This window comes from Candidatus Berkelbacteria bacterium (assembly GCA_016432625.1).
Classification (GTDB): domain Bacteria; phylum Patescibacteriota; class UBA1384; order 2-12-FULL-50-11; family 2-12-FULL-50-11.
The window spans coordinates 168,025-277,806 of record CP066697.1; the positions used below are offsets into that span (position 1 = coordinate 168,025).

Consider the following 109,782-nt stretch of genomic DNA (forward strand, 5'->3'; position numbering starts at 1 on the left):
CTGTTCCGGGGTTCTACGCGAGCGGGACATTAAGGGTATTGTAGCAAACCATCGCTCGCGTACGCGGTACGGCTGCTTTTCTGGTTGGCTAAAATGTGGTTATGCTAAGAAAGCTATCATGACAGATGTTTTAGTTATCGGTTCAGGTATGGCAGGGCTTTCAGCAGCGATTTACGCTGCTCGTTATAATTTGGAAACGCTTGTTATTGGTCATGAGTTTGGCGGTGCCACCTCAACTGCTTGGACTATCGAGAACTATCCCGGCTACGTCTCAATCGATGGCTACGACCTAATGATGAAGGTTAAAGAGCAGGCAGAAAAGACCGGCGCCAAGATTGTCACGGACCGAGTTATTAAACTCGAAAAGAAGAACGATCACTTCGTGGCTCAAACTTTTGAGGGCGAAATGTACGAAACTAAAACTATTATTCTTGCCTGTGGCGCGGCGCGAAAAAAAATGGGACTGGCACGTGAAGATGAGTTCGCACTCGGAAAAGGCGTCCACTACTGCACTACCTGCGACGGCCCGCTCTACAAAGGCAAAACCGTCGCCGTAATCGGTAGCGGCGATTCGGCGGTCAAGGGTATAAAGCTCGCCGTACAGTACGCTGAGAAAATTCACTGGCTAATCCGTGGTGAAGTTATTAAAGCCGAGCCGTTCAATTATGAAAAAGTTAAACACTACTTCGGCGACAAGATTATTGTTCACTACAACACGTCCATTACCGAGCTTTTGGGCGAGAAACGACTTAACGCCGTCAAGCTTAATACCGGTGAGACCCTAGAGCTTGATGGCTTGTTCGTTGAGATCGGCGCTCTTCCTGAAGTTGAGCTCGCTCACCACTTAGGCGCGGCGCTCGACGAGTTCGGTTTTATAAAAGTAGACAACATGATGGAGACTAACGTTGATGGCATCTACGCTGCCGGCGACGTGACGAACTTTTTCGGCCACTTTAAGCAAGACATTACCGCCGCGGCAATGGGTTCAGTCGCCGCCACTAGCGCTTTTAAGCATATTCAACACGCCCCAACAGTCCAGGAGGCGAAAGCCACGCCCGCCGAGCAGCCATCAACGGTTAGTAATTTGAATAAGTAGTGGGTCGGGTGGGGATTTCCTCCGCTGCGCTCCGGTATCCCCACCCTCTTGGCCAAGTGCAAAAACCGCCCATGAGGGCGGTCTCTGCATTGGTGGGTCGGGTGGGGATCTCGCGCCTTCGGCGCTTGAAAGCTCCTTCGCTCACGCTCTGTCGCTATCGAACCCACTTCGTGCGTTCTCTCCCCACCACAAACGAAAAAGCTGCCAAATGGCAGCGCTTCCGTTTGTGGGTCGGGTGGGGATCGAACCCACGACACACGGCTTAAAAGGCCGTTGTTCTACCACTGAACTACCGACCCTGAGCTCTGAGCGAGCGCAGGAGTGGAACCGGAAGGCGCGGAAAATGCTGTTATTTTTCGGCATTTGCAGCGCCGAGGGATTCCTTCAAGTTATTTTACGGGAAACATGCCTTTTCCTCAATTAGGAAACGGATCAAGAAACGGTTGAGCTTTTGACAGTAGGTGCTATCATTGTTAGACCTTTGCGCTTCAACGACGCAGTGCAAGGGAAATCGGAGGGTATCCAATCGTGTCATTTAATAGAAGCAATCTCGTCGCTCATGCGTCCAACAGGACGACCTTCTCCTTCAAGGGAGGGAACCGCCGACCGGCACCGAACTGCTCGCCTCTGAGCAATCAGCGTCGGCTGCAGAACATCAACGGCGGCAAACGCCAGCAGGCGAAGAAGTAGAGGCGAATCCGCTTCACACCAAAGAAAGGCCGGACACATCCGAGTGTCCGGCCTCTTCCTTATATTTTAATATTTAGTAATCGGAAGAACTTCTTGATTTCCCAAGTCCACCTGTCGCAATGAGCGCGATAAGCGGCGCTATCATCCACCATGGGGTGTGGCTAATAAAAATCCGGGCGATTCGTGAGTTCTGGGCGAACTGATCCCGCGCCGCCGGATCCATAAACGAGAAAATGGCGGTTAAAATTAAGGCTGAATTTAAAAAACTAAAAATCGCCAGCTCAAAAGCCGAGAGTGCGCCGCGACCGCTTGAGCCTTTGCCCATACCGGAGCGGATCGAGACCAGTACCGTCGTTAACAAGAATATTCCCGCTGAAATTGTAAAAGGCGAGGCGTTGGCTTTAATGAATAGCTGGTTGCCGATTGTTTTATCGCCTTGGAAGAACTGCTGCAGCGGCGCGCCCAACACCTGCGCCATCACGATACCGGCGTAAATCGCCAGTAACGTCACCACAACCTTATCGCGCTGCAACACGAAGCTGTAGCCGATCGAAACGATGAAAAATATTGCTAAAAACAGATCCCAGCTTGGTACGGTTTGCACTCTTCTTTCCCTCCGCTACTACTTTCTCTAGTTTCAGGAGGAGTGTCAATTAGCGTTGCAGATTGCGGAGTTGCTCGTACAGATCACGTTCTTCGCGTGAGGGGCGCTTGGGGATTTCAATATGGATAACAACCGTCAAATCTCCCCGACCGCGGCGAGTTTGGGCGCCTTTGCCACGAAAACGAAAAGCCGCGCCTTCGGGTGTGCCGGGTGGAATCTTCAGCTCGATCTCATCGCCAAAATTGGTTTTGAAACGAACCGTGTCGCCAAGCACCGCTTGCGGGATCGAAACTGCCAATTGAACCTGGACTTGAGAGAAGGCTGATTCGAACAAATCCTCAAAAATTGAGCCAAAACCTCCGCCGCCCTGACCACTAAAACTGCTGAAGTCGAAACCCCCAGCTTGACTCCCGAAACCGCTTTGGCTGCCAAAACCGGCTCCGGCCCGTGCCCCAGCGTGGCCGAACTGATCGTACTGGGCTCGTTTGTTTTTATCCCCCAGTACCTGGTAGGCCTCGTTTATTTCCTGGAACGCCGCCTTATCCCCACCTTTGTCGGGATGTAATTTGTGCGCTTTCGAACGGTAGGCCTTTTTAATTTCGCCATCGCTGGCACCGCGGGGAACACCTAAAACTTCGTAAAAATCTCGAGCCATATTTTCGATATTTTACCCTAAAAATGTCAAGTTTGCTTTACAGAGTATAATGAATTCATGGATAAGGAAAATATTACAACCTCTTTTGAGCTACCGAATAAGAAAATTGTTAAAAATTTCGGCCTAGTCCGCGGCATAACCGTTCGCTCCCGATCGATTTTTGGGACAATCGGCGGCTCGCTGCAGACCATTCTTGGCGGCAATATCACCCTGTTTACCGAGCTGTGTGAGAAAACGCGCCAGGAAGCCTATGCCCTGATGGTCAAACACGCGGAAGAGATGGGCGCCAACGGCATTGTTATGGTTCGCTATGACGCCAACGAAGTTATGAGCGGTGTAACCGAAGTGCTCTGCTACGGCAGTGCAGTGGAGGTTGAATAATGGACGAGGTAAAAAAAGTTAAAGTGAATATGCCTAGAGGCATTACGATCGTAAACCGTTACAAAGGACCGGGCGGTGGCGCTTATTTCCTGGGTTTCCTAGGGGCTTTCATTTACTACATGCAAACGGCGGCTACTTTCGGCGATGGTGTTATCGGATTTCTAAAAGCCCTTGTCTGGCCGGCGTTTTTGGTTTATCACATCTATAAATTCTTGGGGCTCCAGTAGAATTTAGGCCTAAACCACCGATACCTCACCGTTTTCCACAACTAAATACGTTGCTACCGGGGGTTCGAATATCCCGGAATTTGCGAAATGGTTTTCCTTGTCAACGACTGCCAAATGGCTGTGAGCGCAAATTAGCCAGTGTTCTTTAGGCAAATTGGTGTTTTTCCAGGCAATCATCTTTTCGTTGTCCTTTCGGTAGATGTGTAAAAACGGCTTGCCGAAGTTTTGTATACAAAAGCGCTCAATTTTTACCGCGATCTCATAGAACCAGTAAAAATAGGCGATTCGAGGCAGGCGCATGTCTAAAGTCGGGGCAAGTTTGTCGCCATGGCGGACATGGAACGTGACGCCGTTTTGAATAAAATCGTATTCGTTACTTGTCAAAACTGAAAACTCGTTCGTTCGCGAGTCATTTTTATATTCCCGGTCGTGGTTGCCGTAAAGGTAAACTGCCTCCTTGTTTTTGAATAAGCCAAAAAGCTTTCTCCAGTCGAAGGTTAGAAATTCTTCCAAAGTGTAAGCAAAACCTTCCCAAAGATCGCCGTTAATTATTAGCTTGTCAGCTGGACTCACGGCGCTATTAATTTGGGCGAATTTTATCTCGTTAAACTTTTTACCTAAATGTAAGTCGGAAATTATTACCACCTTTTTCCCGCTGAGGTCTTCCGGTGTCATTGCTTTGCAATTTTACTACAAAGCGGTCCAGCATAAGAGGAATGGGGAGGGTACAGGAATCCGCCCGGCGAGTGCCGAGCGGATCTAGTGCGGCCAAAGCACCCGATAGATAGTGATGCTGGCCATGACGACTGGGAAAACGATGCCAAAGAAAGCGATGAACTTTTTCAGGCCGTTGCTGTGGAAGTATGCCCTCCAGTAAACAACGAAGACGAAGACGTTGATCGCCAGCTGAATGACAGCGGCGATCTGGTTTGCTCCCTGGAAAACATGGGAGAAGTTGGCGATCAAGAAGAACGCGAACCCCATGCTTCCGGAGAGAATCATCCAGAACGTACTGTTTTTCACTGCTATTCAACCTCCGAAGTCTGGTGGATTATATTCCTCAAACCTGTAAAAGTCAAGGATTGGGGCGGCTTTTTCTCGGGTATGCGAAAAGAAAAATAGAGAGCCTAATTACCTTTTACTGCATAGAAAAGGAACTGAAGTATAACTTTTGGTTATTCTACAGCCAGTCTCTTTTTCGGCAAACTCACGAATCTCCGTTTCAAACGCTTTTCTTTTGGCCGTCTCTAACTGAGAGTTGGTCAGAGTACGTGTTACGGAGCTTGATATATTCATCAATCGTGTAGGCCCTCTGCCAATCACACTCCAACACATCAACCAAATGGAAAAAATTATTTTCAAGTTTCGCTCTGCGCTCATCAATCTGCTCCCGCGAGCGAAGATCACGGATACCTAAGTATTTTTCATAGATTCCTTTCGCTCTCAGATGGAAAGAATCCAGTTTGGTTTCGATTAACTCTCTATTTTTCCACCAAGAATTACGGGCGGTATCCAGAATTTCGTTGGCGTGAGTCCGTACACATTTGCCCTGGCATCTTCTTTCGGCCTGAGCGAAAAATCTTCTGTGACGCTTTCAAAAGTTCCTTTTGGGCATAATATTACTACCACCTTTGGCATAACGGCCGTGCCGAATTGAATCAACCTGTTCTGGTAGTGAGTCTTTGTCCAATAGAATAAAACTTCAAGGCCTTCACTCTTTTCTTGAAAGGCTTCCCAGAAGTGTTGAAAATCCATTTTATTGGTAATAAACCCAGAAATTTCTCGATCAATACCCTTGCACCTCAGCGAGATAGTGGCGTAGGGAACGTCTTTTACCTTAGATATTACTTCGCCATTTTCAACCGTACTACCAAGCGGTCGGAGTTCGTTAGCTATACATAACTTGCTATCGATAACCGACCACTCATTATCTCTAAGTAGGACAACTTCTTCTGAGTTATTCATAGCTGAATTTTACTACTTCCTGAATTGATTCAAAGAGAACTGCTCCCTATGCATGTGCCGTTCTTATTCTTTGAGACCCATCTCGGACCGTATATCGCTAATAAAAGTCTTCGCTTTCTCTTCAAGTATATTTTGATCGGGCCTGACACTTGCTAGGAACAACTCGAAATATTTTAGTGCCTTAACTAGGTCGCGCAACTTTTTATAGGCAATGTAGCCAAGCCAAAAATGCAGTTGATTCCTATCAGGATAAGTTTCAAGGAGATTCAAACAAAACTGTTCAACCTCTTGGATGGTAAGCCATTCTTCGGAATACTCATGCTCAACAATTTTCCTCGAGGACTTATAAGCCTCGTCGTATTCCGATAACCAATAATGCAAAAATGCATCGCTGTACCTCCACTCCTGGGCTCCATTAGCTAAGTTCTTCGCAAGCGCGATTTCTTGTTGCGCCGCCTTCGCATCACCTTCCTTGAATAGTTCCACGGCTCTTACTAGATGAAAACCGTACTGATTAGGGTAATAACTCTGTGCTCTTTTCGAAAACGTTGAGTACGACGCTAGGTCATCCTTCAGTAAAGACATTCGTGCTTTTAGCAAATAACTACCTGCCAATAATTGTTTGGCCTTGATCTTTACTTCCTCAATATTTGGAGGTAAATCATTTCTTTGAAAAAGCTTATCGTCAATTAGGCGCTCGTGGAGGGTTATTGCGAGGTTGACGTCACCAGATAAGAATGCAGCAATACCTACTATGTACTTTGCCGATAAATAAACAAAATCAGCGGTTAAGGCGAACCCTCTAAATCGGAATTCTTCTAACATCTCCACTTCTTTAGGTAGGGATCTTACAAAGTCGGCAGATAATTTAAACTGACTGTTTTTGTCTATCGGTGAGTGCACTACTAAACCACTTAAATCAATAAAAATCTTTTCCTTTTCTCCATCAGGACGTTTTTTAACGTCTCCGAAGACGAAATAGTGTCCATGGACTGTCTCATTTATTGTTCGCGCAATTTCATAGTTTTTTACTTTCTCGGCAATATGGTTGGGTACTTTTACTACTGTGACTAACTCACTCAATCCATCTGCGACTAAGTTTTTTCTTACCTGGTCAAGAAAGTCCTTTTTAGCATCTATTTCCTCGAGGTTATCCTCGCTGTAAAGCGCGAAAACTAATCCAAGCTTCCCCTCGGGTATTTTTGGAAGCCACTTCCTTACTACTATCCAAGCAACTATCTCAATTAAGAGTAATACTACGAGGCCCCATCTTAGATAACTGACTCCAAAAAGTTCTAAGAGGGGTTTATAGATAGCCGCAAATATAATGCCCGTTAACACTACCGTGACTAATAATCCGCGAAAACTTGCAAAGTTAATTCTGATGTATGACAAATAGGGTCGCAGTTTATCAATTGGCATCAGCCTATAAAGAAAGAGAGCTGATAGCTCTCTTTCTTGTTTCTCCAATTAGTCTTTTTTGTCCCCGTCATCTTTTGGTTCTTCCGGCACATTTGTGTCCGGGGTGCCATCCGCCTTCGCCGAGGCTTCGTCGGATGAATCGTCTTTGGGGAGTTCTTCTTCCGGCTTCGGCTGTCCCTCCTGCGCTGAAGCTTCCTCCTTCGCAGATGCTTCGGAGGACGAGTCGGCGGGCGAGTCATACATCGCGGCGCCGACTTTTTGGAGGGCGGCACTCAATTTTTCCGCCTCCTCTTTGATTTTGTCTTTATCGTCGTTGTGGATGACGGCTTTGACGGCGGTAACGGCGTCTTCGACTTCGCGTTTGTCGTCCGGTTTGATCTTATCGCCCGCGTCTTTGAGGGTTTTTTCGCTCAAGTGAATAAGGTTTTCGGCGGCGTTTCGTTCTTCGACCAGCTCTTTTTTCTTGGCGTCGTCGGCGGCGTGAGCCTCGGCCTCGGTTTTCATCTTTTCGATCTCTTCTTTGGATAGCCCACTCGAAGCCGTAATGGTGATGTGTTGTTCTTTGGAAGTGGCTTTGTCTTTGGCTTTGACGTTCAGAATTCCGTTTGCGTCGATGTCAAACGTCACCTCAACTTGCGGGACGCCGCGGGGAGCCGGTGGAATACCATCGAGATGGAACTTACCTAGCGTCCGGTTGTCGGAGGCCATTGGCCTTTCGCCTTGTAAGACGTGGATTTCCACAGATGGCTGGTTGTCGCTGGCCGTGGAAAACGTTTCCGTTTTTGAAGCGGGAATAGTGGTATTGCGCTCAATGAGCGGCGTCATTACTCCACCCAGAGTTTCGAGACCCAAGGTTAGCGGGGTGACGTCGAGCAGAAGAATATCCTTAACTTCGCCTGATAAGACGCCGCCGTTAATGGCCGCGCCTAAAGCAACCGCTTCGTCGGGGTTAACGCCTTTCGATGGCTCTTTGCCAAAAACATCTTTAACAACTTGCTGAATCATCGGCATGCGGGTCATCCCACCGACCAAGATAACTTCGTCAATGTCAGATTTGGTGAGTTTGGCGTCTTTCAAAGCGGCTTCGCAGATGCCTCGGGTTTTCTTGATGAGGTCGCCAACTAAACTTTCCAATTTTGCGCGCGACAGATTCATCTGCAGGTTTTTTGGACCGTCAGCGTCAGCGGTAATAAACGGCAAGTTGATCTCGGCTTCCTGGGTTTGAGAGAGCTCGATCTTGGCTTTTTCAGCTGCTTCTTTGACCCGTTGCATAGCCATAGCGTCGCCAGTTAGATCGACACCCTCTTTGGCTTTGAATTCGTCGACGATCCAGTTCATCACTTGAATGTCGATGTCGTCTCCACCGAGGTGAGTATCACCGTTCGTCGAGAGCACTTCGAAGCTGGATTCGCCTTTGTCTTCGCCAATTTCGATGATGGTGATATCAAATGTTCCACCACCAAAGTCGTAAACGGCGACTTTCTGGTCTTTTTTGTCTTCTTTGTTAATGCCGTAGGCGAGAGCCGCGGCGGTTGGTTCGTTGATAATGCGCTTAACTTCGAGGCCAGCAATGGTGCCGGCGTCTTTGGTAGCCTGGCGCTGGGAGTCGTTAAAGTATGCCGGGACGGTAATAACAGCGCCGTCGACTTTTTCGCCGAGATAAGCCTCGGCATCAGCTTTGATTTTGGCCAGGATCATTGAGGAGATTTCTTGGGGGGTAGACTCGTTTTCGGCCATTTTGACCTTAACGCCATCGCCGCTCTTTACAATTTTGTAAGGCATCAGTTTGATGTCGCGCTGAACTTCTTCGTCAGTGAAGCTACGACCCATTAAGCGTTTAACAGAGTAGATAGTATTTTCCGGATTGGTGACAGCTTGGCGCTTGGCGAGCGTGCCAACAAGGCGTTCGCCTTTTTTATTGACCGCGACGATGGACGGCACTAAGTTGCCGCCCTCAGCGGTTGGGATCATTTTGGCTTTACCGCTTTCGATGACGGCTGAAGCCGAGTTAGTTGTTCCCAGGTCAATTCCGATTATCTTAGACATTTGCACCCCATTCTATGTCTGAGATATCCAAAACGGTGTTTTTGATAATCTTTCCCATTTTGAGTAAGCTCTCCTCCTTAATTAGTCTATGTCTAAAGAAAATTGTAAAGTTTCCTTTACATTTGTCAATGGCGAAAGATGGCGTAGAGCGTTGAGTTTGAGAGGTGCTTATGAGAAAATGATGGCCGCTCGTAACCACGGGCAGCAATAGGAGCGGAAATGACCCTTCGAGAAACTTTACAATCCAATCGCCAACCCGACGTCGCCCTGGCGGACGACGTCGCCTTCGCCGTGATCGACTCGATCCGCCCGTTGATGGGCGCTGAACCACCTCCGGCTCGCGTCGACGGCGACCAAAGCCAACGGATGCGCTCCGCCCGCCTGGCCTACTTCATGCTTCGAGAACGAAGCGCGCACCTCGACACCTGTTTGCGCGTCATCGGTTCGGAAGAATTTCCGGTCGATGTACTCATTGCCGACTTGAAGGATGCCGAAAAGCGACTTCATGCTCGGGCTCACAACGAGAACCAGACACTTAGTTGGCTGGGTCTTGCCGCTGTCGATTTCGATACGGTACTGATAGATGGGAACCAGCACGTCGACTTCGACAAAGTCGTTTGTTACGGTTCCGCGACGCAAGAACAAGCCTTCTTTGGCACGATCGCCGGCCTGATGCCGCGACTGGCGTCCGAGGACAACACAAGCTTCACTAGTCACCTAGCAAAGTCTCTGTGCGCGGCCACGCGCCAGAAGCTCTGCAACGACTGGAACGGTACTGAGCTTTGTCTTGATGCCACGGCGTTCGGCTTCGCGCTGGGAACACGCGACCTGTATAGGCAGGCACAGACCCTGGCGTTCGAAAACAAGGAGCCGCTGCAACTGGATCATTTCGGCCGAGCAAAAGGCTGGGAGTCTCTCGCGCTTTTCGCGAGCTATCCGACGATCCGCGCCGCTATCCTGCCCAAATAAGGCCATGCCCTGACTGAAAGCCCCTCCTCCCACCATAGAGGCGGGGCTTTTCACTATCCAAAAAAGTGCTCTAGCAACTGGATTTTCCCACTTTTTAAGATATAATTCGCACACGAACCTATCAGTTCAGGAGGCAGCTATGCAGAAATTCACCCCGCTTGGCGGACCAATGCTTCAAGGCATTGAGATGCTAGCACGACAACACGGCCTTCGCGGCCAGTTCAGTATTCTCCTTGCCGTGCGAACGCAGGAAATGATTGCGGACCACGACGAGAGATGCAGCGGCTGGTCAGTAATGGCTAGCGCCCGCAAAGACGGGAAGATACTCATTTACCCATGGATGTGGGAAAGGTTTCTTGAAGAGGACGTCGCGACTGCGGTTGGCTGGATGGCCAATACGCTCGCCGAGGAAATCGGGCATCTCATCGATTACGAGCGGTTTCCGGCCTGGACGGAAAGCTTGCTGGATTGGCGGTTTCTGCTGATTCGCAATCTCCGAGACCGGCTCGGGAAATCGATCCCGCGCCTACAGCCGTCGCTCGTCAAGCTCTACGAATGGGCTTACAGGCGCAGCTTCTTTGAGAAAAGAGCGAAGCGCTTCGCCGAGGATCATGAAGAGCAGTACTTCGCTGCTATCTGGCCTCACTTCCACTACTACAGGGAGGTCTATCTCAACTTGTCACGGGAATGAGCGTAAGCTTGTTCCCGTTTCCTTTACCCCTTTGAAACGCGGACTTTGGCCGGTTTTATTACTTTGCCCTTAAGCATCCAGCCGGATTCAATTTCATCGATGACGGTTTCTGCTGGCAGGTCGCACGCTTCGTAGGAGATTGCTTCGTGCAAGTTATGATCGAAATGCGCCCCTTGGGTCGGAATGCGCGTCAGGCCGGCGTCGGCGACGATCGTTTCGAGCTGTTTTTCGATTTGGCGTAAACCTTCAAAATAGGCGTGAATCTTTTGAAAAGCCTCTTCGCTTAAGGTTGTTTGGTCGTCGTCAAGTGAAATTGTCGGGGCGTGGGTTGAAGCGCGGTAGAAATTGTCCAGTACAGGGAAGAGTTTATGCAGCCAGTGGGCTAACGTCCGTTCCTCGAGCACGGCTCGGTCGTCGTGCATGCGCCGTTCTAGGTTAGAGTAATCCGCCGCCAAGCGTTTGCGACTGTTTTCGGCAGTTTCAAGTTTGGTCTTAATCTCGGCCAATTCTTTTTTGAGCTTATCGATTTCGTTGTCGTTTAATTTCTTTTTAGGAGTCATGTCAGGAGTATTCTAAAAGACTTTTGTATTAACTTCCAGCCTAAGGTATTACGATTAAAGCATGGGCGTTACTGTTACGCCATCACAAAAATTCCTTATTTTTTGGCTGGCCTTGATTGCCGGCCTGGCTGTGGGCTCAAAAATCGATTTGCCGGTGATGACTTTGTTCTGGCTTTTGGCGCTCTGGCTCTGCTTACTGATAAGTGGCCAACAGGAACGGGTGGAGTTGATCAGTATTATTATGAGCGCCTTTATCGGCGGCTTGGCGGTCTGGCAGCTCACTGGTGGCGAGATCTGGTTCAAAGCTGGATTTTTGCAGGGGATTGTGGCGAAGTTAGAACAATTTCGTGACACGATTACTGATCGAATTTTTCTCGCAATGCCCGAACCGCACGGCTCCTTACTCACTGGGATATTACTTGGCAATCGGGTTAAGCTGGATCGTGACTTGCTAGAAACCTTCAGGGTCGTTGGTCTGAGTCACCTTATCGCCGTTTCTGGATATAACTTGAGCATTTTAACCGTTAACGCGCAGGCGTTATTGCGGCCGTGGTTAGGGCGCCGCGCTGTCTTTTTGTCCTTCGCGCTAATTGTAGCTTTCGTTATCCTATCCGGCGCGCCGAGCTCAATCTTGCGCGCCGCAGTCATGGCATCGGCGTTGTTGCTGGCAACGTATTTGGGTCGCCCGAGGCGATCGATTAACATTTTGATTTTTGCGGCTGGGTTTTTGGCATTATTCGAGCCGAAGATAATTTTCGAGATTGGTTTTCAACTCTCAATCGCCGCGACATACGCCCTGGTACGACTGGCGCCGGTTATCGCCTGGTCGTTGGAGCGGTATCCAAAAATACCCGAAACATTACGTTTGATTATTGCTGAGACGCTTGCCGCGACTTTAATGACCGCACCAATTTTAATCGCCTATTTCGAGCGCATCTCATTAGTCTCGCCGTTGTCCAATCTTTTAGTGCTGCCGATTATGCCGATACTAATGGGGATCGGCATTGCTGGGACGGCGTTAGTGCTGCTGGTGCCGGCGCTTGGTAATTTAGCTCTAATGCTTGGCTGGCCGCTTCTGGAATGGATCATCCAAGTTTCGCACCGCCTGGGCGGCCTTGAACACGCTGTCGAAGCCGCCTCGCTGCCACTTTGGGCGACCGTATTGATTGTGGTGGGGATGGTTGTGGCGGTAGAGTGGCTCTTCCTCACTTGGCGGCGGCGCGTTCCGGACATCGCCGTTAACTTCCGTCTCGCACGAATATGAGAACTATCCCGCAACTAATCGGCGTCCTGACGCTGCTAGCGTTAATTGTTTTTGGTGCCAGCAAATATGATGCTCAGGAATCACACAACGACCTTAGGGTCTGGTTTTTTGACGTCGGCCAGGGCGATGCCATATTGCTCGATACTCCCGAGAATCAGCAAATCCTAATTGATGGTGGTCCGGACGGCAGTATCTTGCGCGAACTCAATAAAGCCTTGCCGTTTACCGACAAAGATATCGATCTCGTGATTGTTACCCACAACCACGCCGACCACATCACTGGAATTGTGGAAGTTCTGAGACATTATCAGGTTAAAGAAATTTGGCTGACGGGTGCCATTCACACCACGAATATCTTCCGAACAATGCTCGAGGAAATTAATAAACGCGGCGTTAAAGCCGAAGTTGTTGCTGCCGGAAAAACTATTAATTTCGGCAATTTGGGCGGCATAGTCCTCTACCCACTCGAAGCAAAGACCGGTTCGACACCGGAAGACCAGAACGCCTTATCGCTAGTAACCTTCTGGCAGTACGGTGGGACAACCCTATTGATGACGGGGGACGCAGGCGTTGAGCAGGAGTCCGAGCTCTTAGGCCGCCAGTTACTTCGCTCGACAACAATTCTAAAAGTCGGCCACCAAGGAAGTCACACAAGTTCAAGTGAGGCGTTCTTAAAACTAATCCAGCCCAAAGTTGGTGTTATCTCAGTGGGGGCGAAAAATCAGTACGGCCATCCGCACCAGGACGTCCTGGACCGTTACCTAAGTTTAGGGATACCGTTGCTACGCACCGATCAAGACGGGACGATCCGCTTCGATATAACGCTAGAGGGGTACTCATATAAAACTGGTCTCTAGTCCGTTCGGTTTTTGTCCGGTAAGATAAGATTAATGTCGGGTCATTCTAAGTGGGCGCAAATCAAAAGGCAGAAGGGCGTTGCTGACGCCCGTCGCTCGGCAACTTTCGGCAAACTAACATGCGCTATTACGATTGCTGCCCGCCAGGGCGCCGATCCGACGATGAATTTTCAGCTGCGGATCGCTATAGACAAGGCCAAAGCTGCCAACATGCCCAAAGATAATATCGAACGAGCGATCGACCGCGGTAAAGGTGGTGCGGCCGGTGGCTTGGAAGAAATGTCGCTCGAGGCTTACGGCCCGGGCGGCACGGCGTACCTAATTGAGGCGGCAACTGATAACCGTAATCGGACAATCAGTGAAGTTCGTGCCCATCTAAATAAGTTCGACGGCAAGCTGGCGGAATCCGGCGCCGTCAAATACCTCTTCAAGCACGTCGGGCAGATTATTTATGAGACTGATAAACCGGAGGAGCTAGAGCTCTCGGCGATCGACGCCGGGGCGACAGATGTTGAGCAAGACGGCGGGACGGTTGTGGTGACTACTGAACCGAAAGGGCTGGAAGCGGTGCGCCGTAACCTTGAGGAGCTTGGGTACGAGAGCAACGAGGTCGGCTTAGAATGGCACCCAACCGCAACTGTTCCAGTGACCGATCCGGCCATCGCGAAGAAAGTTATTCATCTTAGCGAAGCTCTCGACGTACTTGACGACGTAACGCACGTCTCCAGTAACTTTGATGTACCCGCGGAGCTGATAGAGTAGGACAGCATGGAGGGCAAACGAATTCTTGGCATCGATCCGGGCACGACCAGGCTCGGTCATGGCTTGATAGAAATTATCGAAGGCAAACCGTCGCTAATTAATCACGGCTGTATTGAAACGACGCCGAACTCCCCCGAAACCCAAAAGCTGTCGCATATTTACGAAGAGATGGTTCGATTGGTGAAAGAAATCAAGCCGGACTTAATTGCTGTCGAGATGATCTTTTTTGCTCGCAATTCAACGACTGCTTTTGCTGTTGGCCAGGCCCGCGGTATCGTTCTGTTAGTCGCGGCACAGGCTAATATCCCGATTGCTGAAGTTGCCCCCCTCCGCTTGAAAAAAATCTTGCTTGGCAATGGCACTGCCAAGAAAAAAGATATTCAACACTTTATTAAAGACTACTTCGGCCTTGAGAAGATTCCGAAACCGGACGACGCCGCTGATGCTATTGCCGTGGCGCTGACGCAGTTTTTGGTACCAAAAGCGCTGTAGCTTTGGGCACTTTGACTGGATTCTACATCTGGAAAAGAGTATAATTTTTGCTACCACAGCTCCAGAATAAAAAAGAAAAGGAGAGCATGTCTCCATTAAATACCCGCGGTAAATTAGCCGTCCGCCTTAAGGCGACGGAACCGCGCGTCCGGGTAATCTACGTCTCAACCTACATCCCACGCGAGTGCGGTATTGCGACGTACACCAAAGACCTTACTAATGCTATAAACCTGCTTAATCCTTATTGTCTGGCGGACATTGTTGCGATCGACGATCGCGATATGAACAAAACCAACTACCGCTACCCGTGGGAGGTGAAATATAAAATCCAGCAAAACAGCCCGAAGTCCTGGCGCGAGGCAGCCGCTTATATTAACCAGTCCAGCGCGGAGATTGTTCACTTTCAGCACGAATTTGGTATCTATAGTTCATCTGCTGGCTCTGCCGGTGAGCACGCCGTTTTGCTTGCTGAAGCGGTCAACAAACCGATCGTTGTAACTTTCCACACGGTCTTGCCACGTCCAAGCAAGGCTCAACTAGCAAGTGTTCGTAAGCTCGCCAAGCTTGCCACGGCCATCACTGTTATGGTCGGTGCGGCGGTTAAACTTCTAGTAGATGTCTACGGCATCGACGAGAAGAAAATTGTTGTCATACCGCACGGCGTGCCAGACATTGGCTACACAACCACCAAAGGCGCCAAAGAGTATCTAGGCCTCGGAGACGCGACGATAATTTCTGGTTTTGGCTTACTCAGCGAAGGCAAGGGTTATGAATACGCCATCGAAGCGATGCCCGCGATCGTCAAGCAAAACAGCAACGTCAAACTCCTCATCATTGGCGAAACTCATCCTGTTGTTCTTCGCCATCAAGGCGAGGCATATCGCCATAAACTCCACGCTCTAATTAAAAAACTCAAATTGTCACGTTCAGTAAAAATGGTAAATCGTTACCTGACGCTTGGGGAAATAATCGATTACCTAAAGGCGACAGATATATATATCACGCCGTTTTTGGGATTGGAACAGATTACTTCCGGCACGCTCTCTTATGCCATCGGTGCCGGTAAGGTCTGCGTTACTACGCCATATCGCTACGCGGAAGAGGTGGTGGACGACGATCGCGGCGTGTTAGTACCGCCAAGAGACTCGTGCGCAATGGCCGCGACTATCAACGATCTGCTCGCCCACCCAAGAAAGTGCTCGATTATGTCCAAAAAAGCATATGCCTATGGGCGTAATATGATCTGGCCGAGCGTTGCCCTGAGGCATCTAGATCTCTTCGAGATCGTTAAAAAGGTTAGCTATGCTCGAGCTTAAAGAGTTTCGTAACCGGCCGGTACTTACCCACTTGAAACGCCTGACAACAAAAGACGGGCTAGTTCAGCACGCCGATAAAGAAGTCCCCGACCCGAGTTTTGGGTACTCGATTGACGATAACGCCCGCGCCTTAATGGTCTGCCTCTGGCACCACAAGATATTCGGCGATGAGGCAATTCTACGGCTGGCCGAAATCTACTTTAACTACGTTAAAAAAGTCGAAAAAGACGGCGGAAGCTTTCACAACTTTCTTAGTTTTACCGAACAAATTTTGGATAACGAGGGCTCGGAGGACTCTATCGGCCGCGCGATTTGGGCCCTGGGAGAAGCATGTGCAGATTCACCGATGAAGTTCATGAAAGAAGCTGCAGAGGGGTCCTTGAAGCGCTCAGCGCTAGAGCATCACTTGGAGCATCCACATGTGCGGACAAAAGCATATGTTTTACTTGGTTTAATTTCAGCGAATGACGAAACAATGGCTCGAATTTGGGCCAATAAATTAGTCGATATTTTTCACGCTAATTCAAGTCCCGACTGGCAGTGGTTTGAGGAAGCTCTGCGTTACGCTAACGGCATTTTGCCGTACGCCTTGGCGAAAGCTTACATTTCTACCAAAGACAAACGATACCTGGAAATTTCAGAGCAATCTTTCCGTTGGTTGAATGGAGTCTCAAGGCTCGATGACAAGCCTGCACCGATTGGCCAGAACGGCTGGTACTTCAAGGATGGTGACAAAGCTGAATACGACCAACAGCCACTAGAGGCGGCCGACATGGTTCTTGCTGCCACGGCGCTCTACGAGGCAACGAAAAACGAGGAGTTTCTACGAAACGCCCTTGAATGGATGAGTTGGTATCACGGCAATAACACCGCTAATAAACCGCTCATTAGCGAACAGACTGGCGGCATATACGACGCTGTGACGCCAGGCGGTGTCAACGAGAACCAAGGAGCCGAGTCGATCGTCACATATTTGCTGGCCTACCTTGCCTTGTCCGAGATCGCTCATGAGTCCGCATAAATTGGGCGTCATTGGCGCTGGGGCTTTTACGGACTTCGCACTCCAAGGTTACAAAGAGCATCTCGACACGCTTGAATTAACAGCGATCACCGACCCTAAATTGGAGCTCGCCAAGAGTCTGGCCGCAAAATATGGCATAAAAAAAGTATATGCTTCGAACGAGGAGTTGTTTCAGGATGAGAGTATCAGTATCGTTTTGATCCTGACGCCGCCTAACACTCATTTTGTACTAGCCAAGCAAGCGCTCGAACATGATAAACATGTGTTAGTCGAAAAGCCGATCGCCTTTAAGGAAGATGACGCCCTCGAGTTAATCAACTTGGCAGACGCAAAATCCAGACAACTTTCCGCCAACCTAGTTTTGCGCCACCACCCATTCCACAGAAAAATTGCCGACTACGTTCAGAACGGCTCGCTGGGTAAACTAGAGAGAATCGAGTCGGTCGCTAAACTTGCCGCTTATCCGGTCGGCCACTGGTACTGGGACGCCAAGATCAGCGGCGGGTTTTTCCTGAACACTTTTTGTCACTTCTTAGACTTGTATGATTTCATCTTTGGCTTGTCGCCAGGCAGTCTTGAGTCCTCAGGAAGTACCGACAAGGTCGTGACAATTAAATCAACCTATCCTGACGGCCAGAGCGCGACGCTTCAGGCAGATATCCACGTCAAGAACGAAGACGAGTTTGTGGAGACCGTCTATTTTTTCGAAAAAGCCGTCATTAAAACCCGTGGCTGGCTGCCAGAAGAAATGGCTATAGAGCAAGACGGCGCACTCAAGACCTGGCGAAATGATGAAAAGTTGCCACTTTATCGCCAGCTACTCGCCGAAATTATGGAGGAACTACTACGACGCGTTGATAATCCCGCCGTGAAGACGCTCATAACTCACCAGGCCTTGCTTCAAGCGGTCAAGAGCCCTACAAGAGCAGAGCATAATTGGTTAAGCTAAGTCTCAGGGAGGGAACCAATCGAACAATACGGCGAGTTTTCCCATCAGGGAGACGAATACATTATCTATCGGCCTGATACGCCCAAACCTTGGGTGAACTTTATAACTAACGGCCAATACGTCGCGCAGGTTTCCCAGACAGGCGGCGGGCATTCGTTTATTGAAGACTCGGCCTATAACCGTATAACCAGGGAAATCCCGGGCGATAACCTCATCGAAGACCGCCCCGGGCGTTACGTCTATATCCGCGACAACGATACCGGCGAGTATTGGGGCTTAACCTGGCAGCCGGTCATGAAGAAACTCGACCATTTTCAGACTCGTCACGGCATCGGCTACACCACCATTGAATCGTCGTACGACGGCATTGATGGCTCAATTACTTATTTCGTGCCACTTGAGGACCCGTGTGAGATCTGGCAGATCAAACTCAATAACTTTACAGAGCGCAAAAGGCGCCTAAGTATTTTTGTTTTCGTTGAATGGGATCTAGGCGTCAGACATGAAAATATCCTTGAGGCAGCCTTTAACGATTTGTTTAACGACATGATCTTTAAAGACAACACGATTTTCGCGACCAAACGGCGCTGGAACACTGCCGAGCGGGAGGGTCTGTATTGGGATAAAGTAGCGTTTCTGACTATGGATCATCAGGCGGATAGTTTTGACTGCATTAAAGAAAGATTCACCGGTATGTACGGTGACATTATTGCGCCGAAGGCTGTCATCGAAGGTAAATGCACCCGGAGTCAGGGATTAGGTCACCGCGCCGTTGGCGTTTTGCAGAAAAATATCACTCTCGGTCCGAAAGCGCCGGCGCATTTCAACGTAATTCTCGGCGCTGGTTACACAAATCCCGAAGCAAAGAGCTTCGTTCAAGCCCAAACTTCGGGCATGCGTCACGCGGCCAAAATCATTGAAAAGTATCAGAAACCAAGCGCCATCGAACAAGCTTTTGAAGCTGTTCGCGCTCACTGGGAAGAGTATAACGGCCACGTTATGAGTAAATCGCCCGACCCGTTATTCGATTATTCATTTAATTATTGGAACAAGTATCAGTCTTGGATTACCAGCCACTGGTCTGAGATGGACACATATTATATCGGCGGCGGCGGCACGATCGGTTTTCGAGACATGGCGCAGCACTTGATCGGCGTCATGCCAAACGATATCACCCTCGCTCGTAAACGTCTGCTCGAATTGCTCAGCTACCAATTCAAAGAGGGTCGTACAGTACATAACTGGGACAAGCTGACCAAGCGGGGTCATGTCACTGACCATTCCGACGACACTCAGTGGCTGATTACCTCAGTGTTGTTTTACCTGAAAGAAACCGGCGACCTCAAATTCCTCAAAGAGGAAGTCGATTACTACGACACCGGACGGGCCACGATTTTACATCACGTCATTCGAGCGATGGATTACAGCTTGAAGCACTTGTCCAGCCGCCATTTGCCGTATCGGATGAGCGCCGACTGGAACGACGCCCTAAATGGGGAACACGAGAGCAAAGGCGAGAGCCAGATGGTTGCTTGCCAGATTTGTTACAACATCCGCGAACTGGCGCCGTTCTTAAATGAGATCGGCGAGCACGAGTTGGTTGATAAATACCAGCGGATTTATAAGAAAATAAAAGAATCTGTTAATCACTATCTTTGGGATGGCGGTTGGTACACTCGGGGTACCGCCAAAGACCATTCCGCTATTGGCTCAAAAAAGAGTAAAGCCAACAAGATCGATATTAACGCCCAAAGTTGGGCGGTGCTAAGCGGTGTTGCCGACAAGCCCCGCGGTATTAAGGCGATGGACGCGGTCTGGAAACACCTCAACACCAAATACGGTCCGGCGATGTTTTTACCTTCATATCAACACCCAGAAGAACGCTACGGCGTGATCTCGCAATTTACGCCTGGCACTAAAGAGAACGGCGCTATCTTTAACCATCCGGTGGCCTGGGCGGTTATTGCTGAAACGGTTCTGGGGCGAGGGGATCACGCCTATAAGTTCTGGAAAGAGACGAGTTTCGCCTATCGAGGTCAGGAACCAGAGCTCTATCGCGTCGAGCCGTACGTCTACGCAGAGTTTGTTTACGGTCCGGAGCACCCGGAGTTTGGCCGAGGGTCTTTCACTTGGGCAACTGGTTCCGCCTCCTGGTTCTGGCGCGCCTGCTTAGATTACATCCTAGGTCTGCAGCCGGTTTTGGGTGGTTTGAAAATCGACCCATGCTTGCCCAAAGACTGGCGGCAGGTTGAGATCGGCCGCAAGTTCCGTGGTGCCGATTATCACATCCGGATTCAAAATCCGTTCCGCGTTAATCGTGGCGTTGACCGAATTCTCGTTGACGGCGTCAGAATTACCGGCAACGTTATCGCTCCGTTTAATTCCGGCGTCCACTTTGTCGAAGTAGTCTTAGGCTAAAATAGCGGCTGGCTCAAGTCGATAGTAATCGGTTCGAAGAATTCTGCGGCCCCAATGCCGCTATTTTGCAGTTGAATTAGCAACGCATAAGCGCCGATTGCCAGAGTTACGAAAAATACAAACGCGTAGAGTAGTAACCAGCGACGTTCCTTGTGGCGCGCACTCATTAGAATTAGACTACATCAAATGCCAGAGCCTATCACGCTTTCAAGCAGTATCACCAAATTGTATGGCGTGGGAGAGCAAGTGCAGACCAAGCTCTCTAAGCTCGGCGTCAAAACCGTCAGAGACCTGCTTGAATTATTGCCTCATCGCGCCGAAGATCGGACGAACCTTTGTTTGATTAAAGATTTAAAGATCCAAGACGAAGCGGTGATTCACGGCACGATAACTCGTGTCAGCGCCCGGATGAGCAAGCGCGGTGTTTTGGTAATTGAAGCGAGAGTTAAAGATAACAGCGGCTCGATTAACGCAGTTTGGTTCAATCAACGTTACTTGCTGAAGAATTTAGAAGAGGGACAAAGCATCAGTCTTTACGGCGCTAAACGAATTGTACCGACAATGGGGAACCCGTTTTTCGTTAAGAAAATTATTTCTAACTTGGAAATTGCTCCTATATATCCCGGAACCTCGGGTCTGAATCAGGCAACAATCAGCCGATTGATTTCGCAAGTTCGGCCGCTCCTAACCAGCATTAAGGATATTATCCCACCCAAAGTCGTGACAGAACTTGGCCTGCCGTCACGTCGGTTAGCGTTGGAAGCGGCGCATTTTTCGCCAAACGAAAAAACCTTAGAACAAGCACGCAAGTTACTTGGCTTCGAAGAGCTATTTATACTGTGTTTGCAGGCTTTGGTTGCCAAAGAGTCTCGTCAAGAGGATCGGGCGATGAGCATTAAGCCTGAGGGTAAAGAAATCGCAAGAATAAAAAGTAGTGTTGGTTTTGATTTAACGGCTTCTCAGGAGGAAGTGCTGTCGGAAGTGATCTCGGATCTAAGCGAATCTTACCCGATGAACCGCTTGCTCTACGGAGAAGTTGGTAGTGGCAAGACGGCAGTTGGTTTGATAGCGGCGGCAATGGTCGCCCGACGAGGCAAAAAAGTGGTTTGGCTTAGTCCAACAACGGCGCTTGCCAACCAGCAAGCGCGGCTAACGGGAGAATATTGTAATAAGTTACAGTTAACTTGTAGTCTACTGACCGGTCACCATAAGGATCCACATGAAAAGGCGTCAGTTATCGTTGGTACGCACGTTCTTTTGCAAGAGAAGGTTACCTTGGGAGATGTGGGGCTGGTGGTTATCGATGAGCAGCATAGGTTCGGGGTCGACCAGCGCAACTTCTTACTGAAAAATCATCCGCACGCCCATTTATTAATGCTCAGCGCTACGCCAATTCCTCGCACACTCGCGCACACCCTCTTCGGCCACTTAGATGTTAGCTATTTGACCGAAAAACCATCACATCAAAAACCGATTGAGACATATGTCTTTGAAGACGATGAGCGCGAGAAAGTTGAAGCGCATATTAATAAGCGACTCGAAAGCAAACAGCAAGGGTATATCATTTGCCCACTTATTAATCCGACAGGAAATACGACAACGCTATTCCAAAGCGAACGAAAAGCCGTGACGACTGAGCTGAAGCGTGTTGAAGAGGCGCATCCTACGGCCAAAGTCGGTCTCTTGCACGGAAGATTAAAGCAGGAAGATAAGGAGGCGGTAATGCAAGGTTTCATGGAGGGGGAGATCGACATCCTGCTTTCCACAAGCGTAGTAGAAGTTGGCATCGATAATAAAAACGCCACTTGGATATTAATTGAGGAGGCAGATTGTTTCGGGCTGAGCCAGCTTCATCAATTGCGTGGTCGAGTTGGCCGAGGTGAACGGCCGTCGGTTTGTTTTCTGCAAAATTCACAAACTACTGAGCACGCAACTGAGAGATTGAAAGCTTTGAGGAACGCTAAAGATGGTTTAGAAATAGCTGAGTTTGATTTAAAGTTTCGCGGGCCGGGCAATATCGCGGGTTACGAGCAAAGCGGCTTGCCCAATCTTCGTTACGCTGACTTAAATGACCTCGGGGAAATAAAAAAAGCATATACTGCAGCTAAGGAAATTATGGACGAAGGGTTGAGTAAGTATCCGCTGCTAACAAAACAGCTAAAGAATGGTCAGGAAAATGGACTTGCCGCGGCTTGAAGAGCAGCTTAGTCACCGGTTCGGCTGGGTGGTGACGTTATTTCTTGTTGCTGGAACGGCCTTCATCCTCGGTCGGCAGTATCAACCAAGAATCGAGACGACCTCGGGGGACGAGGTCGTCAGCGCTAGCCAACCGGCGGGCATAATTCAGGATATTCAACAGTCGCTATCTAGCGGAACCGATACCGACGTTGTCACTTCTAGCGACCCTATCGCTGAAAGCACGGGGATTGTTCACCTAAATAGCGCCACTCTTGCCGAGCTCGACAAGTTACCCGGGATCGGTCCAACGAAAGCTCGAGCCATTATTGACTACCGGACGGCCAATGGCCCGTTTGTTCGCGTTGACGATCTCGTGAACGTAAAAGGTATTGGACCAGCGACGTTAGAGAAACTGCGTAGCCAAATTACCTTATAACTGCTGAATTTGTTCGAGATTTTTGTTAAAATTAACCAGTTAATTAGGCAGCCGGGATGGCGAAATGGTAGACGCACTAGCTTTAGGAGCTAGCGGGAGCAATCCCATGGAGGTTCAAGTCCTCTTCCCGGCACTGAACCCAAGGTTCACTACGAACCGCCGAAGGCGGTGAAGTGCCAAGCACGTTAGTGCGAGCGGTCCTCTCCCAGGCACGGACGAGTTAGGTTAGAATGTGCAAAATGCCTCTGACGGTTCTCGAGGAAAGAATATTAGATTCGATTATTGTTGCCTCAGACAACGACCCCGCAAAGCCGGAGTTTCCTGCCGATGATCCGAAGTTTCCAGCAACGCCGACATACAAAATCGAAATCCCAGGTTTTAGTAATGTTTGGCTTAAAGATGAGTCGCATAACCCAACTGGCACCCACAAAGACCGGATGGCCTGGGAGATCATCGTCACCTACCGTGACTTTTTAGTAGCAAAAGAGAGCGGCCAAGTCTCCGGCGGACTGCCGACGCTGTCCATTATCTCCTCGGGTGGAGCAGCAGTTTCTATCCAGACCCAGTTACGTAAATATAAACTACCGAACCTCAAGGTCTTAGCCGACAAGACGACATCAAAAACCATACTGGCTTTTCTGCACCATTTAGGATGCGAACTTTATCTAACCGATTTATCCAGGCGGCCATTTAGTACTAGGGAGATTCTGAAGCTAACGAACAATCCTAGCGGTTTCGATATTACTTCAAGCGAAGCGCTTGATCCGACAACAAGATTTTATGACTGGTTAAGTTATGAGGTTCTTAATAATTCACCGGAATATTGCTTTATCCCTTTCGGGACTGGGAATCTTTACGAGAACATACTCAATATAAATAAGCGGGAGGCGACGGCCGACACACACGATCCGCGTTTCAAAGGCGATGTTCGGATTTTGCGACAGTGCAACTTTTTTGGCGCTACATCAAACAACCGCAATACCAAAGCCGACAAGCTATATTCGCCGCACTTGCCGTTCGTACACTACGACGAGCAGTGGATCCGGTTTTATCGCCAAGCCGGTTACTGCGGTCCCGATTCTGATGTCTTTCCGGTGGAGGAGAAGTACTTCGATGAAGCAATGCAACTAGCTGATGCTAATAACGTGAGGTGTGAGTACTCAGGGATCGCTGGACTAGCGCTAATGTTGCAGATGAAAGACTCCCTGCCGCGTGACAAGAAAATGTTGATAGTAAATACCGGTAAATCCGTCTCCTCATAGCTGGTGTTACAGCAACTCCCAAAGGTGCCTGAAAATCGATGAATATGGTCCAGAACGAGGTTTTCGTGCGTCTCCAAACCTAACAAAAGAAGGGCTTGGCGGCTTGATTTAGCGACCTAAAGTGTGTAAGATTTGGGGCGTCCAAAGCTCTTTTACGGGGCAATGGCGCAAATCTCATCACTGAATGGATCCGAAAGGAGTAGAAAAGATTGAAGTTTCTCCGATCTCTAAAGGAATACCTCCTCTTTGCCTGGGAATACCTGACGCATGACCCGGGCAAGGGGCGCTACGCCCTCCACATGTTCGCCAACACGGCCGACATGTACTTTTTCGTTAACAGGGGTGGCGTCTTAAGGGGATCAGAGAACCCGGCCACTCAACTGACTCGTCAACGGCTCGGCGGCAGCTACAAACCGCTCCTGCCTAATGAGGACCTCGGTATGGTTATCGAGTGCCTCGAGACTGGACAGCCCAAGGAAATCTTTGGGTTATTCGACGGCAAACGTGCCGTCTGGACCTGCACGCCTAGGCTCGGAACCGGCGAAGTGATGGTTTGCCTCTCGGTTGAACGAGGGGAGCTAATCCACCAAGCCACGATCCACCCCTTGAGCGGCCTACGTAACAGGTTGGCCTTCGAGACTGACTTAGACCGGATGCCTTCGGTCGAGAACGGCACCTACGAAGCCATAGTGTTCATTGATGTCGACAACTTTGGCGACTTCAATAGCAGCCTTGGCCACGAAATAGGTGATTTCGTCATCCGCGAGGTGGGTCATGCCACCAGGGAACAGTTCCGCCAGATCGACATGTCGTACACCTACGGTGGCGATGAGGAGGTCGTGCGAATGCGCGAGATACCTGGCGAATTTGCTGAAGCGAAGAAGGTCGTGGAACAGACGACCAAACTGCTTCAGCGCAGGATCGCTCGCATCAAGCACAAGGGCAAAGCACTTGGCATCACCGTCTCGATTGGCGTTACGCTTTTCGAGAGCGGTGAAACCGATCTGCAGCAGCGGATCAAGGAGGCCGACGACGCCCTCTACTTCGCCAAGGAAACAGGACGAGACAGGGTCTGCTTCTTCCAAGAAGTCGATCCGTCCTGGCTATCCGAACGCCGCAAAGTCGCTCCGACTATCGGAGCGACGGAGCAGAAACGGCCTGTTGTAGTGAAAACCGCAAAGAGCCCGGCCTAGTGCCGGGCTCGACTCTTACCCTCCAAGTTTTGTATTAAAGAAACGTCCCTGTAACAATACGTTTGATGCTGAAGCGAAAAATAATCCTCGAACCTCGCGATCTTTGGTGGGAAGCTCAGGGCGTGTTTAATCCGGGGGTCGCTGAATATAATGGTCGCACCTATATGCTTTATCGCGCTTTTGGCCGCGATAATTTGTCGCGTCTTGGCCTAGCAATCTCAGAGGACGGCGAGCATTTTGAACGATTTGATCAACCAATGCTCGAAGCGGATGAGCATAATCCGTACGAGCGTCTTGGTGTTGAAGACCCACGAATTACCAAAATCGACAAGGATTATTACATCACCTACATCGCCGCCTCCGTCTACCCGGCGGACTATAAAGGGATGAGCGCGCACTCTTTGAATACCCCTGGGGTACCTTGGCGAGTGAGAGTTTGCGGATACCGAACCCGCGACTTCCGGACCTTCGAGAAGCTCGGCGTTCTCATTCCTAATTTAGACACCAAAAACCCAGCGCTCTTTAGCCGCAAAATTCAAAATAACTATTGGTTAATTCATCGAATATCGCTGGCCATCTACGTCTCAGTTTCGACAAACTTGAAACAGTTTGGCGGTGGCTATCAACTGATGCAGCCGGAAACGGAGTGGGAAGCGGCCAAGGTTGGGGTTGCCTGCCCACCGCTCGAAACTGAGCACGGCTGGCTGATGTTTTATCACGGGGTTGACGAGAAATCGGTCTACCATATCGGTGTCGCCCTCCTTGATCGTCAAAACCCCGCCTTTATCCTGAAGCGAACTAAAACGCCGCTCATGAGCCCAGAAGAGCCCTGGGAGAAGAAAGGCTATGTAAATAATGTTGTGTTCGTAACTGGTGTAACTGAGCGTCGGGGCATGCTGAATTTGTACTATGGGGGTGGCGATAAGGTAGTCGGTGTTGCTAAAATCTCAATTGATGCAGTACTTGAATCTCTCGATCGCTAAATCAGGCTACGATCGGTGGCGATCGCTATCCGAAGAACATCGCCTAACTGTTAGATGGGCAATGGTGACGGCCATGACGGTGGCTGTCTACTTTTGGGCGCTATTCGTTATGCCAGAGAATCAGACGGTTATGCGTTATTTCTTGAGCCTTTATGTTGTTGATAGTATCGTTTTCTTCCTTATTTTTCGCGACTATCAAGCCCTTGGCAAGACAATGCTAGTCTTCCTTTTCGCCTTAGAATTGGTCGTCGCGCTTTACTACGGCTTCAATTATTTGAGCGCTGGGGTATGAAGCCTTTCCACGTTCGGTTGTGGGAGGTAATTCCTGGCTTCATGACCTGGTCAACGATCATTCTGCTACTGCTCTTCTCTTTTAGCGAGCCGTATATAGTTGCGACGATCGTGATGATTTACTCGATCTACTGGTTGATTCGAATTTTTATCATGACAGGCTTTCTAATTGCCGGCTTTGTCCGCTACCGTCGCGAAATTGCCATTGATTGGCAGCAACGCCTCAAAACCGAATTTCCGCTTCGCGAGGAGGAGCTATATCACTTGGCAATCGTACCCTCTTACAAAGAGGATATCTCGATCTTACGCCACACTTTAGACTCAATCCGGCGCAGTCATTACTCGCACCGAAAAATGATCGTGGTTTTGGCTTTTGAGGAACGTGACAAAGAGCTTGCGCCGCAGTACGCGCCGATTCTAACTCGTGAATACGAACACCAATTTGCGAAGTTTATGGTTACGCACCATCCGACTGATATCCCGGGTGAAGTTCGCGGCAAAGGGCCGAATATTACCTGGGCGGCACGTCAGATAAAGGAATGGATTGACGACAAGAAAATTCCTTATGAAAAAATTATTACCACCACCTTAGATGCGGATAACCGCGTCGACCCACAATATTTCGCGAATGTCGCTTGGGCATTTTTGAGTTCGGACGACCCGCATCATAAAACGTTCCAACCGTTGCCGATGTTCTTCAATAATATTTGGCAAGTGCCATTGCCGGTCAAAATTACGGCTCTGAGCTCCACCTTCTGGCAAATGATTCAGGCGCTTAGGCCGCACCATGCCCGTAATTTTTCCGCTCACGCCCAGAGCTTTAAGGCTTTGGTCGAAACTGACTTCTGGTCAGTTACTACTGTGGTCGAAGACGGCCATCAGTATTGGCGGTCATTCTTCCGCTTTAACGGTAATCACCGGATTGTGCCGATCTTTGTCCCGGTCTATCAAGACGCTGTGCAGGGGGAAAATATGTACGATACATTTCGCGAACAGTACCTGCAGCGCCGTAGGTGGTATTGGGGCGCTTCAGACATCCCTTACGTATTTCATATGTCGTTTCGTAACAGCAATATCCCCTTTTTCTACAAATGGCTGCAACTAGGACGACTGGTTGAGGCCCATTACTCTCTGGCGACTCAGTCCTTTATTCTGTTGATCGGATGGTTGCCGTTGCTGGCGGTTTCCGAGTTTCGTACGACGGTTATTGGCTATAATTTCCCCGCCGTCTATCGCGCGGTTCTGGCCGCGGCTTGGATCGGCATGATTGCCAACATGACAATCGCCTCAAGCTTGGTACCGCCACGCCCAGGTAGTCGCGGCATGTACTGGCTTATGCTGGCTCGCGAGTGGGTTTTTGCACCGATTGCCATGCCGATCTCCGGAATTTTGTTTTCTGCCTTGCCGGCGATAGACTCACAGACCCGGATGTTAATAAATAAACCCTTTACCGTTTTCAACGTCACGAAAAAAGCCGCAATACCGAGCGGAGTGTTACAAAAGAGCAGTCCTTAACCTTCGCGAGGTATATGCGCAGTGCAATTATCCCCAGCGGCGTCGTCAGGATTAGCGAGAGCTAGTTGTTCTTGAGGTAGAAATTGTGGCTGCAGCTTTGCACGAAGTCGTCTTTGTCGCAGAGCTTGAACCCTAAGCTACCGCCGGTCTGGAATTCGGTGCTATATGGCTTCAGGTCGGTTGCGGGATCGGGCGCGCTATCGCTCATGTTGACCGATCGCTCAAGCCGACCCATAAGGTAGAAACCTTTCGGCGTTTGTGACACGCCTTCGCTGACGGCAGTGTAGATGAATTGCCCGAAGTTGGCGTCATAACACTGTTCGCCGACGTGGAGCTGGTAGACGGGATCCTGAGGAATAGTGGTGACGTAGACTGGCGCGAGGAATTCTTTGTCGCCGTACGGCGGACAGCCAGAACCGCCAATTTTCTCAAGCTGCCAGCGGGCGATAAATAATCCACGGGGATTGGCGGTTATCGGCGGATAGTGTCTATTCTCGAGGTAGTACTGCTCTAGACCGTTCTTTATAAGTTGGAGGTCGGTGATTCGTTGATAATCGCGTGAGCGCACTAACGACGAGTTGTACATGTAGGTAGTAATGGTCACCAGGATCCCGATTATTGAAACAACCGTTAGCACCTCGACTAAAGTGAAGCCCCGTCGCAATGTTGAACGCATAAAGCAAGTGTGCCGCAGAATTGCCCGGAGCGCAAACAAACGCTGGTACAATGCTTCTAATGAGCGATCTATTGTGGATTTTCAGTTCGGTGGTGCTGATGTTGCCGGCTGTGGTAGGTATTTTCATTCCGGTTGTTCCTGGGATACCGCTGATGTTCTTAGTGGCGTTAGTTTTTGGTTTTATTAATAAGTTCGCAGCATTGACTGCTAGTGAGCTTGTAATCTTGCTGACAATTGCCCTGGTTTCAATCGCTGTTGATTATCTTGCCGGGGTCTTGGGCGCCAAATACTCCGGCGCCTCAGCCCGTGCCTTGGTAATTGGTTTCATCTGTATGATTCTCGGCGTGCTTATCTTGCCGCCGTTTGGTGGCTTGATAGGTTTGTTTATCGGCGTATTGGTGGCGGAGCTCGGAAATCGCACTCACCGCGAAGCAATCAGGGCGGCAACTGGCAGTCTAATCGGCGCCTTAACGGGAATCCTTATCAATTTCTTGCTAGCGCTACTCTTTATCACCCTTTTCATTATTTTTGCCTGGCCGCGCTAAATTTTCTTGACAGCCGAAGGTAGCTAACGGAGTATGGAAGTAATGAAACTCAGGCGGTTACTGGCTTTAACTGTCGGGCGCAATCTGCTTATTGCCGCGGTTTTTGCGTCGGTTGGCGTCGTGCTACTCTTGACCGCTCCCAAGGAGAAACCTGTACAGGCCCAAGTTGGTGGGCAATACAGCGCCAATTGGGAAGCGACCCACCTACTTATCGCTCGCTTGGTTCAACCTGACCTGTTAACTAAACAGAAGTGTGAAACCGTGAACTCAGTGACTCGCCCTTACGGTGAGCCCGCTAACTCGGAAGTGGCCATCGGCCCGTCCCGCTGGGAGGTAAGAGGTCAGATGGATGACGGCTCTCGGTTTAAAGAAATCTGGACCACGGCCCAGATCCCTGCTCGGATCACTTACGGTGAGGGAACCTGGTACACGAACTGGTTTTTCAACGGTTACTGCAGTACACCTGGCTTAAAGTTAAAGATTATGGGTAACCAGAACCAGGAAGACTGGATCATCGGCTTCATGCAGGACAGAAGCCTAGGAATGTCGGCGATGGAATTTCGGACAATCGGTGTCAACGACGCGATGACTAATACTAGTAACTATCCTGATGGTAACGTACGGAACATCAGTAAAACGACTTCTTGCCAACGAACAAACCGCTGTGTCTTTACAACCGGTCCGTATGCCTGGACGACTTTCCACGAAATCGACCAAGCTACCGAAAGTAAGTACGAGAATGTCGGAACCTTAATACCTGCTCACTGGGATGTGAGGGGTACGTTATGTCCTGTGGGGGATAACCGTTGTGATTAATATGACGCCGCAAAAGTTTTCGAACGCAGTTTTGGCCTTGAGCGTGCTAGTTTTGCTTTTGGGTATCTCAACATATTGGCAAAGTAACGCGGAGCCAAATCTTGACTCAAAGACCTCGGTTACAGAGCGGGACGCCGCACTTTCGAGAGCTAGAATCGGCGACGGCACGTATAGTTTCTCAACTAGCTTCATCCCAGGGCTTGGCTACATCGGCTCTGCCGAGCAGACCAGACAAAAATTTAAGCAAGATAATAAAGGAGCGATAACCAACCAATGAAGCGTGCTGCTAGTCTGTCCGTCATATTGCTAGGGATACTAGGTTTAGTTCTGGTTAATTCGCAACAAGTGAGCGCTCAAAGTAGCGACTACACAACCAAGTGGGACGCAAATAGTCTAATCGTTGGGACGTTGCACCGCCCGATTACTGGTAACTCCGAGGGCGATTGCGTTAATGGCACGCTTCTTGGTAATTACGGCGACCCGGCCGGATCAGAAATCGCCTTCGGTATTAATCAGTGGACCGTCAAGGGGCGTATCACTGGCTCGACAAAATTTAAAGAAGTCTGGTCGGCACCGCAGTTGCCTTATGCTTACACCTACGGCGGCACTTGGAATGGCAGCTGCCAAAACCTTAAGCTAATTGTCTCCGGCAACAACAGCATGACTGATTGGCTGATGGGCTACATTTCTAATGAAACATATACGCGGAGCGTAATGGCTTTTCGCTCAGTTGGTATCTCGCAAGGTATCAATAATAAGGTTAACGTCGACGTTTCTCGGGCTGACAACATCGGCAAAACGACGTCATGCCAACGCCAGAACAACTGTTTGTATGCCACTGGCGGCTATGGCTGGACGGCTGCGCACGAAATCGATGACGCCCATGCCTGGAAGCCGATCAATGTTGGTATATTAATGCCTCTCAAGTGGACGATCAGTGGTGATATCTGCGACGGTGGAGACACTAGATGCGATTAAAAATCATGGCTAATAGATTAGGCATTTTGAGGGTCTTGGTGGCGGTGCTAGTCCTTTTGGTGGGGTCAATCTTAGTCGGCGACGTGCCGGCCGTAGCACAAGCCAGTGACTACACAATCAACTGGCAAGCCACTGATCTAATCGTCGCCCGACTTAAGAAACCGAATTACGCACATAACCAGGCGGAGTGCACAACTTGGCGGCTTGACCCCCTTGGTACTCCCATCGATTCTGAAGTGGCTATAGGTGTCCATAAGTGGACTGTCAGAGGCGAGCTTCCAGGCTCAGCAAGATTCAAAGAAATCTGGAGCACTCCCGCATTACCGAGAGCTTTCACATACACAGGTGATTTCATCAATGGCGAATGTCGAAACGGTCGCTTGATTATCGATGGCTTGGCAGGTCCTAACGACTGGCTGACCGGATATCTCAATGTAAGTAACCTTGGAGTCTCAGCCATGGAAATAAGAACGGTGGGTGTCACAACTGAGGTCGGACATCACAATCTAGACCCAGGCAGTGTTCGCAACATCGGCAATACTACATCATGTCAGGCGAGTGGGGGCGATACTGATCGCTGTACCTACACGACCGGTGCTTATAGTTGGCTCACTCTCCACAGGTTTCAGTCGGGAATGGATAAGAAGCACATGAATCTCGGTACGATGATCCCGCTCAAATGGTCTGTCAGCGGTACCTTCTGTGAACCTGGCGACAATCGCTGCGACTAACGGGCGAAAAATCTGCGGTCCCAACGGGAAGTCTCGCAGCTGAGCTGCTCGGAAAGCTCCTACGCTAACGCTCCGTCGCTACCGAACCCGCGGGTTCGACACCGCGAGCAGGTAGTAAACACGGCCCGGAAATTCCGCGCCGTGTTCCCTAGCGGTCCCAACGGGAGTCGAACCCGTGATTTCCGGGATGAAAACCCGGCGTCCTAGGCCACTAGACGATGGGACCAATTTACGAAAGCCTAACAGGTCAATTTTACTGAATACGCCACCAGTTATCAATGCTAAGATGATCGCCAATAACCGACTTTCTTGGTAATAATTAGTTGATGAGGGGGTTGCTACTTTTTTCGATCGCCGTTTTAGCCGCTGCGGTAGGAGTGGTTTTATTTCTTGTGTCATACGGCGGAAAGATCGCCGGGACGGAGCAACCTAATAGTAAAGTTGTCGCGGCGGATATACCTATAAAAACGCCAGAAACACGCCGTCGCGCGGAAGTGCCCATCCTGATGTACCACTACATTCGGGATTATAAGAGCGAAACGGACCCGCTCGGCGTCCAACTATCTGTTTCACCGGCGGCGTTTAGGGCTCAGCTGCAAGCCCTAAAGCGCGACGGCTATTCGACGATTAGTCTATCGGAATTCGCCAAAGGTAATTTTGGCTCTAAGCCGATCGTCCTGACTTTTGATGACGGGTACGAGGACCACTTCACTACAGCGTTACCGATCCTGCAGGAACTCAACTACACTGCTACCTTTTTTATCGTCAAAAATTTCATTGGGCGTCCTGGTTACTTGAGTGCTGCGCAAATAAGCATGCTACAGGACGCCGGTATGGAAATAGGCGGCCATTCCACAAATCACGCTAACCTCTCGAAAATGACTTATGAGAAGGCCGTCGCCGACATCTCCTCTAGTCTAGCTGGTCGCGACAACGTCTTTTCTTACCCCTCAGGGCAGTATACTTACGAGACCCTGGACGTAGTTAGCGGCCTGGGAGTAACGGCTGCGGTGACAACCGAACAGGGCGTCGCCACAACCGAAACCAACCTGCTGGAGCTGCCGCGTATTAGGGTAAAAGAGAAGACTGATCTAATTAGCAAGATCGCCGAGCTTAGAGACATCCAAGTACCGTCGAAGGCTTCACAGCCACCGGCCGCTGAGGTAGAATTACAGGAGTAGCGCGGTTAGCTCAGCTGGTAGAGCATTTCCTTGACGTGGAAAGGGTCAGTGGTTCGAGTCCACTACCGCGCACATGAAAGGTTTAACGCTACTTATTGTGATCGCGCTGGTTATCATCGGCGCGTTTATGTTGGTTCCAAAAAAACAAAATGAAGGAGGCGCTGTGACAACAACTACCAATAATACTGCCGTAAAAAAAGCAATAATTGAAACCGATAAGGGCAATATCGAGCTCGATCTTTACCCTGACGTGGCGCCAAAGACTGTGGATAACTTTATTCAAAAAGCTAACGCCGGTTTCTTTAATGGCTTGAAGTTTCACCGAGTGGAAGATTGGGTTATTCAGGGCGGTGATCCGCTGAGCCGTGATGAGTCTCAAAAAGACTTGTGGGGCACTGGTGGCGGCAATATTGATACCGAGCTTTCGGACAAACCGTTCGGCGTTGGCGCTTTGGGCGTAGCCAGAGGCAACGAGATAAAGATCTCGAACGACTCGCAATTCTTCATAACCAAAAAGGACGCGCAGTTTTTAAACAGCCAGTACACGATCTTTGGTCAAGTCACCGCCGGCATGGACGTCGTTGAAAAAATCGCCATCGGCGACCTCATCAAATCCGTAACTATTAAATAACAAGCGAAAAACGGGCGAATCTAACTATGCAGGTTATTCACCCGTTTTTCACCTTGTCCACGACAGTGAGCGTGCTTGGGTGGGGAGTGCAGAGGGGTAGGGCAGCGCTTCGCAAGTAGCACCCGTACCCCTCTGCAAAACAAAAAAGCGCCGTAGCGGCGCCTTTTGCTTCGCTTGAAAAGCGAGTCTACTTCTTCTTCACCTGAATCTTCGTGGTCTTCGGCTTAGCCGGTTCCACTTTCGGCGCCACTATCTTAAGCGTCCCGTTTTCGAGTTTGGCCTCAACCTTGTCTTCTTTGATCGGCGTGGCAAATCGAATTGAACGACTGAACTCACTGTGTTGCCACTCACGACGCACAACATTCTTGCCTTCTTTCTCATTTTCGTCGTGCTTTTTAGTGCCAGTGATAGTTAGTGTATCTTCCGTCATCTCGATCTGAACATCGTCTTCGGCGTAACCCGGAACCTGTAATTCGATTTCGTACTCTTTGTCGGTTTCATGAATATTCATGGCGCCGGCAACGGTGCCCAGTGCTCGCGACCAATCACCACGACCAAAATTACGGTTGACCATCTCGCTCATCTCTTCTTGCATTCGATCCATTGCCTGAAACGGACTCCATGGTGCTAATTGCATCTTCGACTGCTCACCTCCTTCCTGAATTTCGTTATCGGTTGCTTGCTGAACAATGTTTATGCCTTCGATTAAATCCGGCAAATTACAGCGGAAAAATTCCATCAGTGAAATCAAAACTGGCGCGCTAGGCAGATACTCGCCACGTTCAAGCGAGATTATCGATTGGCGAGATACGTTTAATTCCCGAGCCAATTCTTCTTGGCTCAGATCTCGCTGGGTGCGTAACTGGCGTAGTAATAAACGGAATCGAGGCATTTATACGCCTAATGTAAAGTAAACTTTACATAGCGTCAAGGGAAAGGTTTTTACTCAAACCGCAAAGCGTCGACGGGATTTTTACGGGCGGCGCGAATTGCCGGGAAAAGGCCAAAGACAATACCAGCAAAAGCGCCCATTCCAACGGCTAACATGATTGTTTGCCAGCTCATAACGGGATTAAGCGGGGAGAATCTAGCGATTAGTAGCGTCGAGATACGCGCTAAGCCAATGCCGATCAAAGAGCCAAAGAGGGTCAACAGTATTGCTTCGATCAGAAATTGCAACAAGATTGCACTTTCGGTAGCGCCAACGGCCTTTCGAATACCGATCTCTCGCGTCCGCTCTGTCACAGTGACGAGCATGATATTGGAGATGCCTATTCCGCCGACAAGCAGGGAGATAGAGGCAATTCCAACCACGAGATAAGCCATGACGTCGGTAATTTGATTGACCGTCGAAAGCAGATCGGTCGGCTTAAAGACTGAAAAGTCACTCGTACCGTGTTTCGCGGTAAGCAGGCTTTTAACCTCCGCTATCGCCGGGTCAACGTCTTCAACCGTTTTGGCTTTGACGACAATGCGGTTAACGGCTTCTGATTTATTAATCTCGGTGGCGACGCTCGCCGGAACCAAAAACATATCGCCGGTCGTAGAAGTGAGATTCAATTCTTGGTCAATTTTGAATAAGCCCACAACCTCAAAAGTTGACGCCCCAATTTTGACGCTATCGCCAACTTTAACGCTTATTTGTTCAGCTGACTTCTCGCTTAAGACGATTACCCTGTTCTTATTGGTAAGGTCGTTGTCGTTGATACTGCGGCCACCGACTATCTTGACGCTGAATAAATCTTCCGCGCCAGGCGTTATACCAACTGGCAGGCCGTTCAGCTTCTTGTCGTTGTGGTTAACGAGTCCGCCAAAGAAGACGGCGTACTCCATGTCTGGATCAAGTAATTTAGATTTGTCTTGCAAGTGCGTCACATCGTCAACGAAAATCGTTGACGGTGCCGTTATGCCAGAGATACTCGGCGCCCCTTCTTCAGCTTGTTCGCCCGGCATAATCAGGATCGTCCGTGGCCCAAAGTCCTCAACGAAGCCGGCAATTTGTTTCTGTACGCCACGGGCGGCCGAAAGCAACGTCACCACGGCGTAGATGCCGATAACGATGCCAAGCACCGTCAGGAAGCTACGCAGTTTATTGGCCCAGAGTGAGCCGATGGCGCTCCGTAAGCTGTCAAGCAGCATTGCTCCTCCGCTCGTCTTTAGTAATCTGGCCGTCCTTCATCTGAATGACACGGTCGGCGTAATTTAACAGCTCGGTATTGTGCGTCACCATAACGATCGTGGTGCCAGTTTTATGAATTCGTTTAAAAAGTTCCATGATTTCCAGGCCGGTCTTGGTGTCTAGGTTCCCGGTTGGTTCATCGGCAAGGATAACTTTTGGCGCCGTGACGAGCGCTCGGGCGATGGCAACACGCTGCTGTTGGCCGCCACTTAGCTGATTTGGCCGACTATGCTCACGATCGAGCAAGCCGACGTTTCCTAATACCTCGCGCGCTTTCTGGTCCCGGGAGTCGCCGTGGCGGTATTTCAACGGCAACATGACGTTGTCGTAAGCCGTAGTTCGCGGCAAAAGATTAAAAGACTGAAAAACAAAACCGAAGGTCTCGTTTCGATACTTGGCGCGCTGTTTACTATTTAAGTCGTCAACTCTTTTGCTGTCGATGATGTATTCGCCAGAATTAGGTACGTCGAGCAAGCCGATAATGTTTAATAGTGTCGATTTACCGCAGCCGCTCGGTCCGATAATGCCGATGAACTCGCCGTCCCGAATCGTTAGATTAAGGTCATCAAGGGCGTGGATCGTCTCGCCCAGTTTATAGTCGCGGTTAATACTTTTGAGCTGAAGCATCAAAAGCATCTTATACCCTGTGAAAGTAAAGAAAAAGCCGCCCTGCGGTGACTTTTTCTTGGTGGACCTGCCGGGAGTTGAACCCGGGTCCGAGAACCTACGAACGAAGACGTCTACAAGCGTAGAAAGTTTAAAGTCTTAGCAGCTGGGCTTGAGAGCTTTCAAAAAACCCGACTGAGCAACATCTTATTCTGAGGAGTTGTACCGATGTGCGCACAATCCCGGTTCTACTTTTTGACGCCTCGTTACCTTAGTAGAAGTCAGGTGACGAAACGGCATTGGCCGTTAGGCTAATGCTGTTGCAAAAGAAGGAGTCGCGAACAAGTTCGCAACACGAGCTTTTGCAGTTTCAAATGCGTTTGCACGTATTTGTTTTGCGCTCTAAGGCAGGCGCGTCCGCTTGCAGTCCTCGCTGTAAACGTTCCCGTCGAAGCCAGTACAGGCCCGTTAAGATCTTTCTTACCACTTTCAACCTGTTAAGTCAATGGTACTAGCCCTATTTTGCTTTGAAGCCCTTGCGTTATTTTGCAGCTTAGCTTTAATATTGAGGAGTAGTAATAATCCTGAAAAGGAGGATAGATGTGGGTAGATATCATAGGTGGACTGATTGGTGGTTTGATCCTTACATGGATTGCCGCCATGGTCGTTAAGAACGCTATGGTCGCGATGATTATCGGTTTTGTCATAATGATGATCGTCTTCGGCTTTGGTTGGTTGGGCGAGGGTATTAACGTTTACAACGTTATTGCTTCTCTCGTCGGTGCCTTTATTGGGTACTTTGCAACCAAGGGTCGCTCGGGGAGCACCCCGCCAGCTGCGCCGCCAGCTGCTCCAACCGCCTAACTTTAGGTATTTAGGAGACAGAAAAAGCCGCCGTGAGGCGGCTTTTTCTTTACTGGTAATTTACAAGCTAATTTCTTCGGCGATTTCTTTCATGGCGTCTAACACAATGCCGGTGAACTCATCTAAGGCAATGCCTAGTTTCGCCTCGCAAAGCTCAATTTTCTCCCGGTCAACACCGGCGGCAAATGATTTTTGCGGCAGCTTATTGAGTACTGTTTCCGCGGTAACGGAAGCAAGTTTTTTGTCAGGCATAACGAGCGCACAGGCGACAATTAGTCCCGTTAGCTCGTCGCAGCAGTACAGCGCCCACTCCATGAGGCTTTGGGGCGGTTCGTGGCCGTTGTGAAAGTGGTTATGAGCGAGGATAGCGCCCTTAATCCCCTCATCGCCAAGATCCAAATCTTCGAGCCACTCGACGACTTTTTTGGCGTGGATTTCCGGAGTGTCGCGAGTAACTTCCCAATCGGCGTCATGAAGCAAGCCAGCAATGCCCCAAGACTCCTCGTCTTCGTTGAAATAGTTGGCAAGCCCCTTCATTGAAGCCTCAACAGCCAGGCAATGTCGAATCAGGTTATCGCTCTGTACTTTGCTGACAAGCAGCTTGTAGGCTTCGTCTCGACTAACAGGCATTACTCAACCTCTTTTTTGACACGCTCCTCGATTTGCTCAGCGTTTAGAGTCTCCGTCATTTCGGTCAGCTCACTATCAGGCTTCTGAATCCCCAAATGTTGTTGGATTTCCTGCAGCATCTCCAAGCACTTAGTGATTTCATGCTCGGCTTGAACATTCACCTGGAAGTCCACTTCTTCACGCAAGTCGGCGATATCGGCCTCACGCGATTGACTCATTAAGACAAAGATCGCCAGGATAATCGCTTCCAGTGAGACGATGGTGGTCAGCATCACGAATGGGAATGGATCAAAGATTGGGAAGATCGGCAGCGCCCCACTGTTAACAAGTACCCAGCAGGTGAAGAACAGGACGTTTATCGTCAAGAAAGCGAACGTGCCTGAGCGTGTGGTAACGAAATCGGCGATCTTTTGCGTTGGCGTTCGATGGGAGTTAGCTTTTGCCTTAAAAGTGCGGTACGCCTCGCGACTTTGTTCCATCTGTTCTGCTTTGTGATTACTGATGGCCCCTAAAACGTGACCAAGCGTTTCGGTTAACTTGTTACGGTCGTAGCTGTTCATAACACTAAAGTAACTTATTCTTCGTGGGGATACCACGGGTGGCAAAGTCCCTCGCGAGAGCTGTCGCCGCTTTACGGAGCAGAGTGGTGCGAAGCGAAGAAGAAGATGTCCTGAGCCGCTGGCCAGGGCATCTTCATTAGGAACCAATCCTCAAACGGTCGACTATTTAACCTCCTAATGCTATACTTGCCCTGTTTTTACGCCCCCGTAGCTCAGTGGATTTTACGCGCTAGCGCTTCAATCCCCTTCGCTACTTCGGCAAAATGAAACAATAGTATTCTGCCCCCGTAGCTCAGTGGATTAGAGCGGGACGGTTCTAACGTCAAGGTCGCAGGTTCGAATCCTGCCGGGGGTACTACTTCTACTTGACAAGCTCGGCATTTCCCCCGATTGTAGTGTGTAGATGGAGGGAAGTGTGAACGCCCGCAAACTGGTTATATACGGAGGGGTTATTTTCTTGTCGTTGACAACGATATTTGCCGTGATTGCCAACAGTAGCCTTTATCGCGCTCAGGTTGCCCTCGAAGAGCCTTGTATCGCCGAGACTGACGTTAATGGCGACGGTTTAATCAATAACGACGATTGTACTGGCGGCGGGGGCGGTAACGTTGAGCCTTGTCCTGAGCCCATTCCTGTTGAAGAGGGTACGGCAATTACACAAACGGTCCCGAAAGAGTGTGAGGAGGATCCGGTTTGTGAGCCTGACCCACCATTTGATACCGCATTCGAGGGCCACACAATTGGAGCGTTCGGCAGCGGCGGTAGCGGTGCAAATCAAATTACTCAGCCGCTCAGCACACTACTTGGCGTTGACGCAGCGCTTGCCCAGTCCGGTGGCAGCCAACTGAGCGAAAGCCGCAAGTTCGAAGAAAAGGCTAAGCAGTTGATACTGCAGTCCTGGGATGAAGTAAAATTCCGCTATGACCGCACGTTGTTGATTCTGCGAAATCCGTCCGACTGGTTCAATAATCAATCTAACTTGAATCGTTTTGCCTCTACTTTCTCTAGCGAGATTACCGAAGTTATGACCGACCCGACGCTACCTTATTACGAACGTTGGCGTGCCGCCCAGCAGGCTGCGCCGGACGCGTTCAAGCGAGCGATGGAGCAGTTTGCTTATGGTAAAAAGGACAAACATGCGGAAGGACACGTTAAGGTGCCTGACAACGATAACCCATGGAAACTTGACGTTGAGCCAAACTGGTCCGAGTTCGTGACCTCAGGACTACGTAACTTAGAGTTACATGCAGATGTTTACAACTGGGTTGGCAGTAATAGCGGCTCCTATACGAAATGTGACGCTGACTTTGGGTTCGCTTCTGGCAATAGCTCCAACAGGTTCAAAGGGCTTAAGCTTAATATTGAACATGGCAGTAATACAACACTCTTCCGTGCCTCAGTTGGCTGGAATCACGGTTTGACCTTCGGGGCGTTCTACCAGAAGTCGTTCTAAACAAACTTAAAACGACAAAAGCCGCTGGCGTTATTCACGCTGGCGGCTTTTGGTATTTACTCAGCTGGTCGTCAGTTAACGACGTCAAGCCTCGTGATCCGGAGCTTGCCATCGACCTTGCCGAAGCGAAGGTCTAGACCGAACGACATGCCAGGGCGTGGCCCTTTGGCATCGCGCGAGGTCATCTTGACCTTGACACCGTGTTTGGTGAGCTCGTAGGCCTCGAAGTTCTTAATGCCCTCCTCGTTGCCGTTCAAGCTGCCTCGCTCCTTGAGAAACTCAATTCGTTCGGCTAGATATTCCGGCCAAGCCGGATGATCTGGTCCCTTGACGATCGCAGTCGGGTCGCTACCCGATTGGGCTGTCTCGACGAAGTACTTCGCGAGCGCCAACCGGGAATCGAGCAGCTTTCCCGAGGCCTCAGCGACGAGCGGCAGCTTGCCGCCGGCCGAGACTTTCAGGCTGAGCTCGAAGCCCGCTTTGTCGAACTTTTGGGCGTCGTTAACGGCTCGGAAGTTGGTTAGACCATCGGCATCGGAGCGATAGAGGGTAACGTTGCCGTCGGTGCAAAAGGCTTTGAAGTCCTTGAGCGCCTGTTGCAACCCCACCTGGTTCCGGCCGTCGGTCGTTACCATGAGTAGGGCTTCGGCTGGGTCCTTCTGGGCCCGGGCGACGAAGTCGTCGAGTTGGTCGGCGCTTGTCAGACACGCAGTTGCAAGCAAAAGAAGTGCGAAAAGATGTTTCATCTGATCCTCCTGAGGGAAACGTGCGCTAATTTTAACCGAACGCTAACCGTAGATCAATGATAACGAGGCCAATTTTGGTGGATCAAATTTTAATGAGTGTGCCGACAAAAACCGCCACCGCTATTACAACGGCACCGATCAGGGTGATTTTGATGGCGCCGCGCAGCGGGTGGTGATGCACGAAATAACCCTTAAAGAGGCCGACGCAAAACAGGGCGAAGAGACTAGCGCCGATCGACCAATAGAAAGCCATCATGGTGTTGTCGAAAATTATATAGGGTAATAGTGGGATTAAACCGATTAGGGCGTAAGAAAAGAGCATAACGATCGCATCGCTAAGTTGGTTCTCTTTTTCTGCCGGGTCAAGTTCTTTCTCGGAATCCTCGGAGATATAAACTCCAGCTCCCATAGAGATAGCCTCGACCATAATTAGAATTACGCCGCTTAAAATAATTTCGCGCGACGGAAGACCTGCGAAGCTAACGCCGGAAAGCAGTCCGACCGTTGAAACCAAGCCGTCTTCGGCTCCGAAGACGAAGTTACGCAGGAAACCTTTGGAGCCCTTCATAAACCTATTGTAACGCAATTGTCCCGGCCGTGCCGGCCGGGACAATGATCGGGGTCTTATCGACGCTCTCTAAGCGCCAGATTTCATCTGTGGGCTTGCCGGGAAGCTTCTTCCAGCGCAACCGCCACTCAAAGCCTTTCAGCTCTAAGCCTACGGGAATGACACCCTCCGGATAGCGGAATCGGACGATCACGAGATCCTGAGTGTCATTCTTCTTGTCACCCATAACGAGCTCGTAGCTGATCGTTTTGCCTTTGAGGGAGGGGTTGCGTTCGAGCTCAGTCCATCCCTGGGCGAAGTCCTTGATGAAGTAGACGCGCCGTTCCTCTCGGAGACGGTCAAACTCGGTCTCGATGAGCTGGGGATCGAAATACACCATATTCTTGACGGCGTCGTAGCCGTCTTTTAGGGTGCCAATAGGCGTTTCCCGACCAACGGCGCGAGTTTTCTCGATCATGACCCGCGTGAGGTTAACCCGAATGTCCTCGGAAGGATTCATCGGGAACAACGATGTCGAAGCGTCGGCACAACCTAGGGTTGCAACGACGATAAATGGAAGAACGAATAGTCGCATATTTGCCTCCGTGCAACGAATGCCTGACAATTTTCGACTAATTTTAAGCGCAAATCAAGAGGCTGGGTTCTTTACTTACGGCCAACGTAGGCGACAACGTTACCGCGTGGGATGGCGCGCTTGGTAACAACGGCCCAACCGGCGAAGTTCATCTCTGAAACATAGACGTATTGGGCGTCGAATCCTTCAACGTAGGCGACGTGTCCAACGGGCGATTCCCAAGTTACAGCCACGTCTCCGACAGCTGGTGAGGATTTGACAGGAATGCCGTTTAAGCGGGCATAAGCAGGGTACTGGCCGCCATTGCCCATCTTTGCCGGCAAGTCAGGACGCTTGTATTTGACCCAGTTGGTGCATTGGCCACGGAAAGCGCCGTTAGTTGGCAGATTGGTAAATTTGCCAACCACAGTGTAATCGCCGTAGCTTGCCACTCTAGTACCCCCGCTTCGCGGGGTTGTAGTTCGCTGGTTGCGCTGTAGGCGACGCTGCTTTTCTAGCTCAGCCTGACGCGCGGCTTCGCGTTCCTTTTCCTTAATGGCGTTCAATTCGTCTAGCCATGCGAGTGAGGTTGAATCTGGTTTCTCGCTGGACGGAATAAGAATCTCGGTGCCCGGCTTAATCTTCTCAATATCAGCCACGGCAATGTTGTTGGTCTCTATAAGCTGAGCAACGGTAGTGTTATAGCGACCAGCGATGCCCATCAAGCTATCGCCCTTCTCTACGGTATAAGAAAAAGCGTAAAGCTGTTGAACTTCACCAGTAAGAATGGTTTGGCCGATAAAGAGTTGCGGCTTGCCGACAAAACCAGCGGCTTGCGCCTCGATCTGCTCGTCGATGATTGAAGAGGCGTAAAAGTTCGGGTCGTAGGCCTGGCCTTCCCCAACTGAAAAGGTTAGAAAGACCAAAATAAACGAGCCGAAGCTAAGCTGTGTCGAGTAACGGCGGATAAATTTTCGGACGCGCTTGGTTTGTGGCCTGGCAAGATATGACCTCAGAAACAGCCGGCTGTTGTCGGCACCGTTAATAAGCCGGTTCAATATTGGCTCTAAATGTCTGGAAAGTTTTTTTAGTCGAAGTTGTAGCGAATGAAATGTATCAGCAAGGATACGAATCTGCCTCCTTTTGGTGAGACGAGACCCAGTTTACCGGTTATGACTTTTCTGTCAACCCCCAGCTAAGCTTCGCTATTAGAGGAATATACAAATGCCTAACGCCAGAAGTCCAGATAGAGGCCGAGCAACAAGGCGACAAACGATGAGGCGAAAATCACGACGGAATTCCACTTCTCTTTGGTGGAGCGCAGGGTGCCGAAGATATAACGCAAACTACCCTTATCCGTTTCTGTTAGGTCTAGGCTTTCGATCTTTTTCTCTAAGTCATTCTCGACAATCAAGCGCGCACGGGTTTGAGAAATCTGGTAGCGGTGCAAGAAGTAGATAATAAAGCCGATCGTACCGATGTACCAGGTTAGTTGGACTAACTCTCGGTCGCTGATGATAACAATCGAACGATAGGCGAGTGTGGCGACGATCCCGCAAAGAAAAAATAAATAACGGACAAAATTAGAGTGAGGCTTGGGGGCTTCCATATATCTAATTTAGACATAAATTATCGGTTGGCCTAGTCTTGTGTTGTTTAGCCGCCGTTGGCCGCCTGAGCAGTATGATAGCGATCAGGCATTCTGACGACAGAGCTTGATAGCTTCGGTTATCTCTTCCTCGATCCCTTCAATGCACTGGTAATCCAGGATCTCCTTATCGTTAACCCAAGCATAATCGGAAAAAGCACCCTTCTCTGGCCGGACTTTGCCGGACTTATATTCAGCGATGAAAACCGCAAACATGACGGGAATTTCATCAGGTCGGACAAACATCAAACTCTTTAGATAAGTCATCTTGTCTTTAATCTGAATCCCGGCCTCTTCGAGAACCTCTCGCTGCAGGAGTTTTTCGATCGGTCGATGAAAATTTGCTACTTCATCATTCAAGGTTCGGTCTGGATGGGTAATGTCGAAGTCCTGGTGCTCGAGTTTGCCGCCGATCATCCCCCAAAGGCCGGGAAAAACTTTCTCTGTTTCAGCTCGTTTCAAAATTAAAACCCGCGCATCTTTGGCGCGGTAGACGACGACGTTGGCGACAAAATAGAACAGCTTCTCAGGTTTAGCGTTGTCGGTGGATATTCTTGAGGGCAGCATGAGTCAATTAATAACCTAATTTTTTCCAGGCTACTAGCGTTGAAAACGGTCGAGATTAGCTTTACTATATACCAACCACAACCTGTGGTTTGAGGTGAATCTCATGCGATTTGGTAAAAAGAAGGCGCAGAATCAAGCGCCGGCCGATCCGAACCTTCCAAGTTCAGCCGATGATCCGGGCGCAACACCAGTTGCATCCAAAAGGAGCATCAGGCTGCCAAGCGTCAGACTTCCCGGTATCTACCCGACAGTCGTCGCCCTCGGCGTTGTTATCATCACGCTGACCGTCGGCGTATGCGTAGCGATAGCCACGGGAAACTCTCAGCTGGTGACGCCGCTACTCGCTCTCGACGGCGGACTCGCTGTTCTGGCGATGATCTGCTGCGTGGTCGGTGCCGCTAACGGTGCGACGTAGGCTGGGCTCTAGAGACCCGGCCAATCTCTTTAGGCTGCCGCTCCCACGGCAGCCTAAAAAATATTTGCAAATACCGCCAAACCAGTTACATTAGCCTTAATGACTCCTCGCCAAGTGTTGTATGCTAAAGCGGCCTTCGTAATATCCTTAGTGGCGACAATAGGCAGCTTATATTTCAGTAATGTCGCGCTCTACGCGCCGTGTGACCTTTGTTGGTACCAACGAATCGCCATCTACCCATTGTTAGCGATCGTTGGAGTTGGCCTAATAAGACATGATAACAATTTACATTTTTACGCTCTGCCGCTGCTAATGTTTGGCTTAATCGTGTCTGTCTATCAGAATTTACTCTATTACGGCATCGTCGCTGAGAGTACGGCAGTTTGCGGCTTGGGCGTATCGTGCGCCGCTAAATACATTGAATGGCTCGGTTTTATAACAATCCCCCTGCTATCACTTATCGGATTGATTACTCTAACGGTGTTAATGTTTGCTTTCAAAAAAGAAGGAGCGACTAAATGAGTTCTGATATGAAGTTTGTCGGTGCGATTGTAGTAGTTGCAGTTCTAGCGATCGTCGGATTTGTTATTTTTGGCAAAAACGCTAAAACCAGCGATCCCGCGGCACAGGTTGAGGCGGCCGCCTTGACTGACGCTGGCCAGCAAGTCCGTCCTGATTCATACAAAAAAGGTATCGAAAACGGCAAGGTGATCGTAGTTGAGTGGGGAGATTATCAGTGCCCAGCCTGCCAAGCGGCAGATACCGAAGTAACGCAGATAGTTAGCGATTTTGCCGACCGCATTACATTTGTTTTCCGCCATTTCCCGTTGCCTAACCATAAATTCTCACAACTTACGGCGACTGCCGTTGAGGCAGCAGGGGCGCAAGGTAAATATTGGGAGATGCACGCCAAGCTTTATGGTAATCAAGAGGAATGGAGCACGGCTTCTACCTCAAAAGCGGTCGAACTTTTTGTCGGTTACGCTAAGGATCTTGGAATCGACACCGAAAAGTTCCGCGCTGACTTGGTGGGACGTGTCTACAACGACAAGATCGCTCGGGATCTCGCGGACGCCGCGGCGATCGGTGTCAGTAAAACCCCAACCTTCTTCGTTAATAGCGTCGAAGTTGGCCTGGATGGTTTGCGAACAGCAATTGAAGAGGGGTTAAAGTAACGATCCCAACCAGCCCGAGAACACTTGCCTAAACTCGTTGAGGTGTTTCTTTTCGTGCGGTGTGTGGCGCATGCCGTTAATAACGTGAAGCTCTTTTTTGCCTGGCAGTTTTCCGACCAGAATTTCTTGGTGTTCTAATGGGCAGGATTCGTCGTTACTACCGACAATAATAAGGAGTGGCATGGTGATTTTATTGGCGGAAGGCAAAACGTCGTATCTTAAGCGATCGGCCATGTGCGACCATTTGAGTTTCTTTGTAACTCCAGGCTTGGAGGTGCTTGGTTGAATCTGCCAACCGGTTCCTTGCCAAACTTTCATGCTTTCAGGATCCTTTTTGAGTAGGTAATCGTATGAAAGTTGGCCGGAAACTAATGGGGCCATCGGTGCTAAGGCCAACACATTTTCCGGATGGTCTTCGGCATAGAGTATGGAGCACATCCCGCCCAAACTATGGCCGGCTAGGATAAATGGCTGCTGATACCAGTCTTGGGTTGCAGCCCAGGTTATTACATCGTCATAATCCTCTTTGTAGTTGGTAACGGTAGCGTCTTCATAATTTCCGTCTGATTCGCCGAAACTATTTGTAGCGTCAAATCTCACCGTCGAATAGCCGTGCCGAAGCAACTCTTCGGCAAGAACTTGGATATGCGGCTGTTCTTTAAATCCGCCCAGGCCATGCATGACGAACGCCAAGCCCTTTTGTGGCTGAGCTAGCTCAACCAGGACGGTAATCTTCTGTTCATGCCGATTGATGATGGATGCCTTCATCCCGCCCATCTTAGATCTGAGAGTTAGATCTGTCGACCCTTGTTACTGGGGGGATTAGGAGTATGGTGAGACAGGTTATTGGTGTCAATTTTCGGATATCGGGAATTGAATCCTCACAAGAGGTCGCCCGAGAGGGCGACTTTTTGTAAGCAGCATAATTCGGGTACTAAAGATGGACTTTTGGGAAGCTTCGTGCTACGATTGCATAACTTTATGTGATTCCTGGCCACAATTCAGGACTAAGTAAAGCAAATATTGCTTTCGGATTGTTGCCCCACAAATAATAGGCGGCACTACTGTCTGGGAGCCCAAACAGTAGAAAGGCTGTAATTATAAATGAATAGTCATATTAAAAACCGCAGTCGCGGTTTCAATCGCTTGCGAAGTTTCGGTGGTCGTACGCGACCTGCGAAAACTTCTCGAGTCAACTCGTCAATGTACATCAACAAGGCTGTTGATGTACCGGACCAAGTAAATGAACCAATCGTCCATCGCTTTGAGGACTTCCAGTTAGCGGAACGGATCGTTGAACGCGTTAAAGCACGCGGTTTCACGACGCCGACGCCGATCCAGGACAAAACCATCCCGCTGATTTGTAGCGGTCGCGATGTTATCGGTGTAGCCGCAACTGGCACGGGCAAAACGGCAGCATTTTTACTGCCTCTAATTAATAAGTTTCTAAAAGATCCAACGCAAAAATCGTTGATTATTGTCCCAACTCGCGAACTGGCGGTTCAAATTAATGAAGAACTACGGATCTTTACGGAAGGGATGAGGATATTTTCAGCCCTCTGTGTTGGCGGCCAAGGATACGGTAACCAACTAAGGGCCTTGCGCAACCAGCCGCAATTTATTATCGGTACGCCAGGACGCCTTAAGGACCACTTCCAGAGTCGAGCCATGCGTTTGGACAACGTTGCCAACTTAGTACTCGACGAAGCTGATCGAATGGTTGAGATGGGTTTCATTAAAGACGTTAGAACACTAATTGCGGCTCTTCCAAAAGCTCGTCAATCACTTTTCTTTTCCGCCACAATAACTTCAGAAGTTCAGCGGCTTATTCAGGAGTTCACTAATAACCCGGAGTCAGTTTCGGTTAAGAAGCGAGAAACCAGCCAAAACGTTGACCAGGACATAATTCACTTTACCGACCCGCTGCATCGTATGACGTTACTACACGATTTACTAACAAAAGAGGAATGCACGAAAGTACTGGTCTTTGGTCGTACTAAGCACGGTGTGGAGAAATTGAGTCAAGCGTTAGTTGAGCGCGGTTTCAGCGCTGTTTCAATTCACGGCAACAAGAACCAAGCTCAACGACAACGAGCTCTTGATGAATTCAAGGGCAATAAGTTTCAAGTCCTTGTGGCAACTGACGTCGCTGCCCGTGGATTAGATATTCCAGATGTCTCGCATGTAATAAATTTTGATGCGCCTGAAAGCTACTCCGACTATATCCACCGCATCGGCCGAACCGGCCGAGCTGATAAGACGGGCAAGGCGTTTACTTTCGTCGGACTAGTCTAATGAGCATCCGTAACGTCGCTATTATCGCTCACGTTGACCACGGCAAAACCACTCTTGTGGACGGCTTGCTTAAGCAGTCTAAAGTTTTTCGCGACAACGAGGCGGTGATGCAGGAACACCTGATCATGGACTCCAACGATCAGGAGCGTGAACGCGGGATTACGATTATGGCTAAAAACACGGCTGTTACTTATAACGGCGTAAAGATTAATATAATCGACACTCCAGGACACGCCGATTTCGGCGGTGAAGTTGAGCGTACGCTCAACATGACCGATAGCGCGCTGCTTATTATTGATGCTAAAGAAGGGCCAATGCCGCAGACTAAGTTCGTTTTGAAAAAAGCCTTAGAACTTGGCCTACGGCCGATCGTTATTATTAACAAAATAGACAAGCCAGATTCTCAAATTGAGAAAGTAATCCGTGAAACTTCCGATTTATTTTTAGATTTAGCAACTGACGAATCTCAGCTCGAATTTCCGATTTTTTACGCGATTGGCCGCGAGGGCAAGGCGTGGTCCTACCAGCCTTCCACTAAAGAAGCCAACGAGGATGCCGATTTGACACCGATTTTTGACGCCATTATTAATCACGCCCCCGCACCAAAAAAGGCTAACGCCGAGCCATTTCAAATGCTAGTTTCATCGCTCGACTGGGATCGTTTTCATGGTAAATACGCGATCGGTAAAGTCAGTTGCGGTGTCGCACGGCCTGGGCTAAGCGTAAGCATTGGGGCCGAGGGCGATTGGCGCGAAACCGTTAAAATTGACCAAGTGTTCGTTAGTCATGGCTTGAAACGACTTAAAGTTGATCAGGCCGAATCTGGCGAAATTGTTGCCCTAACGGGCTTAAATAATTGCCGCATTGGCGATACGATTGCCGATGCCGCCTCGCCAGTCGCGCTACCAAGTATGACTATCGCCGAACCGACGTTGAAAATGTCAGTTTCCGCCAATACCTCACCATTCGTTGGCAAAGAAGGCACGCAGCTCACTAGTCAGAAAATCTATGAGCGAATTATCAAAGAGCTCGAGGTCAATGTTTCTCTAAAAATGGAACCAGGTGAGAATAATGAATATATTCTATCGGGCCGAGGCGAGCTTCATCTCTCAGTATTCATCGAGACACTTCGTCGCGAAGGCTTTGAATTACAAATCGGCAAGCCGCAAGTTATTACCAAAATTGTTGATGGGAAGGTTTATGAACCAATCGAAGAGCTAACCGTAGACGTTGCGAGTGAGTACGCTAGCGCCGTCACAGGTGAGGTTGGGCGGCGAAAGGGAATGCTGCTTAGCCAGAATGAGAATGAAGACCGGACAACCAGACTGATTTTTGAAATTCCAACCCGTGGCTTGCTTGGCTTGCGCAATGTCTTATTGACGCTCTCACGTGGCACGGCGGTGATGAACTCGCTATTTTTACACTCCGAGCCGATTGGCAGTGCCATTTCTAAAATGCGTAACGGCGTCCTGATCGCTTCGGAAGCTGGCACGGCGGTTTCTTACGGACTGAATAACGCTCAGCAACGCGGCACCACCTTCATCAATCCACAGACTCCGGTCTATGAGGGAATGATCATCGGCCTAAACTCTCGCGAAACCGATCTGGAAATTAACGTCACCAAAGAAAAGAAGCAAACAAACGTTCGCTCAAGCGGCAACGACGACGCCATCACCTTGACCCCGCCAACGCTAATGAGCCTCGAGCAGTGCATCGACTTTTTAGAAGATGACGAACTCTTGGAAGCAACGCCAAAATCGTTACGATTACGCAAGAAAATCTTAAACGGCTCGTTGCGCGCAAAATCGAAGAAGTGATTCTCTCTGGGTGGCACCGTCAGAGCTTTGTGTTAAATTTTAGCCCGTTTGAGCAACAGCGAGTTTAAAACTACCGAAATTGAGCTAGCGGCCATAGCCGCGGACGCAAAGATTGGGCTTAGCAAAATTCCCCAAATCGGGAATAAGACGCCGGCCGCAACCGGAATAAGCAGGATATTATAGCCGAATGCCCAGACCAGATTCATCCTGATTGTCCCCATAGTCTTGCGGCTTAGGCGAATTGCGGCCGCGATACTACGTAGGTCCTTATTAATGAGCGTGATGTCGGCCGCTTCAATAGCAACATCGGTCCCTGAGCCCATGGCGATGCCGTTGTCGGCAGCAGCTAGGGCTGGTGCGTCGTTGATGCCGTCGCCGACCATGGCGACATGCAAGCCTTTTTGTTGTAGTTTGCGTACCTCGAGCTCTTTGTCTTGCGGCAATACTTCCGCTAAAACATTTTGCGCTTCAACGCCAGCCTCTCGGCCTATTGCCTCAGCAACCCGTCGGTTGTCCCCGGTAATCATGTAAACTTGCAGTCCTAGCTCCCGCAGCTCTTTAATGGCGGCTGGTGAGGTTGGTCGAAGAGTATCGGCAACAGCCACAATTCCAGCTGCTTGAGAGTCGATGCCAACTAACATAGCGGTTTTGCCTTCATTCTCGAGTTGTTCCAAGGCCGTTTCTTGATCATTAGTCAGAGCTACTTTTTCTTGCGCGAAAAGTTTACGGTTGCCGACAACTACGGTCTTTTTCCCAACTTTGCCGCGAACGCCATGGCCAGAGATTGCCTCAAAATCGCTCACCTTTTCCAATAAAAGGTTTTTATCTTTAGCCGCTTTGACGATGGCCGTTGCTAAAGAGTGTTCAGACAACGCTTCAACGGCAGCTGTGAGAGCAAGCAGCTCATTCTCCTCACGATTCCACGCCACCACCTCCGTCAGGATTGGTTCACCATTGGTGAGTGTCCCGGTCTTATCAAAAACGATAGCGGTGACTTTATGGGCGGTCTCCAACGCCTCGGCGTTTTTAATAAGAATGCCGCGCTCGGCACCCCGACCAGTACCGACCATGATAGCCGTCGGCGTTGCTAGCCCCATGGCGCACGGACAGGCGATAATTAACACCGTAACCATGCTGAGTAAGGCGTAAGTCATTGCCGGGTCGGGACCAACAACATACCAAACCACAAAAGTTGCGATCGCTACCATAATTACTATCGGCACGAAGTAGGAGGAGATGGTATCAACCAACCGCTGGATCGGTGCCTTTGAGCCCTGAGCTTCTTCAACAAGTTTGATGATCTGTGCCAGCATTGTTTCGCTCCCAACTTTCTCGGCTACGAAAGTAAAGCTGCCAGTTTTATTGATTGTGGCGCCAATCACAGTGTCTCCGGCTTTTTTTGTCGCTGGTATGGATTCCCCGGTTACCATCGATTCGTCGATGCTTGAGGTGCCTTCTATTATTTTTCCGTCAACGGGCACCTTTTCGCCAGGGCGAACGATAATTTTGTCACCATGGACAACCTGGTCGATCGGTAGGTCGATTCCCTTGCCGTCGCGAATCACCCGGGCAGTTTTAGCTTGCAGGTTCATTAGTTTTTTTATCGCCTGGCTAGTTCGTTTCTTGGCGACAGCTTCTAGATAGCGTCCAAGCAAGATGAGCGTAATAACGATGACCGAGACGTCGAAATACGGCGCGATTTCCACCCCCAGCAACGACAAAGCGCCCGGGAAGAAAGTGATAAACGCAGAATAAATATAGGCGACAGTGGTTCCAAGCGCGATCAAAGTATCCATGTTGGCGCTACGGTGGACTAAGGCGGTTATAGTGCTCTTATAAAACTGCCATCCGGCCCAAAACTGAATTGGGGTAGCTAGTAATAGTTGAAAGTAAAAGTTTTTAACAATCTCCGGAGCAGTTTCCATCACCCCGGGTACGCTTCCCCACATAACGACTAATCCAACTAAAAATCCGGCAATGATTTTTGGCTTCAAAATTTTAAGTTCACGCTCCCGCATCATTTCCTGGTGGTCGTGCTGCTCGCTGCCGGCAGGGACTGCCTTATAGCCGACCCTATTTACCGCAGCTTCTAAGTCGTGACGCGTTGCATGTTTGTGATCGTAAGCAACGGTTGCTTTCCCCGTCACTAAGTTAACATTAGCTTCGTGGACGCCCGGAACCTTAGTGAGGGAGCGCTCGATTGTCCGGACGCAGCTAGCGCAGTGCATTCCCTCGATGTTGATGGTTTCTTTTTGATGGTTCATCAGTGGTGATGCTCCTCATTTTTACTGCGATCGGCTTTGCCTAAGAAAAACCAATAAGTCAGGATTATTAGGATAATTCCGGCTACGATGACGATAAGTTTGTCGCTAGTCATGACTTACCTCGGCTTTGTAACCGCTCGTTTCTTCTATCGCTTTGATTACGTCTTCGACGCCCAATTTATTCTCGTCGAATACAATTTCGGCGGACTTTTTACCTAAGTTAACCTCAACGCTGTTAATTGCGTCGTAATCCTCCTCCAAAGTTTCTAGCAGCATAACGCAGCTGGCACAGTGGACATCTGGTATATAGAATCTTTGTTTTGTCATCGTTGCCTCCTCATTCAAACAATATTTGTCCGGTGTACATACCCATTGAGCAGCTGAAACGCAGCCGACCCTTATCTTGGGCGGGGATATTTATTGTCTCACGGCCAGTTTCCGGTAGAACCTTTTGGATCTTCAAGCTTGGAATTACAAAGGCCCTGCTACAACTGAAGGTGTCTTTGGTCACTAACGTCAGCCTTGTCGGTACGCCTGCTTTGGCTTTCAAGATGTTTGGCTCGTAACCATCTTCCTGAACGCTAATTGTTAACTTCTGTTCACTCTGGGCTGCGTCATTCACTTGCTCATTAGCTTTAGTTTGTTGGGCAATTTCGGTTGAGCCAATTGTATCGACCGGCGTATCGAGCCACTGTTTATAGGCGGCATACGAGACTGGTGAGCCAACGAGATTAAGACCACTTTCAAGCGAATAGAGGCTGAAGATCAACACCAACACCGCTACTATTCTTACGAAGTATTTATTCAGGCTTTCGCCAAGACGAGTCGTGAAATAGGCAAGGATAAAGAACAGGGGAGAAGCGCCGAGCGTAAACGAGAATAGTATCAACGCTCCTGCAACGGGGCTACCCGTACCGAGCGCTAAGGCCATCATCGCCTGAGTAATACCGCACGGGATTAGTACCGTCAGAGCACCTAAAAAGATTGGTGTAGCGTAATCTTCTTTGGCATTTTTACTAAAACGGCGGATAAAGCGGCGAATAAACTTTGGTGGTTGAATCTGGAAATAATTAAAGAACGGATGAACATTTAACAGCCGCAAGGCTGTTCCAAGCATAAAAATAGTAATAGCGAGCATTAGAACTCCGCGCATAACGGGCGTCAGTTGAAGCATTGTGCCGAGCCACCCTAAGCCAAGCCCTAATAATGTATAAGCAACAATTTTAGCGGCTAAGAATAGAACGATCGATAGAGTGATATCGCTGCGAAAACTTCTTGGCGCTCGCGGCTGTTCCTGATGATGCTCGTAGAAGTTAATTAAGTCGTGTTTTGACATATGGGCCGGGTCAACTCGGTTCTCTTTAGGCTTATTTGGCTTAAACTCATCTTCGGCTTGTTTAGCGATCACATTAGCCAATAGCCCACCTTGAACGGCTAAACAACTAAGGCCGCCTGTAGTAAGGCCAGTCAAAAATATCACCCACAAATTTGGCATTATTTACTCACCCCTAATTCGTTCAGGAGGCTCTTGGTGAACTCGTTACTTTGCATGGTGTAGTAAACAGTTTGAGCATCCTTACTGGAACTTAGAATGTCTGCTTTCTTTAGCTTCTTTAACTGCCGGGATGCGGCTGAAATAGAAATACTGACGAGCTCTGCAATTTGGCCGACGGACAATTCCGGATAGTGTCGAAAGAGATAGCAAATCTTCATAGCCGTGGGGTCGCCAATAGTCCCGTGACGCCGCGCACACGCCTTAACGGCTTCACTGTCGGTAATCTCCCTCTTGATGTTGGCCAAGTTCTTACTGGCACGCATCATGAATTGATTCTAATTAATGAGTAAGCATGTATTTGCATGTATACGCAAATACTAACCTTGCCTGTAATTGCGTGTCAAGGAAACTACGTTACTGCCAGGAATTGACTTTGACTATGGTTCTTGATTAAATACGCCAATCGGAGGTGTGCGCTTGCAGCACTTTAAGAACATCGGGGCAGGACTGCTGATTTTAGCCGTCTTCTTCGCCCTTATCGTCGTCATGAAGCCGGCGGCGCGGGCAAAACGTCCGAACAACTCCTCGGGAGAGCCGGAGCTACTCGTTCTCGACACCAAGGAAACGCCGGAGGTGAGCTACCTACCAACGGGCACGATCGAAGTTCGTTTCGACAAGCCGTTGACGATCAGTTCGGATTTCCTGGTGGGAATTGGCCAAACGAAGTCAGTTCGGGACATGGAGCTTAACAAGTCGACCGTAACGGTTCACGCCGAAGGGTCGAGTGTGAAGCTCAAGCAAAAGGGTGCCTACTTCGTTATGATCTTCACTCGCAACCTTGAAGGCAAACCCGACACCGGGACTGCTGTCCGTGTAATGATCATCATCGGCCCTTGGCCTCACCCGGTTAACCGCAAGTTACTTCGCCCTGTTCCTGATTGGATCCGTCTCAGCAAAGCCCCACATCGGGGCTTTTCTTTTGGAGGTGGTTTGTTCTGAGCTTGTCGAAGAGCGGCGAACTTACTTCCAGACTAATATCGCTCTCCCTGTATAGCAGTCGTTGAACTTATCGTACGGGACTAAACCAGCTTTCCAATTCTGCTCAGCAACTTTAGAAGTGTGGTTAACGTAAAATCCTTCATCGTCGTATCCAACCACTACTGCTAAATGGCCACCGAACCTTTTCCAGAAAAGTATTTTTTCTATTAACAACTTGTTGTTCTTGAACGCCCACTTGATTGAAACGATTGGAAGCTTCTTTTCTTCAAGCGCTTTTTGCAATTCTTTAGTTGAAAGTGTTTTTCGCTCAGCGTGGAGACCCAATTTTTCAACCAGGCGAACTAAGCCCTCATGTTTCCATCCGTACTCCTCTGAGTAGCCGCCGAGTTCTTGGCCTTGTTTTATTAGGCTCGACGTAGAATATTTTGTTTCGTTAAGAAACGAAGCAATCTCATTTACACAAAGGATCCCGCAGCACGAACGCTCCCAGTATTCCGCATCATCTCGCGAACTAAATCCTAGCTTTTTCCATTCGTCCAAATTCCAATTTTGTGAATAAAGCGGAATTTCGTACAGAACTTTCATTTTTTTGGGTGGCTAACGGGAATTGAACCCATATCAAGGGGACCACAACCCCACGTGTTACCATTACACCATAGCCACCATGCTTTTAAGCTGGTGGTTATGCCCGAACGGGATATAGCCACCATGCTGCGTTATTATATAACGCCGCGCGCCCGGAGGGATTCGAACCCCCGACCCTCTGGTCCGAAGCCAGATACTCTATCCACTGAGCTACGGGCGCAAATCAACGAGCACAAACAAATGTACAGCGGCCGGAGCTAAGTGGAACGACACTCGGAGTATCCACTGAGCTACGGGCGCTTGTCGTCCAATTTTCCCATAAATTGCCCTACTAATCTAGGAGATTAGGCCAAGTATCTAGATTTCGACTGCGAGCGATTGCGAGAAGTGAATTTCGTTTTTAGAATTCAATTTTTTGTTTTTTCCAGCCGAATAGCGGCTCGTAGATGATGTCGATGAATTTCGGTGAAAGTTTGTACCATTTGTGATTATCATCAATGTGATCGTCAGGTAAGTGGTATTTTGCTAGATAATTCTTAGCTAGTTGTTCGTCTTGATTGACTACCGTGACTGTCCCGGCAATCTGTAAGCCAGCTGCTTTGTGATCGGGCGTATCAACCATGATTGCCGCTGCCGCTTGCGGCGCTAGGTCAACGGCCCTCGAGTGTCGTACTACCGGCATTGAGAGCCAATAGATATTCATCGCCTCGTCATGAATGTAAATGAGCGGGCTGACCCAAACGCCACCGTCGTCGTTTGTGCCGAGATGGATCAAGCGGCCTTGTTCTAATAATTGCTGAGCTAGCTTCTTTAAATCTTCCATAGATTCAATAATACTCCCACGCCTGGAGGGCGGGAAGTATCCAGAGTAGAATTACGTCGTTGCCCTCGTAGCTCAGTGGATTAGAGCGTTGGTTTCCGGTACCAAAGGCCACAGGTTCAAGTCCTGTCGAGGGCGCCAGTAGGGGGCGATACCACTTTAATTTTTCGCACAGCTACTAGTGATTATGGTGTGGGCAGAATTTAGCGTGATCGCCGATCGCTTCGTTAGTTAGTTTACCGTCCTCGATTGTTACTACCCTGGTGGCGATATCCCGAAGGCGTTGGTCGTGGCTGACGATCACGACCGACTTATGTTCCTGACAGGCTATTTCACACAGTAATAACATAACTGAATGGCCATTTTTCGAGTCGAGGTTAGCGGTCGGCTCATCGGCAAGAATGATTGGCGGATTGTTTATTAGCGATCGAGCGACGGCGACTCGTTGGCGTTCGCCACCCGAGAGTTCTTTAGGCTTGGCGTGAAGACGATTTTGCAAGCCCAGCCTGTTCAATAACTCTAAGGCGCGCTTGGTGTTGCGGTTTTTGCCAAACCCGGCAATGACGACGTTTTCAAAGGCGGTTAGATTGTCGAGTAAGTTAAAAGACTGAAAAATAAAGCCGATCTTTCCTCTGCGCAACATCGTCAGTTGTCCTTGGCTTAACTTTGAGATTGGTTGATCGGCAATAAATATCTCACCGGCTGAGGGACTAAGTAGCCCGCCCAACATCGTCAGCAGCGTTGTCTTACCGCTGCCTGACGGCCCGATAATCAAGACAATTTCACCCGGTTCGATACTAATACTAACGCTCTCGACGGCTTTCACCTCGGTGTGTTGCCGGGGATTAAACGTTTTAGATAATTCGGTGGCTTTGATCATCGTTAGGCTTTAAAGACTGAGGCGGGGTTAATCACCAGTAACCGCTTCAGTGGCATAAACGAGGCGATAATAGCCATCCCGACCACGGCGGCAAATACTAAAATGACCTGTCCGCCACTAACTTCGTACAAAAATCCGCTAGCAATATTAGTGGCGGCGATCGCAAAAAGTGGCGCTAGTATCGCTCCCACAACAAAACCAATCGCTCCGGCTGTAACTGATTGAATCAGTCCGATGCCGTATATTTGGGCGCCAGTGTAGCCGAGGGCTTTTAGGACCCCATACTCCCGACTTTTCTCGATGGTAGCGGTAAAGATAGTTAAGCCGATGACTGCTATGCCAATTAGAACAGCGATAATTAGCAGAACCTTAATGATGGGTAGGAATGTTTCAGTGAGAATAGATTTGTTGTTTTCCAGAAACTCAGTCTTCGTCATAACTTTGTAGTCGGGAAATTGCTTGGCGATATCAATCGTGGCCTGGTCGGGATCGGGTGTCTGTACGAGGTAGTAATTTACTAGCCCATCTAGATCAAGGATGTTTTTAACGTCCGCCCGGTTAACCAGAGCGAAGGTGTAGGCGAGAATGTTACCGCCGCTAATAATCCCCGATACTTTGACTGTGGTTTTGGCCACTTCAAAAGTGTCACCGATTTTAAGTCCGGTTTGACGGGCTAATACTTGATCGATAGCGATCTCGCCTAGTGCCGGGTCGTCTGTGCCTTCGACAAGCTCGTAACTCTTTATGAAGCGATCCTCGTCAACACCAACAACGAAAATATGAACGTCTTGGCCGTCAATTGTTGTCCCAACCTGGCGGCCGACAAATGTTGATACCCGAGTAACAGACCCTAGCTTAGAAACGTCTTCCGATCGGACCGCTTGGATAATTGAGATGCTATGGCTGAGATCACCACTGCCGGCCTGACCGACCCAGAGGTCGGCGGGGATATTGCCCGTGAACCTTGTCATTTGTTTTTCCCAACCGCTATATAACCCGAGTAGTATCAAGATCAGAATCACCGAGAAGGTGACGCCACCTATAGTGATCAACAGCCGGCCTCTTTCGCCGAAAAGGTTCCTTAGCGCGATGAGAAACATATGTTTACAGTAGTCCCCGAATAGTTATTTGACAATCCCCCCAGGGGGGACTAGACTCGGGTTGATGGAAATTTGCGACTGCCCAACAGTTTCGCAGGTTAGGACATACAGAGTCCTTGTTGGGCTGGCTATAATAGGATCCCTTCTGTCGTACCTCGGTAGTCAGGTCGCCGTATTATTGCTGGCGCAATGACCCTGACTTTGTTTATCTTTTCGCTAACGAGTGCGTTTCTAAGTGGCTTATTGGCATTATTTGCCCCTTGCTGTATCACGTTTCTATTACCTTCCTACTTTGCTTCCGTTTTCCAGAGAAAGAGCAATATCATCTTTATGACCTTAATATTTTTCTTAGGGTTAACGACAATCCTTCTGCCGATTAGCCTAGGTGCAGCTTGGCTTTCTGGTCTATTCACTGGTTATCACACTGCCATTTTTATCGTAGGTGGGTTACTTTTGATCGCCTATGGAATAATGTCCTTCTTCGGTAAGACGGTAATGATTCCACTTCATTACACTCCAGATTTGAAGCGATCCAGAGGTGTTTTCGGAACGTATCTTCTGGGTATATTCTCGGGCATAGCCAGCTCCTGCTGCGCGCCAGTTTTGGCTGGTTTGCTTACCCTGTCGGCCTTATCGGCCACGCTACCGGTCGCTACACTAATCGGCCTCACTTACGTCTTAGGAATGACATTGCCGTTATTTATCCTGTCGCTCGTTTGGGATGCGAAAAAGATTGGGCAATCGAAATTTTTCAGGGGACGTCCAATCCGCTTCCAGCTTGGCGGTTGGCGGCATGTTGTTCATTCAACCCACCTATTGGTTAGCATTCTTTTTATCGCTATTGGCGGCTTCATTCTCTACAGCGCAGCAAACGGCGAATCGGCGGTTGCTGCGCCCTGGCAGATAAGACTTAATGCTAACTTCCAGGGGGCAATTCAAGACTTTGCCAACTTTGCCGCACGTTACCCGCTCCTTAGCTTGACGGCCTTTATATTGCTTATTACCGGCTGGGTGTTGTTAGTGCGAAAAGCCACAACGGCGTCAAAGGAGAAAAATGAAGCATAGCGGAAAGAGTAGCGATCTCTTGTTTACTATTGGTGTAATCGTGGCGGTGGGCATCGTCTTGACGGGGATCGTTATCTTTTCTAACGGCAGACCTTCTACCCCCCTTGCGAAGACTGGTTCGCTTAAGATAGGCGATTCGGCTCCAAGCTTTGAACTTGCTTCGGCAACGGGTGGAAAGGTCACCTTGAATCAGTATGACGGCAAACCGGTGCTGTTGTACTTTAACGAAGGTGTTGGATGCCAGCCGTGCTGGAAACAGATTATCGACCTTGAAAACAATGAGAGCTTTAGCTCCCTCAAGATTCCAATGGTGGCAATTGCACCTAACGACCCGAGCGATTGGAGTCCGGTAGTCTCAAATAACCCTATGCAAACGCCGATCTTGGCCGACATTGAGAATGCCGTTTCAAAGTCCTATGGCATGTTGACCATGAAGTCGTCTATGCACAAGGGCGTCAACCCAGGCCACACCTTTATCCTGCTTGATGCAGAGCATAAGGTAACCTGGATCGGCGACTACCCGGGAATGAACATGACCGCTTCTGAAATAGTAACTGTCATTAAGGACAAGATACGAGGTTGACGGTTTGGGGGCGACGGCTAATTTTAGTCAATGAATTAGTGTGACTCTGTTTAGGAGGAGGTAGCGCACTTCCACTACGGGTAAATATATGTTGGAGTGCCGTAAAGCAACGCGTTAACATTGCGCCTTTCGCCATATCCACGTGGTACTAGCCAGTTGTATTCCGAAACGTTAATTGTTCCGTCGCTATTAACTTTCTCTACCCAGGCTGTATGGCCGTAAGGGCGGTTCTCGCCAATTGGCCAGGAAACCACTGCCCCAACCCTGGGCGTTGAAGATGTTTTATAACCTTGGTCACGAGCGAGCGCTGGCCAGTTCCAACCACTGCCGGACCCAGGTCGCGTGTTCATAAACGGCTGACCGTAGGTAACAAGCCACTTCCAGGCAGTATATGAAACGCATTGCCTTTTAATGAATAGCCACGGGTCAGCCGCCGCAGGGTTTGGTTCATCCGCGTACGGATAGGCGCTCGTCGCGCCCTGATTTATATTTTCCGAACCAGCCTGTCGTCGCCGAGCTTCATAAATGGACTGGCTTAGCGTTTCGTGTTCAGTGGCTAATTTTTTCAATGAGTCTTCGTAGCGGTCTTGCTGCTCTTGGTTCAGGTTCAGCAGCAAACTTTGCTGTTGTTGCTGACTCGCTAATACGGCTTTATCATTTGATAATAGGCTCTCGACTTCTTCCAGCTGTTGTTGAAGAGCTACCTGCGAAGCTTTTTTGGCTAGTAGTTCCTGTTTAAGAGCACTTAACTTTTGTCCATCCTGCATTAATTGCTGCTGTATAGATTCTAGATAGTTTATGCGCGTCGTGTATTCACCTATGCTTTCAGACGTCAACATAATCACTTTCGAGGTCGTCAGGGTCTCGTAAAGTAATATGTAAAGACGCCGAGTAGAGCCGTCGAGTTTGGCAATATCTTTCTCGGTTTTCTCGACCTCTCCGTCGATCCTTTCTATCTCTAATTTGGCAATATTAAGTGTTCTCCTAGTCGTATCGAGTCGTCCTTGAGTGGAGGCGATGTCCTGCGTGAGCGCGTTTAGCGTCTGCTGCAACGTAAGTTCGACCTTCCGGCTCTGGTTAAGCCTTTGTTGGTTCTGCTGCTGTTGTTTCTCTACTTCTCTTTGTCGTTTCAAGAGCTCGTTTAATGAAACAGCTTGGGCAGATAGTGGAGCAGATAGTAAGGTGATTACTAACGCCAGAAAACCAACCGACTTAACAAATATTCGCTTCCCCCTCCTTGGAGGCATTAGTTTTGAGAAAGGTGGTAGAGGTGTGATAGCTCATTAATAGCCTTGCTGTCCTCACCACTGACAAACTGATCTTTCACGCAGGTAGCCAGATGTTTCTTAAGCAACTCCTGGTTCAAGCTTTTAAGACTCTTCTGGATCGCTAGGCTTTGTGTCATAAGTTCGATGCAGTACCGGTCTTCCGCTACCATCTTCTGCAGTTTCAGGATATGCCCCTGAATAATTTTTATTCGATGTCTAATTCGTTCGTCTTGTGTCATGAGTATATTTATAATCCCCCTATAGGGGATAGTCAATTCCTTTTTGTTGTGAGACTATGAGTTCAATAAGAAAGGGGCTTAGATGATGGGAATGAACGCGGATATGATGAGCGGCGGGCTGGGGGGCGGCATGATGGTATTTGGGTGGCTTCTTTACCTACTGTTCGTTGTGGCTCTTGTTTTGTCGGCAATTGCGCTAGGCAAGTACATCGGCAAGAATTAGGGCAGCAAGGGGCCGTGGTTTCCCGGTAGGGGCAAGAGAGCCTCGCGTGTTAAAGTGAGTATATGCATCATCGGTGGAGATATCCGAACATCACCCTACTATTTATCAGCTTGGCCGTGACGGTTTTTCTGCTCAATAACGGCTGGTTGGGGCATCTGAAAGATGGTTTTGAATCTATAGGCTATCTCGGCGTTTTTGTTGCTGGGTTCTTATTTGTCTCTACATTCACAATCGCGCCAGCGGCCGCTATTCTCTTTGAATTTGCGCAAAACCTCGAGCCAATATTCGTGGCTCTTATTGGTGGCGTTGGCGCGGCGATAGGCGATTACCTCGCCTACAGATTCATTAGAGACCGACTGTTTGCCGAGCTTAACCCTCTTCTCAAAGCCCTTCATTTATATCGGCGGATCGACATCCTTCATACGAAGTATTTTGCTTGGTTGGCGCCGGTAATCGGCGCAGCGATAGTCGCCTCACCGTTACCTGACGAGATTGGTCTTAGCTTGCTTGGTTTGAAAAAGATCGCTTTCAGCCGCTTTATCGCCTTGGCCTTCCTGCTCAACGCTTTAGGGATATATGTCATTGCGATTGCTGCTAATTCAGCCCCCTGAACTTCGTGGTAGGATGTAACCATGAAAATACTTGGGCAGGTCATTGTTGTCTTGTTGGTTGTCGGGGGAATAGTTATTTACAGCAATCGCTCTGGTGATAGCGGAGCTTCTCCAGGTCCGCAAACACAGTCCGAATCTTCGACGGCAGATCCGTCGCTCGGCGGGTCAACTGACCCTTCTGTAGCTAAAACTCCCGGCGCGTACGTCGATTACTCGGACTCGGTCATCGCAAGCACCAGTGGAACCAAGATACTTTTCTTTCATGCTCCTTGGTGTCCGCAATGCCGGACACTAGACGCTGATATTAGAAAGAGTAACGTTCCGGCGGGAGTGACAATAATTAAAACGGACTACGATACTAACCAGGCGCTTCGGCAAAAATACGGCGTGACGATCCAAACGACCTTAGTTAGGGTTGACGACGCCGGTAACCTGGTCAAGAAATATGTCGCTTACGATGAACCCACCTTTGCCGCCGTCAGTAGTAACCTGCTTTAGAAATGGTGTTACTTTATGCCTCGTTTGTCGCTGGTTTCCTTACCGTCTTGGCGCCGTGCATCTTGCCGGTTTTGCCGGTGGTTTTAGCCGGATCGGTAACAGAAAGCCGACGCACGAAACGTATTGTAACGATTATTTTTGGCTTGACGATTTCAGTTGTTGTTTTCTCGTTACTCTTGAAAGCGACAACTAGCCTGCTCGGAATTCCACAAATTGTTTGGCAGCTAATTTCTGGCGGGATACTAATTCTCTTCGGAGTGGTCAGTCTCTATCCAGGGCTTTGGGAAAAAGTCTCGGCACCGCTCGGCGCTAAGGCGGGTGAGTCGTTGCAGACCAGTAGAACCAAATCTGGTCTTTGGGGGGATTTATTCCTTGGAGCAGCGCTGGGGCCGGTCTTCAACAGCTGTAGCCCGACATACGCCTTAATAGTCGCGGCGATTTTGCCTGTTTCGTTCGGGCGTGGACTTACTTATTTGGTATCTTACGCGATCGGTCTGGCCGTGGCGCTACTTTTAATCGCCTTCCTTGGCCGGGCACTAGTTAGCAAACTTGGCTGGGCTGCCAACCCAACAGGCTGGTTTCATAAAGTAATTGGCGTGTTACTAATAGTGATTGGGCTGGCTGTCATCTTTGGCGCCGACAAGAAGTTTCAAACCTATGTGCTTGATCGGGGCTACTATCAACCGATAATAAACTTAGAAGAACAACTTCGTTTACCGAAGTAATTCATTCTCTAAACTACCCCATCAAGCTTGGTCGTCTGAACGCTTACCTCAGTTATTTAAGATAACTATGTGTGCCCGAAATAAAGCACACTTAGGGCGATACTTGAAAAGTTAGTAGATCTAACGCACTCTGGGGCTACGGTTTTGTACCGAAGGAGGCTCACGTGTATGTGAATCAAAGCGAGCGACGCATCATGATGCTTTGCGAGCAGCATGACATCATTTCGCGTGGCCACTTCAAGATTAAGGGGTTCCACAGCGACATTTTCATTGATCTTGAACGAGCGTTGTCACTTGCGCCCGTTCGCGACGAGTTCTGCGAAGCGATCACCCAAAACTGCTTGGATCGCAGCACCGACAACAGCGGTAGGCACGATACCAGTATCGATATCGTCATTGGTATCGGCAGGCGTGGGCTGACTATCGCCGATGCTGTCGCCAACCAGCTTAGGGCGTTGACGCATCGCCAGGTAATATCGCTTGAGGCGATAAAAGAAGACGGGATGGTTGCGTTGCCGATTAGCGGACGACGACTGATTCGTGGTCGGAACGTGTTGACAGTGATGGATATCGTCCGAACGGGGAGCACTGCTGCGAAGGCGGCCGATTTGATTACGTCGAACGGTGGCAATAACTGTGGTTTGTCAGCCTTTTTCCGCCGAGGGGAATTGGCGGATTACGACGGCCACGGACGGCGGCCGTTCGTCATTTGCAACCCGAGCTTCGAGCTCTGGACGACCGCATGTCCCAAGTGTCAACAAGGAATTCCTTTGGACCCAATACCTAGATCTCGTGAGCAACTTGCTCTCGAGTTCTGAAACTGGCCCGCGCGCAAAAACGCGCGGGCCAAATCTTATAAACACAGACAATGCCCTTCTGGTACTATTAAGTTATGGCGCTCGACAAAACCGAAAAAGAGGGAATGGAGAATCTAGACCGGTTGGTTCGAGCGATCGATAAAGCCTATCACCACCCTGGCCCGCTCGTCTGGCGGGGTTTTATGATTGGTCTTGCGTCGGGATTAGGCGCGACAATCGGCGTTGCCGTGGTGCTAGCGATACTAGGTTTCTTGGTTAGAGAACTCGGCGGCCTGCCTTTTATCGGTGAGTGGATTCAAGGCGTTGGTAACACTATTAATCGTTACTAACGTTTCTGGTGAGCTCTCAAGAGAGAAAGAGCGCCTGGTAGTACTGAAAGTAAGATAACGATAATTATGAACGGCAGAATATATTTGTCGACGTTTGGTATAAGTCCGCCAATGTAATACGCCGACAAACCTAGGCCGAAAACCCAGAGCAACGCACCGATAATATTGTAGGAGAAAAATGTTGTGTAGTTCATGTTACCGACACCGGCGAGAATTGGGGCAACGGTTCGTACCATCGGCACGAATCTGGCAAGCACGATTGTCATCGGTCCGTATCGCGCATAGAATTTCTCGCTGCGTTCGATGTGTTTTCGGTCAAAGAGGAGAGACTTCTCTTTGTTAAATAATTGACGACCGTAGCGGCTACCAAGATAGTAGCCAAGATTATTACCGATAACAGCGGCTAGAAACATCAGTAACAAGAGAACCCAGATATTAAAAATACCTTGAGATGCAAGCAGGGCGGCAGCGATAATAAAACTATCGCCGGGAAGAAAGAATATTATGCTCGATTCAGCAAAAATGATTCCGAAAGCCAATAAGTACGCGACAACTGTCCCGGTGGTCGTAAATAGTGCCTTGACGTCGAAACCTAAAATATCCATGTGGGCCATGCTGGAATCGAACCAGCGACACACGGATTAAGAGTCCGTTGTTCTACCGCTGAACTAATGGCCCGGTGAGCTAAATTATATCTTATAACCGAGAAGCAAAATAGATTCCGGGTGGATGTTCTTTACCTTGAGAAGAAGCCCGGGGAGCTTCTTAAAGCCTAAATCTGTTTGTATTCGCCCGGCTTTAAGTCGCCCAGTTCGTACTGTCCGACCCTAATTCTGGTTAAATTGACCACTTCGATTCCGACGGCTGCACAAATTCGGCGCACCAGGTGATTACGGCCTTCGTGGATTGTAACCAAAAAACTTAAAGTATCCTTCTTCATCTTAATTAACTTCAGCTCATCGAGGGTGACCGGGCCGTCCTTGAGGATAATCTTGTCTTGCTCGAGCTCGGTCAGTGCCGCTTTTGGTGTTTTAGTCGTGCCCTCAACGATATACTCCTTCTGGTGTTCAAACTTTGGGTGAGTCAGCTGGTAGCACAAATTGCCATCGTTTGTCAGGATAACGAGCCCCATAGTATCGTAGTCCAGCCGTCCGCATGGGAAGACCCGCGGGGTGTTTGGAACAAAATCCAAGACGGTTTTACGTCCTTCTGGGTCGTCGGCAGTTGTTACTACGCCCTTAGGTTTATTAAAAAGGTAGATGACTTTCTTTGCAGAGGATTCAAGTCTCTGACCGTCGAGCGTAACCTTGTCTTTGTCTGGGTCTACCTTGGTGCCAAGCTCGCGAACTGTCTTGCCGTTGATCTGCACTTTACCGGCGGTTATGAGCTCATCTGCACCCCTTCGAGAACTGACGCCGCAGGAAGCTAGGAATTTATTTAATCTCATTTGTGTGATCGATTTATTTTTATTAAATGACACCAGCTAGAATCTGTTTGGAAAGCCGGTGGCTTATTGAGTCGCATGCGTGACAAAAGGATACCTTAAAAACCCACCAAGTGGTAAGATGCTTCCTAGCTTAAACCTTACCTAGAATTGAGTCAGTTGATGCTACTTTCTGCTAAAGACTTAGTTACTGAAACTACTTCCCAACTTGTTAGGGATCGTCAAAAAATCAAAACCAGGCCTGGGCTGGCTTTAGTTTGGGTGGGAAATGACCCACAGACCAAAACCTTCATCCGCGTTAAACAACAAAAAGCCAAACAACTGGACTGCGATTTTTACCTTCACCACTTAGAACACGCAAAATTCGACCAACTCTCGGCGTTAATGCGCGGCCTGAATCGTAAGAAAGAAATCCACGGTATTGTCTTACAACTACCACTGCCCCGCAAAGAAGAGACCCAAGCGTTGATTGATTTGATGGAACCGAAAAAAGACATCGACCACCTTCGTCCCGACAGCCCGTTCGATGCCCCAACCCCCAGCGGAATCCTGGCGATTTTACGCCATCATAATATTGATCCAAAAGATGAGAAGACAGTGATTTTGGGTGCCGGACGGCTTGTTGGTGCCCCGCTTGCTGAAACCTACAAGAGAAATAAGTGGGATTTTGTGCAGATTCCACGCAAAGCCCGTGAACACCTCGAAGAAATCCGTCAGTCTAGCCTGCTTATAAGCGGTACTGGCGTACGTCAATTAGTAACGCCGGAGTTTGTTCGTGGCAAAATGGTCGTTGTTGATGGCTCGGGTATAGATGTTGACGTACCGGCGGTCGAAAAAGTCGCAAAAGCGGTGACACCTTCCAAAGGTGCCGTTGGCCCGATGACCGTTTGCTACTTGTTTAAGAATTTACTTCTTGCCGCGAAGCAGGCTTAAGAATTGTTCTACAGAAACGGTTGATTGCTCCGGCGTGTGACGCTCGCGGACGGCAACGGTTTTAGCGGTTTGTTCTTTTTCGCCAACCACTAGGATAAACGGTATTTTCTGGCCCTCGGCTTGGCGGATACGCTTACCGAGCGATTCATTAGAATCATCCGTCTCAACTCTAACGCCGCTCTGGTGCAATTCGTCGGACACTTTATCGGCATAGGTGACGAACTTTTCACTTAACGGCAAAACGACTACTTGTACTGGCGCAAGCCAAACTGGAAACTCACCGCCGAAGTGTTCGATCAGGATCGAGACGAAGCGCTCAATGGAACCCATGATTGCGGCGTGAATCATGACAACGTCCTCGTCTTTACCTGCAGGATTGACAAAAGTCAGCTCAAAGCGTTTCGGCAGGTTCATGTCTAACTGAATTGTCGCTACTTGCCACTGACGCTCCAGTGAGTCGTAGGCCATAAAGTCAATTTTTGGTCCGTAAAAGTTGGCCTCGCCAGGTGCGACCAAATATTTCGCCCCACGTTTCTTAGCGGTTTTTTCTAATTCAGCCTCAGAATTTTTCCAAATCTTCGGATCACCAAGATATTTCTCGGGAGTCTTAGGGTCGTGAAAAGATAATCTCACTTCAAGTCGGAAACCGAACCGGCTATAAAACTCCTCGACGATATCCCAAATAGCGTCTAGTTCCTCGCTGACTTGGTCTGGCCGGCAAAAAACATGGGCATCGTCCTGAGTGATACTAATAACCCGACTTAAACCGGCCAGCTCACCTGATTGTTCGTCACGATAGACCATTGTGGTATTGGCGTAACGTTGAGGCATCTCGCGGTAACTCCACTTTTTCCGCGCAAAAATCTGAGTGTGGTGCGGGCAATTCATCGGCTTGACGGCAAATTGCTTGCCCTCACGGGTTTCAATTACGAACAGGTCGTCTTTGAATTTATCCCAGTGGCCGCTTTTCTCATACAAGTCTTTCTTCGCTAGGTGTGGGATTTCGACTTTCTCGTAACCTTTTTTGCGTCGCAGCTCCCAGACGAAATCGTCGAGTAACTCGCGGATGACGGTACCTTTTGGCGTCCAGAGCGGCAGGCCGGGGCCCACCAGTGGCGAGAAAACAAATAGGTCGAGTGCCACCCCGAGCTTTTTGTGGTCACGTTTCTTGGCTTCCTCCAACATCTTAAGATGTTCGTCAAGCTCTTTCTTGGATTCGAAGGCCGTGCCGTAAATACGCGTTAGCATCGGATTGTTCTCGCTACCGCGCCAGTAAGCACCAGCAATACCGAGCAGTTTGACAGCTTTAACCTCCCCGGTCGAAGCAACGTGCGGGCCCTTGCACAAATCCCAAAAGTCGCCGATGACGTAGTGGCTGAGCTCTTTGTCGGGCAAATCGTTAATCAGCTCTTCTTTGTAGGGCTGGTGTTCTTTTTTTGCCCTGCCTAACGCCTCACTACGGGTCAAAGTTTTATGCTCAACGGGCAAGTTCTTAGCGATTAACTGGCCGATCGTTTTCTCCAGGTTTCGTAGGACCTCATCGTTGATCGGTTTCGTAAACTCAAAATCGTAATAGAAGCCGTGCTCGATTGGCGGGCCGATTGCAAGTTTAGCCTTGGGGTCGTACTCGAGTACTGCCATAGCCAAAAGATGGGCGGCTGTGTGCCTGATACGGTAGAGCCGTGAGTCTTCGTAGGGTTTTTGGCTTTTCATCTGTCACATCAGATTGTAACGGAACTTCTTAGGGTTTGAAACGCAACCGGTTGCCTTGCTGGCAATATCTTGCGATTATATTTTCGGAGGGAATATTTTTCGATCTAGCATTCCTAATAGAACAAAACACGCTCTGGCCAATTACCCATTGACCTTTTACTTTGGCCTACTTGCTTTAGGCCTAGCCGCATTACTTGGTTGGCTGAAGTGGGCTTATAAGTGGGATATCGACTTCCAGCAGTTCTACTTATGGGCTAGCCGTAACGCGGAGATTTTACTGATCGGGGTAACTTTTTTGCTGAGCTTAACGCTGATTGCGAGCGCGATTGCATACAGGCAGACGTGCAAGATGAGCCAGGAAGATTACTACCTGTGGCTTCAACAGCGGGCGACCAGAACACTCTTCCCGTTTTTTACGCCAATTCACGATTGGCTTAGACTACATGTCAGGCTCTATCGTTGGTGGCACACGCAGGTCTACTCAACGACATTACACGTGCTACTCTTTCTCTTTTTCCTTGTTTTGAGCGCCTCCTCCGTTAGAACGATTTATTCGCCGGCGCCGGGAGACCCGGGTTGTACAGGCGACGAACCGCCAATCACGATTTCTAGCAACACAACCTGGTCGGGCAACAACTGTTACGACACCATAACAATTAATAATAACGCTACCCTAACTCTAAACGGGGGAGCTTCTGTTCAGGCTAACTCCCTCACTCTAGGGACGGGCGCCATACCGCCGGTGAATGGTCACATCACCTTCAAATACGACACTCTTAATAACCTCGGTGTTTCGATCAAAATTTTGGGCGGCGTAACTGTGAATAGTGGTAGTACCATAAAGGGCAATGGCCAAGGCTACGCTGGTGGTACAGCCGGCTCAGTTAACGGCGCTGGAACCGGCGGTGGTCTTGGTAACGTTGGCGGCAACTCTGGCGGTGGTGGTTACGGCGGAGCCGGAGGAACGGTAGGTTCAGCGACAGGGGGTGCTACTTACGGCTCCGATACGGCGCCCGACGTCGCTGGTTCAGGCGGCGGGTACGTTTCTGTTAGTGGTGCGGCCAGTAACGGCGGGGCTGGTGGTGCGGCGTTAAAAATTGAATCAACCGGTACTTTTACGTTTAATGGCAGTATTAATGCCGATGGTACTGTTAGTGTGCCAGCTTCGGGAATAGGCAGCGGTAAGGGGGGCGGGGGCTCTGGCGGTAGTGTTTGGATGATTGCTGACACTTTCACTGGTACCGGAACTGTTACGGCCAATGGTGCCAACGGCGGGAGTAACGGTGGTGGTGGCGGTGGCGGTCGGATAGTTCGACGCTATACCTCAGCAATCGGTACGGGACTTACATTGAGCGCGACTAAAGGATCCGGAGGCACTGGCGGAGCCGATGGGACGATTAAAAATATCGGCCCGGTCACAACCTACGATGTTGCTGTTCCAGTCGGAGGCTCGACGACTAAAACAGCTGGGACGTCATTTTCTCTTGTGATTACGGCGAAGGATTCTCTTGGAGCAACGTACCCAACGTATAACGGTACGGTCACGTTTACTTCTAATGATACGCAAGCAATAATGCCTTCGAATTACACATTCGTCGCCGGTGATAATGGTATCAAAACCGTTAGTGGCTTCACGCTTAAGACGGCCGGCACCAAAACAATTACAGTAACCGAGGTTGGTAATAGTACAGTTATCGGCACGATCAACTTAACGGTTATCGCCGGTACCGCCACCAACTTAACGGTGACGGGCATTACTTCAACGGTTAGCGCCGGTAATGCCGTATCTCCGACGGTGACGATCTTTGACCAGTACGGAAACGTCGCGACCACTTTTACGGGGGTGGTAAGTTTCTCGTCGAATGATGCTCAGGCGACGTTGCCGGCAAATTATACTTTCGGGAATCCAGACCAAGGAGTGAAAGTTTTCACCAACCAGTTTGTTGTCAAAACGGCCGGCACGAGAACGCTCACGGCGACAGCCACGTCGTCCAGTTCCCCGGGCCTTTCCTCGACCTTCCAGGGGTCCCACAGTAATTTCACTGTCGTACCAAATACAGCGACGCAGATAATTCTGACCAACATTAATGACTCGGTCTTAGCTGGCGAAAAGCTGACCCCAATCGTAACGATGAAAGACGCCTACGGTAACGTTGCCACTGGCTACACAGGAACAGTTCGCTTCACAGCGACAGATACTAGCGCCGTTTTGCCGGGCGATTACACCTATGTCGCGAACGATGCTGGGATTAAGACGTTCACAAACCTACTAGAATTTAGAACCCTAGGTTCAATTACATTGACTATTGCCGAAATCGGGGGGTCGAGCGGAGGAATCATTTCAAGCGAACGGAGTCTATCCACTAAGCTGACTTTAACGGTTAACCCTGGTGCTCATTCTACGTACAGTCTAACTACCACCTCACCGCAAAAAGTTGGTGTTGGCTGGCAGGAAACGGTAACGCCGAAGGACGCTTTTGGTAATACCGTAACAATCTCGGAGAAAACCGTCATAACTCCTACCGCTTCGGGTTCGGTAAAGTTCTACACTAGCAATACTTACCTGACGGAAACAAGCGAGTATGTGATGGCGACTCAGTCGTTAACTATCTATCTCAAGGCAACCGCTGCTGGGACAACTACAATCACCGTTAATGACGGCACTCGTCAGGCCACTTCGGGAAGCATCAAGATCAATCCGGCGGATACCGCCACGGAAACACCGCCCGTGACTGGTACTACCGAAGAGACGCCGCCCACAACAGCTCCGCCAGTAACCACGCCGACTGTCTCTACACCACAGGCCACGTCCCAACCGTCAACTGGCATAACGCGAGTGTTCGAGACGATACAGGAAACTGTCGAGAATAACCAAGCGTTGGTGAACGCTGCTAACACCGCTGCGGTGGCCGTCTCGCCCGTTGCTACGGTCGTTGCCCTGGGGCCACTTAGCACCGCGTTAGTAACGGCGATAATTGACACCTTTGTTAAGGGTGCCTCATTCCTTGGTGGGTTCTTCGGAGTTACGCCAACACGCTTACGCGGTAGGCGTTGGGGCATTGTTCGTAACCGACGAAGCGGCATGCCAATTGGCGGCGTGTTTATCGAGTTATTGGACGCTACTGGAGAGGCGATCGACCGGGTCTTGACCGACCGAACCGGACATTATGCCTTCCTTGTGGATAAGCCCGGACGTTACTGGATCCAAGTGAGAAATCCGCTCTATGAACGATTTTTGAGCCGTCCGCTAACTGTCAATAATCCTGCCGACGATTTAATCAATGAAGACATAACGCTTGAGTTGATTGAGGAGAAATTGAAGAGTCGCATGATGATGGTTGGCTGGCTCTTTGGTCTCATGAGGGTACTTAACTTCATCCACTGGCCGCTCTTAATCTTCGGTAGCGTGTTAGCCGTTTATATCTACTCGATCGATCAGACTTTGCTTAAAGCGCTCGTGGTATCGCTCTATGTCCTGTTGTGGGGAACAAAGGTACTTGAACTTGATTACAAGCGACCGTTCGGAGTGGTAGTGGATGCGCAAACCGGTAAGCCCCAGCCTTCATCCGTGGTTCAGATTGTTCAGCGCTCCAAAAACGAAGGCCCGGCGAGTGTCCGTTCAACTATCACAGACCATGCGGGACGTTTCCTATTTGTCATCAAGCCTGGGCGATATCACCTAATTGCCGGGAAAGAAGGGTACGAACCAGTTGAGATGGAAATTCAGGGCGACACCGTTAACCTAACGATCAAGTTGAAGCAGGATAAGCGCTAGCGCTTAAGTATCGAGGCGATTTTTTTGGCAAGTGACGGCATGTCTTTCGTTGTCATGCCCTTGGTGGTAATTGCCGGTGTACCAAGCCTAATACCGTTGGGGTTCATCGGTGAAGCGTCGTCGTAAGGGATAGTATTTTTGTTAACGACTATCTTTTCTTTTTCCAGGCGACTCTGGGCCTCAGTGCCGTCGATTCCAAGTGGGCGTAAGTCTATAAGCATTAAGTGGTTGTCGGTGCCGTCGGTTAAGATCGTGATTCCTTCTTTTTGCAGGGATTGTGATAACTCGCGCGCGTTATCCAGTACGGCCTGGCAGTACTCAACGTATTTTGGGGATGATGCTTCTTCTAGCGCGACGCCAATTGAGGCAATGGCATTTTCATGCGGACCACCCTGGATGCCAGGGAAAACCGCTTTATCGATTTGTTTTGCTAGATCTTCCCTGCAAAAAATTAACGCTCCTCGCGGTCCACGTAGCAGTTTATGGGTTGTTGTTGTCACAATATCGGCGTTACCAAATGGCGTTGGATGAAGGCCGGTTGCCACCAGTCCAGAGATGTGGGAAATGTCCGCCAAATGATAGGCTCCAACACTTTTAGCGATAGCACTAAGGCGTGCAAAGTCGATTGTGCGTGGGTAGGCCGAGGCGCCAGAGATAATCAGTTTTGGTTTTGAAGCCTTAGCGGCCTTAGCGATTTCGCCATAGTCGAGCCGGTAACCTTTCTGGCTTACAACGTATGAAGTCCGGTTGTAAGTTTTGCCAGAAATCGTAATAGGATGGCCGTGCGTTAAGTGACCACCGTGGCTAAGCTCGAGTCCCATAATTGGGTCCCCCGGCTGGAGGAGTGCGAAGTACACCGCTAAGTTCGCAATTGAACCCGAATAGGCTTGGGTATTGACGTGATAATCGGTTTTAAAAACTTTCTGCGCCAAGCCAATCACTAGGTTCTCCATCTCGTCGACTACTTCATTACCGGCGTAATAACGCTTACCGGGGTAGCCTTCGGCGTATTTGTTAGTGAAATCAGATGCAAGGGCTGCTTTAACCGCATCGGAGGCGTAGTTTTCAGAAGCAATTAGATCAATACATTCGGCTTGTCGTGCCGTCTCCCGCTTCACTAAATCGACGATCTTCATGAGAGCATGTTAGCAGTAAGATGATTTGGTTCCAAGCGACGCGCCATCGGGGTAGCGGCATAATCCAAGCGGCTCGTTTTACATGACAAATTCAGACTCAGACCCTACAATACGGAAGAACGATGACTGTTATTGCCCGAAATACCCAAGCTTTGCTTTCGTTGCTCACAATGCGGATTATTGGTGGTGGCAAATGACAATCATAGCTCGCAATACTCAAGCTTCGCTTTCATTGCTCGCTTTGCCGATTATTATAATTAGCCAATGACAACCATAGCTCGCAATAAAAAGGCCTTCTTTGACTATGAAATCGAGGACAGCGTAGAGGCTGGTCTCGTATTACTTGGAGCAGAAATTAAAGCCATCCGCGCTAAAGACGTTAATATCACCGGTAGTTACATTAAGCCGTTTGCTGATAAATCAGGACGGGTTGAGCTATGGTGGGTTGGCAGCCATTTTGGCGTCGCTGAGGGTGATCAGACAAGGACGAAAAAGTTGCTGCTTAACCGTCGGGAGATTGATCATATCACTGGCCGACAGAGCGCCAAGGGTCAGACAATTTTGCCCTTGGAGCTCTTTATCAACCGTGGTCGTGCCAAGCTAAAAATAGGTTTAGGTACTCACAAGAAGCCTCATGACCGTCGAGAAGAGCTGCGCGAGCGTGCTGTTCAGCGCGATGCTGAACGTGACTGGCGCGAACGTTCGAAGCGCTAGTTACCTACTAGTTGGCGTGGAACTCTCGTCCTCAGACGAAGTTAATTCCTTGAGTTTGTCGATCTCGTCTCGGGCGGCGCTCAGGCTTGTTTTTGCTTCTTTAAGCTTGGCCTTCGCTGCTGCCAGGTCAGTTTTATAACTGGACGCACCCGGGTCGTTAGCAATTTTCTTGTAGGCGTCGTATGCAGCCTGCGCGCTAGTTTTTGCCTGGGCCAGCAAGCCCTCCAACGTCGTAGTATCGAGGCCGTCGGCCTTTAGACGATCAACTAAAGTTTTTAGCTTACCGTCAATCAGTCCGATTATTCTGTCTGAAGCGCACATGCCGCGCACTGCTGGTAGCAGGGCGACGTAAACGTGATTCTTGCCGATGATGCCGTTCTTTATCTGTGAACGAACTTGGTCGACGGTTGTATTACTCGGCACAGCTGCGAGATCTTGTTCCAATCGGGCAATTACAGCGTTAATCGCGGTCGTTGCTTCAGCCTTAGCCGCAGCGCGACATTTTTTGGTATATTCGCCATCGCGCAACTTCTTTAAGAGTTCCAAGCGTTCCTCGGTCAATTTCTCAGCTAGCTCTTTTGAGGATTCTAACTTTTTATCTTCTCGGGCATTTTTCGCTGTCTCGAGTGCGGCCTTGCGCGCTTCTCGCTCTTTCTTTACTTGCTCACGCAAGTTCTCGGCGGTTGTCTTCTTCAATTCAGCTTCTTTCTTCTGGGCCTCAGTTTGCTCAGTAGTACTGGATGATTCAGTGTCCTCGGCAAGGACTCTCACTGTAGTCGGGTAGGCTAGTAGGCCGAAGGCTAGAACTAACCCCAGGCTCACGCTTCCAACGGTCTTAAAAATCGATCGTGTCATCGTCGCTCCCTTCATCACTTGCGATTTGTGTTAGCTCTGTATCAACTTCATCCAAGGTCGAGGAAATTTCAGTTTTCGCCTCTGCTTTTGGATCGGTTGCAGTTGGCGTTTCGGTCGTTGTCGTCGTCGCTGTCGTGTCGGCGGTTTTTGAGGCACCGGTCAGATAGAACCACGCCGAAGCGCCGATTATCAGCGCCACAAAAACTACTGCCAAAATTACGTAAATTACTTTTGAGCCCCCAGTACTTTCTTCACCCATGATTATATAACCCCCTTATTACAATACGCTCTCAAAGAGAGAGCCAAGAGTCAAGGACAATTTTTACTGAGCGTTTTCGTATTTCCAGGTTAGGACGTCGGTAGCTTTAGTTATATAAGTACTTGCGCCCACTTCAGCAGGAGCACCGTTAATGTAGAACACCCAGAACTGATTTTCTGTCGAGGCTTTACCGTTGATAGCGATCACTAATTCACCGAGCCCTTCGTAAGTCTTGGTCTCTATCACAGCTCGTTCTCTGAGTAGCTCCACAGCGTTTTTACCCTCAACGCCTTGATAACTAATTTCGTTCTCAGTCTGCGTTACGGCCGTTGCGGCACCATCGGTCGTCTGTGGTTTATGGATAATTAGGTAAAGTCCGAAAGCTAGAATAAGTGCCATAAGCACGAGTACTAGACCTGTCCAGCGGGCTAGCGTTGTATGTGCTGTTTGGACTGTAACTGTCGAGCGGCTCTGATCTTCGGACTTGCGAGTAGAACGGGTTACGGTTGCAGACTTGCGGGGAGTTCGTTTGATTCTTCGTGTTGCCATTGTTGTTCACTTGTACGGTAAAACAAATCCGGCGTCAAGTGTAGCTTTGGAAGTTGTTACAGATATAATACCGATATGGAGATTGGAATCGTTGGTTTGCCGAACGTTGGTAAATCATCATTATTTAATGCGCTCACAAAAGCCGGCGCCGAGGCGCAGAACTTTCCGTTCACTACTATCGAACCAAATGTCGGCATCGTCGAGGTGCCCGACGAGCGGCTGAGCTTTTTAACAGAAAAATTTAAGGCAGCAAAAACCGTCCCGGCAACAATTAAGTTTGTTGATATCGCGGGACTTGTTAAAGGCGCGTCGCAGGGTGAGGGACTGGGCAATAAGTTCCTGAGCCATATTCGCTCCGTTGATGCGATTGCGGAGGTGGTGCGGGTTTTCGACGATCCGCAAGTAACGCATGTTCATGGCGGCGTCGACCCTGGTAATGATATCTCAACGATTAACACTGAACTCTTGCTAGCTGACTTAGAACAAGCTGACCGAGCGTTAACGGCCAACCAAGACAAAATCAAACGCGGCGAGAAGGAAGCTGTTAGGCTGGGCACTTTACTTGAGCAAGCCGTCGCCTTATTCAACGACAACAAACCGCTTCGAACTAACCCCGAACTCGCAAAGTCGCTACGCGATTTTCAATTCCTCAGCGCTAAGCCGCTATTATACGTCGCAAACACTGACGAAAAATCAGCTGACGTTAGCGCCGTCGAAACACACGCCCAAAACGAGCAGGCAAAAGTCGTGGCGATTAATGTTAAAGCCGAGCAAGAAATAGTTGAACTTCCTAGTGGAGAGCAGCTCGAATATCGTGAGGGGCTAGGTCTGAAGTCTGGGTTAGAAGAGGTAATTAAAGCCGGCTACGAGCTACTAGGATTAATTACTTTCTTTACCGCTGGACCAGACGAATCTCGTGCTTGGACGATCGCGAAAGGTACTAAGGCACCGCAGGCCGCCGGCAAAATTCACACCGATTTTGAGCATGGCTTTATACGCGCCCAAGTTTATACCTTTGAAGACATAAAAAAATTCGGCAGTGAGAAGGCGATTCGCGACGCCGGCAAACTACGTAGTGAGGGCAAGGAATATGTGATGCGCGACGGTGATGTAGTGGAGTTCCTGTTTAACGTGTAGATTTAGGTTATGGTTATCGCAAGAGTTAGCCGTTTCTGTGAAGCGGTTCGCGATGTTGGCATCGCCCAACCTGTAAACTCTTGGACTTCGATTATTTTCTTTTGGGCGGTGGCGATTTTCCTTTGGCAGCACGCTGCGCGCAATCAGCAATTTATTAATGGCAGTAAGCTCGTTAGCGTCTTATTTATTACGGTGGTTTTCCTGATCGGGGCAAGCTCGTTCTGGGGACACGCGACATTGAGTTTTTGGGGCGGAGTGGCGGATTTTTCTAGTATGTACCTGCTCGTGACATTGGCGGCGTTGCTTGGAATAAGCTGGTTCAAGCCGTGGCGAAATTCAACGTTAATTACCTGGTGGATTATCGTCAATATTCCGCTTTTTTACGTCGCTGGGCTCTCAGATGGGATAACCGACTATACATTTATGGCTTTAGTTTTTGTGGTTGTGATCTTGGAAGTTGTGGCGCTAAGCCGATTAAAGAAAATCGGCAGCCCTTATTTCTGGCTATCATTGACATCACTCGCCGTTGGCTACGGGGTCTGGCAACTGGATAGGCGAGGTATTTGGTGCAACCCGGAGAGCCTTTGGCAGGGTCACGGCCTCTGGCATCTTCTAACGGCTCTTGCTGCGGGCTTCCTTTATCTGTATTTGGCTGGAAAACCTGCAAATGAGTCGCGGTAAATTTTGGGTTAGTGTTGCCGTTCTCGTTCTAGTTAACCTAATACCTCTCGCTGGAGTGAAGTATTATGACTGGGATCTTGCGACGTTAATGTTTGGTTATTGGTTGGAGACGTTGGTGCTTTGCTTTTTCTCTGTAATAAAAATCCTTTGTTCTAAATCGCAGGACAGGAGGCCGGAGATCAAGGTCGAGGTTAATCCTCGCACTCTCCACTTCCGCTTGCGACCGATCGGGCGCTTCGAACACGCCGTGACGTTTCTTGCCTGGTCGGCGATATTCTTGCTAGTTCATCTGACGTTGATTTTCACCCTACTTTCTAACCAAACAGCGGGGCAATTTGGCTTCATTGAGGTGCGCACAATTGCGGAGTTCTTCTACCGAACTGACGCAAAATTCTTTCTGCTGGCCGTGTTCTTAAGCCATTTATTCTCTTTTGGAGTGAACTACATCGGCAAACAAGAAAATTTGATCTTTTCTCCGAAAGAGCTAATGGTCCAGCCAATTCGACGAGTTATGGCACTGCATTTAGCGATATTAGGCGGCGCACTTATTCTGGCTCGTCTTGATACATTGACGGGATTTCTGTGGATCCTGGTTATTCTCAAAATAATCCTAGACATTATCGCCCATCTCGAAGAGCACCGAATTGTGCCGCGCAGCACAGGCGACGATTTGGTGACAGATATCGGTCGCAATATGTAAGCTCGCCGCGCTGTTAGAAATGAAGGAGGTTGTGGTGTTTTTTGAGCCACCGCTCTGAGGCTTTGTAGTTTTTGTCGTAGCTCTCGACTAACGCCCAAAACCGCTCTGAGTGATTCATATGGGTTAAGTGTGATAGCTCGTGGTAGATAACGTAGTCGCTGACGCTGTCCGGTGCCATAATCAGTCGCCAGTTGAGCGATAACGTGTTGCGACTTGAGCACGAGCCCCATCGTGTTCGTTGGTCACGGATCGTGACTTTAACTACGTCTCGACCAACTAAATCTGCTAGCAGCGGTACGCGTTCACGAAACCGTTTTTCCGCCTCACGACGGTAAAATTTTTCTAAAATTTTCCGGACGGTATCATGATCCTCAGCTAGACTTGAAACGATGAAAGATCGCCCGTCTATTTTTACCCCGGATTTAACGTCGTTCGAAACGTTGAGGCGAAAATCATATTCCTGACCACGAAAGAAAAGTTTCTCTTGCTCGGCGGTTAGTTTATTTAACCTAGTCGTGGCCTCAGACAATTTTTCTTCAATCCAGTTTTCGTGCTCTAAAATGAAGTCTTCAATCAACTTTTGAGGCGCCCTTAAGGGTGCGGTCACTACTACTGAGCCGTCGTGAAAAACCTTTAGGCGTAAGTGACGGGACCGGCGTAGGCGTTTAACTTTAATCCGGTCTGGCATCTTCATTTTGTAGTTTTAGCGCATTCGCTTGTCGACGCCAAAATAAAATCCGCTGAATAACAATCGCTAAGCCCATCATTCCCACGCCGAATAACGACAAGAGGAGGTAAGCAACTGTTTCTTTTTGTTCGCCCAGCATCACAAAAGCCGGCAGGTTTAGGATTTGCTCAATCTTACTCTCGGTCTTTTCGCCGTTACTGTTCGTGGTGCGTGATGAGACTGGGTTACTGGCGTACTCTGGTTGGTTTTTAGGGCTATCGGTCGTTGGCGAGGTGGTTGCTGAACTGCTATTAGCGTTCTCGCTGGTCTTAGTAGTAGTTTCGGTGGAGCCTGAGCTACTCTGCCCGCCACCGTTGCTCCCAGAGTTACTGTTCGCGCCCTTTACAGAAGAAGCGAACTGATCTTGTGAGGCAGGGCTAGAATTAATTCTCATATCAAACTGCGGATAAGCGACGCTCCACCAAGTTAAGCCCTTTATTTTAGGAAACCCTGTTTCTAGATCGTCAAACATTTCTTTTATCCACTGCGCCTTACTTCCCCCTTGTTCAACCGAGCCAATTTCCATAATCAACATGTCTTTGTTGGTGACAGCAAGCATCTCATTGTAGGAACTCTCAAAAAGCTGACGGAAACTGAGCCAAGGGGCGCCATTGGTGCTACTAAAGTTGTAACCATCAAAGCCGGTGAAATCGACGTAATCGTCGCCCGGGTACATTGAAGCATAGGTTGCGGCGCCGCCAAACGGACGAATATTGGGCGACCAGACCCATTTAACATTATTTGTCCCAGCCTCACGGAACTTGTTGATGACGTATCGCCAGAAAGTCTTGTGGTTCTCGGTGTTATTGCCAACTTTGCCGATTCCCCACGGATTCCAATCACCGTTCATCTCTGCGGCAAGCGAGATGCGAACTTCGAAACCTAACGACTTAATGACTTGGGCGTAAGAATTGATGTAGTTGTCGTACTGACCGCTTGTGACGTCGTCGTACGAGACACCAACGTAATCAGAGCCGACTTTATACATGGGTTGCCAACTGAGTTCTGGCAGGTAACCGTTGCTGTGGTAATTTCTGGCGATATTTTGGTTAAGTTCCTGGTCCCAGTTTTGATACCACTTTAATGAGTAGAACTTAATTCCCATTTGTGCCTCGAAACTTGTCACCGGAGTAATGTCTGGGGCGCCATGCATCCAAAGGTTGACCTCAACCCTAGTTGGCTGGTGACTCGCGAGCACCCTTTTAGGGTTGGGCGACCAACACAATATTGCGAGGAGACATAAGAATACTGCGATTACTCTCATCCTCTGATGATAGCTGCTTTTGAGATTGGCTGCGCTGCGCAGTGGACGGGACTTGAACCCGCGACCCCCGCCGTGACAGGGCGGTGCTCTAACCAACTGAGCTACCACTGCAAGCTTTGTTATTTTCCCAAAATTTACTTACAAAATCCAGGAGAGATCAGGTTTTGACGTAGCGCTTAAGGCGGTATTTGCTGAGCTGTTGCTTGTACCATTCTTCGTACGTTTGCAGGTTATCGCCGGACCTTTCCGTGACTTGAAGAATGTGAAAGCCAAAAGGCGATTGGATGAGCCCAGAAATTTGGTTGACCTGTTGGGCAAAAGCGGCTTCCTCAAATCCGGGCGAGATCTGAGCCGATAGCTCGCCCTTGCGCCAGTACCCTAGGTCCCCGCCAGAGTCTTTCGACTTGGCGTCCTGGCTGAACTCTTTGGCAACTTCGGCAAAATCACGTCCGGTGTCGAGCTGTTTCTTAGCTTCGTTGGCAACAGGTTGGGTAGAGATTAGGATGTGTCGCACTCGAACTTTGGTAAGCACGGCGTTCTTTACTTTTTCTTTAAGAAGTTGCTCGGCAATTATTTCTTTAAAGTCGGCCAGATTCATGCCGTATAGCTCATCAATCTTCTTAGCGACATCTTCCGCCTTGCCCTGTTTCTCGAGCGCTTTAGTCAGCTCCTCCTCGGTCACCCGCAGCCCTCGTTGTTTTGCCTCCAGGACGATAACGCGGTCTTCAATCAGCCCTTCTAGCACCCGAGTTCGAAGCTCGGCGTCGGTCGGGGGCTTGAGGGCGGTGTCCTTTGGCACCTGATGGTTAAAGGTATTTAAAAAGCGCAGGCGTTCGAGAAACTTATGGCTCCAGATGAAGGAATTATTTACTTTTGCTGCTGGCAGAGGATAGAGGATAGCTAGTGTTTCCGTGAACGAGGTTTCGGATTTCTTCGGATAAATCAGAATGTAACCCAACAGGCCAAAAGCGGTATAAAGCACCAAAACAGCAATCGCGATGTCAACGAATAGGGTCGAGGGGTTGTTAGTATGCCGGCGTACAAGTGCCTTGACGAATGGGAGGCGAACTTTCGCCCAACCCCAAACGATCACGTAAATGCGCTTCAGGAAGTCCCAAAAGAGCGCCAAGACGGCCTTGACTCTCTCTAGAAAAATCTGAACTGAGGAAAATTTACCCACAGTACTGCCCCCAGCACTACGATAACAGTGACCAGGGTGAAAACAAAGTGAGCGATCAGCGATCGCCGCTCACTTGTGGAAAAAAGCTGAATCAACTGCCAAAAAGTATAGTAAATAATGAAACTTATCAGGCTATTTTCGAAGTAGGAGAACGGCCAATAGAGCAGCAAGCTATTTACCTGAGCAGTCAGGAACGCCAATACCAGCCAGTGGACAACATTGTCGCGCTCGATGGGCATTCGGTTTAGCCGCCGCAGAACCAGTCCCGAAGTGGTGATAAGGATAAAGACAACCAAGGTTACGATTAATGGATGTAATAGCACGTAGGCTTGCCAGTAGTTTGCCAAAAGCAAAATGAAGAACGGGGTACCGATTAGCGGGTAGCTAGTTTGTCTGACGGCAGCGCTAAGAGCAATCACAGCTGCAGCAATGGATAGAGCGAACCGAGTTGAAGTTTGCGGTATAGTGTCCCAAACAACGGCGAGCGTTATAAAAGGCACGAGCCAGAAAAAAAGCGAGGCGTAGGGCGGATGAGCGGCTCTCATGTGAGACACATTACAGTAATTTACTGGTTGGTAGTAGAACTATTTTGCTTTGTAGTTTGAGCCGACGGTTATAACAACCTTGGCCTGGCCGGGTCGCTCATCGGCCTTTCCTTTGGTCGGATTAATGCCGAACCGTTTTTTAAGCAACGCAGTAGCGTATGGCGCGTCCTCGAAGTATTTAATAGTTGTCGTAAGCGAGACACTGCTTGCAACCTGGGTACTAGTGACGTTGTAGCCTAAGCTCTTAAGCTTAGTGGCGACGGCTTGTCCGGTACCAGTTTTGCCACTGGCGTCGATAATAACGACGCTGGCGTTTTCCTTAACGAGGTAAGGTTCAGGCAGGTAAGAATTAACGAATTCGATTACCTCAGTCCAGTCATTGTCGCCCTTCTTCGGCACCAGCACATAAGCGCCGCCTATTGTGGTACTTCGCAACACTCCGTCATTACCATTTTCTAGAACAGCGGATTTAATTCTATCGCTTTTAGTATCTTTGATTAGTTTGTAGAGCTGGGATATCTGGTCGACAGTTAGATCGGTTCGCAACCCCTTGCCAACGGCGGTGATGATTGAAGTAATTTTCTGCGGGTTTATAAATAGATTGGAGCTAACTATCTTATCTCTTAAAGCAATTACGACCTGCTGTTGTCGACGTGCCCGGCCAAAATCGCCACCGCAATTTCCACCGCGGCACCGAGCGTACTTGAGCGCGGTCTCGCCGTTTAAAGTCTTCATTCCCGCGCCGATACTAAACGGATCGTAGCCAGAATATGATCTATTCGGGAAATTGGGGTCACTGAGCGGCTTTTCGACGTAGACTTGGATGCCGCCGACCGTGTCGACGATTCGCTTCAAGCCGTCAAAGTCAATTTTGACAAAGTAACTCGTTTTAACGCCGACTAAGTCCTCGATCAGCTCGCTCAGACTCTCGGCGCCGTAGTCGATCTCCGGATCGCAAGTGGAAGTTTTACGCGGGCAATTTTTTGACGAATCTCGGTAGACTTCGTTAATGCGCGTTTTACGGTTCTTTGCTGGATTTGTGACATATAAATCACGTGGGATGGAGAGCATGGCGATAGAATTATTGATTGGGTCGATAGAGGCGATTTGAATTGAGTCCGTCAAGCCGGCGGCGCTATCGACTCCGAGTAGTAGAATGTTAATGCGGCTCTCGCCTTCAGCTAGTACCTTGTCCGGGTCGATGTTACTGCCAAACTTAAAGAATGATGGTGTCTCGTCAGTGTTTTTGGCGGTAATGTTCTTGAGCGCTAATGCCCCAGTTACTCCAACCCACCCAGCGATGCCAATAATAATAATAACGACTCCCCAAAAAAATCGTTTCCAAACTTTGCGCCGCCTGTTAGCGGGCTCGTCAACAGGGTTGATTACACGTCTGATTAACATGATGCTGCCTCCTACTGTAACACAGCCTGCGCCTAAGAGCACTCCTGTTAATCGCGAGGCGAGAAGTAGGTTGTGACGTCAAATTCTTCGCCCGACATTAGCCGTTCGGCGGCCTCGGAAATATCGGTTCCGGGTATGACGATGACCGGCATGCGATAAAGCCAGTGCAGGGTATTTCCCGTCGTGGCGCCGATTCTAATTCCCGTGTACGAACCTGGCCCCTCAAGAACGGCGACGGCTTTTATTTCGCCAATCTCAATATGGTTGTTATCAATTAGTTCTTCGACGATCGACTGTAACTCTTGGGCGCGGCGAGATTTTTCGCTAATTTTTACGGAACCATTTTTTATCAACGCCACCGACGTTTTATCCTTTTCGGTAGTATTAAAAACCAAAATTGTTGGAAAATGTGATACGTCGTGTTTTATCATCAATTATTTCTAGCGATATAGTCTTAGCTTTTTTCGGAAGGTGTGCGGCGGCTATTTCTGGCCATTCAATAAAGGCGATCGTTCCTCGGTCGCCGATATGGTCCTGCCAGTCGAAGCTCTCTATTTCCTCTGCTGTCAGTCGGTAAAAATCGAGATGCAATACTTCCTTCACGCCTTGCCATTCGACGGGGTAGCGGCGCTCCAGCACGAAAGTTGGGCTACTAACCCTACCCGCGTAACCCATCGCTGCGACGAGGTGCTTAACTAAGCTTGTTTTCCCAGAAGCAAGTGGGCCCGAAAGAGCGATAACGTCGCCATCGTGCAGTGACCCAACTACCTTTTTTGCCACCGTCAAAAGGCCTTCCTCGTTAATTTCCATAGCCGTATTTTACTTTAGGGCTATCGTCTTACCAAATTAACCAAATTCAAGCTTGACCTATACTGCTAAAATCAACCAGATGGCGAATAAGGTTACTTTGCACGACTCTTTTATAGAACTAGTTTTTATAGGAGATCAGACAGAGAAGACTGTCCGTTCGATTTCAGAAAAAGCACGTCGATTGAGCGAGAAGCAGTGGAAAGGCGATCCGACACTTGTCCTTGTGAATTTATACAAAATGGGCAAATCTAGTTTCACTTCCCGCAGCGCGGCTTTGGAGGCGTTAAATGCCGCTCCATTTATTCGTATGGCAGTCTACGCAAACAGTGTTTTCTTACGACACGTCGCCGAGCTGATCATCCGAGCTGCACGCATGGGCGAAAAGATAAGAATCTTTACTGCCCGTGAGGAAGCAGTTCGTTGGTTAACTGGAGGCAACCATTTCAAAACAGAGTGACCGACAATCTAACGGTAAGTTAAAGGCTAAGTCTGATGCGCTGAAGCTTGAAAAGTATCGAGCGATGACTCGCCGTCGCCTCGACGAGCTCACTGATGTGTTAGCTCAAATTTCTGTCGGTGACCTATCGGCCAACGTGCGAATTCCTAAAAAGGAAGATGAGTTTACTGATTTATACGTCGGCGTTCAGCTTATTCTCGAAGTTTTTCGCGAGAACATTAAGTATTTTGAAGCAGCCAACGAGGACCTTGCCAGGAATATCGAAAAAGTGGAGGCGTCTAGTTTAGTTATCGAGCAGGAAAAGGTAATCGACGAAGCGATTTTAGAAAGTATTGGTGAAGGATTAGTGGTGACCGATATCTCTGGCAAGATAATGGTAGTTAATCGACAAGCAGAGGAGATGTTCGGCATACCTTCGCGGGAGATGATCGGCAAGAAGTGGTCGAAGACCGTAAAGGCACGTTACCCGGATGGGGCGGAGCTAACCGATGAACAACGTCCGAGCCTACTGTCGATAACTAGACACCGCAAAGTAAACCATCCCCACCTTATTTTTTCGACTCGTCGTGTTAAAGAGCTCGCAGTGGCTATTACCTCGACGCCGATACTGATAGGTAAGACAGTCATCGGATCGGTCTCGGTTTTCCGCGATATCAAAGAAGAGCGCGAGATTGATCTGGCTAAAACCGAGGTTATCTCATTTACTTCGCACCAGCTGCGCACCCCGCTCTCGGTTATCAACTGGTATAGCGAGGTGTTGCTGAAGGGTAATCGTGGCAAACTGACTCGTCCACAACACGAGTATCTAAAAGTTATTCATTTTACGACACGTAGAATGATTGAGCTGGTGAATACTTTCCTTAGTATTTCGCGGATTCAGCTTGGGAAATTAGTTGTAGAGTATGCGCCAGTTGACGTACGAAAGGTTGTCACCGAAGTTTACAAGGAATTAATCCCTCAAGTGACGCAGCGTGACCTTAAATTTACTACGCAGTTTGACGAAAAACTGCCAAAAATCATCTCCGACGCCAAGTTGTTACGGATTGTTTTCCAGAACCTATTTGGTAACGCGGTCAAGTACACTCCGGACAAGGGAAGCATTAGTGTCGAAGTTTCCGTGATTAGGCCGAAGGATAATTTGCCAATTAGTGAGGGAGTTTTGGTGGTTATCAGAGACACTGGGTACGGCATTCCGAGAAAACAGCAAGACAAAGTATTTACTAAACTTTTCCGCGCCGAGAACGCCAAAATTATTGACACAGAAGGTGCGGGGCTAGGACTCTATATGGTCAAATCAATCCTAAATCATACGGGCGGCGATATTTGGTTACGCTCGCGGATTAATCGGGGGACGGTTTTCTTTGTGGTGTTGCCTCATCAACCAAAAATTGAGGAGAAATCCCGTTGACAGGCCACAAGCTGAACGGTTGAATATCCACATGAACCAATCAAAGAAGCAAATCTTAATTATTGAGGACGACAGTCTGCTGCGCGGCGTTCTTCGTGACGAGCTTGAACGAGACGGCTTCGGTGTTTCCGAGGCCAAGGACGGCAAAGTTGGCTTAGAAATGGTCTCAGAGACGTGTTACGACCTCATTTTGCTTGACATTGTCATGCCTAACCGCGATGGCCTATCTGTTTTGCGTCAAATGCGCAAATTCGATAAATGCGCCAAGGTACCGGTTATTTTACTTTCAAATCTCAACGACCCAGAAAAAGTCGCCGAAGCGATGATGGATGATTATGTTCACGACTACCTAGTCAAATCCGACTGGTCGCTCGCAGACGTATCGAAGAAAGTTAAAAACCTCCTAGGGGTTCTTTAACGAAATAGATCTTCCCGGGTCCGGGAGCAGAAAAGCTGACCGGCGCTTGAGCGGTAGAACCGACCTTTTGAATCGAGTTGTCTGTATGAATTAAGCTCTTCGCTAGTATTGCTGAGCCAAGCGTAGTTTTCGTTGAAAACAGTCGTTGGACAACGTCCCGCCAAATAAAAACCATCGCTTATTAGCGATTTGATAATAAATAACGCCGAGATAGCAATTATCGTCAAAGCGCCAGCAGTAAGCGTTATCTTTGCCCGACCGAAGACGAGGATAATTATCCCTCCAGCAAAAAACGCGTAGTCGGCCACTGTGCGCCACGGGGAGATTTGCAGTTCAGCTAGTGCCTCTTGGGCTGTAAATACTCCGAATAAGAAGAGTAAGGGGAAAATTGACGGCGCAACCATCCACAAAAAGAAGATAAGACCGGGAATTTGCCAATTAGTCTCGCCCGGTTGGGAAAAACTTAGCGTCAGTATCCCGATAAATAAACTCGTCAAAATTCCGCCCGCTATCGCCAAGAATTCAACGTTAGTCGAAAACGGTGGAGTTACCGAGTGTAGCCATAGGTAAAAGATTACCGTAAAGAAAAAGCCGCCAAATATTAGCCAAAAAAATAACCACGTTGAGAGTGCGGCACGAAAACTGTTCCGTGGCCTAATCTTCGCTAGTCGCCGTACTAGGCGCCGCTCAAGCGCGTAGAGGATTTCGTATTCTCGAGTTATGGTTAGCATGACAAGAGGTTACCACGATTTTGTCAGATTCGGACTAGGCGTATTATTCTGAGGAAGAAGGACTACTCGTAAGCTTCGCTTGCTCCCGGGCTTGGAACCCGAGCTCGCAAGCTCGCTCAATCCAAGCCCTCTAGCTCGTCGCTGACGCTTCTCGCTCCCGGGCTTGGATTCGAACCAAGATAGTCGCCTCCAAAGGGCGGTGTCCTACCATTAGACGACCCGGGATTACCGCTATATTTTACCTTAAAACATCTTGATTTGCAGGTAGCGAGCAGGCGGCCATAAGGCCGCCTGGGTCGGTTAAACTGTTTCCTTATCTTCGATCCACTCTGTTTCGACTTTAAGCGGCCAGAAATGACCCTCATTGTTAATAACAAAAGCGATCTCGAAGCTGCGGTAACAGACAGTAGCGAAGCGTTTTTTGACCGGTCGACGCTCTGAAAGGTCAACGCGACCGATAACGAGGCGGCTCGTGCCGTTTGGCACGAAGACTTCGATGATACCGCTACCGCAGTTCTTGATCGAGGTGGCATGGTCGGGAAACACCAACCGAGCTGCCTCTTTCAATAGCCACTCGTTCGACGCGGTATAGGGACGTTTAAGGTGCTTCATGACACACTCCTAACGGCGCCAATATACTCTTAAGCTCGGCAGTAACGCAAAAGCGCCTCCTTGCGGAAGCGCTTTTAGCGGAAACCTAATAAGCCGGGTTCTGTAACTACCTTGCGGCAGCTCGCGAACATTAATCTAATGCGTTGAGACCAACTATTCTGTCTCGAGACCGAGACGGAGCTCGTTGTTCCTTTTGGGAACGATGAACTTAATGAATAGCGGCCCGCTCAACTTGCACCACGCTGGGTTTAGCCACTCGCCTTATTACTAAGGACGATTGTGAGCTCTTACCTCACTCTTTTCACCTTTGCCTTTTCCGATTCAGTTAGGAAGGGGCGAACAAGTCGCCCAGATTAAGGGGACGGGTCGAATGAACTAGGTCTAGTTACAGGTCACGCTGACGATTGTTGCCTTGACTACACCAGCCTCGGCGTACATTCCTTGGCAACTGTTTTCGGCCCATCGTCTTGCTTTGCGATCGGCTTCTTGGCGGTTTTCGGCATCGATCGACTTTTCCAAAGTTTTGATATAAGAACCATTCTCATTGATTGGTTCGAACACACCTGCCTTGGCTTTGCACGTGACTCGAATTTTAGCGGTTGCATTAAAGTACATGAATATCACCTCCTAACTGAACCGGACATTGGCTGTTTTGTTTCTGTGCCACTTTCCCTTGCCTTACGACAGCCAGCCGTTAGCTGGAGCGCGTCTCTATGGTGCCCGGACTTTCCTCACATTTTAAAATGCGCGATCGCGTTGATTTCACGGAAATTATAGCCCAAATTATCGTGAAAGTCCACCGCTAGAGTGGCGATTTTCTCTTATTGTAAAGCTTAGAGAAACGATTGCCGGTGCAGCGTGCACGGTCCGATTTCACTGATTTTCTGGCGATGAAAAGCGGTGCCGTAGCCGGCGTTCTGGTGCCAGACGTATTCGGGGAAAAAGCGGTCGTAAACTTTCATCAGCTGATCGCGATAGACTTTTGCCACTATAGAAGCGGCCGCAACGGGGTAGAACAAGGAATCACCGTGGGTGGCTCTAATGTATCGGCATTTGGTCGGCGGGTCGTAATGGTCCGTTAAGACCAGGTCGGCTTCAAATTCACTAAGAGCTCTTTGGTAGGCTAGTCGTAGGGCCTGGCTCAACCCGAGGCTATCAATTTCTAAGTGGCTAGCGTAGCCGAAACGGATTCTCACAACGGATCTATGTATAATCTGAGCAACCTCTGCCCTGAAACGACGTTCCAGAAGTTTGGAATCGTTAACACCGGGAATCTCGGTTGCTATTTCAACTGCGGCAACAATCACCGGCCCGGCTAATGCCCCGCGGCCAACCTCATCGACGCCGACGATTTCTTGATAACCTAAATCTTGAAGCTGTTTTAAAAGATGAAAATCAGGTGTGGACGGGCTGAGCGGTCTTGGTCTTAGCTTTTTTGGGAGCATCTGCCTTTGACGATACCAGGAATTTGCCGGTTATCGACTGCGGGTTCTTGATAATTTCATCCGGCGTCCCAGTAGCCACGATGTTACCACCCTTTGTACCGCCATCCGGGCCAAGGTCAACAATCCAATCGGCACAGCGAATTACGTCGGTGTTATGTTCGATGATGATCACCGTATTACCTCTATCGACGAGCTGATAGAGCACTGTTAGCAATTTCTGAATGTCCTCAAAATGTAGGCCGGTTGTAGGTTCATCCAAAATATAAAGCGTTTTGCCGGTCTCGCGTTTTGCGAGCTCAGTAGCGAGTTTAATGCGTTGTGCTTCACCGCCAGATAACGTCGTGGCTGGCTGTCCGAGTCGCATATACTCTAGGCCGACTGACTGTAGGACGGAGAGTTTTTCCGTAACCTCAATTTCGCCATCGAAAAAGTTCAACGCTTCTTCAACCGACATTTCTAGGACGTCGCTAATATCTTTGCCCTTGTACTTTATCTCAAGTGTCTCGGCGTTGTAGCGACGGCTGCGGCATTCAGGGCACTGGACGTAAACATCAGGCAGGAAATTCATCTCAATTTTAATTTGGCCATCACCGCGACAGTGCTCGCAGCGACCACCGCGTAAATTGAAACTGAAACGAGATGGGTCGTAGCCGCGATTCATCGCTTCACTAGTGTTAGCAAAAAGTTCCCGAATTGGGCCTAGGGCACCGGTGTAAGTGGCGGGGTTACTGCGAGGTGTGCGGCCGATTGGTGACTGGTCGATGTTGATAATGTTGTCTATCTCCTCCGTACCCTCGATACGTTCGTGCGGTGCTGGGTCGTCGCCTGATCCATGGAACTGATTTTCTAGAGCCCGGGCCAGAGTATCTTCTACGAGCGTTGATTTACCGCTGCCAGAGACGCCGGTGACGCAAATCAGGCGGTTGAGCGGGAACGAAGCAGTGACGTTTTTGAGGTTATTGCCTGTGGCGCCAACGACAGTTAGATAGCTCTCGGCATGTTCGTGACGGTGCTCGGGTAGTGAGATGGATTTTTTGCCTGACAAATAGGCACCCGTAACTGAATTTGGGTCGTTAAGGATCTCTTTCAAAGTTCCTTGGGAAATAATTTTTCCACCGTGCTCTCCTGCACCTGGTCCCATGTCGATAATCTCATCGGCACGCAGCATCGTTTCTTTATCGTGCTCGACGACAATTACCGTGTTACCGCGTTCTTTTAGCTCCTCGATAGTTTGCAGCAACTTGTCGTGATCGCGGGGGTGCAAACCAATTGACGGCTCATCAAGAATATAGATAACGCCAGTTAGCCCTGCCCCAAGTTGGGTGGCTAGGCGAACCCGCTGCGCTTCGCCGCCAGCTAACGTTGAAGTCGTTCGGTCGAGCGTGACATAGCTAAGGCCAACCTCAAGTAGATAGCTCAAGCGGGAGCGGATTTCTTTCAAAATAGGTACGGCGATAACCTGCTGTGAGGCGTGAACCGAAGCAGATAGTTCGGCGAAGAAATTATTCGCGTCCTCAATCGACATGGATGTGGCGTCAATAATGTTCTTATCTTTAATTCGGACGCTGAGAACCTCTACTCTAAGTCGCTGGCCGTTACATGACTGACAGGTTTTCTCGACCATATATTTTTCAATCTCGTTTTTAAGATAATCGGAATCCGTTTCGCGGTAACGCCGTTCCAAGTTTGGAAGAATGCCTTCGAAAGCTTCCTCGTCGGAGTCGTTAGTGGTCTTTTCACCGTGGAGCAGGATATCTAAAGTTGCCTCTGGCAACTCTCCGACAGGGGTGTCGAGGCTGAAGCGGTATTTAGCACTTAAGTCGTTTAAGACCTTTTGATACCAATTGGCGTGGCTTGTCGTCCGACTCCAAGGGCGAACAGCACCTTCAGCGAGAGTTAGTCTAGGGTTAGGGATAACTAGGTCGCGATCAGCGACCATTTGCACGCCTAAGCCCTGGCAAATCTGGCAAGCACCCTCGGGGTTATTAAACGAGAAGAGCCTCGGTTCAATATCAGGAAATTGCCAGCCACATTTGGTGCAGGCGAACTTCTGTGAGTAAAATTCTTCTTTGTCGCCGTGGGAGGCGATTAATAGTCCGTTCCCTAACTTCAAGGCTCGGTCGACAAGTTTAAGTAGGTCTATTTGCGCCAATTGCTCTGATTGGTCGTTACTAACGGGAAAATCGATAGAGCCAACTAGGAATTCGATGGTGTGTCGCTTGTTTTTATCAACCTCTAGACCGATTGCCTCGTTGATATCCATTTCGACGCCATCAACACGTACACGTAAAATGCCCGACTTCTTGCCCTGCTTTAAGTGAAATTTGTGTTCTCCCTTACGAGCCTGGACGATCAGGGCATACAAAGTAACTTTTAGAGTTTCTTCCAAACGGAAATGCTTTAGGATTGCTCGAGCGATTGATTCTGGTGACTGTTGGGTGATTGGGATATCGCACTTCGGGCAAAATGGCGTACCCACACGTGAAAATAGTAGACGCAAGAAGTCATAAATCTCGGTCGCTGTAGCAACCGTTGAACGTGGGTTACGGGCGGCAGTCTTTTGGTCAATAGCAATTGCCGGCGCTAAACCCTCGATGTAATCAAAGTCTGGTTTCTCAATTTCGCTTAAGAATTGACGGACAAATGAGCTCAGCGATTCGATATAGCGCCGTTGTCCTTCGGCGAAAATAGTATCAAAAGCAAGCGAAGATTTACCGGAGCCAGAGAGACCGGTCACTACCGTGATCTTGTTTTTGGGAATCTCTACCGTCAGATTCTTCAGGTTATGGGTTCTGGCGCCGACGACGCGAATGCTTTCCATGTATGAACTGCCTGCAAGTCTAGCAAAAAAATATTGACACTTCAACCCCCTAGGGACTTGCAAATAGCCGTCTTTGGGATACAAAAGAAACAGTAATAAAAGGTAAGCACGAGGAGGCATATGCTAAAAGGCTCGAACATAACAGGTGAAACTGACGGTCCGGGCACAACCGTCGGTGTCAACGTCGCCTTGTCCGGTACATTGCGAGACCAGAATGATATTCATATCTTCGGTCTGATTGATGGTGAAGTGATTAGCGAGAAAACCGTCACAGTTGGCAAAACGGCCCAAGTAAAAGGACCTGTCCGTGGACAGATAGTATCAATCGCCGGTACAGTCCGCGGCTCGATTGATGCGTCAGATAAATTAGAGCTCCTAGATACAGCGAAAGTTTTCGGCAGTATTTCAACGAAGGATTTGGTTATCCATTCGGGTGCCGCCTTTGTTGGCAAATGCACTATGCCTTCCGAGGGTGCAGAAGAAGAGGCAGAAGAAGCGGCGAGCGAAGAGGCAAGCGAGCCAGAGGCCGAAGAGACTGAAGAACCAGCAGACGTAGAAGCGGAACTAACTCCGGAAGAGGAGTAATGACACCGGGCGTTCTTCGCCCGCGCCTTAAGTAATGTACTACTATATCCTCGAGGCACCGGCAAATCGTTCAGTGCGTCAAACCTACCAGCGTCTGCGGGATATTTTGACGAACCTTGGTATTGCCGGCGAGATGGTAGCGGCAAGTCCAGCCCGAACTCCCGAGGAACTTGCCGGAATGGGGATCGAGAAGGGATATTCAACCATTGTGGCAGTTGGAGGCGATCATCATATCAATCAAGTCGCCACGAACGTTATGAACCGCGCCGTATTAGGGATTGTGCCGATCAACGCTTCCAACCAAGTTACGGATCTAGTCGGCGTCAACGACATCCGTGCTGCGGCTGAAACGCTTAAATTTAGACGCCTGACTATGGTCAGCACTGTTTTAATTGAACCTGACCTACCGTTATTTTTAGATGCCGAGATTCTTCCCGAACGCTTAGCGAAAGTCAGTCTGGTAATTGATAATCGAGTACGTGCGTTCGCTTACTTCAACCGAGCAGTAATTAATCGTTCTTTGGAAATTCATCTAGAGAGCACTCATGTCACCGAACCAAAAAAAGTATTAGGTATTTTCTCTGTCGGCGGCAATATCGTAAAGTCTGAGAGCCTGCTTCACGGTCGATCGGTACGATTAGTTACCGATCCTGACCTGCCGTTACTGGTGGCGGGGCGGCCGGTCGCGACGTCGCCGTTGCAGCTTCGATTGCTCCCCGAATCCTTGAAAGTCATCACCAGGCGTGGTACAGTTTCCTAGATAACTCATGGGTCACAAACAGGCTCAGTTAGGGAATGTACATTAACCGAATTCAGTTCGGCATACTTTGCGTGGGAGACAACAATTAACGACCGCGAACACCGCATCAATCACGAAATTCGTGTTCCCCAGGTTCATTTAGTTCTAAATGACGGGGAATCGCGCGGTATTGTCTCTACACAAGAAGCTCTGCGTTTAGCTCGCGAAAGCGGACTCGACTTGGTTGAGATTGCTCCAAAGGCAATGCCGCCGGTTGCCAAGATTCTTGATTACAATAAGTTCCGCTACGAACAAGAAAAGAAAGCTCGCGCTTCTGCCAAGTCAGCCAAGAACCCCCAGCTAAAAGAGGTTAGGTTGAGTTTTGGCATCGGGGCACATGATATCGAAACTAAAGCCAAACGGGCCAAGGAATTCTTGGACGAAGGACACTTCATCCGTGTTTTTATCACCTTGCGTGGCCGCGAAAATGTCTTTCCCGGCAAAGCTAAGCAGACCCTGGAAACTTTCCGAGATGCAACTGAATCAGCGGTTGAACAGCCTATCACCCAAGTTGGTAATAAGATCCAAGTTATACTAAAACCAAAAAAGTAATGCCAAAGATTAAGACAAGAAAAACTATCAAGAAACGTGTCATCGGTGTCACCGCCGACGGCTTGCTGCGTCTGCGCAAACAGTCAAACCAGCATCGAGCTCGCTTTAAATCTACTCGCAGCATGGCGAACGCCGCTAAGTCGCAAAAAGTAACCAGAACTCTATCTAAGAAAATCCGAAAGGTAACCAAGTAAAATGGCACGAGTTAAGCGCGGTTTACAGGCTCATAAGCGTCACAAAAAAATCCTCCAAGCGGCGAAGGGCTACAAGCTTGGTCGGAAGAATATTTTCCGTCTCGCTAAACAAGCTGTCTTGAAAGCCGGGCAGTACAGCTATCGTGATCGTCGCAATAAAAAGCGCGATTTCCGCAAGCTTTGGATTGTTCAGTTAAATGCTGCGGCACGAGCTCACGAGATGAGCTATAGCCAGTTTATTTACGGGCTCAATAAGGCAGAACTAAATATCAACCGCAAGGTCTTGGCCGAGATGTCAGTAAAAGCTCCGGACAAGTTCGCATCAATCGCCGTCAGAGTTAAAGCAGCCCTTGCTAAAGACTAATTTACCGGCGCCTAAGCAGAATATTCTTGAAATTAGAGACAGCTCCTGAAGAGCTGACTTTTGGACCGTGCAAGAACCAGAAGATGGCGTACACGGCGACGATAAGCGTTAAATATGAAATTGCTTCGAATTGCGCGATTCCCTCGCCAAAATCAGCCTTGAGTGTTTTGATTAGAAACTCTGAGAGTAAGAAGCCCTCTATGGCCAGGAAGAAAATAACTCCCTCTCGTAATTTAGACTGAGCCCAAATAACGCTTAGCGCTGTTGCCAGTCCCATCGCGAGTAGGCTGCCGTATAAATCGACTGGATATGTACCGTTTAGTGCCAGGAAGTTGCCCGCTCGTCCAACCGTACAGCTAGATAAGTGACAACCGAATTTACCGACGCCCCAACCATAAAGCAGGGATAAAAGCCCGATGTCTAACATGACCCAGTTTGAGAGTTTATCTCGACGTAAGAAATAAAGATAAGCTGCGAAACCGGCGAGCAAACCTGTCAGCGAGACCAGTCCGCCCTGCCAAAAATAAAAAACTTGCCAGAAACTTTGGAACTGATCGTGATAGAGTGCGTAATAACCGATTCTAGCCCCTATTAGACCGGCAAGCAGGCTGTAAAGTACTATATCGAAAAGCTGTTGAGTGGGTAGTTTCTTATGTCTGGCGGCACGGTAAAGAAATACCCCAGCCACAATTGCCCCAAGGGCAATGAAGGAGCCGAAAGAATACAGCTTAAACTTTCCGATCGAAAAAAGTACCGGATACATCTCGAATCGGCTTCAACTATCGCATTTCTGTCCTGATTGGTCAATCTAACCTGGTGACTTACGTGGGGTTGAAGGGTAAAATGAAGCAGTCCGTAATTTGGCGGGTGGTTCGGGTACGAAGTACCAAGAACGGCCGCAAGATGCGGGTGATTCTGAACACAAAGTGCGAGGAACGACCGTCGTAGACGGGTGATTCTGAACATGAAATGTAAAGAACGGCCGCAAGATGCGGGTGATTAGCTCAGCGGTAGAGCATCGCGTTCACATCGCGAGGGTCGCTGGTTCAAGTCCAGCATCACCCACTTCGTAAGAATAAATATTTCCAAGATCCAACCAATTGATTACAATAATGACCAATGAGGAGATTCTCTAGTTTAGTTGAAGTTGTCAAAGTTGTAGCGATAGTTTTCTTGTCGGCGATTGTAATTCGCACCTTTGTTTTTCAACCCTTCGTTGTTGAGGGCTCGAGTATGGAAGGCAACTTTCACAACGGCGAATATCTGTTTATTGAAAAAATTTCTTATAAACTAAAAGTCCCCAAAAGGGGTGACGTTATAGTTTTTCGCTACCCACGCGACGTTCGATACAACTATATCAAGCGTGTTATCGGTTTGCCTGGGGAGACCATTCAGATCAAAAATGGCCACGTTTATGTCGCCGGCGAACTGCTCAAGGAAGACTATCTGAAGAATGATGAGGGCACTTTCGTTGATAACAATCGCGACCTGGATTACGAAGTCACGTTGGAAAAAGGACAGTATTTTGTGATGGGGGATAATCGAGGACACTCCTCGGATTCGAGAGAATGGGGGCCGCTTGATGAGCGATTTGTTATCGGTCGCTCGGCGCTAGTACTCTATCCGCACGCGAGTTTTCGGGCGATTGCCTCGCCTACTTACCGCTAGCGACGTTTTCTTTTAGCCAGGTTAGTACCTTGTCGGTATTCTCGCCCTTTAAGGCTGATACAGGGATATTCGGGAATTTATGAAGATATCTATGAAAAGGCATACGGCCGGTTTCAATAAGATCCATTTTATTTATAACGATAAGTAAAGGTTTGCCGAGATCATGGGCGAAATAAATTAGGTGCAGATCACCTCTAGTTGTCCCTTCGCTGGCATCGATTACTACTAACACCGCGTCAGAACGAGAAATGGTTGTTAGGGCTCGTTTAACACTGAAATCTTCGGTGCCTCGAGCGATTCTGCCACGCCGACGCACGCCCGCCGTATCGGCTAGCAAGAAGTCAGTGCCGTCAATAATTATTTTTTCAGTGACGATATCGCGTGTCGTCCCCGCCAGCGGACTCACTACCGCCCGATTAGATTTAGTTAAGCTATTTAGTAGGGTAGATTTACCAACATTTGGTCTGCCAACGATAGTTATAACTGGCGCAGATGGATCGTTAATTTTTACCTTTGGCAGATCGTTACTGGCGGCTTCTAGCAAATCTCCGACGCCGTTTCCCTTGATGGCCGAAACGGCGAAAGTCTTTAGTCCGAGATAGTCATAGGTTGATAGCTCGGCCCGACGTTTCGGCGAATCCATTTTATTGGCTACCAGCCAGACGTTTTTCGTTTGACGCAGAGTTTTAATAAATTGCAGATTACTTGGAGTGAGGCCTGAGGTTGCATCGAATACAAACAGAACCAAGTCGGCTTCAGTCACCGCCTGCAGTGTTTGCGATTTTATTTTCTGGTACAGTTCCGACTCGTCTTCAGCCAGGCCACCGGTATCAACCAGATTAAAGCGCCAGCTTTGCCATTCAACTTCACCATAAATACGGTCGCGCGTGGTGGACTCTTCACGGGCCGTTATTGCCTGCCACGAACCTGTCATACGATTAAATAACGTCGACTTACCCGCGTTGGTCGGACCAACGAGGGCAATAAGTGGCAAGTTGTCCTCAGATTTTTTGCGCATTGTATGCATGACTGTTAGTTTGGTTTCGAGATGCTTTACGCCCAAGTAGTCGTTAAACAGCGCACTAGCGCCCATGAGCTGACATACGAGATTCCTGCCTCAATGTTACCTTATATTAAGGTTGGCAGTCTAGTCACCGCCCCACTCCGGCGAAGGCAAGTGACGGGAATTGTTGTCGAACTTCAGCAACGCCTTGAGCATAAACTGCGTGGCAAGGTGCGCCCGATCGCTAAACTGGAACGAGACCAGCAGTTAAGTGAGCGGCAAATTGAGGTAATTAAAAAACTGGCGGCGCATTATGGTGCGAGTAACGCTGAAGTCGCCTTTCACGCCTTGAAATATTCGTTTATCCCCAAAGTTCAAACCGTCCGCTCAACCGAGAAGCCCACTTTTATCCAAGCAAAAACATCACGACGTTACGAGGAATATCTCAAGATCATTACTCGGGACGACGGAACGACTTTCCTTGTATTGTTCGCCCAGAAGAATTTTGCTCAGGAATTTGCGAGAATAGCGGCGAAAGTAGTCGGCGAAGTTGTGCTTGATAACGACAAGTCCCAGGCGCGACGAATTATGCAAGACAGACTTGGTTCGGGTAAGCGAATAGTGCTTGTTGGTACTATTCAACAAGCCTTTTTCCCCTTGGATTCCGGCGACTGCATCATCGTCGACCAACCAAGTCATATCGGCGCTAAACAGCAGCAGCGTCCCTTCATGCGCCTCGGACGCATCGCTGAAATTCGCGCTACAACGGAATCTTTGCGGCTAATTACTGGCGACATACTTCCCGAAGTCGGAATTCTGCCTAAATTCTTACGACATGAATGGCAGTTGCAGAGCCATCCGCCTACTGCCCAGCCATTACTAATTTTTAGTCGTCAGGGTACACGTTCGTTCCTTGTACCAGGGGTGGAGGACGAGCTTAGGACTCGAGCTAGCGTGAAAGGCAAGGTGCTAATTATTGTGCTTTCACGAGGCGTGGCGCCTGCTCTAGTATGTGCTGATTGCGCTCAGATTATCGATTGCGCTAATTGCGGCAGAACTATTTCGGTAACTCGCTCAAAACTGAAGTGTCGTTATTGTAGTCATGAACAAGCGATTCCCTCAAAATGTCCGAACTGCAACCGGAATAATTTGCGCCCGGTGGGTGAGGGGGTCGAGAGCGCTATGAGTTACGTTAGGCAGCTTGTGCCGAATGTCGAAGTCGAAGTTTTCAGTAGCGATCAACCTGTTTTTCCGCATCGAGCAAAAATAGTTATATCCACTGAAAAGATCTTCAACGTGCCCCGAGCGGAATTCGACTCGGTTTTCTTTCTTAGCGTCGATCGTCTATTATCCGGCACGGAAATAGAAAGTGCCTGGGAATTGATGAACTACATATTGACGCTGCCGGGGGAGAAAATTATCCAGACATACCTTCCCGAGCATCGTCTGTGGGGTTATGCCGGCACGGGGAACATAAAAAAATTTTTCACTGAAGAGTTGACGCTTCGACGTCGTTATCGTTTACCACCGTACAGCGTTTTCTTTGCCGTTGTCGGTCAGTCAAGCGCCTTAGAGTCGTTACAGCGGCAAGCAAAAATAATTACCGACAACTTGGCAGAAATCCTTCCTGCGGCCGAAATAGGGCTAGCGGAGTATGAATTACTCACCGAGCATCACGGTAAGATCGGTATCTTAACCTCGCGTCTGACAAATAGACAAAAAGAGACGATCCGCGAAACCTTGCCACCTAACTGGCACCTTGATATTGAGCCATAAATACTGACGCATCGCCGGATGACAAATTAAACCTGTTAGAGTACAATTACCAAGCATGAAATCGCCAAAGGCCGGCAAATTAGAACTCAAGGTGATTTATCACCCCGCTTTGCGACGTCAAGCTCGCCCTGTCGTGGACTTCGGCCCAGATTTAAAGAACGAAGCCGAACAAATGATAAGAGTGATGAAGGAACATCACGGTCTCGGTTTGGCAGCGCCACAGGTTGACCTTGATAAGCGGCTAATCGTTTACGGCTACGAGCCAAAAAACAAAGATGATAAATTGCCGGCGATCCCTTTCACGGCCCTAATGAACCCAAAAGTAGTTAAGTTCAGTCAAGAAAAAGAGACCATGACTGAGGGATGCTTATCGCTACCCGGGCTAGAGCTTCCTGTGACCCGTAGTGCCGGGGTGACGGTCAACGCTCAGAACCTTGATGGGCAACCGGTAGTGATTAGAGCTAAGGGTCTGGCGGCACGAGTTTTGCAGCACGAGATTGACCATCTTGACGGTATCTTATTCACTGATCGAGCCGATAATTTCCGCGATCTTGCCGATTACAGGTTTGCGAAAATTGTTTTCTTTGGTAGTGATGATTTTTCCTTACCGGTCTTGCGAGCACTCGTCGCCGCTAAATTAAGCATTATCGCGGCAATAACCGAGACGGATAAACCAGCTGGTCGGGGCGGGAAGTTACTGCCGACGCCAATAAAAACTGAGGCCGATAAGTTGGGTATCGCCATAATTCAGCCCGAGTCTAAGGAAGAAATCACCGCAGTTATCCGACAGCTCAAGCCGGATCTAGTCGTTTTGGCGTCCTACGGCAAAATTTTGTTACCGGAAACACTGAGTACGCCGACCTTCGGGGCGCTCAACGTTCACCCTTCACTCCTACCGAAGTACCGCGGCGCCACGCCAATTCAAAGCGCTATTTTAAGCGGGGAGGACAAGACTGGCGTGACGATAATGACGATGGCACCAGAGGTGGACGCCGGCTTGATGATCGCTCAGGAAACTCACCGCATCGAGTCAAGTGACACTGCCGCAACACTACGCCATAAACTCGCCCAACTAGGCGCGACGCTTCTTGTTAACGCTATACCGCCGTACTTAGCCGGACAGGCAAAGTTGGCTCACCAGATGGAAAATCAGGTTACAAAAACGCAGAAACTGAGTAAGGAAATGGGCCAGATCGACTGGTCGAAGCCGTTACAACAAATTGACCGGGAAATTCGGGCGTTCTACCCATGGCCAGGGGCGTACACCGACCTTGCCGGGAAACGGCTTAAGTTTCTTGGTAGCCGGTTTGAAGCTGGTAGGTTGATACTGGAGACAGTTCAGCTTGAAGGGAAAAAGCCGGCTGCTTGGAGTGACTTTGAGCGGGGCTATCTTCAGGTATTGAAGAAAACTGACTGGTACGGTAAGATTTCCTAGATGTTAGTTATACGACTCCGCCGAATTGGTAAGAAAAATAAACCGACGTATCGCGTCGTTGTTGCTGAGCATTCCTACCCGATTGACGGCAAGTTTACGGCTGATTTAGGGTTCTATAACCCTCACACGAAAAAAGTTGGCCTCGAACTCAAAGAGGTCTCCCTATGGCTCGACAAGGGTGCTAAGCCTTCGAATACCGTCGCCAAAATCCTGCAGCATGAAAAACTCAAGCATAAATCTGTAGTTATCCACACCCGTAACCGCAAGCCGAAAGCGGAGCTTAAACCAGCTAAGGAGAGCTCTAAGCCTGCTGCCGCTCCGACAGAAGAAGCCCAAACCCCGGCTGCAAATGATACAGAGAACTCCGCCGAAACACCGTCTGCTGAAGTCGAAGAGTCAGTTGTTGAAGAAAGTACACCAGAAGAAGAGCCTGTTGCCCAAGCGTAAGGTCGCTTGAGGGCTAACCGAGCCTTTTAGGCTAAGCTCGGGTATTATGTTTGAGGAGGGATGGTTTTAACTGGATTTTTTGTTTGGTGGTACGGCGAGGGGCTTACTCAGAGCTTCCAGATTATTCTTGCAACCGCCGAAAAAATTATTGATTTTTTCTCGCTGGAGATTCTTTTTAAGACCTGGGTATCGCCCTGGAAAAACGACGTCCTTTCCGCAGAGAACATTTCCCTATCAGATCAAATCCATCTCTGGCAGATGAACTTAGTCAGTCGTTTCGTTGGCTTTGTCGTTCGAACGATGATAATTATCGTCGCGATAATTTGCCTCGGAGTTAGCGGCGTACTTGGCGGTCTGGCCTTAGCGTTCTGGATCGCGCTGCCTCTTGCAGCGGTGTTGTTTCCGATCCTTGGAGTGAGGATGTTGTTCACATGAAAACGCGAGTCTTGCAAACCGAACGGGCGAATTTTCTGCAGCTCTACCAGTCGCTGCCTATTACCGTATTCCGCGCAACAGTATTAGGAATTGGGGTTCTAGCAATCTTTGGTAGCGTCCTGCCACTCATTAACATTGAGTCGCCAAATATTACCGGGATTTCACTTATCTTATTGGGGCCGTGTTTAGCGGTTTGGGCTTTTCATTTTTACATAATTTACTTACGCGATAATCCAGAATTTTTAATTGGTGAAAGGGAGCGCAAGGAGCTATTAAATAACTTTGATTACGTCGGCGCCCAGGCTTTGTCTTCACTTGAAAGTAGAAAAAGCTACCAACCGTTATGGCAGGCGTTATTTACTAAACCAGCGATTGAATCAATCTTTTTCCGTTTAGGCCTTAGTAAAGAATTATTAATCGAAGGTTTCGCCTCCGCCCCGTCGGGTGACGCTGAGCGTTTGGCCAAAACCGCCCAATCCCTAGCTGCCGGCAAAACGGCTGACTGTTTCGATTTGGCTCGCACCCTCTTACGGGAACCAGGGTTGCAAGCGTTCCTAAAGCAGCAGAAATTGCCTCCCGATACCGTTGAGGACTTAGTCAGTTTTTATCAGGCACGTTACAAGCTCTCGCAGCATGATCATTTTTGGCTACCGGAAGGCTCGAGTCGCGACGGCGGCGTTGCTCGTTCCTGGTCTATCAGCTACACCAATTTACTTGATCAGTTCACGGAGAAAATACCGCCGCAAATTTCGCGCCGTGTTAAGTATTTCCCCTTTTACGGGCGTGAGAAGCTCGTCGAACAGGTAGTAACGAGTCTTAACAAAATTGAGGGCCAAAATATCTTACTTGTCGGAGAGCCAGGAATTGGCAAGAAAGAGCTGTTCTACTCCATCGCTTCTCGAGTGACGAACTACCAGACGAAAACTGGAATAGATGGTTATGAGGTGCGAATTCTCGACCTTCAGTCAATGCTGGCCGCGGCACCAACTGTTGAACAGCTTGGCCCACTTTTTCAGGGCCTCTTTCGCGACTTAACCAGTGCCGGCAACGTAATCCTACTCGTACCAGGTATTGATTTGCTTCTAGCTACAGAGGGTGCTGGCTCGGCTGACGTTGGTAATTTGCTAACCGAATACCTCTCGCACGATAAAATCCATATCATCGGCACGATTACGCCGGCTCATTACGTAACCATGGTTCAGTCAAAATCGATCTTAGCCTCAAAGTTTGTGGCGATTGAGGTTGGCGCTCCGAAGGGCAGGGATTTGGAGAAAATTCTCCTTAACAGCTTGCCACCAATTGAGAGCCGGTACGGCGTATTTTTCCAGCTTCAGTCATTACTAACCACCGTTCAGCTGTCGGATAGGTACATCAAAGATAAAGTCTCGCCTAAGCGCGAGATTGACCTTCTAGAGGAAATTGCCGCTTCAGCCCACGCCAAGAACACTGTCTTCGTGCTCCCGGAGGACGTAATGTTGGTTGTTGAGCAGCGGACCAAGGTGCCGCTACAGGTTAACGAAAAGGAACAGAAGACCTTACTGAATCTAGAAGAAGCCCTTCACCAGAGGATTATCGGGCAAAATCGCGCCATCAAGCTTGTGAGTGACGCGCTACTTAGAGCTAGAGCCGGCTTAAGTACCGGCAAGAAGCCAATCGGTTCGTTTCTGTTCTTAGGGCCAACGGGCGTTGGTAAAACCGAAACCGCCAAGGCCTTAGCGCAAATATATTTTGGGAGCGAAGAAAAGATTATCCGCCTGGATATGACCGAGTACGCTGACGAAAATGCGCTATCCAAATTACTCGGAACTGACGAGCTAAGGCATCCGGGCAGCTTGACTGTCGCGATCATGCAGAGCCCCTCAACCGTTCTACTACTGGACGAAATCGAGAAAGCTTCTGATACAGTGAAAAATGTTCTGCTCCAATTACTCGACGAAGGTCGTCTAACCACTAATTTCGGCAAAGTCCTAGATTTCACCAACACGATTGTCATCGCCACAAGTAACGCCGGATCAAGTTTTATAAAGAGTCAGGTCGAGCGCGGTGCCGAGGCGGCGACTACGGAGAAACAGCTACTTGATCAGCTCATAAGCGAGAGAACCTACCTTCCCGAGTTCCTTAATCGTTTCGATGGCGTTGTGGTCTTTTTACCGCTAACTAAAGCTGAAGTGAAACAAGTGGTGCTCTTGCAGCTTGAGCAGCTGAAAGCCCTAGTCAAACAGGAAAAAGGACTCGAGCTGGAGATCGCGCCAAGCGTAATAGAAACTCTGGCGGCCAAGGGCTATGACCCAGTGTTTGGGGCGCGAGCATTGCAGCGAGTCATGAAGCAAGAGCTGGAGACGGCGATCGCGCGTGAGATTATCGCCCAGAACCCAGACCCCGGGACGAAGCTAGTTATCTCTTCCCTGTAGAGCTTTACAAGCGTAAACCGCTCTGTTACAACTTGTTAAATCGCAGTGGTGTAGGTCGAGGCTGCGTTACTCGCGTAAGACAAAGGACAGCATGGCAGAAATTACAGATCAAGAATACGTCGAAAGTATCGTAAAGCCTCTGGTAGAAAATCCCGAGGAAGTTGTCACTAGCCGAACCGTCGATGAGATGGGTGTTTTAATCCAGCTCACTTTGAACCGCTCTGATATGGGTAAGGTTATCGGTCGTGACGGACGAACCGCTAAAGCGATCCGCTCGCTTTTGCGCGTCTTCGGTTCAAAATCGAATGCCCGCATTAATCTGAAGATCGTTGAGCCTGAAGGTGGCGAACCGGCTCCGGAAAAAGTAAAGAAGGAAGAAACTGAATCAATTCCGGAAGAGAAGCCAACCTCAGAAGAAAAAGCTACTAGCGTTATCTAGATAAAACAGAATTGTTAGAATTGTGGCCGCGCCCGAGTGGGCGCGGCCACTACGTTGTCTTGAGGTACAATTGAAAGATGAAGGTTGATGTTCTAACGCTATTTCCGGATCTAATTGAGCAGGTTTTGACTCACTCTATACCTGGTAGAGCTCAACGTAGCGGAGTTGTTGACCTCAACGCGCATCAGTTACGCACTTGGGCGATAGATAAACGAGGTACTGTCGACGATTCGCCGTACGGCGGCGGCCCGGGAATGGTTCTGCGCGTTGACGTGGCACACGCAGCGCTCGAAGGAGTCGATCACGGACATAGAGCACATCGCATTATGCTCTCGCCGGACGGCGAACAGTTTACGCAAGAAATTGCCGAAAAATTAAGCCATGAAAAAAGGTTGGTGCTACTTTGTGGGCGTTACGAGGGTTTCGACGCCCGGATTGAAAAATACGTCGACCAGAAACTCTCGATCGGACCGTACGTTATCAGCGGTGGCGAGCTAGCCGCGGCGGTTGTGATCGACGCTGTCACTCGCCTTCTATCAGGAGTTCTAGGAAATGCCGCTTCTCTAGAATCCGAAACCTTCGTCGAGGGGCAAACTGATTTTCCGCAATATACTCGACCAGAGGTTTACAAAGGAAAGAAAGTCCCCGAGGTACTACTTGGCGGGCACCACGCCGAGATCCAGAAATGGCGCGACACCCAACGTCGGCAGGTTTGACGTTCTTGGTTGACGAGTTGCCGATTTATCAGGTATCATCTAGGTAGAAATGCGTTCCCTACAGGACGAAATTGCCGAAATGCAGCGCGAGCTTTCCTGCCCGGTCTGTAACCGGACTTTTTCGCTACGAGATATTCAACTTAAAGCGTTTAACGACGAGCATAACGTTGAGCTCTCCGTTATCTGTAACCGGGGCCATTTTCCGGTCATCTTGCTAGTGCCAGTCAACCTGAAAGAGGTTGCCAAGGCCGGCCTGATTACCAAAACCGAGCTGCAACGCACCGTAAAGGCGCTTGACAGTTTCGAAGGCAGTTTCGAAAACATCTTGAAATAATGGTCAACAAAACGATTGCTCTACACGCCGAAGGGCGTGAAATTACTGGGAAAAAAGTAAAAAAGCTGCGCCAACGCGCGGTGATGCCTGCTGTAGTTTATGGTCGCGACCTTGAACCAAGTCCTATCTCAATTGACCTCAAGGAGTTCAAGAAAGTTTTTGCTGAGGCTGGAACGAGCGCTTTGGTGGACTTAACTATTAATGACGCTAAGCCGATCAAAGTGCTTCTTCACGAACCGCAAACCCATTATCTTAACGGTGAGCCGATTCACGTCGATTTTTATGCCGTTAAAATGACCGAAAAAATTGAGACAGCCATTCCGATTACTTTCGTTGGCGTTTCGCCAGCCGTGGAAGAAATGGAAGGCAACTTTATCTCTAACAAAGACGAACTTAATATCCGTTGTCTGCCGGGCGATCTCATTCCAGGAGTTGAGGTTGATTTAACCGTACTCAAGACATTTGACGATCAAGTACGCGTTAAAGATATCCAGGTGCCGGAAACAGTTGAGGTTACCGACGATCCTGAAGACGTGGTTTGCCTCGTCGCCGCGCCAATCAGTGAAGAGGAGCTCGAAGCTGAGCTAACTGAAGACACCGCTGCTGAAGAAGCTGCCGTTGCTGAGCTCGGTGCTGAAGAAGCTGCCGAAGGTGAAGAAAAAGCCGAAGGCGAAACCGCTGAAGCCGAAGCCTCACCAGAGCCAGAAACAAAAGACGCCTAAGGTGATCAATCTGAGCCACCTCGGGGATTTGAACCCCGGACCCACGGTTTACGATACCGTTGCTCTACCACTGAGCTAAGGTGGCGACTGAAGTATTCTACCCTAAAATTAACCTTGAATTAAGGCTTACTTTATTGCCTTGCGGAACGACATGACGGTTAACGTCACGAGGACGATGAACATCCCGGCGGCGGCATAAAAACCGTAGGCAATATCCGGATTACCCCAACCGTCAAGGACGAGGGCGCGGATCCCCTCAATAATGTAGGTGACAGGGTTGTAATCAGTAATTTGGGCGAAAGTCGATGGCAGAAGCTCACGCGGTGATTGTGACGTTGTTAGGTAAAGCAGCGGGAAGACCAGGATAAACAACGACTGAACTAGGCGAGCATTCTGAGTTCTAAGGGCGGAGATCATGCCGATACAGCTCCATGCCATCGCGAATAGAATCAGCATCCCAAACATCGCCAATACCCCGAAGAAACCGGTTTTAATAGTCACGCCCCAAACCAAAAGTAAAATCAGCATAACCACGCCCTGTAAAATGGACTGAACGGCGATCTCAGTGAGTTTTGCTAAGACGATGCTCAGGCGGTTAATCGGCATTATGACCAATTTCTTGAAATAACCACTTTGAATATCTTGGACTAACTCAATACCGGCGTTACCAGCCGAGAAGAAGATCGCCGTAAAAATTGCCACAGGGGCGATGAAGTCTTTATAAGAAACGTCAGGGAAACCAGGGACTTTAGCGAACGACGACAATGAGAGCGAGTTTACCGCAAAGAAAAAGATCGGCATAAAAAACGGTGGCAATAGCGCCATGAGCGGTCGCCAAATCAGTTTAATGTTACGGATCGACAGATAATACCAATCAGAAAAGAAAGTCGTCATGCTAGCTCCTCATCCTCACGAATGGGTCAGCGGCGTTCTTATTAACATCCTCCTCGCCGATATTGTGTCCGGTGGTTTTAAGGAAAACTTCTTCGATATTTTTGGCGTTATGTTTCTTGATTAATTCTTGCGGTGAACCCATTTCAACGATCTGGCCTTTGTCCATAATCGCTAAACGTTCACAAAGCTCCTCGGCCTCTTCCATAAAGTGAGTAGTCAGGAAAATCGTCATACCCTCTTTATTGAGCTTGCGCAGGTGACTCCAGATCAGTTGCCTGGCATGTGGATCGAGGCCTTGGGTCGGTTCATCAAGGAACAAGACCTTTGGCTCGTGCATCAAGGACAGGGCTAAGTCGAAGCGACGACGCATGCCGCCAGAGTACGTTGAAGTAAATTTGTCGGCAACTTTCTCAAGCTCAACTAGTTTGAGGAGCATGCTGACTCGCTGCTGGATTTTTTCGTTATCCATGTGATAAAGCTTGCCGTGCAATTGCAGCATTTCTCGAGCTGTCGCCACCTCATCAAGGCCAACTTCTTGCATGGCAAAGCCGACACGCTTATATATTTCGTCTAGGTTATCTTCGAGCCTCAGGCCGTCAATCTTAATTTCGCCCGAAGTTTTCTTGACCAAATTGACGAGCATATTGATGGTAGTTGTTTTACCAGCCCCATTGGGCCCTAAAAAGCCAAAGAATTCGCCCTGACGCACGTCGAAACTAACCCCCCGCACCGCCTCGGTACCGCCCGGATAGGTTTTCCTGATATCTTTGACGCTGATGATATTTTTTGACACGACAGTAGAACTCATGAGTCAACAGTATGCCAAACGAAAAGTTGCCTGTAAAGTATGCCAACAGCAGATCATCCAAAACATTTTCCACGGCCAGCGTTACCTTAATTCAAAGACTAGAGAAACTACTAAAGCTCTTTTGGCCAAGTGTGACTAGGGTAAGTACATGCAACGACTCGTGTTGGTGAGAACCGATTACGAGAAGCATCGCGACGACCACCCGGTTTGAGGCGATGGCGTTGTGACAATTAGTCCACCTCGACTCTAGCAAACTTCCCGGCCCCCTCCGGGATTTTTGCTATTTTGTTGAGGCAATTTCCTTGTTCGAGCGGGTGAGGGGAATTGAACCCCCTTCTCAACCTTGGGAAGGTTACGTCATGCCGTTAGACCACACCCGCGTTTTTAACAGGGTTAGCTTACCTGATGCGGTGTGGTACAGTAAAGGTATGGAGGGGAAGCGTGTAGTCTTTTTTGAGGTAGAAAAATGGGAAGAAGAGTTCTTTCGTGAGCGATTACACGGCACGGAACTTGTCTTTTATCCGCATCGTTTGACGCCGCATAACGTCCCCGAGGCCGAGGGGGCGGATTTCCTGGTCTGTTTTGTTTACTCTGACCTGAAGGCTCATGTCCTCGATCAGTTGCGCGACATCAGGGGGATTGCCACGATGTCAGTGGGTACTAATCATATTGATATGAAACTAGCCCACGAGCGTAATATCACGGTTTGCAACGTCCCGGCGTACGGCCCAAACACCGTCGCGGAACACGCGATCGCTCTCTTACTGGCACTGTCTCGTAATATCGTCCCCTCTGTCGAGCGAACCCGCGACGGTGACTTTGACTATCGCGGTCTGACAGGTTGGGACTTGATGGGCAAAACGCTCGGCGTTGTCGGCACTGGCAAAATTGGTGCTCACGTTGCCCGGATCGCAAGCGGCTTGGGTATGCGCCTTATGGCCTTCGATCCCAAACCAAATGACGAACTAGTAGAGAAATACGGTGTTGAATTTGTTTCATTGCCGCAACTGCTCCACGCCAGCGATGTTATTACCCTCCATTGTCCGTTACTTGCTAACAACACCCACGTCGTCGGGCGCGACGAGTTCAAACAAATGAAAAGAGGAGTGGTATTAATTAACACCGCACGTGGCGGCTTAGTCGACACGAGAGCCTTGCTCGAGGCGATCGATGATGGGATCGTCTCCCAAGCGGCTGTCGATGTGTTGGAGGACGAGGAGCTTCTACAAGAAGAAAAAGAGTTTTTCTCACCGTATTTCCAGCTTAAAGACTACCAAACAGCGCTCGCCGATCACGCCCTAATGCGTCACCCGAAAGTTTTAGTCACGCCGCACAACGCGTTCAATAGTCGAGAAGCGCTCGACAATATTTTAGAAACTACCGCTAAGAATATCGAAGGAATGCTGACGAGCGATCTAGTTAATGTAGTGAGCTGACGATGCTCTACCTTGCCGCCGACCATGCGGGGTTTGAGCAGAAAGAATTTGTGGCCCATAAGTTGGCAATCGATGGCGTCGCTTTTGAAGATCTAGGGACGTTTTCCAAGGAGATGGATGACTATCCCGTACACGCCAGGCGTGTTGCTAAGGAAGTCATAAAGCACGGCGGCACTGGGTTGCTTTTCTGCGGCACCGGCGTAGGAATGTCGATTGTGGCCAATAGAACCAAAGGTATCCGGGCGGCGGTGGTTTGGAACGAAGAGGTCGCTCAACGTTCACGCGATGAGGACGATGCCAATATCGCCTGCTTGCCGGCCCGACTTGTAAGTAACGAAACGGCTTGGGAGATAGTTCGGATGTTTCTGGCTACGACATTTGGCCATGAAGAGAGATATAAACGCCGAGTCAAGGAGATCGATCGAATATGAAGGCTAAGGGACCGATCTTGCCTGGAAACTTAACGAATACTGCAGAAGATTTCCTGCGCCATTTAGAGTTCGCTCGTGAGAATGCTAACGCCATTCATATCGACGTCGCCGACGGTGAGTTTGTCCCTCCAACTACGCTCCCAATCAAAAAATGGCCGACGCTGGCGATTGACTACGCCGAAGCACATTTGATGGTGAAAAACCCGATACCTTATTTGGACGATCTTAAAAAAGCT

General features: G+C 49.2%; 125 protein-coding genes, 14 tRNA genes and 2 other RNA genes (2 of these 141 cut by a window edge). 75 read left to right on the top strand and 66 right to left on the bottom strand.

Going from position 1 to position 109,782, the window contains the following annotated elements:
* On the bottom strand, nt 1-30 hold the start of the coding sequence (locus HY845_00960) for a hypothetical protein (protein ID QQG51899.1). It extends 501 nt beyond the left edge of the window; the window shows 30 of its 531 coding nt (coding positions 1-30); its start codon is at nt 28-30; the stop codon falls past the left edge of the window.
* Between the two features lie 88 nt (nt 31-118).
* Here HY845_00960 and HY845_00965 point away from each other — a divergent pair, with 88 nt between their 5' ends.
* The gene (locus HY845_00965; protein ID QQG51900.1) at nt 119-1,096 is read left to right on the top strand and encodes an FAD-dependent oxidoreductase; all 978 of its coding nucleotides are present in this window, start codon (nt 119-121) and stop codon (nt 1,094-1,096) included.
* A gap of 227 nt (nt 1,097-1,323) precedes the next feature.
* Here the strand turns inward: HY845_00965 and HY845_00970 are convergent.
* From HY845_00970 to HY845_00980, 3 genes are all read right to left on the bottom strand, one after another.
* Nucleotides 1,324-1,395 (bottom strand) — tRNA-Lys (locus HY845_00970).
* A 464-nt stretch (nt 1,396-1,859) separates the two neighbouring features.
* Nucleotides 1,860-2,390 (bottom strand): hypothetical protein, encoded by a 531-nt coding sequence (locus HY845_00975; GenBank protein ID QQG51901.1) that lies wholly within the window; start codon nt 2,388-2,390, stop codon nt 1,860-1,862.
* 49 nt (nt 2,391-2,439) lie between these two features.
* Nucleotides 2,440-3,045: a DnaJ domain-containing protein gene (locus HY845_00980; GenBank protein ID QQG51902.1), complete on the bottom strand. Its 606-nt coding sequence runs from the start codon at nt 3,043-3,045 to the stop codon at nt 2,440-2,442.
* Between the two features lie 57 nt (nt 3,046-3,102).
* On the opposite strand from HY845_00980, the gene HY845_00985 reads away from it, so the two are divergent.
* The gene (locus HY845_00985; protein ID QQG51903.1) at nt 3,103-3,426 is read left to right on the top strand and encodes a YbjQ family protein; all 324 of its coding nucleotides are present in this window, start codon (nt 3,103-3,105) and stop codon (nt 3,424-3,426) included.
* 29 nt (nt 3,427-3,455) lie between these two features.
* A complete protein-coding gene (locus tag HY845_00990; GenBank protein ID QQG52146.1) occupies nt 3,456-3,653 on the top strand; it encodes a hypothetical protein in 198 nt (65 codons plus the stop codon).
* Nucleotides 3,654-3,662: 9 nt separating this feature from the next.
* Here HY845_00990 and HY845_00995 read toward each other — a convergent pair whose 3' ends face one another.
* The 5 genes from HY845_00995 to dnaK all read right to left on the bottom strand — a co-directional run bounded on the left by HY845_00995 (nt 3,663) and on the right by dnaK (nt 9,086).
* Nucleotides 3,663-4,328 carry a metallophosphoesterase gene (locus HY845_00995; protein QQG51904.1) on the bottom strand — a complete coding sequence of 222 codons (666 nt, stop codon included), beginning with the start codon at nt 4,326-4,328 and terminating at the stop codon, nt 3,663-3,665.
* A gap of 84 nt (nt 4,329-4,412) precedes the next feature.
* Nucleotides 4,413-4,676, bottom strand: a complete 264-nt coding sequence (locus tag HY845_01000; protein ID QQG51905.1) for a hypothetical protein — start codon at nt 4,674-4,676, stop codon at nt 4,413-4,415.
* A gap of 450 nt (nt 4,677-5,126) precedes the next feature.
* Nucleotides 5,127-5,618, bottom strand: coding sequence for a hypothetical protein (locus tag HY845_01005; protein ID QQG51906.1), 492 nt, complete (start codon nt 5,616-5,618; stop codon nt 5,127-5,129).
* Nucleotides 5,619-5,681: 63 nt separating this feature from the next.
* On the bottom strand, nt 5,682-7,040 hold the full coding sequence (locus HY845_01010; protein QQG51907.1) for a hypothetical protein: 1,359 nt from the start codon (nt 7,038-7,040) through the stop codon (nt 5,682-5,684).
* 48 nt (nt 7,041-7,088) lie between these two features.
* Nucleotides 7,089-9,086 carry a molecular chaperone DnaK gene (dnaK, locus tag HY845_01015; GenBank protein QQG51908.1) on the bottom strand — a complete coding sequence of 666 codons (1,998 nt, stop codon included), beginning with the start codon at nt 9,084-9,086 and terminating at the stop codon, nt 7,089-7,091.
* 219 nt (nt 9,087-9,305) lie between these two features.
* Between dnaK and HY845_01020 the strand changes: the two genes are divergently transcribed.
* A complete protein-coding gene (locus tag HY845_01020) occupies nt 9,306-10,055 on the top strand; it encodes a hypothetical protein (GenBank protein QQG51909.1) in 750 nt (249 codons plus the stop codon).
* A gap of 139 nt (nt 10,056-10,194) precedes the next feature.
* Entirely contained in the window at nt 10,195-10,746 is a 552-nt protein-coding gene (locus HY845_01025) for a hypothetical protein (GenBank protein ID QQG51910.1), read from the top strand.
* A 23-nt stretch (nt 10,747-10,769) separates the two neighbouring features.
* Here HY845_01025 and HY845_01030 read toward each other — a convergent pair whose 3' ends face one another.
* Entirely contained in the window at nt 10,770-11,306 is a 537-nt protein-coding gene (locus HY845_01030) for a nucleotide exchange factor GrpE (protein QQG51911.1), read from the bottom strand.
* Nucleotides 11,307-11,367: 61 nt separating this feature from the next.
* On the opposite strand from HY845_01030, the gene HY845_01035 reads away from it, so the two are divergent.
* The 8 genes from HY845_01035 (at nt 11,368) to HY845_01070 (ending at nt 20,385) form a co-directional block, all read left to right on the top strand.
* The gene (locus tag HY845_01035; protein ID QQG51912.1) at nt 11,368-12,570 is read left to right on the top strand and encodes a ComEC/Rec2 family competence protein; all 1,203 of its coding nucleotides are present in this window, start codon (nt 11,368-11,370) and stop codon (nt 12,568-12,570) included.
* Nucleotides 12,567-13,427 carry an MBL fold metallo-hydrolase gene (locus HY845_01040; GenBank protein QQG51913.1) on the top strand — a complete coding sequence of 287 codons (861 nt, stop codon included), beginning with the start codon at nt 12,567-12,569 and terminating at the stop codon, nt 13,425-13,427. The genes HY845_01035 and HY845_01040 overlap by 4 nt, the downstream gene beginning before the upstream one ends.
* 33 nt (nt 13,428-13,460) lie before the next feature.
* Nucleotides 13,461-14,189, top strand: coding sequence for a YebC/PmpR family DNA-binding transcriptional regulator (locus HY845_01045; GenBank protein ID QQG51914.1), 729 nt, complete (start codon nt 13,461-13,463; stop codon nt 14,187-14,189).
* A gap of 6 nt (nt 14,190-14,195) precedes the next feature.
* Nucleotides 14,196-14,681 carry a crossover junction endodeoxyribonuclease RuvC gene (ruvC, locus tag HY845_01050; protein ID QQG51915.1) on the top strand — a complete coding sequence of 162 codons (486 nt, stop codon included), beginning with the start codon at nt 14,196-14,198 and terminating at the stop codon, nt 14,679-14,681.
* An 86-nt stretch (nt 14,682-14,767) separates the two neighbouring features.
* Nucleotides 14,768-15,997 (top strand): glycosyltransferase family 4 protein, encoded by a 1,230-nt coding sequence (locus HY845_01055; protein QQG51916.1) that lies wholly within the window; start codon nt 14,768-14,770, stop codon nt 15,995-15,997.
* A complete protein-coding gene (locus tag HY845_01060) occupies nt 15,984-17,018 on the top strand; it encodes a glycosyltransferase (protein QQG51917.1) in 1,035 nt (344 codons plus the stop codon). Before HY845_01055 ends, HY845_01060 begins: the two co-directional genes overlap by 14 nt.
* Nucleotides 17,005-17,967, top strand: a complete 963-nt coding sequence (locus tag HY845_01065) for a Gfo/Idh/MocA family oxidoreductase (protein QQG51918.1) — start codon at nt 17,005-17,007, stop codon at nt 17,965-17,967. The genes HY845_01060 and HY845_01065 overlap by 14 nt, the downstream gene beginning before the upstream one ends.
* 93 nt (nt 17,968-18,060) lie before the next feature.
* Entirely contained in the window at nt 18,061-20,385 is a 2,325-nt protein-coding gene (locus tag HY845_01070) for a glycosyl transferase family 36 (protein QQG51919.1), read from the top strand.
* Here the strand turns inward: HY845_01070 and HY845_01075 are convergent.
* Nucleotides 20,382-20,552 carry a hypothetical protein gene (locus HY845_01075; GenBank protein ID QQG51920.1) on the bottom strand — a complete coding sequence of 57 codons (171 nt, stop codon included), beginning with the start codon at nt 20,550-20,552 and terminating at the stop codon, nt 20,382-20,384. The genes HY845_01070 and HY845_01075 overlap by 4 nt on opposite strands.
* A gap of 19 nt (nt 20,553-20,571) precedes the next feature.
* Here HY845_01075 and HY845_01080 point away from each other — a divergent pair, with 19 nt between their 5' ends.
* From HY845_01080 to HY845_01115, 8 genes are all read left to right on the top strand, one after another.
* Entirely contained in the window at nt 20,572-22,581 is a 2,010-nt protein-coding gene (locus tag HY845_01080) for an ATP-dependent DNA helicase RecG (protein QQG51921.1), read from the top strand.
* Nucleotides 22,550-22,999 (top strand): ComEA family DNA-binding protein, encoded by a 450-nt coding sequence (locus HY845_01085; GenBank protein ID QQG51922.1) that lies wholly within the window; start codon nt 22,550-22,552, stop codon nt 22,997-22,999. Before HY845_01080 ends, HY845_01085 begins: the two co-directional genes overlap by 32 nt.
* Before the next feature lie 50 nt (nt 23,000-23,049).
* A tRNA-Leu gene (locus HY845_01090) sits at nt 23,050-23,132 on the top strand.
* 106 nt (nt 23,133-23,238) lie between these two features.
* On the top strand, nt 23,239-24,261 hold the full coding sequence (locus HY845_01095) for a PLP-dependent lyase/thiolase (GenBank protein QQG51923.1): 1,023 nt from the start codon (nt 23,239-23,241) through the stop codon (nt 24,259-24,261).
* Nucleotides 24,262-24,470: 209 nt separating this feature from the next.
* Nucleotides 24,471-25,454 carry a GGDEF domain-containing protein gene (locus tag HY845_01100; protein QQG51924.1) on the top strand — a complete coding sequence of 328 codons (984 nt, stop codon included), beginning with the start codon at nt 24,471-24,473 and terminating at the stop codon, nt 25,452-25,454.
* A 65-nt stretch (nt 25,455-25,519) separates the two neighbouring features.
* Entirely contained in the window at nt 25,520-26,437 is a 918-nt protein-coding gene (locus tag HY845_01105) for a glycosidase (GenBank protein QQG51925.1), read from the top strand.
* A complete protein-coding gene (locus HY845_01110) occupies nt 26,409-26,729 on the top strand; it encodes a hypothetical protein (GenBank protein QQG51926.1) in 321 nt (106 codons plus the stop codon). Before HY845_01105 ends, HY845_01110 begins: the two co-directional genes overlap by 29 nt.
* Entirely contained in the window at nt 26,726-28,243 is a 1,518-nt protein-coding gene (locus tag HY845_01115) for a glycosyltransferase family 2 protein (protein QQG51927.1), read from the top strand. The genes HY845_01110 and HY845_01115 overlap by 4 nt, the downstream gene beginning before the upstream one ends.
* A 61-nt stretch (nt 28,244-28,304) precedes the next feature.
* Here the strand turns inward: HY845_01115 and HY845_01120 are convergent, their stop codons facing one another.
* Nucleotides 28,305-28,919, bottom strand: coding sequence for a prepilin-type N-terminal cleavage/methylation domain-containing protein (locus tag HY845_01120; GenBank protein ID QQG51928.1), 615 nt, complete (start codon nt 28,917-28,919; stop codon nt 28,305-28,307).
* 59 nt (nt 28,920-28,978) lie between these two features.
* Between HY845_01120 and HY845_01125 the strand changes: the two genes are divergently transcribed.
* Genes HY845_01125 through HY845_01145 form a run of 5 tightly spaced genes read left to right on the top strand, consistent with a single transcriptional unit; the run spans nt 28,979 to nt 31,989 of the window.
* A complete protein-coding gene (locus HY845_01125) occupies nt 28,979-29,464 on the top strand; it encodes a DUF456 domain-containing protein (protein ID QQG51929.1) in 486 nt (161 codons plus the stop codon).
* Between the two features lie 33 nt (nt 29,465-29,497).
* Nucleotides 29,498-30,280, top strand: a complete 783-nt coding sequence (locus HY845_01130) for a hypothetical protein (GenBank protein QQG51930.1) — start codon at nt 29,498-29,500, stop codon at nt 30,278-30,280.
* Nucleotide 30,281: 1 nt separating this feature from the next.
* On the top strand, nt 30,282-30,557 hold the full coding sequence (locus HY845_01135) for a hypothetical protein (protein ID QQG51931.1): 276 nt from the start codon (nt 30,282-30,284) through the stop codon (nt 30,555-30,557).
* Nucleotides 30,554-31,258: a hypothetical protein gene (locus HY845_01140; protein ID QQG51932.1), complete on the top strand. Its 705-nt coding sequence runs from the start codon at nt 30,554-30,556 to the stop codon at nt 31,256-31,258. Before HY845_01135 ends, HY845_01140 begins: the two co-directional genes overlap by 4 nt.
* Nucleotides 31,249-31,989 (top strand): hypothetical protein, encoded by a 741-nt coding sequence (locus HY845_01145; GenBank protein QQG51933.1) that lies wholly within the window; start codon nt 31,249-31,251, stop codon nt 31,987-31,989. Before HY845_01140 ends, HY845_01145 begins: the two co-directional genes overlap by 10 nt.
* A 152-nt stretch (nt 31,990-32,141) precedes the next feature.
* Here HY845_01145 and HY845_01150 read toward each other — a convergent pair.
* Nucleotides 32,142-32,215: transfer RNA gene (locus HY845_01150), tRNA-Glu, on the bottom strand.
* 100 nt (nt 32,216-32,315) lie between these two features.
* Between HY845_01150 and HY845_01155 the strand changes: the two genes are divergently transcribed.
* The 3 genes from HY845_01155 to HY845_01165 all read left to right on the top strand — a co-directional run bounded on the left by HY845_01155 (nt 32,316) and on the right by HY845_01165 (nt 33,801).
* A complete protein-coding gene (locus HY845_01155) occupies nt 32,316-33,170 on the top strand; it encodes a polysaccharide deacetylase family protein (GenBank protein ID QQG51934.1) in 855 nt (284 codons plus the stop codon).
* Nucleotides 33,170-33,242, top strand: a tRNA-Val gene (locus tag HY845_01160). Before HY845_01155 ends, HY845_01160 begins: the two co-directional genes overlap by 1 nt.
* Nucleotides 33,243-33,297: 55 nt before the next feature.
* Complete coding sequence (locus tag HY845_01165; GenBank protein QQG52147.1) at nt 33,298-33,801, top strand: peptidylprolyl isomerase; 504 nt, start codon at nt 33,298-33,300, stop codon at nt 33,799-33,801.
* Between the two features lie 187 nt (nt 33,802-33,988).
* Here the strand turns inward: HY845_01165 and HY845_01170 are convergent, their stop codons facing one another.
* The 4 genes from HY845_01170 to ssrA form a co-directional block, all read right to left on the bottom strand.
* Nucleotides 33,989-34,693, bottom strand: coding sequence for an Hsp20 family protein (locus HY845_01170; GenBank protein ID QQG51935.1), 705 nt, complete (start codon nt 34,691-34,693; stop codon nt 33,989-33,991).
* A 50-nt stretch (nt 34,694-34,743) separates the two neighbouring features.
* Nucleotides 34,744-35,940: an ABC transporter permease gene (locus HY845_01175; GenBank protein ID QQG51936.1), complete on the bottom strand. Its 1,197-nt coding sequence runs from the start codon at nt 35,938-35,940 to the stop codon at nt 34,744-34,746.
* Entirely contained in the window at nt 35,930-36,607 is a 678-nt protein-coding gene (locus tag HY845_01180) for an ABC transporter ATP-binding protein (GenBank protein ID QQG51937.1), read from the bottom strand. Before HY845_01180 ends, HY845_01175 begins: the two co-directional genes overlap by 11 nt.
* Nucleotides 36,608-36,666: 59 nt before the next feature.
* Nucleotides 36,667-37,053: a transfer-messenger RNA gene (ssrA, locus tag HY845_01185) on the bottom strand.
* Nucleotides 37,054-37,186: 133 nt separating this feature from the next.
* Here ssrA and HY845_01190 point away from each other — a divergent pair.
* Entirely contained in the window at nt 37,187-37,450 is a 264-nt protein-coding gene (locus tag HY845_01190; GenBank protein QQG51938.1) for a hypothetical protein, read from the top strand.
* A 60-nt stretch (nt 37,451-37,510) separates the two neighbouring features.
* Here the strand turns inward: HY845_01190 and HY845_01195 are convergent, their stop codons facing one another.
* Complete coding sequence (locus tag HY845_01195) at nt 37,511-38,080, bottom strand: HD domain-containing protein (protein QQG51939.1); 570 nt, start codon at nt 38,078-38,080, stop codon at nt 37,511-37,513.
* Nucleotides 38,080-38,640 carry a DUF1003 domain-containing protein gene (locus HY845_01200; GenBank protein ID QQG51940.1) on the bottom strand — a complete coding sequence of 187 codons (561 nt, stop codon included), beginning with the start codon at nt 38,638-38,640 and terminating at the stop codon, nt 38,080-38,082. The genes HY845_01195 and HY845_01200 overlap by 1 nt, the downstream gene beginning before the upstream one ends.
* Before the next feature lie 281 nt (nt 38,641-38,921).
* On the opposite strand from HY845_01200, the gene HY845_01205 reads away from it, so the two are divergent.
* Nucleotides 38,922-38,995 (top strand) — tRNA-Arg (locus tag HY845_01205).
* A 48-nt stretch (nt 38,996-39,043) separates the two neighbouring features.
* Complete coding sequence (locus HY845_01210) at nt 39,044-40,093, top strand: hypothetical protein (GenBank protein ID QQG51941.1); 1,050 nt, start codon at nt 39,044-39,046, stop codon at nt 40,091-40,093.
* Nucleotides 40,094-40,164: 71 nt separating this feature from the next.
* Here HY845_01210 and HY845_01215 read toward each other — a convergent pair whose 3' ends face one another.
* From HY845_01215 to HY845_01240, 6 genes are all read right to left on the bottom strand, one after another.
* Nucleotides 40,165-40,839 (bottom strand): hypothetical protein, encoded by a 675-nt coding sequence (locus HY845_01215; GenBank protein QQG51942.1) that lies wholly within the window; start codon nt 40,837-40,839, stop codon nt 40,165-40,167.
* Nucleotides 40,840-40,921: 82 nt separating this feature from the next.
* Complete coding sequence (locus HY845_01220) at nt 40,922-41,407, bottom strand: VIT1/CCC1 transporter family protein (GenBank protein ID QQG51943.1); 486 nt, start codon at nt 41,405-41,407, stop codon at nt 40,922-40,924.
* A gap of 4 nt (nt 41,408-41,411) precedes the next feature.
* Nucleotides 41,412-41,981 carry a hypothetical protein gene (locus tag HY845_01225; protein QQG51944.1) on the bottom strand — a complete coding sequence of 190 codons (570 nt, stop codon included), beginning with the start codon at nt 41,979-41,981 and terminating at the stop codon, nt 41,412-41,414.
* A 71-nt stretch (nt 41,982-42,052) separates the two neighbouring features.
* Complete coding sequence (locus HY845_01230; protein ID QQG51945.1) at nt 42,053-43,018, bottom strand: LysM peptidoglycan-binding domain-containing protein; 966 nt, start codon at nt 43,016-43,018, stop codon at nt 42,053-42,055.
* A 170-nt stretch (nt 43,019-43,188) separates the two neighbouring features.
* The gene (locus tag HY845_01235; protein QQG51946.1) at nt 43,189-43,569 is read right to left on the bottom strand and encodes a hypothetical protein; all 381 of its coding nucleotides are present in this window, start codon (nt 43,567-43,569) and stop codon (nt 43,189-43,191) included.
* Nucleotides 43,570-43,653: 84 nt separating this feature from the next.
* On the bottom strand, nt 43,654-44,175 hold the full coding sequence (locus tag HY845_01240; GenBank protein QQG51947.1) for an NUDIX domain-containing protein: 522 nt from the start codon (nt 44,173-44,175) through the stop codon (nt 43,654-43,656).
* 103 nt (nt 44,176-44,278) lie between these two features.
* On the opposite strand from HY845_01240, the gene HY845_01245 reads away from it, so the two are divergent.
* The 3 genes from HY845_01245 (at nt 44,279) to HY845_01255 (ending at nt 45,765) form a co-directional block, all read left to right on the top strand.
* Complete coding sequence (locus tag HY845_01245; GenBank protein QQG51948.1) at nt 44,279-44,590, top strand: hypothetical protein; 312 nt, start codon at nt 44,279-44,281, stop codon at nt 44,588-44,590.
* 99 nt (nt 44,591-44,689) lie between these two features.
* A complete protein-coding gene (locus HY845_01250) occupies nt 44,690-45,112 on the top strand; it encodes a disulfide bond formation protein B (GenBank protein ID QQG51949.1) in 423 nt (140 codons plus the stop codon).
* Nucleotides 45,109-45,765: a thioredoxin domain-containing protein gene (locus tag HY845_01255; GenBank protein ID QQG51950.1), complete on the top strand. Its 657-nt coding sequence runs from the start codon at nt 45,109-45,111 to the stop codon at nt 45,763-45,765. The genes HY845_01250 and HY845_01255 overlap by 4 nt, the downstream gene beginning before the upstream one ends.
* On the opposite strand, the gene HY845_01260 is transcribed toward HY845_01255, so the two are convergent.
* Entirely contained in the window at nt 45,757-46,533 is a 777-nt protein-coding gene (locus tag HY845_01260) for an alpha/beta fold hydrolase (GenBank protein QQG51951.1), read from the bottom strand. The genes HY845_01255 and HY845_01260 overlap by 9 nt on opposite strands.
* A gap of 435 nt (nt 46,534-46,968) precedes the next feature.
* Here HY845_01260 and HY845_01265 point away from each other — a divergent pair, with 435 nt between their 5' ends.
* Both HY845_01265 and typA read left to right on the top strand, forming a co-directional pair.
* Nucleotides 46,969-48,060 (top strand): DEAD/DEAH box helicase, encoded by a 1,092-nt coding sequence (locus tag HY845_01265; GenBank protein QQG51952.1) that lies wholly within the window; start codon nt 46,969-46,971, stop codon nt 48,058-48,060.
* Nucleotides 48,060-49,877 (top strand): translational GTPase TypA, encoded by a 1,818-nt coding sequence (gene typA, locus HY845_01270; GenBank protein ID QQG51953.1) that lies wholly within the window; start codon nt 48,060-48,062, stop codon nt 49,875-49,877. Before HY845_01265 ends, typA begins: the two co-directional genes overlap by 1 nt.
* A gap of 32 nt (nt 49,878-49,909) precedes the next feature.
* On the opposite strand, the gene HY845_01275 is transcribed toward typA, so the two are convergent.
* The 4 genes from HY845_01275 to HY845_01290 all read right to left on the bottom strand — a co-directional run bounded on the left by HY845_01275 (nt 49,910) and on the right by HY845_01290 (nt 53,962).
* Nucleotides 49,910-52,141: a copper-translocating P-type ATPase gene (locus HY845_01275; GenBank protein ID QQG51954.1), complete on the bottom strand. Its 2,232-nt coding sequence runs from the start codon at nt 52,139-52,141 to the stop codon at nt 49,910-49,912.
* Between the two features lie 105 nt (nt 52,142-52,246).
* Nucleotides 52,247-52,468, bottom strand: a complete 222-nt coding sequence (locus tag HY845_01280) for a heavy-metal-associated domain-containing protein (GenBank protein QQG51955.1) — start codon at nt 52,466-52,468, stop codon at nt 52,247-52,249.
* 10 nt (nt 52,469-52,478) lie between these two features.
* Nucleotides 52,479-53,636: a sulfite exporter TauE/SafE family protein gene (locus tag HY845_01285; GenBank protein QQG51956.1), complete on the bottom strand. Its 1,158-nt coding sequence runs from the start codon at nt 53,634-53,636 to the stop codon at nt 52,479-52,481.
* Entirely contained in the window at nt 53,636-53,962 is a 327-nt protein-coding gene (locus HY845_01290) for a winged helix-turn-helix transcriptional regulator (GenBank protein QQG51957.1), read from the bottom strand. The genes HY845_01285 and HY845_01290 overlap by 1 nt, the downstream gene beginning before the upstream one ends.
* Nucleotides 53,963-54,107: 145 nt before the next feature.
* Between HY845_01290 and HY845_01295 the strand changes: the two genes are divergently transcribed.
* Entirely contained in the window at nt 54,108-54,635 is a 528-nt protein-coding gene (locus tag HY845_01295) for a hypothetical protein (protein ID QQG51958.1), read from the top strand.
* Between the two features lie 21 nt (nt 54,636-54,656).
* Here the strand turns inward: HY845_01295 and HY845_01300 are convergent, their stop codons facing one another.
* The 4 genes from HY845_01300 to HY845_01315 all read right to left on the bottom strand — a co-directional run bounded on the left by HY845_01300 (nt 54,657) and on the right by HY845_01315 (nt 56,043).
* Nucleotides 54,657-55,220 (bottom strand): C39 family peptidase, encoded by a 564-nt coding sequence (locus tag HY845_01300; protein QQG51959.1) that lies wholly within the window; start codon nt 55,218-55,220, stop codon nt 54,657-54,659.
* 7 nt (nt 55,221-55,227) lie between these two features.
* Nucleotides 55,228-55,298: transfer RNA gene (locus HY845_01305), tRNA-His, on the bottom strand.
* A gap of 69 nt (nt 55,299-55,367) precedes the next feature.
* Nucleotides 55,368-55,440 (bottom strand) — tRNA-Arg (locus HY845_01310).
* A 180-nt stretch (nt 55,441-55,620) separates the two neighbouring features.
* Nucleotides 55,621-56,043, bottom strand: coding sequence for a pyridoxamine 5'-phosphate oxidase family protein (locus HY845_01315; protein ID QQG51960.1), 423 nt, complete (start codon nt 56,041-56,043; stop codon nt 55,621-55,623).
* Between the two features lie 61 nt (nt 56,044-56,104).
* Between HY845_01315 and HY845_01320 the strand changes: the two genes are divergently transcribed.
* Nucleotides 56,105-56,181 (top strand) — tRNA-Arg (locus tag HY845_01320).
* A 37-nt stretch (nt 56,182-56,218) separates the two neighbouring features.
* On the opposite strand, the gene HY845_01325 is transcribed toward HY845_01320, so the two are convergent.
* On the bottom strand, nt 56,219-56,920 hold the full coding sequence (locus HY845_01325; protein ID QQG51961.1) for an ABC transporter ATP-binding protein: 702 nt from the start codon (nt 56,918-56,920) through the stop codon (nt 56,219-56,221).
* Between the two features lie 2 nt (nt 56,921-56,922).
* Nucleotides 56,923-58,020, bottom strand: coding sequence for an ABC transporter permease (locus tag HY845_01330; GenBank protein QQG51962.1), 1,098 nt, complete (start codon nt 58,018-58,020; stop codon nt 56,923-56,925).
* Between the two features lie 189 nt (nt 58,021-58,209).
* Here HY845_01330 and HY845_01335 point away from each other — a divergent pair, with 189 nt between their 5' ends.
* Both HY845_01335 and HY845_01340 read left to right on the top strand, forming a co-directional pair.
* The gene (locus HY845_01335) at nt 58,210-59,085 is read left to right on the top strand and encodes a hypothetical protein (GenBank protein QQG51963.1); all 876 of its coding nucleotides are present in this window, start codon (nt 58,210-58,212) and stop codon (nt 59,083-59,085) included.
* Complete coding sequence (locus HY845_01340) at nt 59,075-59,668, top strand: redoxin domain-containing protein (protein QQG51964.1); 594 nt, start codon at nt 59,075-59,077, stop codon at nt 59,666-59,668. Before HY845_01335 ends, HY845_01340 begins: the two co-directional genes overlap by 11 nt.
* A 74-nt stretch (nt 59,669-59,742) precedes the next feature.
* Here the strand turns inward: HY845_01340 and HY845_01345 are convergent, their stop codons facing one another.
* On the bottom strand, nt 59,743-60,915 hold the full coding sequence (locus HY845_01345; protein QQG51965.1) for a CHAP domain-containing protein: 1,173 nt from the start codon (nt 60,913-60,915) through the stop codon (nt 59,743-59,745).
* Nucleotides 60,915-61,175 (bottom strand): metal-sensitive transcriptional regulator, encoded by a 261-nt coding sequence (locus tag HY845_01350; GenBank protein QQG51966.1) that lies wholly within the window; start codon nt 61,173-61,175, stop codon nt 60,915-60,917. The genes HY845_01345 and HY845_01350 overlap by 1 nt, the downstream gene beginning before the upstream one ends.
* 82 nt (nt 61,176-61,257) lie before the next feature.
* Here HY845_01350 and HY845_01355 point away from each other — a divergent pair, with 82 nt between their 5' ends.
* The 6 genes from HY845_01355 to HY845_01380 all read left to right on the top strand — a co-directional run bounded on the left by HY845_01355 (nt 61,258) and on the right by HY845_01380 (nt 64,379).
* Nucleotides 61,258-61,398 (top strand): hypothetical protein, encoded by a 141-nt coding sequence (locus HY845_01355; protein QQG52161.1) that lies wholly within the window; start codon nt 61,258-61,260, stop codon nt 61,396-61,398.
* Between the two features lie 62 nt (nt 61,399-61,460).
* Nucleotides 61,461-62,009 (top strand): hypothetical protein, encoded by a 549-nt coding sequence (locus HY845_01360; protein ID QQG51967.1) that lies wholly within the window; start codon nt 61,461-61,463, stop codon nt 62,007-62,009.
* Between the two features lie 21 nt (nt 62,010-62,030).
* Nucleotides 62,031-62,507: a thioredoxin family protein gene (locus HY845_01365; GenBank protein ID QQG51968.1), complete on the top strand. Its 477-nt coding sequence runs from the start codon at nt 62,031-62,033 to the stop codon at nt 62,505-62,507.
* A gap of 2 nt (nt 62,508-62,509) precedes the next feature.
* Entirely contained in the window at nt 62,510-63,232 is a 723-nt protein-coding gene (locus HY845_01370) for a sulfite exporter TauE/SafE family protein (GenBank protein ID QQG51969.1), read from the top strand.
* 170 nt (nt 63,233-63,402) lie between these two features.
* Entirely contained in the window at nt 63,403-64,050 is a 648-nt protein-coding gene (locus HY845_01375) for a hypothetical protein (protein QQG51970.1), read from the top strand.
* A 74-nt stretch (nt 64,051-64,124) separates the two neighbouring features.
* Entirely contained in the window at nt 64,125-64,379 is a 255-nt protein-coding gene (locus tag HY845_01380) for a hypothetical protein (protein QQG51971.1), read from the top strand.
* Here the strand turns inward: HY845_01380 and HY845_01385 are convergent.
* From HY845_01385 to HY845_01395, 3 genes are all read right to left on the bottom strand, one after another.
* A complete protein-coding gene (locus HY845_01385; protein ID QQG52148.1) occupies nt 64,376-64,984 on the bottom strand; it encodes a VTT domain-containing protein in 609 nt (202 codons plus the stop codon). The genes HY845_01380 and HY845_01385 overlap by 4 nt on opposite strands.
* Before the next feature lies 1 nt (nt 64,985).
* A tRNA-Lys gene (locus HY845_01390) sits at nt 64,986-65,057 on the bottom strand.
* 94 nt (nt 65,058-65,151) lie between these two features.
* Nucleotides 65,152-65,826 carry an rRNA pseudouridine synthase gene (locus HY845_01395; protein QQG51972.1) on the bottom strand — a complete coding sequence of 225 codons (675 nt, stop codon included), beginning with the start codon at nt 65,824-65,826 and terminating at the stop codon, nt 65,152-65,154.
* Nucleotides 65,827-65,982: 156 nt separating this feature from the next.
* Here HY845_01395 and HY845_01400 point away from each other — a divergent pair, with 156 nt between their 5' ends.
* A complete protein-coding gene (locus tag HY845_01400) occupies nt 65,983-66,756 on the top strand; it encodes a bifunctional 5,10-methylenetetrahydrofolate dehydrogenase/5,10-methenyltetrahydrofolate cyclohydrolase (GenBank protein QQG51973.1) in 774 nt (257 codons plus the stop codon).
* Here the strand turns inward: HY845_01400 and thrS are convergent.
* On the bottom strand, nt 66,730-68,469 hold the full coding sequence (thrS, locus tag HY845_01405; GenBank protein QQG51974.1) for a threonine--tRNA ligase: 1,740 nt from the start codon (nt 68,467-68,469) through the stop codon (nt 66,730-66,732). The genes HY845_01400 and thrS overlap by 27 nt on opposite strands.
* A 148-nt stretch (nt 68,470-68,617) precedes the next feature.
* Between thrS and HY845_01410 the strand changes: the two genes are divergently transcribed.
* A complete protein-coding gene (locus HY845_01410; GenBank protein ID QQG51975.1) occupies nt 68,618-72,244 on the top strand; it encodes a carboxypeptidase regulatory-like domain-containing protein in 3,627 nt (1,208 codons plus the stop codon).
* Here HY845_01410 and HY845_01415 read toward each other — a convergent pair.
* Complete coding sequence (locus HY845_01415) at nt 72,241-73,380, bottom strand: serine hydroxymethyltransferase (protein QQG51976.1); 1,140 nt, start codon at nt 73,378-73,380, stop codon at nt 72,241-72,243. The genes HY845_01410 and HY845_01415 overlap by 4 nt on opposite strands.
* A gap of 264 nt (nt 73,381-73,644) precedes the next feature.
* Here HY845_01415 and smpB point away from each other — a divergent pair, with 264 nt between their 5' ends.
* Nucleotides 73,645-74,094, top strand: a complete 450-nt coding sequence (smpB, locus tag HY845_01420) for an SsrA-binding protein SmpB (GenBank protein ID QQG51977.1) — start codon at nt 73,645-73,647, stop codon at nt 74,092-74,094.
* Here smpB and HY845_01425 read toward each other — a convergent pair whose 3' ends face one another.
* The 3 genes from HY845_01425 to HY845_01435 form a co-directional block, all read right to left on the bottom strand.
* Entirely contained in the window at nt 74,095-74,949 is an 855-nt protein-coding gene (locus HY845_01425) for a hypothetical protein (GenBank protein ID QQG51978.1), read from the bottom strand.
* Nucleotides 74,930-75,208 (bottom strand): hypothetical protein, encoded by a 279-nt coding sequence (locus tag HY845_01430; GenBank protein ID QQG51979.1) that lies wholly within the window; start codon nt 75,206-75,208, stop codon nt 74,930-74,932. Before HY845_01430 ends, HY845_01425 begins: the two co-directional genes overlap by 20 nt.
* A gap of 63 nt (nt 75,209-75,271) precedes the next feature.
* Nucleotides 75,272-75,757 carry a DUF4430 domain-containing protein gene (locus tag HY845_01435; protein QQG51980.1) on the bottom strand — a complete coding sequence of 162 codons (486 nt, stop codon included), beginning with the start codon at nt 75,755-75,757 and terminating at the stop codon, nt 75,272-75,274.
* 75 nt (nt 75,758-75,832) lie between these two features.
* Between HY845_01435 and ychF the strand changes: the two genes are divergently transcribed.
* The 3 genes from ychF to HY845_01450 are packed head-to-tail and all read left to right on the top strand — an operon-like array spanning nt 75,833 to nt 78,275.
* Nucleotides 75,833-76,894, top strand: coding sequence for a redox-regulated ATPase YchF (gene ychF / locus HY845_01440; protein QQG51981.1), 1,062 nt, complete (start codon nt 75,833-75,835; stop codon nt 76,892-76,894).
* A 9-nt stretch (nt 76,895-76,903) separates the two neighbouring features.
* Nucleotides 76,904-77,575, top strand: a complete 672-nt coding sequence (locus HY845_01445; GenBank protein QQG51982.1) for a ceramidase domain-containing protein — start codon at nt 76,904-76,906, stop codon at nt 77,573-77,575.
* On the top strand, nt 77,562-78,275 hold the full coding sequence (locus HY845_01450; GenBank protein ID QQG51983.1) for a hypothetical protein: 714 nt from the start codon (nt 77,562-77,564) through the stop codon (nt 78,273-78,275). Before HY845_01445 ends, HY845_01450 begins: the two co-directional genes overlap by 14 nt.
* A 13-nt stretch (nt 78,276-78,288) precedes the next feature.
* Here the strand turns inward: HY845_01450 and HY845_01455 are convergent, their stop codons facing one another.
* The 8 genes from HY845_01455 to tsaE all read right to left on the bottom strand — a co-directional run bounded on the left by HY845_01455 (nt 78,289) and on the right by tsaE (nt 84,205).
* Nucleotides 78,289-78,969, bottom strand: a complete 681-nt coding sequence (locus HY845_01455; GenBank protein QQG51984.1) for a M48 family metallopeptidase — start codon at nt 78,967-78,969, stop codon at nt 78,289-78,291.
* Nucleotides 78,947-80,155: a hypothetical protein gene (locus HY845_01460; protein QQG51985.1), complete on the bottom strand. Its 1,209-nt coding sequence runs from the start codon at nt 80,153-80,155 to the stop codon at nt 78,947-78,949. Before HY845_01460 ends, HY845_01455 begins: the two co-directional genes overlap by 23 nt.
* Nucleotides 80,156-80,303: 148 nt before the next feature.
* Nucleotides 80,304-80,377: transfer RNA gene (locus HY845_01465), tRNA-Asp, on the bottom strand.
* A gap of 46 nt (nt 80,378-80,423) precedes the next feature.
* Complete coding sequence (locus tag HY845_01470; protein ID QQG51986.1) at nt 80,424-81,446, bottom strand: peptidylprolyl isomerase; 1,023 nt, start codon at nt 81,444-81,446, stop codon at nt 80,424-80,426.
* On the bottom strand, nt 81,413-81,991 hold the full coding sequence (locus HY845_01475; GenBank protein ID QQG51987.1) for a hypothetical protein: 579 nt from the start codon (nt 81,989-81,991) through the stop codon (nt 81,413-81,415). Before HY845_01475 ends, HY845_01470 begins: the two co-directional genes overlap by 34 nt.
* Before the next feature lie 39 nt (nt 81,992-82,030).
* Entirely contained in the window at nt 82,031-83,395 is a 1,365-nt protein-coding gene (locus HY845_01480; protein ID QQG51988.1) for an LCP family protein, read from the bottom strand.
* 47 nt (nt 83,396-83,442) lie between these two features.
* Nucleotides 83,443-83,826, bottom strand: a complete 384-nt coding sequence (locus HY845_01485; GenBank protein ID QQG51989.1) for a hypothetical protein — start codon at nt 83,824-83,826, stop codon at nt 83,443-83,445.
* A complete protein-coding gene (gene tsaE, locus HY845_01490) occupies nt 83,780-84,205 on the bottom strand; it encodes a tRNA (adenosine(37)-N6)-threonylcarbamoyltransferase complex ATPase subunit type 1 TsaE (protein ID QQG51990.1) in 426 nt (141 codons plus the stop codon). The genes HY845_01485 and tsaE overlap by 47 nt, the downstream gene beginning before the upstream one ends.
* A gap of 79 nt (nt 84,206-84,284) precedes the next feature.
* On the opposite strand from tsaE, the gene HY845_01495 reads away from it, so the two are divergent.
* The 3 genes from HY845_01495 to HY845_01505 all read left to right on the top strand — a co-directional run bounded on the left by HY845_01495 (nt 84,285) and on the right by HY845_01505 (nt 86,488).
* The gene (locus HY845_01495) at nt 84,285-84,662 is read left to right on the top strand and encodes an STAS/SEC14 domain-containing protein (GenBank protein ID QQG51991.1); all 378 of its coding nucleotides are present in this window, start codon (nt 84,285-84,287) and stop codon (nt 84,660-84,662) included.
* 64 nt (nt 84,663-84,726) lie between these two features.
* Nucleotides 84,727-86,070, top strand: a complete 1,344-nt coding sequence (locus HY845_01500) for a PAS domain S-box protein (protein QQG51992.1) — start codon at nt 84,727-84,729, stop codon at nt 86,068-86,070.
* 31 nt (nt 86,071-86,101) lie between these two features.
* Nucleotides 86,102-86,488: a response regulator gene (locus tag HY845_01505; protein ID QQG51993.1), complete on the top strand. Its 387-nt coding sequence runs from the start codon at nt 86,102-86,104 to the stop codon at nt 86,486-86,488.
* On the opposite strand, the gene HY845_01510 is transcribed toward HY845_01505, so the two are convergent.
* From HY845_01510 to uvrA, 6 genes are all read right to left on the bottom strand, one after another.
* Complete coding sequence (locus tag HY845_01510; GenBank protein ID QQG51994.1) at nt 86,485-87,219, bottom strand: hypothetical protein; 735 nt, start codon at nt 87,217-87,219, stop codon at nt 86,485-86,487. The two genes, HY845_01505 and HY845_01510, sit on opposite strands and share 4 nt — an antisense overlap.
* A gap of 154 nt (nt 87,220-87,373) precedes the next feature.
* A tRNA-Gln gene (locus tag HY845_01515) sits at nt 87,374-87,444 on the bottom strand.
* 75 nt (nt 87,445-87,519) lie between these two features.
* Nucleotides 87,520-87,831 carry a hypothetical protein gene (locus HY845_01520; GenBank protein ID QQG51995.1) on the bottom strand — a complete coding sequence of 104 codons (312 nt, stop codon included), beginning with the start codon at nt 87,829-87,831 and terminating at the stop codon, nt 87,520-87,522.
* A gap of 74 nt (nt 87,832-87,905) precedes the next feature.
* Nucleotides 87,906-88,598: RNase P RNA component class A (gene rnpB, locus HY845_01525), an RNA gene on the bottom strand.
* Nucleotides 88,599-88,664: 66 nt separating this feature from the next.
* Entirely contained in the window at nt 88,665-89,276 is a 612-nt protein-coding gene (locus tag HY845_01530) for a ribonuclease HII (protein ID QQG51996.1), read from the bottom strand.
* On the bottom strand, nt 89,227-92,097 hold the full coding sequence (uvrA, locus tag HY845_01535; protein QQG51997.1) for an excinuclease ABC subunit UvrA: 2,871 nt from the start codon (nt 92,095-92,097) through the stop codon (nt 89,227-89,229). The genes HY845_01530 and uvrA overlap by 50 nt, the downstream gene beginning before the upstream one ends.
* A gap of 120 nt (nt 92,098-92,217) precedes the next feature.
* Here uvrA and HY845_01540 point away from each other — a divergent pair, with 120 nt between their 5' ends.
* From HY845_01540 to rplT, 5 genes are read left to right on the top strand one after another with little or no spacing between them, the layout of a single operon-like run.
* The gene (locus tag HY845_01540) at nt 92,218-92,682 is read left to right on the top strand and encodes a polymer-forming cytoskeletal protein (protein QQG51998.1); all 465 of its coding nucleotides are present in this window, start codon (nt 92,218-92,220) and stop codon (nt 92,680-92,682) included.
* Between the two features lie 34 nt (nt 92,683-92,716).
* A complete protein-coding gene (locus HY845_01545; protein QQG51999.1) occupies nt 92,717-93,442 on the top strand; it encodes a hypothetical protein in 726 nt (241 codons plus the stop codon).
* Nucleotides 93,443-94,033: a translation initiation factor IF-3 gene (locus HY845_01550; GenBank protein QQG52149.1), complete on the top strand. Its 591-nt coding sequence runs from the start codon at nt 93,443-93,445 to the stop codon at nt 94,031-94,033. It begins immediately after the preceding gene.
* On the top strand, nt 94,033-94,227 hold the full coding sequence (locus HY845_01555; protein ID QQG52000.1) for a hypothetical protein: 195 nt from the start codon (nt 94,033-94,035) through the stop codon (nt 94,225-94,227). The genes HY845_01550 and HY845_01555 overlap by 1 nt, the downstream gene beginning before the upstream one ends.
* Before the next feature lies 1 nt (nt 94,228).
* Nucleotides 94,229-94,591 (top strand): 50S ribosomal protein L20, encoded by a 363-nt coding sequence (rplT, locus tag HY845_01560; protein QQG52001.1) that lies wholly within the window; start codon nt 94,229-94,231, stop codon nt 94,589-94,591.
* A 1-nt stretch (nt 94,592) separates the two neighbouring features.
* Here the strand turns inward: rplT and HY845_01565 are convergent, their stop codons facing one another.
* On the bottom strand, nt 94,593-95,354 hold the full coding sequence (locus tag HY845_01565) for a prolipoprotein diacylglyceryl transferase (protein ID QQG52002.1): 762 nt from the start codon (nt 95,352-95,354) through the stop codon (nt 94,593-94,595).
* A gap of 230 nt (nt 95,355-95,584) precedes the next feature.
* Between HY845_01565 and HY845_01570 the strand changes: the two genes are divergently transcribed.
* Nucleotides 95,585-95,656: transfer RNA gene (locus HY845_01570), tRNA-Val, on the top strand.
* A 54-nt stretch (nt 95,657-95,710) separates the two neighbouring features.
* Nucleotides 95,711-96,259, top strand: a complete 549-nt coding sequence (lepB, locus tag HY845_01575; protein QQG52003.1) for a signal peptidase I — start codon at nt 95,711-95,713, stop codon at nt 96,257-96,259.
* Here the strand turns inward: lepB and der are convergent.
* Nucleotides 96,246-97,277 carry a ribosome biogenesis GTPase Der gene (gene der / locus HY845_01580; protein QQG52004.1) on the bottom strand — a complete coding sequence of 344 codons (1,032 nt, stop codon included), beginning with the start codon at nt 97,275-97,277 and terminating at the stop codon, nt 96,246-96,248. The two genes, lepB and der, sit on opposite strands and share 14 nt — an antisense overlap.
* A gap of 30 nt (nt 97,278-97,307) precedes the next feature.
* On the opposite strand from der, the gene HY845_01585 reads away from it, so the two are divergent.
* The 9 genes from HY845_01585 (at nt 97,308) to HY845_01625 (ending at nt 105,977) form a co-directional block, all read left to right on the top strand.
* A complete protein-coding gene (locus tag HY845_01585; protein ID QQG52005.1) occupies nt 97,308-99,038 on the top strand; it encodes a hypothetical protein in 1,731 nt (576 codons plus the stop codon).
* Between the two features lie 55 nt (nt 99,039-99,093).
* Nucleotides 99,094-100,473 carry a methionyl-tRNA formyltransferase gene (gene fmt, locus HY845_01590; GenBank protein QQG52006.1) on the top strand — a complete coding sequence of 460 codons (1,380 nt, stop codon included), beginning with the start codon at nt 99,094-99,096 and terminating at the stop codon, nt 100,471-100,473.
* The gene (gene rpsP, locus HY845_01595; GenBank protein ID QQG52007.1) at nt 100,474-100,920 is read left to right on the top strand and encodes a 30S ribosomal protein S16; all 447 of its coding nucleotides are present in this window, start codon (nt 100,474-100,476) and stop codon (nt 100,918-100,920) included.
* Between the two features lie 60 nt (nt 100,921-100,980).
* Nucleotides 100,981-101,355 carry a hypothetical protein gene (locus HY845_01600; protein QQG52008.1) on the top strand — a complete coding sequence of 125 codons (375 nt, stop codon included), beginning with the start codon at nt 100,981-100,983 and terminating at the stop codon, nt 101,353-101,355.
* Nucleotides 101,352-103,766 (top strand): ATP-dependent Clp protease ATP-binding subunit, encoded by a 2,415-nt coding sequence (locus tag HY845_01605; GenBank protein QQG52009.1) that lies wholly within the window; start codon nt 101,352-101,354, stop codon nt 103,764-103,766. The genes HY845_01600 and HY845_01605 overlap by 4 nt, the downstream gene beginning before the upstream one ends.
* Nucleotides 103,767-103,857: 91 nt before the next feature.
* Nucleotides 103,858-104,205: a KH domain-containing protein gene (locus HY845_01610; protein QQG52010.1), complete on the top strand. Its 348-nt coding sequence runs from the start codon at nt 103,858-103,860 to the stop codon at nt 104,203-104,205.
* A 77-nt stretch (nt 104,206-104,282) separates the two neighbouring features.
* Nucleotides 104,283-104,921 (top strand): tRNA (guanosine(37)-N1)-methyltransferase TrmD, encoded by a 639-nt coding sequence (gene trmD, locus HY845_01615; GenBank protein ID QQG52011.1) that lies wholly within the window; start codon nt 104,283-104,285, stop codon nt 104,919-104,921.
* A gap of 49 nt (nt 104,922-104,970) precedes the next feature.
* A complete protein-coding gene (locus HY845_01620) occupies nt 104,971-105,255 on the top strand; it encodes a hypothetical protein (protein QQG52012.1) in 285 nt (94 codons plus the stop codon).
* A complete protein-coding gene (locus HY845_01625; GenBank protein QQG52013.1) occupies nt 105,255-105,977 on the top strand; it encodes a 50S ribosomal protein L25 in 723 nt (240 codons plus the stop codon). Before HY845_01620 ends, HY845_01625 begins: the two co-directional genes overlap by 1 nt.
* Before the next feature lie 13 nt (nt 105,978-105,990).
* On the opposite strand, the gene HY845_01630 is transcribed toward HY845_01625, so the two are convergent.
* The 4 genes from HY845_01630 to HY845_01645 all read right to left on the bottom strand — a co-directional run bounded on the left by HY845_01630 (nt 105,991) and on the right by HY845_01645 (nt 108,059).
* A tRNA-Thr gene (locus HY845_01630) sits at nt 105,991-106,062 on the bottom strand.
* Between the two features lie 41 nt (nt 106,063-106,103).
* Nucleotides 106,104-106,871, bottom strand: coding sequence for an ABC transporter permease (locus HY845_01635; GenBank protein ID QQG52014.1), 768 nt, complete (start codon nt 106,869-106,871; stop codon nt 106,104-106,106).
* A 1-nt stretch (nt 106,872) separates the two neighbouring features.
* Nucleotides 106,873-107,679 (bottom strand): ABC transporter ATP-binding protein, encoded by an 807-nt coding sequence (locus HY845_01640; GenBank protein QQG52015.1) that lies wholly within the window; start codon nt 107,677-107,679, stop codon nt 106,873-106,875.
* A 309-nt stretch (nt 107,680-107,988) separates the two neighbouring features.
* A tRNA-Gly gene (locus HY845_01645) sits at nt 107,989-108,059 on the bottom strand.
* 48 nt (nt 108,060-108,107) lie between these two features.
* On the opposite strand from HY845_01645, the gene HY845_01650 reads away from it, so the two are divergent.
* The 3 genes in view from HY845_01650 to HY845_01660 are tightly spaced (at most 2 nt apart) and all read left to right on the top strand, a layout consistent with a single transcriptional unit that may run on beyond the window.
* Nucleotides 108,108-109,115 (top strand): hydroxyacid dehydrogenase, encoded by a 1,008-nt coding sequence (locus tag HY845_01650; GenBank protein QQG52016.1) that lies wholly within the window; start codon nt 108,108-108,110, stop codon nt 109,113-109,115.
* Between the two features lie 2 nt (nt 109,116-109,117).
* Entirely contained in the window at nt 109,118-109,546 is a 429-nt protein-coding gene (locus HY845_01655) for an RpiB/LacA/LacB family sugar-phosphate isomerase (GenBank protein ID QQG52017.1), read from the top strand.
* Nucleotides 109,543-109,782, top strand: partial view of a hypothetical protein gene (locus HY845_01660; GenBank protein QQG52018.1) — the 5' end (the start) only. It continues 408 nt past the right edge of the window; the window shows 240 of its 648 coding nt (coding positions 1-240); it begins with the start codon at nt 109,543-109,545; its stop codon lies beyond the right edge, outside the window. The genes HY845_01655 and HY845_01660 overlap by 4 nt, the downstream gene beginning before the upstream one ends.

Bases quoted from the DNA above. Each gene is read 5' to 3' on its own strand.
- HY845_00965 (QQG51900.1), top strand. From the start codon at position 119: ATGACAGATGTTTTAGTTATCGGTTCAGGTATGGCAGGGCTTTCAGCA.
- HY845_00980 (QQG51902.1), bottom strand. From the start codon at position 3,045: ATGGCTCGAGATTTTTACGAAGTTTTAGGTGTTCCCCGCGGTGCCAGC.
- HY845_00985 (QQG51903.1), top strand. From the start codon at position 3,103: ATGGATAAGGAAAATATTACAACCTCTTTTGAGCTACCGAATAAGAAA.
- HY845_00990 (QQG52146.1), top strand. From the start codon at position 3,456: ATGCCTAGAGGCATTACGATCGTAAACCGTTACAAAGGACCGGGCGGT.
- HY845_00995 (QQG51904.1), bottom strand. From the start codon at position 4,328: ATGACACCGGAAGACCTCAGCGGGAAAAAGGTGGTAATAATTTCCGAC.
- HY845_01005 (QQG51906.1), bottom strand. From the start codon at position 5,618: ATGAATAACTCAGAAGAAGTTGTCCTACTTAGAGATAATGAGTGGTCG.
- HY845_01010 (QQG51907.1), bottom strand. From the start codon at position 7,040: ATGCCAATTGATAAACTGCGACCCTATTTGTCATACATCAGAATTAAC.
- dnaK (QQG51908.1), bottom strand. From the start codon at position 9,086: ATGTCTAAGATAATCGGAATTGACCTGGGAACAACTAACTCGGCTTCA.
- HY845_01020 (QQG51909.1), top strand. From the start codon at position 9,306: ATGACCCTTCGAGAAACTTTACAATCCAATCGCCAACCCGACGTCGCC.
- HY845_01025 (QQG51910.1), top strand. From the start codon at position 10,195: ATGCAGAAATTCACCCCGCTTGGCGGACCAATGCTTCAAGGCATTGAG.
- HY845_01030 (QQG51911.1), bottom strand. From the start codon at position 11,306: ATGACTCCTAAAAAGAAATTAAACGACAACGAAATCGATAAGCTCAAA.
- HY845_01035 (QQG51912.1), top strand. From the start codon at position 11,368: ATGGGCGTTACTGTTACGCCATCACAAAAATTCCTTATTTTTTGGCTG.
- HY845_01040 (QQG51913.1), top strand. From the start codon at position 12,567: ATGAGAACTATCCCGCAACTAATCGGCGTCCTGACGCTGCTAGCGTTA.
- HY845_01045 (QQG51914.1), top strand. From the start codon at position 13,461: ATGTCGGGTCATTCTAAGTGGGCGCAAATCAAAAGGCAGAAGGGCGTT.
- ruvC (QQG51915.1), top strand. From the start codon at position 14,196: ATGGAGGGCAAACGAATTCTTGGCATCGATCCGGGCACGACCAGGCTC.
- HY845_01055 (QQG51916.1), top strand. From the start codon at position 14,768: ATGTCTCCATTAAATACCCGCGGTAAATTAGCCGTCCGCCTTAAGGCG.
- HY845_01060 (QQG51917.1), top strand. From the start codon at position 15,984: ATGCTCGAGCTTAAAGAGTTTCGTAACCGGCCGGTACTTACCCACTTG.
- HY845_01065 (QQG51918.1), top strand. From the start codon at position 17,005: ATGAGTCCGCATAAATTGGGCGTCATTGGCGCTGGGGCTTTTACGGAC.
- HY845_01075 (QQG51920.1), bottom strand. From the start codon at position 20,552: ATGAGTGCGCGCCACAAGGAACGTCGCTGGTTACTACTCTACGCGTTT.
- HY845_01080 (QQG51921.1), top strand. From the start codon at position 20,572: ATGCCAGAGCCTATCACGCTTTCAAGCAGTATCACCAAATTGTATGGC.
- HY845_01085 (QQG51922.1), top strand. From the start codon at position 22,550: ATGGTCAGGAAAATGGACTTGCCGCGGCTTGAAGAGCAGCTTAGTCAC.
- HY845_01095 (QQG51923.1), top strand. From the start codon at position 23,239: ATGCCTCTGACGGTTCTCGAGGAAAGAATATTAGATTCGATTATTGTT.
- HY845_01105 (QQG51925.1), top strand. From the start codon at position 25,520: ATGCTGAAGCGAAAAATAATCCTCGAACCTCGCGATCTTTGGTGGGAA.
- HY845_01110 (QQG51926.1), top strand. From the start codon at position 26,409: ATGCAGTACTTGAATCTCTCGATCGCTAAATCAGGCTACGATCGGTGG.
- HY845_01115 (QQG51927.1), top strand. From the start codon at position 26,726: ATGAAGCCTTTCCACGTTCGGTTGTGGGAGGTAATTCCTGGCTTCATG.
- HY845_01120 (QQG51928.1), bottom strand. From the start codon at position 28,919: ATGCGTTCAACATTGCGACGGGGCTTCACTTTAGTCGAGGTGCTAACG.
- HY845_01125 (QQG51929.1), top strand. From the start codon at position 28,979: ATGAGCGATCTATTGTGGATTTTCAGTTCGGTGGTGCTGATGTTGCCG.
- HY845_01130 (QQG51930.1), top strand. From the start codon at position 29,498: ATGGAAGTAATGAAACTCAGGCGGTTACTGGCTTTAACTGTCGGGCGC.
- HY845_01135 (QQG51931.1), top strand. From the start codon at position 30,282: ATGACGCCGCAAAAGTTTTCGAACGCAGTTTTGGCCTTGAGCGTGCTA.
- HY845_01140 (QQG51932.1), top strand. From the start codon at position 30,554: ATGAAGCGTGCTGCTAGTCTGTCCGTCATATTGCTAGGGATACTAGGT.
- HY845_01145 (QQG51933.1), top strand. From the start codon at position 31,249: ATGCGATTAAAAATCATGGCTAATAGATTAGGCATTTTGAGGGTCTTG.
- HY845_01155 (QQG51934.1), top strand. From the start codon at position 32,316: ATGAGGGGGTTGCTACTTTTTTCGATCGCCGTTTTAGCCGCTGCGGTA.
- HY845_01165 (QQG52147.1), top strand. From the start codon at position 33,298: ATGTTGGTTCCAAAAAAACAAAATGAAGGAGGCGCTGTGACAACAACT.
- HY845_01170 (QQG51935.1), bottom strand. From the start codon at position 34,693: ATGCCTCGATTCCGTTTATTACTACGCCAGTTACGCACCCAGCGAGAT.
- HY845_01175 (QQG51936.1), bottom strand. From the start codon at position 35,940: ATGCTGCTTGACAGCTTACGGAGCGCCATCGGCTCACTCTGGGCCAAT.
- HY845_01180 (QQG51937.1), bottom strand. From the start codon at position 36,607: ATGCTTCAGCTCAAAAGTATTAACCGCGACTATAAACTGGGCGAGACG.
- HY845_01190 (QQG51938.1), top strand. From the start codon at position 37,187: ATGTGGGTAGATATCATAGGTGGACTGATTGGTGGTTTGATCCTTACA.
- HY845_01195 (QQG51939.1), bottom strand. From the start codon at position 38,080: ATGCCTGTTAGTCGAGACGAAGCCTACAAGCTGCTTGTCAGCAAAGTA.
- HY845_01200 (QQG51940.1), bottom strand. From the start codon at position 38,640: ATGAACAGCTACGACCGTAACAAGTTAACCGAAACGCTTGGTCACGTT.
- HY845_01210 (QQG51941.1), top strand. From the start codon at position 39,044: ATGGAGGGAAGTGTGAACGCCCGCAAACTGGTTATATACGGAGGGGTT.
- HY845_01215 (QQG51942.1), bottom strand. From the start codon at position 40,839: ATGAAACATCTTTTCGCACTTCTTTTGCTTGCAACTGCGTGTCTGACA.
- HY845_01220 (QQG51943.1), bottom strand. From the start codon at position 41,407: ATGAAGGGCTCCAAAGGTTTCCTGCGTAACTTCGTCTTCGGAGCCGAA.
- HY845_01225 (QQG51944.1), bottom strand. From the start codon at position 41,981: ATGCGACTATTCGTTCTTCCATTTATCGTCGTTGCAACCCTAGGTTGT.
- HY845_01235 (QQG51946.1), bottom strand. From the start codon at position 43,569: ATGGAAGCCCCCAAGCCTCACTCTAATTTTGTCCGTTATTTATTTTTT.
- HY845_01240 (QQG51947.1), bottom strand. From the start codon at position 44,175: ATGCTGCCCTCAAGAATATCCACCGACAACGCTAAACCTGAGAAGCTG.
- HY845_01245 (QQG51948.1), top strand. From the start codon at position 44,279: ATGCGATTTGGTAAAAAGAAGGCGCAGAATCAAGCGCCGGCCGATCCG.
- HY845_01250 (QQG51949.1), top strand. From the start codon at position 44,690: ATGACTCCTCGCCAAGTGTTGTATGCTAAAGCGGCCTTCGTAATATCC.
- HY845_01255 (QQG51950.1), top strand. From the start codon at position 45,109: ATGAGTTCTGATATGAAGTTTGTCGGTGCGATTGTAGTAGTTGCAGTT.
- HY845_01260 (QQG51951.1), bottom strand. From the start codon at position 46,533: ATGAAGGCATCCATCATCAATCGGCATGAACAGAAGATTACCGTCCTG.
- HY845_01265 (QQG51952.1), top strand. From the start codon at position 46,969: ATGTACATCAACAAGGCTGTTGATGTACCGGACCAAGTAAATGAACCA.
- typA (QQG51953.1), top strand. From the start codon at position 48,060: ATGAGCATCCGTAACGTCGCTATTATCGCTCACGTTGACCACGGCAAA.
- HY845_01275 (QQG51954.1), bottom strand. From the start codon at position 52,141: ATGAACCATCAAAAAGAAACCATCAACATCGAGGGAATGCACTGCGCT.
- HY845_01280 (QQG51955.1), bottom strand. From the start codon at position 52,468: ATGACAAAACAAAGATTCTATATACCAGATGTCCACTGTGCCAGCTGC.
- HY845_01285 (QQG51956.1), bottom strand. From the start codon at position 53,636: ATGCCAAATTTGTGGGTGATATTTTTGACTGGCCTTACTACAGGCGGC.
- HY845_01290 (QQG51957.1), bottom strand. From the start codon at position 53,962: ATGATGCGTGCCAGTAAGAACTTGGCCAACATCAAGAGGGAGATTACC.
- HY845_01300 (QQG51959.1), bottom strand. From the start codon at position 55,220: ATGAAAGTTCTGTACGAAATTCCGCTTTATTCACAAAATTGGAATTTG.
- HY845_01315 (QQG51960.1), bottom strand. From the start codon at position 56,043: ATGGAAGATTTAAAGAAGCTAGCTCAGCAATTATTAGAACAAGGCCGC.
- HY845_01325 (QQG51961.1), bottom strand. From the start codon at position 56,920: ATGATCAAAGCCACCGAATTATCTAAAACGTTTAATCCCCGGCAACAC.
- HY845_01330 (QQG51962.1), bottom strand. From the start codon at position 58,020: ATGTTTCTCATCGCGCTAAGGAACCTTTTCGGCGAAAGAGGCCGGCTG.
- HY845_01335 (QQG51963.1), top strand. From the start codon at position 58,210: ATGACCCTGACTTTGTTTATCTTTTCGCTAACGAGTGCGTTTCTAAGT.
- HY845_01340 (QQG51964.1), top strand. From the start codon at position 59,075: ATGAAGCATAGCGGAAAGAGTAGCGATCTCTTGTTTACTATTGGTGTA.
- HY845_01345 (QQG51965.1), bottom strand. From the start codon at position 60,915: ATGCCTCCAAGGAGGGGGAAGCGAATATTTGTTAAGTCGGTTGGTTTT.
- HY845_01350 (QQG51966.1), bottom strand. From the start codon at position 61,175: ATGACACAAGACGAACGAATTAGACATCGAATAAAAATTATTCAGGGG.
- HY845_01355 (QQG52161.1), top strand. From the start codon at position 61,258: ATGATGGGAATGAACGCGGATATGATGAGCGGCGGGCTGGGGGGCGGC.
- HY845_01360 (QQG51967.1), top strand. From the start codon at position 61,461: ATGCATCATCGGTGGAGATATCCGAACATCACCCTACTATTTATCAGC.
- HY845_01365 (QQG51968.1), top strand. From the start codon at position 62,031: ATGAAAATACTTGGGCAGGTCATTGTTGTCTTGTTGGTTGTCGGGGGA.
- HY845_01370 (QQG51969.1), top strand. From the start codon at position 62,510: ATGGTGTTACTTTATGCCTCGTTTGTCGCTGGTTTCCTTACCGTCTTG.
- HY845_01380 (QQG51971.1), top strand. From the start codon at position 64,125: ATGGCGCTCGACAAAACCGAAAAAGAGGGAATGGAGAATCTAGACCGG.
- HY845_01385 (QQG52148.1), bottom strand. From the start codon at position 64,984: ATGGATATTTTAGGTTTCGACGTCAAGGCACTATTTACGACCACCGGG.
- HY845_01395 (QQG51972.1), bottom strand. From the start codon at position 65,826: ATGAGATTAAATAAATTCCTAGCTTCCTGCGGCGTCAGTTCTCGAAGG.
- thrS (QQG51974.1), bottom strand. From the start codon at position 68,469: ATGAAAAGCCAAAAACCCTACGAAGACTCACGGCTCTACCGTATCAGG.
- HY845_01415 (QQG51976.1), bottom strand. From the start codon at position 73,380: ATGAAGATCGTCGATTTAGTGAAGCGGGAGACGGCACGACAAGCCGAA.
- smpB (QQG51977.1), top strand. From the start codon at position 73,645: ATGACAACCATAGCTCGCAATAAAAAGGCCTTCTTTGACTATGAAATC.
- HY845_01425 (QQG51978.1), bottom strand. From the start codon at position 74,949: ATGACACGATCGATTTTTAAGACCGTTGGAAGCGTGAGCCTGGGGTTA.
- HY845_01430 (QQG51979.1), bottom strand. From the start codon at position 75,208: ATGGGTGAAGAAAGTACTGGGGGCTCAAAAGTAATTTACGTAATTTTG.
- HY845_01435 (QQG51980.1), bottom strand. From the start codon at position 75,757: ATGGCAACACGAAGAATCAAACGAACTCCCCGCAAGTCTGCAACCGTA.
- ychF (QQG51981.1), top strand. From the start codon at position 75,833: ATGGAGATTGGAATCGTTGGTTTGCCGAACGTTGGTAAATCATCATTA.
- HY845_01445 (QQG51982.1), top strand. From the start codon at position 76,904: ATGGTTATCGCAAGAGTTAGCCGTTTCTGTGAAGCGGTTCGCGATGTT.
- HY845_01450 (QQG51983.1), top strand. From the start codon at position 77,562: ATGAGTCGCGGTAAATTTTGGGTTAGTGTTGCCGTTCTCGTTCTAGTT.
- HY845_01455 (QQG51984.1), bottom strand. From the start codon at position 78,969: ATGAAGATGCCAGACCGGATTAAAGTTAAACGCCTACGCCGGTCCCGT.
- HY845_01460 (QQG51985.1), bottom strand. From the start codon at position 80,155: ATGCATGGCGCCCCAGACATTACTCCGGTGACAAGTTTCGAGGCACAA.
- HY845_01475 (QQG51987.1), bottom strand. From the start codon at position 81,991: ATGAGAGCCGCTCATCCGCCCTACGCCTCGCTTTTTTTCTGGCTCGTG.
- HY845_01480 (QQG51988.1), bottom strand. From the start codon at position 83,395: ATGTTAATCAGACGTGTAATCAACCCTGTTGACGAGCCCGCTAACAGG.
- HY845_01485 (QQG51989.1), bottom strand. From the start codon at position 83,826: ATGATAAAACACGACGTATCACATTTTCCAACAATTTTGGTTTTTAAT.
- tsaE (QQG51990.1), bottom strand. From the start codon at position 84,205: ATGGAAATTAACGAGGAAGGCCTTTTGACGGTGGCAAAAAAGGTAGTT.
- HY845_01495 (QQG51991.1), top strand. From the start codon at position 84,285: ATGGCGAATAAGGTTACTTTGCACGACTCTTTTATAGAACTAGTTTTT.
- HY845_01500 (QQG51992.1), top strand. From the start codon at position 84,727: ATGACTCGCCGTCGCCTCGACGAGCTCACTGATGTGTTAGCTCAAATT.
- HY845_01505 (QQG51993.1), top strand. From the start codon at position 86,102: ATGAACCAATCAAAGAAGCAAATCTTAATTATTGAGGACGACAGTCTG.
- HY845_01510 (QQG51994.1), bottom strand. From the start codon at position 87,219: ATGCTAACCATAACTCGAGAATACGAAATCCTCTACGCGCTTGAGCGG.
- HY845_01520 (QQG51995.1), bottom strand. From the start codon at position 87,831: ATGAAGCACCTTAAACGTCCCTATACCGCGTCGAACGAGTGGCTATTG.
- HY845_01530 (QQG51996.1), bottom strand. From the start codon at position 89,276: ATGCTCCCAAAAAAGCTAAGACCAAGACCGCTCAGCCCGTCCACACCT.
- uvrA (QQG51997.1), bottom strand. From the start codon at position 92,097: ATGGAAAGCATTCGCGTCGTCGGCGCCAGAACCCATAACCTGAAGAAT.
- HY845_01540 (QQG51998.1), top strand. From the start codon at position 92,218: ATGCTAAAAGGCTCGAACATAACAGGTGAAACTGACGGTCCGGGCACA.
- HY845_01545 (QQG51999.1), top strand. From the start codon at position 92,717: ATGTACTACTATATCCTCGAGGCACCGGCAAATCGTTCAGTGCGTCAA.
- HY845_01555 (QQG52000.1), top strand. From the start codon at position 94,033: ATGCCAAAGATTAAGACAAGAAAAACTATCAAGAAACGTGTCATCGGT.
- rplT (QQG52001.1), top strand. From the start codon at position 94,229: ATGGCACGAGTTAAGCGCGGTTTACAGGCTCATAAGCGTCACAAAAAA.
- HY845_01565 (QQG52002.1), bottom strand. From the start codon at position 95,354: ATGTATCCGGTACTTTTTTCGATCGGAAAGTTTAAGCTGTATTCTTTC.
- lepB (QQG52003.1), top strand. From the start codon at position 95,711: ATGAGGAGATTCTCTAGTTTAGTTGAAGTTGTCAAAGTTGTAGCGATA.
- der (QQG52004.1), bottom strand. From the start codon at position 97,277: ATGCGCAAAAAATCTGAGGACAACTTGCCACTTATTGCCCTCGTTGGT.
- HY845_01585 (QQG52005.1), top strand. From the start codon at position 97,308: ATGCTTTACGCCCAAGTAGTCGTTAAACAGCGCACTAGCGCCCATGAG.
- fmt (QQG52006.1), top strand. From the start codon at position 99,094: ATGAAATCGCCAAAGGCCGGCAAATTAGAACTCAAGGTGATTTATCAC.
- rpsP (QQG52007.1), top strand. From the start codon at position 100,474: ATGTTAGTTATACGACTCCGCCGAATTGGTAAGAAAAATAAACCGACG.
- HY845_01600 (QQG52008.1), top strand. From the start codon at position 100,981: ATGGTTTTAACTGGATTTTTTGTTTGGTGGTACGGCGAGGGGCTTACT.
- HY845_01605 (QQG52009.1), top strand. From the start codon at position 101,352: ATGAAAACGCGAGTCTTGCAAACCGAACGGGCGAATTTTCTGCAGCTC.
- HY845_01610 (QQG52010.1), top strand. From the start codon at position 103,858: ATGGCAGAAATTACAGATCAAGAATACGTCGAAAGTATCGTAAAGCCT.
- trmD (QQG52011.1), top strand. From the start codon at position 104,283: ATGAAGGTTGATGTTCTAACGCTATTTCCGGATCTAATTGAGCAGGTT.
- HY845_01620 (QQG52012.1), top strand. From the start codon at position 104,971: ATGCGTTCCCTACAGGACGAAATTGCCGAAATGCAGCGCGAGCTTTCC.
- HY845_01625 (QQG52013.1), top strand. From the start codon at position 105,255: ATGGTCAACAAAACGATTGCTCTACACGCCGAAGGGCGTGAAATTACT.
- HY845_01635 (QQG52014.1), bottom strand. From the start codon at position 106,871: ATGACGACTTTCTTTTCTGATTGGTATTATCTGTCGATCCGTAACATT.
- HY845_01640 (QQG52015.1), bottom strand. From the start codon at position 107,679: ATGAGTTCTACTGTCGTGTCAAAAAATATCATCAGCGTCAAAGATATC.
- HY845_01650 (QQG52016.1), top strand. From the start codon at position 108,108: ATGGAGGGGAAGCGTGTAGTCTTTTTTGAGGTAGAAAAATGGGAAGAA.
- HY845_01655 (QQG52017.1), top strand. From the start codon at position 109,118: ATGCTCTACCTTGCCGCCGACCATGCGGGGTTTGAGCAGAAAGAATTT.